Here is a 115,343-nt window from a genome sequence, read left to right on the forward strand (position 1 = left end):
AGCGGCTTCGTTCAACAAGCGCTTTAAACGTAACAAAAAAAACAGTTGCTTAGGTTTAGATTCGCTCCACATTATAACTAACAAATTTTGTCCGTTTAAGCGGGCACTATAGCAAAAAAAAGGACTAAATCACTTGTCGTTAGGAACGATTGTAGTCGAAGAAGTTAACCTAATACTTAAAGTTGATGATTTTGTCGAGACAGTAGCTATTGTGCTTACAGCTCTCTGTACATTTCTAGCAGCTCGTGCAGCTATGCGGTCAGCAGAGATCTCAAAAACGCAACTATTGGCGAGCCAGACTAATGCTGATCAAGTTAATTTTTTTGGTTTGCTGGATGCTTTAGAAAAAGCACACGGTATTCGCTTTCTTACGCGAGGCGCATTGTATGAAGAATTAAAGGATTTGGATTCGTATTTAGACCTATATAAGTCAAAAAGTGCCGTAGCAAATACAACCATAGATAGTGTAATTAAGTTTGATTCAGAGGTTAAATCTCGTCCGAATTTTGTTGGGCGTCTGGGCAAGTCGCCAGTTCTATTTGAAACTTATTTTGACTACGCTAAAGAAGTAAGTCTTCTTTTTCAATTCGATTTTAATATCCCAGAAGAAAACGATTTTGTTGTGCTTGACCCAATTGGTATTAAAGTCCCGGTTTATGAGCGTGACCCTGACAAGATCGTATACATAGTAGACGCTGTCGCAAACGAAATTTTGGGCTATAAAAACTCTGGTTATCATTTGCTGGGAATTGGGGTTACGCGGAGAAGAGACGGTGAGTATTTTGAAGCATTTTATAATGAATACAAAGATAGTCAGAGCGGTGAGTACCAATATGTCGAAGCAAAAGGGTGAATTTTGCATACAAGCATTTAAGGTTTCAAGATACTTTTTCTAATCTTGAATAAACGATTTGGAGCTATAGGTCTAAATCGTTTTTGTCCAGAACTGCGTTAGAAATTGGTCAATCTTTATTGTGATTTTTGATCCCTTTAGAAGTGCTACAAGCTCCAAAAATGAACAAAATTTAACTGAAGAAATGGCTAAAACCACCAATTATAAAGACAAAATCGTTCAAAATTTATTGCCCCCAGATAGCTGAACTGTCATAGACCGCTTCTTACGTTGTAGTCGAGTTAAAGCAAGATTCCAGGTTGTTTTAACTTCACATCGCACCTTGCGAATCGCAACCTGCGCATCGCAACCTGCGCATCGCACCTTGCGATGTGGGTGGATCACTTAAGAACAGCTAGCGTAATCATCAAGTAATAAACATTTAAATCAATGAGTTACTATTAAAACAGCACCATAGTGATGCTGATGATTAGCCTTCGATTGAAGAGAGTATTTCGTATAAAAAAGCTCTCCAGAATAGAGAGCTTTGATGGGTTATCGGTAGTATTGTTTTTGACGCCTCGAGTTATGCTTCCAACTTTTTGCTAGGCCATACACATACGATGGGTAGTCGTCCCATGGGTTAGCTAACGCTCTTCCTCGCGCGGCTCGCAGTTTAATCGGATAACCTCTACACTCAACCTTGTGAAGAAAATAATAGCTCTTTTCCTGCTTGGTAGAAAAGTGCTTGTGGGTTCCACTGCGAACGCTCGGATAAAGATCCAAAAGGTATTGGCGCTGGTATTTAATGCGTTCTCGGTACTGCTGTTTTAACTGTTTCATTTAACCTCCAGGTTTACATTACCTAGAAGGGGTCCTCTGAAAAGTAGTTCATTTCGATACTCCAATGTCTCTTTAGTTAATCATTGTAGCCCGCGGCTTCCTTGCTCACATAGAAGAGAAGGCTGAAATAATCCTCTGTTTAAATGTCCCAAGCCGGAGTTCATCAAAGGTATCTAGTGATCCATAGAGACTATTTGAACTTTCTGTACTGCTTTCCCAAGATACTGTTGTTCTCTCGCTGTTTTGGGACTCAAGCGCAGGCGCGATACCTAAGTTATTTCCTCGACCAGAGAACTCTGTTTCGATAGGTTTCCCCATACTTACATAGCGACGAGACTCAGGAATATCCTGTTCAATCCTTTCAGAAAACTCAATCAGACTTTGCTCTGCAAAAGTGAATAACCACGCTTGTTGGTTTATTGTATTATTCACACGAAGTATTCGCCCGAGCACCTGCCTGAAATACAATTCAGTTTTGACTGAACTCATATGGCAACATACTTGAAGGCGCGGAATATCAGTACCCTCACTGATCATACCTACACTAACAATCCATTGTGCGTCGCTTTGCCGATAACGCTCTATTTCTGCTAGCGGTTCTTCATGTCGATAAGTGACGATAGAAACGGTTTGCCCAAACTTTTGAGATAGTATCTCTTTGATTGTTTGCGCATGTTGAACCGACGCTGCAACAATCAGCCCACCGGCATTGGGTGATCTGAGACGTACTTTTTCTAGCTGCTCACATCCTAAACCGAGTAGATATTCCATCGCCTCTTGGTTGTGAATAACACTCTGGTAGGATGCTTTTGTCTGTTTAAGCATCTCTAATATTGATGAAAAGGATTCGACTTTTTCGCTACTACTAACAGACAAGTGTTCATTATCAACCAAGACGATTTTGGGCGTTCTACAAACACCATCAGCTATAGCTTGTTTAAGAGTGTATTGGTAATCAACAAGAAGCTGTCCGTCTGGGTCGCTGTACTCACCCATCACAATGGGTAAAGAGTCTGAACGCCACGGTGTACCTGAAAGTGCGAGGGTAAAAGTAGCAAGCCCTTGAATCTTCGTGAGAACTTGCTGCCCCCAAATGTTCGCATTTTCAACCTCAGAGCCAGAGCAATGGTGTATTTCATCAAAGACAACAAAGACCCTGTGATTCCGCAATGTTTGCCAAAACTCATCATTGAGAAACTGGATAGATTGGTATGTTAAAGATTGCCCTATAGCTCCCATACCACCATTAAATGTGCAATTAAGTATCGATGAAAAGGTTCTTTTTATACCATCAGAAACCATCAATGATGGCGAGAAGCACAATACAAGATCTACCATGTCACTTTGTAGCAGTCTTGATGCAATATTAGCGGCAAGTACTGTCTTACCAGCCCCTGGGGTAGCTTGGCAAAAGAAATGGGAGCCGTTGGATTGATATTTTTCCAACGCTCTGTCTGAGCATTCACCTTGCCATTCCCTTAACACGGTTTATCTCCTTCATAGAGAGTATTAAGAACCCTTGTTAAAACATTCACTTTACCGAGCAATAAAGCGGCGCGCTCTTTAGCCTCTTGATGCAAAGGGGCTAGTTTATTTTCTAGCTCAGGAAATCGAGATACGATCGATTGATATTCGTCAATCTCCCCAAGTACGATCTCAAGTTCACCCTTATATTCATTACGTTCATTACTCAAAATGGAATAGTTTTGAACAGGTACTTGAGGTTCTATATCTGCTTGATTATTCGCGGTTACATTGTCATACAACGCTTTGAATTGATCCGCTTGAAAGTAACGTTTTTTCCGGCCAGAGCCCTCACTTCGCAACCAACTTTTCCTTTCAAAGTGAAAAATTGCTCGGTACACCTTTTTACGAGCTTCGGCAGAATTGGAGTCCACATTATCAAGTGATAGCCATAAATCTCTCGCTTCTAGCACGGTGAACCCATCTAACCCATTCTCTATCAATAACTTGTGCATGACCGCACTAATTCTTCGAGCCCGTTTCATTTCCAAAATTACACCAACCAAAAAACTAAGGATTGCTTAGTATACAGAAATCCATAAAACTAAGAAAATCTTAGTCAACTTGAGCTCAGAGAAATGAAATCTAAGTGTCATTTAAAAACCCAATCCCAGAGCGACTCAAACAAGCTCGAAAAAAAGCAAAGCTCTCTCAAAAAGCCTTGGGAGAAAGCATAGGTATGGATGCAAGTTCAGCAAGCCCTCGAATGAATCAATACGAGAAAGGCAAGCACGCCCCAGATGTTCAAACCTTAAAGCTCATCGCTGATGAGCTTGGTGTGCCGCTCAATTATTTCTTCTGTGAAGATGAAAGCTCTGCTGAGTTAGCATGCATTATTTCTCAAATGACTGAGAGCGAAAGAAAGACACTCATCGCATCACTAAGTCAAAGTAAAGACTAAAGAAAAAAGGGTATATTCCACCCTAAATTCAGAACTCAATTTTCTATGGGATTTTTCGGTGAAGTTAGCAGTAACCATCTTCCCAATAGCACCGCCGTGACAGGACATTCAAAACATGTTTGAACAAGTATTTAAAAACGTCGACGACATCTTCCATAAAGACGCCGGCTGTTCTTCAGAGCTCGACGACACAGAGCAATCATCATGGATGCTGTTTCTAAAGTACCTTGATGATCTTGAGTTCACCAAGTCACAAGAAGCGGGTTACGACGATGAAAAACTCGATAGCATGAAAGAAATTATCGATGCTAAAGATAGCGACGTTTATGACCTGTTGTCTTTTGTCGCTTACGCCAGAGAAACCCATACTCGAAAAGAACGCGTCGCAACTGCGAAACCTGGAATTTCGAGTGAATTCACCCCAAACCAAATCGAGTTTATTGAATTTATTTTAGACAAGTACATTGAAGATGGCGTTCAAGAGCTGGCAGCCAAGAAAATGCGCAGTTTAGTTGAGCTTAAGTACGACACGATAAGCGATGCTGCTGAGCAATTTGGTTCGCCAATGGCTATACGAGATACGTTTATTGGGTTTCAGAAGTATTTGTATGAGTAGGGGCAATTTTGTACCTATCATTTATGTGAAGCTCGGTGATTTAAAAACAAGAACTCTTTTTCCTGTCTAAAGCCGTATTTTCGGTTGTGAACATAGGTTTATTTACAAGCCTAACTTAGCCTTAAGATCGATTGGCATCTTCTCAATTGAAAGGTTTAGCACCTCTTTGGTCGTGAGAGCCTTGAGAGCATTGTATTTCTTCTCTAGACTTTGATGGCTCACCACAACCACCTCCTTCTTTTTCCTTCTAAGTCCCGTATTTTTCCGTTTGACTTGTTTCTTCTGTTCGGTTTGATGCCGCTTAAGAAGCTCATCGTTAATATCATCAAAGAAAGTACGAATATGAGGGCTGAAAGAGGATGTGTTAAAAATACTCTGTGCTGATACGCCCACTGCTTTAGCCACATGTGACTTTTTCAACTGGTAGAATTTCGGCGTTTTTGTTGTTTCGACTTCACCAAAGTTCTCAATTGCTTTCTCTGCCTGTGCCTTCAACTCAAGAATCGCATGGTAAGCTTTGTAAGTGGTGTGGTCTTTGTCATCAACCACCCAGGAGGCCGAGACGCTCTGCTCAACTGTTGAATCATCATCCAGCGAATCAAGGAAGTCATCGGTGAACAATTCATCCAGATCATTCGTAGCCATACTGTTTTGTCTCCACTGCCATTTTGCGCTTAATTGAATCGACCGCATCCTCTATCGCTGACAATATTTTGTCTACGCTTTCCTCATTCCTACTGTTTCGAAGCTCTTTGATTCGCCTTAAACTTGATGTTAAGGCAGGAAGGTGAGATTCCAGTAAAAAGCCAATCCCATTTGGTTGCATTGCCTCTTTAACCATTGGCTGAACTGTTTGCCAAATTCCCCGGATATTCCCCTCCGAAATATAAGCATTCATACAATTTAGACAAAATTCGAGTTTTGCATCCTGTGGATTTAAGCTTCCCATTTGGGCGCACTTGGCACGGCTCTCGCCACCATCACGAGGAATACACGTAGCAAATCGACTCGGTTGAATATCGATGATCCTCCCAGCAATCGCCTCGCTTAATGCACGCCGTTCACGAACAGTGAGCTCGCTCTCATCTTTAACCTGTGTTAAGTGGACAGCCTTTTTGACAAACTGGGCTACCCCCCCGATATACCGCTCACCAATGTGGTTTGATTCGATAATCAACGTTTCAACAATGGTGTTTAAATAGCGTTGTTTTGCCGAGGCCATCAGCCCCCGTGCGTCTTTATCTCTCAAGTACGCCATAAAGAAAGAATTGTCTAAATGAGCAAATTGATGGCGAATTACTGCCCCTACATCACCCTGATAGCGCGTTAATACCGCTTCAGCCCAAATGTGACGAAAAGCATGAGCAGATGGATAGCGAACCCCCTCTAATATTTCAGAGGTTATATCCATAACTGTTTTTTTATCATTTAAATCTATCGAATTACTCGTCAATAGATTTTTAGTTTCATCAGAAAGATAAGTATCTATTATTTGCTGATGTTTAATGTTATCGACTTCATTATCTTTCATATATTGAATTAAAGAAGATTTAAAACGCTCTTGCGCTCTAGCTCCATTGAATGAGGAATTTGATAGACGAAGCCAATCTTTTTTCACCTCTTTGGCACAAGTTAATAAATTCTCATAACGCGCGCTACCGACCTCATACATCAAAGATAATTTCCTAAGCTTTTCTTGTTCTGTGTTCGTTAACAGACAAATCTCTTTTTGAATTAATCTGTCTAACAAAACTACGTCATTAAAGGGTGAATACGAATCTACAAACCCTTCCCAATTAGCGATAACTCTATTACTAATACAAACATCAGAATTGTTTAACTTTTCTTTTTTAAAATTATTATTTGCAAACCTATACAAGCAAGGTTCATTGCTTGAACTCCCAAACACATCATTCAATTGTGCCGCAATTTGATAGCACTGCGATGTGATTTCTCGATTAATTTTAGTTGACCCACTCGTTTTAGGAACAAGCCATTTTAATTTAAAACGAAATGGCACATGAGCATTATCTAAAATATCTAGGTTAGGTTCTGGGCGTATAGCACTCAATGGAAATCCAAATTCTGATCTTCGATAACCAGTCCACGCAACCACTAAACTTGTCATCGCATATAGTGTAATGTCGAGTGCCGTTTTAAAGTTTTCATACGTTTTATTCTCCGAATAGGAGATTTGCTCAATTGCCCACTTTTGAATATCTACTAGAAACTGAGTTTTTTCTAATTTATTCTTGTCGATGATTAATTGCATTTTTTTATACAGATCTTCCACTAAAGTTTCATTCAGGGACTCACTTCCTAAGAAAGTCTGATCCAGTGACAATAAATAACCTTGCCATACCTCATCTGGTGTCTTATGCCCATCCAACCCTAAATGCTTTTGTAACATCAGGACTCGAATTAATTCCATTGCATCGCTTCGAGTAGATAAACCTAGTTCATAGACCAAAGCTTCAATATTACTATCTTTTAGCGACATTACTGCTTCAAAATGCTTCAGATATTCATTAAACAGGATATTTTCAGCATTAACTTTAAGTGCTATATGATTAATACCTCTAGTATGAGAATTAGCCGCATAATCCTCGCCGCCAAACACAGCAGAAAGCATTACATTAAATAGGCGATTATTCGTTTTTGATTCAAAACTTCCGATAGAGTACTTATTAATACAATGTTTAAAGGTTTTTTTACACACTAAGACATAAAGAAAATCCTGCTGATAAACACCATTCAAGTAATCGACATAATATTGTCCAAGCTCTAAACCAAGGAAGTTAAAGCTACCTCCTTTTTTATACTCAGCTAGCGTAATGCTATACTGCGTTTGGCATACATCATCTAAAATTTTTTCAACTATTTTAGGTGTGAGTTTAGGTTCAATCACCCCCACCACACCTAATGCTTTTAGTGAATTTCTTATTTTATGAAAAGACACTCGTCTGATAGAGGCACGATATGAAGGTGTTGATACACGATTCACTAAACCATGTGGGCTTATCGTTCGTCCCATGAATGATGTCCAGAAAGGTTCCATTAGTGATATATTTAGGATAGAAACATTATTCTCTTTAAAAAAGGCAAATAAATGAAGCATCATTTGGTAGGTCGGTTGGACATACGCAATATTAGATGGCGTCAACATTTCCAGACAGGCCAACTTCGCATATGCTTTACTGCTTAACATATACTCATAATTATCTTTGATATAAGTTGCAATTGAACTTAAGCTATATACAGGTGAATCAAACCATGAAAAATCAATCGGTGTTATACTGCCATCTTGTTTTTTTCTAAAACTCCAAACATCAGAGTAAAAATCACCTCTTTCATTTATAAAGAACGGGTTCGCCTTTAATTTTAGATTTTTCTCATGCCAAAAATTATCAATTGGACAATTTAGTACACTTAATGTCATATAACCTCCAACTACATAGAATTAAAGACGCTAATCACTACGCCATTCTTAATCATTAAATCAAATTGGTCTCTACCCTTTCGTAGTGATTGTTTACTCATCTTTTTGAGCGTACCCTCGATCCATTCAACGGTTGGTATAACAGTCTTAAACAAAAAGTCTGAATTATTCGCAAGTATCTTTTTGTAATTTTTTTTAAATTCATGGAGGTAGTTATACATCTTTAGAACTGTGATTGAGCTATCAACTACATAAATAGGAGATAAAGATTCGCTTTCATTTTTATCATTCAATGAGAGAACTCCTACTTCATTCACTTTTCCTTTTTCCTGTCCAGTTATCATACGAAGTCTTGAGTTCATTTCTTCACGCCTATAAGAGATACTTTCTGTCACCGCCATAAATTCGCTGTTAAATCGTTTTAATTGTTCTGCATCATCACGATCAAAGCCCAAATTAAAGACATTCTGAATTAAATCAAACATTACCTCACGAGTAATTCTTCCTGAGTTGTTAATCCACGCTTCATTATCTTCAGTCAGGTAGTTAACCTTCTCTGTCTGGTTTGAATGAGAGTTGCGGTTAATGAGGTACTCTAAAGTATAAGGATCGCTAAAGGCATGAACTGCGCTATTTTTTATTAATTGAAAACCAAACAAATTTAACTGACAAGGAGATTGTGATTGCCTTACCAATTTTTGTCTGTCTTCTAATGCCACTTTATTAGCGCCTGCAACACAATTAGAAGTATGAATTCCATTCGATATCAGAGAGCAAAGTGTTAGGGGCATTAGACAAGGTATATTTCGCTTTGAGTGTACAGTTTTTAACACCATAGAAATACTACTTGATTGAAGCAGTAAATTTAAAGTCCCTAAAAGTGAGTTAATACCATTACTTATAAAAAGATCCACCTTAGTATAAAAAGGTAGGCTTTCTTCTTGTTGCTCCATTACAACCAATAATGCCTTTCCTTCTCGCGTTCGAGTTGAAAGGGAGCGTGTAGCGTGAAAAAGCTTTGACCTCCCTTTGAAGTATTCACATTCGATACGTGTCACTCGACCACCAACTTTCATTAACCTGAAGTCAGAATTAGTAAGTTTAGGTATATCTGTCGGCTGTACCGTTAACCCTGCCATTAACCACGCAAACATAACTTCTTCTATTTTGGTGACAGCTTTTGATACTTCATTACGCAATAAGTTTTTAACTACATCAATTGAGAAAAGATTTCCATCTCTCATAGCGGTGAAATTATCTCTACAATATTCAGCATTAACTTTATCCGTGTTGAATTTTTTATTTAAAAACAAACTATCGCATTCAGTCTGACTCTTTAATACATTTAATAGATTGAAGTAGCTACTTTGACTAGATGCATTCGACAATAGCAAAACTCCTAGAGCGGATTGAAGAGTATATGATGGTTTATCTAGTCGATGATAAGCACACACAATTAAATAAACCACCTCCCCAATTAGACATTTCTTTTTACTCCTTGAAAGAGTTTTAAAATTCAAATCTAACAAAGGTGCTAACTGAGGTTCGGTACTCTTGATCAATGTTTGAAGTTCATTTTTATACTCTTTAAGTTCAATAATCAAAGTTGCAGCTGTCAAACTTAATGAGTTGATGGCTAACTTCGGTGAAGCTAAAGCCGAATATAACTCAGCCCCAATGCCAATATCTTCTCTTCTCAACCAGTCTAACGCACCAAAATAACTCGCTATGGATTTTTGTGATTTGTTTAAGTTAGGTGCAGGTTTCGTCTTTCTTAGTTCAATAAGAAATGTATAATCTTCGCTACTCAACTCTTTACTAAGAGCTTCCGATTCAATTGCATACCCAATAATACAATTGAGGGCTCTTAGTGGGCTATAACCACCATGATTATCAAGCTCATCCATACGATCAGATTCATAACGCTTTAAAATTTCGTAACGATTATTAATTTTGTAAGAGTTTAACCATGAAATGAAGGGTTTTGCTGCTGATGAGAAAACATCTTTAGCTGTTACAGCTGCACTTTTATCAAAGAACACATAATTATAAACAGCAATCATTGCTTTATATATAATCACCTTATCAGGCGTGTTAACATCATCCAATAATAGTATGTGCGAAGCATATTGTTCTGTTTTCGGCACTATTATTGAAGTAGCTGTAAAAGGCAATTCAAATGCAGTAACTGGTTGTTCTTTTTTAAAGTCATGCTTTAGTCGCTCTTCTATCTCAGAACTTGAAAGCGCTTTATCCATTAACCACCTCCATTAATAGAGCTTCTCGCTCTCCACAAGCATGAATGTAGATTTTTGTTGTTTGGTTAGCGTGCTTACCATCTACCTTATGGCCAAGACGCCGAGCGGTTTCAATATAAACTCTTGATTCCGTTGTGATTGACTCGTAATTTTTTTTAGCAGCAACACATAAATCGTAGAAAATATCTGTTCCAAACGAATGCCTTAAATGATGGTAAACATTGCCCTCATCTAACGTTTGATAACCTGAATAAGCCTCTGGGTTTTCACTCATTACCTTTAACAGCTTCTTTAGTGTCTTAGAAAAAGTAGCACTTCCGTACCTTCTGCTAACCTCTTCTCCTTTCGTGTAATTGCTAGAGTTAGAAACAAGCAAATGATTCGACGATGACTCTGGGCGCTCCGTATTGCAGTAACGCTCCATCAATTCTAGGTGAGTACGAGGAATATAGAGTGTTCGGGCAGAGCCGTATTTCGCATCCAAAGAAGAGAGGTGGTACTCAAACTCTTCCTTTTCAGGTGATTCTTTCAATTTCTTAAATAAGCTCTGTAAACCCAGACGGATTTTGCCGTCAGCTTTAAAATCAGCCAAATACAACCCTCGGTTCTCAGAAGTCCTACACCCTAACTCCCCACCATTTCGAAGAACAATTTCCTCTAGCAAACTGTCTGTATGTCGATAAAGGAGCTCCCTTGTCGCAGGAAGAAGGTATTTGACAATGAGATTAGACTTATTATTTCCTCTAGCTAATGCTCTGTATTCAGAGAAAATAAATATCTTTTTAAAGTTTGTATCGAAAAAGTAAGTCAACCAGTGGTAATAGCTACAAAGGGAAGTGATGGCTTTGTTCACAACGACTTCGCTTTTTTGCATTTCTACAATGAGGTATTCATTTATATATTCATTAATGAACTCGGCAGGAAGGGCGGTATGCCACGCAAGGGTAACTGAAGGGTGGTTATAATCTTCTATCCATTCTAAGAACAGGCCAAGTTGATGTCCACGTACATATTGAGCATCACCTCCAATCTCATCCTCTTGGAGTAAGAACTCGAAATTGCCTTTGCCTTCAATACGTTTTTTCTCATGAACAACCGAAAGACCAGTCACATAAGTGTATCGACAATAGAGACAAGGTAGAAGAATAGGAACATCATTATCGTAAAGATAAATCCAATGACCATTATGTGATTTATCATGAATACGCTGCATACATTTTCAACCCCAAAATTGCCACCCTTTGGTTGAAGTGTAGTAGGCATTAATTCAATTACAACTTTCCCCAATAATTAACACCTGCTAGTTTAAAAACAATCCATATCGACATGGATTATTTTTCTGACTTTCTCTTGGTCCGAACTGCACATTTGGAAATAACTCAACCTTACAACTGTATCTATGAACAGTATAATCAATTATTCTCAGATTTAAAATGATCTGGAGTCCAGCTCAACAGGCTTCACTTCATTCGCCGCCCACTATTCTGATAGTATTGTTAGGAGTATTTAGTCTATAAGTAGGGATAGCTTTTGAGTGAAAAAATACTAGTGGTAGAGGATAGTCGCGCATTCAGAAACTATCTTTACCAACAATTTAAGAACGATGGCTATGAAGTTGCGTTGGCGGAATCTGTAGAAGAAGCCAAAGCGATCTTAGAGCAAGAAACGGATTTCTTGTGTGCAGTCCTCGACTACTGTTTACCTGACGGCCAAGACGGCGAGATCATTGATCTCGTCTTAGGCTATCAACAGAAAATCATTGTCCTGACCGGGATGTTCGACAATCAACTGCGAGAGCAAGTCCTAGCCAAAGGCGTTATCGATTACATACTTAAAGACAGTATGTCATCAGTAAGCTACCTACTTCCCCTGGTTCAAAGAATTTCGAATAATCGCCATCACAAAGCATTGGTTGTCGATGATTCAGCGGTCGTTCGCCGTTACATAGCTCAACTTCTAGAACACCAATATATCCAAACTATCCAAGCCGAAGATGGCGAACAAGCATTAAAGCTCCTTCATAACGATCCCGATATTACGTTCGTTGTTACAGACCATGATATGCCGAAGAAAGACGGTATAGCGATGATCCGTGAGATACGACGCGATCACGACAGAAACCAGTTGGCTATTCTAGGGTTATCAGGCAGCGATGATCGCACCATGACAGCTCGATTCCTTAAAGCGGGGGCTAACGACTTCCTTTACAAGCCTTTTAACCAAGAAGAATTTTTTTGCCGTATCCATCAACTGCTTGATATGAAAGAAGCGGCCAACGAGCTATTTCGACATGCCAACGAGGATGCTCTTACTGGCTTATGGAACCGTCGTTACCTGTTCAATCAAACATGTAAAGGTTGTGAGCAGCGCAGTATAGCCATGATGGATATCGACTTCTTCAAGAAAGTGAACGACACCTACGGTCACGATGGTGGTGATGCAGTCCTCGTGGAAGTCGGCAAGATCATCAAAGGCCATTTTAAAGATGATGTTGCTGTACGCTTCGGTGGCGAAGAATTTTGTATTCAGTCGTGTGGTTCGTTTGAGAGCTTTGTTGACAACTTAGAGTCCATGAGAGAAGCCATTGAAAGCCATGTTGTTGAGCATGACTCTCAAAGAATCAAGGTCAGTATCAGTATCGGCGTAACCGATTTAGACGCGAAGCTAGATGAGCAGATCAAAGCCGCTGATGAGCTTCTTTATACGGCAAAAGAGCAAGGTAGAAACCAACTAGTGTTTGCGCGTAACAGCATGCAAATCGAACAATAGTCATTCGCCTCTGTTTCCATTTTTGGTATACCAAGATTAATTGCTAGACCTCAAAACTAAAAAAGCTCAAGACGATAATCTTGAGCTTTTCAATTTGAGGGCATAGATAACTCTATCCCCTATGACTGTCACCAATTAAGCGATACGGTCTTTACTCCAAGCCGCTTCTTTTTGTTGACGCTCAGCCAGCTTCTCTTCACGGTAAGCTTCACGTGCTTCACGCTTCTTACGCGCGTCACAAGGTTCAGGGCAGTTACATACTTTATCAATACCAACAGCACCCAAACCGCCACAGCTACCTTTCACAACTTTCTTTTGGATAATGTAGCCAATTGACATCGCTGCGATTACTGCAAGAAAAACACCAAATGTAATCAGAAATGTATTCATAATTATCTCGCTTACCTTATTTACCTAAGTATGGCTTAAATGCTTCAGAAGCAATTTCTTTAAAGCCATCTGCTGTTTTTACCACCATGAACACTGGGATGTTATGTTGGTTTGCGACTTCCATTCCTTTTTCCTCACCTAAGACCATAAGGCCCGTAGATAAGCCGTCTGCAGTCATTGAAGACGGGTTTAAAACAGTCACAGAAACCACTTTATGGTGAAGAGGCTTTCCTGTTTCAGGGTTGATGATGTGTGAGTAACGAACACCATCACGTTCAAAATAGTTACGGTAATCACCAGAGGTTGCGATAGCCATATCACCCGGCTCGATGATCTCTTGGATATTACGCTCATCAACGCTTGGTTTCTCAATCGCGATACGCCAGCCCACGTTCTCACGGTTTAAACCTTTCAGACGAATTTCGCCACCGACTTCAACCATGTAGTTGTGAATACCGATAGAATCAAGGTAGTCAGCGACGACGTCAACACCCCAACCTTTTGCAATCGTGGATAGATCGACATACAGGTTAGGTAGGTCTTTCTTCAACATGTTGCCTTCAACACTAAGATGATGGATACCAATCTTAGCCTTGCGAGCCGCCAGCTCTTCATCTGATGGCACAACTTCAGGACGAGCTTCAGGACCAAAACCCCACAAGTTAACTAACGGACCAACCGTTACATCCAGTGCTCCTTCAGTAAGACCGTTTAAACGTATCGCTTCTTTCACAACCGTCGCTGTTTGCTCAGATACTTCGAACGCATCCGCACCTTTATGCTGGTTGAAACGGCTTAATTCGGAATCTTCACGGTAAGTCGACATCTGGTCGTTTACTTCTTCAAGTAGACGATCGAGCTCTGTATGAACTTCATTAGACTCAGGAAATTCATCACCATTGATGTATTTAATATTGTAACTCGTGCCCATCGTTGGGCCACTCAAATGCACTTGCTCTCTTGACTGCTCACAGCCCGCAAGAAAAATCAAAGAAGTTAATGCAACAAGCCAAATTCTCACTTGCTTACTCCTGTCTAATGTTGAGGATTCATATAAGGAAAAATAAGAGTAAAAAATAGGTATTTTGAATGCCTTACTCTTTCTTATATAAGCCAGTATGTTGTCAAAAGCTGTCTTAGAAAAACAAATGGCTGACTCGTAGGAGTCAGCCATAATATCAATCACTTAAGTGGATTAACCACCGAAGTCATCTAGTAGGATGTTTTCATCTTCTACACCAAGATCTTTCAGCATGCCGATAACAGCAGCGTTCATCATCGGTGGACCACACATGTAGTACTCACAATCTTCAGGAGCTTCGTGATCCTTCAGGTAGTTTTCGTACAGTACGTTGTGGATGAAACCAGTGTAACCGTCCCAGTTGTCCTCTGGTTGAGGATCAGACAGTGCACAGTGCCACACGAAGTTTTCGTTTGCAGCCGCTAGGCCATCGAAATCTTCAATGTAGAACATCTCACGCTTAGAACGCGCGCCATACCAGTAAGACATCTTACGAGTAGACTTAAGACGCTTAAGTTGGTCGAAGATATGAGAACGCATAGGCGCCATACCTGCACCACCACCGATGAATACCATTTCATTGTCTGTGTCTTTAGCAAAGAACTCACCAAATGGACCAGAAATAGTACATTTGTCGCCTTCTTTAAGAGACCAGATGTATGAAGACATAACACCAGGAGCTACGTCAGGGTTGTTTGGCGGCGGAGTTGCGATACGCACGTTAAGCTTGATGATGCCTTTCTCTTCTGGGTATGAAGCCATAGAGTAAGCACGGATCGAATGCTCTTTAACGATAGACTCATAACGGAACAAGTTGAACTTATCCCAGTCACCACGGTATTCCTCAGGAATATCGTAATCTGCGTATTTCACGTGATGTGGTTCAGCTTCAATCTGAATGTAACCACCCGCGCGGAACGGAACTTCTTCACCTTCAGGGATCGCTAGAGCAAGTTCTTTGATGAAAGTAGCTTCGTTGTTATTCGAGATAACAGTACATTCCCACTTTTTAACACCAAAGATATCTTCGTCTAGTTCAATCTCCATGTCAGTTTTCATAGCAACTTGACATGCAAGACGTTCGCCTTCGCGAGCTTCACCTTTTGTGATGTGATCAAGTTCAGTTGGAAGGATGTCGCCACCACCAGACTTAACTTTTACACGACACTGACCACAAGAGCCACCGCCACCACAAGCAGAAGATACGAAGATACCAGCGCCAGCCAGGGCACCAAGTAGCTTGCTACCAGGTTGAGTAACGATCGCCTTTTCAGGGTCGCCGTTTACTGAAATAGTGATGTCACCTGATGGTACTAACTTAGACTTAGCGAAAAGAATCACTAGTACTAGAGCCAGTACAATAATGGTAAACATCGCTACGCCAAGAATAATACTAAACATTTGTTATTCCTTATTACTGGGTGCTTACCCTACAGTTGAACACCAGAGAAAGACATAAAGCCTAACGCCATCAGACCAACAGTAATGAACGTGATACCAAGGCCACGAAGACCTGGAGGTACGTCAGAGTACTTCATCTTCTCACGGATACCCGCAAGAGCAACGATAGCTAACATCCAACCCACACCAGAACCGAAGCCGTAAACAACAGATTCAGCAAAGTTGTAGTCACGAGTTACCATGAAAGATACACCACCAAAGATTGCACAGTTAACTGTGATCAGTGGAAGGAAGATACCTAGTGCGTTGTACAAAGGTGGGAAGAAACGGTCTAGAACCATCTCTAGGATTTGTACAAGTGCCGCGATAACACCGATGAATGCGATGAAGTTAAGGAAACTTAAATCGACACCTTCAACAAGCGCGTTTTCTTTCAGGATGTGTGTGTAAACAAGGTTGTTTACAGGAACAGCGATTGTAAGTACTACAACTACCGCAACACCAAGACCAAAAGAAGTTTTAACTTTCTTAGATACCGCTAGGAATGTACACATACCTAGGAAGAAAGAAAGCGCCATGTTTTCGATGAAAATCGATTTAACTAGCAGACTAATATAATGTTCCATGACTACCTTACCCCTTCGCTTCTACTTGTTCTGGTTTGAACACACGAATTGCCCAAATCAAGAAACCAATTAGGAAGAATGCAGAAGGTGCTAGAAGCATCAAGCCGTTTGGCTGATACCAACCACCGTTGCTCACTAGAGGTAGTACTTCCATACCAAATAGTTTGCCAGAGCCTAGAAGCTCACGGAAGAAACCAACAGTGATAAGAACGAAACCGTAACCAAGACCGTTACCAAGACCATCGATTAGAGATGGGATTGGCGCAGACTTCATTGCGAATGCTTCAGCACGACCCATTACAATACAGTTAGTAATGATTAGGCCTACGAATACAGATAGCTGCTTAGAGATATCGTATAGGTATGCTTTAAGCACTTGGTCTACCACGATTACTAGTGATGCGATAATTGCCATCTGAACGATGATACGCACACTGTTAGGAATGTGGTTACGGATCAAAGAAACGAAGAAGTTAGACAGAGCAGTAACGAACATTACCGCGATAGTCATAACAAATGCTGTTTCTAGCTTAGTGGTTACCGCAAGAGCAGAACACACACCAAGAACCTGTAGCGCAATTGGGTTGTTGTCCAACACCGGCGCTAAGATGCTCTTTTTAATTTCTTTTGCACTAGACATTAGTTCAGACCTCCGTCACGAACTTTTGCTAGGAACGGACCAAAGCCCATATCACCTAACCAGAAGTCAAATGTATGTTGAACACCAACGCTAGTCAGTGTTGCACCAGAAAGGCCATCTACACCGTGCTCAGAACCTTGAGGAGCGCCACCTTTAACAACCTGGATAGCAGGTTTGTGGTTTTCGTCGAATAATTTCTTACCAACGAATTGAGCGCGCCAAGTTGGGTTCTCAACTTCACCACCAAGTCCAGGAGTTTCACCTTGCTCGTAGTAAGTGATACCAGAAACTGTGTTGCCATCAGTTTCTACCGCAACGAATGCGTACATCATTGACCATAGACCGTTACCGTGAACAGGGATGATAACTTTAGAAGTTTCAGCGCCATCTTTCACTAGGTATACCGTACCCGTGTTAGCACGACGAAGGATCTTAGCGATGTCATCTTCAGCTGAAAGCTTGATTGACTGAGCCGGATCTTTTGCCGCTTTACGTTGGTCGTATGCAGCAGCGTCGCCGTCAACGAAATCGCCAGTAGCGAAATCAACTAGACGAGGTTCGATGTTCTCTGCGTACAGTGCTGGGATATTACCCGCAAGTTCAATGCCCGCAACTTCAAGGATCTTAGTTTGCTGATCCAGAACTGCGTTAGCTTGTTGCTTAGGTTTAAGAACAACTGCAGCTGTTGAAACGATGATTGAGCACACTAGGCTCAATGCGATAACAACAAACAGCGTCTTTTTAATGCTATCGTTATTACTTGCCATAGCGCGCTAGTCTCCGCTTAATGTTCTTCTCGATTACAACGTGGTCAAACAGAGGAGCAAATAGGTTTGCGAATAGAATCGCAAGCATCATGCCTTCTGGGTATGCAGGGTTAACTACACGAATCATTACACACATTGCGCCGATTAGGATGCCGTACCACCACTTACCTTTATTGGTAAATGAAGCTGATACTGGGTCAGTCGCCATGAAGAACATACCGAACGCGAAGCCACCTAAAACTAGGTGCCAATGCCAAGGCATGCTGAACATCGCATTAGTGTCAGAACCAATCACGTTAAATAGTGTTGATACTGCAACCATACCGATCATTACACCCGCAATGATGCGCCATGACGCAATGCCCATGTAAACAATCATTGCTGCACCAATCATAAGTGCAAGCGTTGAAACTTCACCGATAGAACCTGGAATGTTACCAATGAATGCGTCCATCCAAGTGATTGCTTCACCTGATGTTACGTTCATTAGTGCACTACCGCCGCCTTGAGCCCATTGGCTAAGCGCTGTTGCACCAGAGAAGCCATCTGCAGCAGTCCAAACTACGTCACCTGAAATCTGTGCAGGGTATGCAAAGAACAGGAACGCACGACCAGCAAGAGCAGGGTTCAAGAAGTTACGACCCGTACCACCGAAGATCTCTTTCGCAACAACAACACCAAAGGTAATACCTAGTGCTGCTTGCCATAGAGGAAGCGTTGGCGGAACGATAAGCGCAAATAAGATAGAAGTAACAAAGAAACCTTCGTTGACTTCGTGCTTACGCACCATACAGAACAGTACTTCCCAGAAACCACCAACGATAAATACCGTTGCGTAGATAGGTAAGAAGTAAGTCGCACCCAAGAGCATCTTACTGCCCCAACCTGCATCGGCCCCTAAGGATGCTCCAAGCATTTCGGTTAGCCAGTAGTGCCAGTTACCATCAATGATAGAAACTAGTTCTGCACCTGAATACATGTGGTTTAGTGCTGCGATAGCCTGACCACCTGCGTTGTACATACCCCAGAACATTGCTGGGAATACCGCAAGCCAAACCATGATCATGATACGTTTTAAATCAACGCTATCACGGACATGCGAGCTTTTCTTTGTAACAGTACCTGGTGTGTAGAAAAGTGTTGCTGCTGCTTCGTAAAGCGCAAACCACGTTTCGTGTTTACCACCTGGTTCAAAATGATGCTCGATGTCTTCAATAAACTTTTTAAGGCCCATGAAAATTACCCTTCCTTCACAATTGTATCTAGGCATTCACGAAGTAACTGACCGTACTCGTACTTACCAGGACATACAAAGGTACACAGTGCTAAATCTTCTTCATCTAGCTCTAGCGCACCAAGTGCTTGTGCACTATCAACGTCACCAGCGCATAGATCGCGAAGCAGCAAAGTAGGCTCCATATCTAATGGCATTACTTTCTCGTAGTTACCAATTGGAACCATAGAGCGATCACTACCGTTCGTTGTCGTTGTCATATTGAACAACTGACCTTTAAACACGTGACCAAGGAATGAACGAGTAACAGAGAACTTGTTCTTACCAGGCATAGCCCAGCCGAATAGCTCTTTATCACGACCTTCACGAAGAACCGAAACTTGTTGATGGTAACGGCCAAGGTAAGCATGTGGACCTGAAGCGTGAACACCAGATAGCACTGAACCTGAGATCAGGCGAACTTCACCTGGCATCAACTCGCTGTCCGTCAACTCTTCAAGGCTAGCACCAATTTGAGTACGAACTAGACGAGGGTTGTTAACTACTGGACCAGCCAGAGAAACAACACGCTCAGAGTAAATCTCACCAGTAAGGAACAACTTACCGAATGCGATAACGTCTTGGTAGTTAATGCTCCACGCTACATTTTGTGCATTTACCGGGTATAGGTAATGCATATGCGTGCCTGCAAGACCTGCAGGGTGTGGGCCATCAAAAACATGTTCTTCAACGTTAGACTGAGCTGAACGAGGTAAGCTAGTACCTTTTTTACAAACGTACACTTTACCGTTAGTCAGAGTTGAAAGAAGATCTAAACCAGCAACGAAAGCATCAGACTGCTCGTTAATGATTAATTCTGGCTCAGCTGCTAGCGGATTAGTATCCATAGCAGTAACGAAAATAGCCTGAGTTTCAGAATCAACTGCTGGAACCTTGCTGAACGGACGAGTTCGCAAAGCGGTCCATGCGCCAGACTCAACTAACTGAGCTTTAACCGTTTCACGGTCAAGACTTGCTAGTTGGTTAGCTTCATAGCTATTGAACGTGATTTGCTCATTGCCTGCTACTTCAATCACTACTGATTGAAGAACACGCTTAGCACCACGGTTCACTTCAATAACTTTACCGCTTGCTGGAGAAGTAAATACAACACCTGGGTTCTTTTTATCTGCAAAAAGAACTTGGCCTTTCTTCACTTCATCACCAACGCGAGCATGCATCGTAGGACGCATACCAACGTACTCTTCGCCAAGCAAGGCGACTTTAGTGATGGACTTACCATCATTAATCACCTGGGATGGAGTTCCTGCGATAGGAAGATCCAAACCCTTCTTTATTGTAATCATACGCACTTGCACTACTTTATCGGGAAAAAGATTCTTTTAATTGCGTAAATTCAGGACGTTTTAAAATCGCCCTTAGACACGACATTACAGTGTCCGGTTTTGGTAAATTTGAGATACCAAAATCGCAACATTACATTAATAAACTCATCACAAATATTATGTGAGATTTATCAGGTGCCGTATTCTAGCATTTTTTGACAACTTGATGCCATGACCAATAACTTGAATACCGCGTTTATTTGGTGAGATTTGAAGCATATGGACTCTCAAATATGTATAAATTTGACGAGCCGCACAGATAAAATGGCTTTTGAAACGTGTTTTAAACAAGAGATTAATACTCTGTCACAAACTATTATTTTACGAGTTATGTTGAAACACTGTTAATAAAAACATTACTCATTGTAGGTATTTTTAGTCGTTCAAATTGCCATCAGTTTGAGTGATATAACAACGAAAAACACATAGGTTTGGCGACAAAAAAGGCGGCATCACCACCTTTTGTCAATATGCTCGCTGTGTTACTTGCCACCACCCATACACATAGGGCTGTCTGGCACGTTATCGAGCTGCTTCATCCATTCATCTTTTGTATAAGTGTGAATGGACAGTGCGTGAATATTATTCGCTAGCTCTTCTGAAAGAGCTTTATTTACCGCTCGATGACGAGCAATAAGACGCAATCCTTCAAACACATCACTGACAACAATCACTTTAAAATGACTCTCAGAACCGGCCGGAACATTGTGCATATAGCTCTCATTAACCACGTTTAAATGACTTGGTGAAAACTCATTGTGCAATTTTGTTTCGATAACTTCTTGGATCATTGTGATTCCTTAATAACGTATTGGCATTATCCGTGGGATGAGTATAAACCCTAAGCGGTCGACTGTCTGAGTATTTGATAGCGAATGGCGTAGGTTTGGTTGAGTTTTTTCTATCTTGTTCAGCCTGCATTTGAGACAATATCTTTGTTATTTCTTACATAAGTATCTCAAGCAATGAAAACCGAACTTACCCTTCACGATAGAACTTTAACCTTACATCGTTTCCCGAAACGTTCAAATGAAACCCTTCAAGCTTGGGATGCGGGCGACGAATACCTGATCAGTCATGTTGAAGAGATGAACCTCGAACCTGGCAAACACATCCTGATCATGAACGACAGCTTCGGTGCCCTATCCGCTTGGTTCTCGAAAGATCATGATGTCACCATGATGAGCGACTCATTTATCTCTCATCGCGGTGCCCTGAAAAACTTGCAGCGCAATCAAAGTAACCGAGTGAACTTCTTGAACACGATGGATGATATCCCACACGGTATCGACCTTGTGATCATGCAGCTGCCAAAAACAAATCGTCACCTAATCTGGCAACTGAGCCAGCTACGCCAAGCATTGCCTGAAGGCTGCCAAGTGATCGGCGTCAACAAGGTAAAAGAGATTCACACCTCTACGCTTAACCTGTTCGAAAAATACCTAGGCGAAACCAAAACATCACTAGCGAAGAAAAAACACCGCTTAGTCTTCTCATCTCCAAACTGCCAGCCAATTCAAACGGTAGAGCCTTTTGTTGAATGGGATGTAGACGGTGAAGATATCCGCCTGAAAAATTTACCAAATGTTTACTCAGGGGAAGCACTCGATCAAGGCGCTCGCTATATGCTAGAGCACATCCCTCAAGATCCTGAGCTACGTCATATCATCGATCTTGGTTGTGGCAACGGTGTATTGAGTGTAAAAGCAGGGCAATTGAACCCACAAGCCCGTATCACCTGTGTGGATGAAAGCTTTATGGCGGTGGAATCGGCGCGCCAAAACGTCAAAGATAACCTTGGTGAAGAAGGCAACTTCCAGTTCATCGCCAACAACTGTTTAGATGGCTTCAAGAAAAACAGCACCTACTTAGTGATGTGTAATCCTCCATTCCATCAGCAACAAGCGATTACGGATCACATTGCGTGGCAAATGTTCTGTGATGCAAAGCATGTTCTAAGCAATGGAGGCAAATTAATTGTTATTGGCAACCGACACCTCGGATACGATGTCAAACTAGCAAGACTATTTGGTGAAGCTAACGTTGAAACGCTTGAACTAAACCAAAAATTTGAGATATTACAAGCAACAAGAGAACCTGCGAATTTTAATAAATAAGCAGAAACGACTTCACAAGAATTTAAGATACCGAGCTTCTGGTGTGAATTTAGAAAGGATAAAGGAATGAAAAAACTGATTTTGGCTGCTTCTATTATGGCTTTGACAGCATGTTCAGCCCCTCAGCAAGAACAGATCAATGTAATGCCAGAAGCTTCACTAAGCTCAAGCAACCTTGTACAAGGCAAAACATACACACTAACCAGTAAAGATGTTCGTGCCGCTCAATATGTTGCATTGGTTGATAGTGGCCGTTCAAACATTCAGCCAATTCACGCTAAGCAAAACATGCGTATCTCTCTAGAAAATGCTGTTGCACAGCAGTTAGAGTCTCAAGGTTTTCGTGCGAGCGTAAACAGTGAAAACTCGATTGTTTTAGAGATTCAAGAAGCACTCGTTACCGTAGAGCACACCATTATGGAAAACAAAATGGACGGTAAAGTAACGCTTGAAGTTACCGCTGAAACGCCTGAAGGCAAACTAGTTAAAACATTCAACGGCACTGCAACACGCACTGGTGCATTGAGTGCATCTAACGACGACATCTCTATGGTTCTTAATGACGTGATCAACTTGGTTCTTACTGAGATCGCTAACGACCAAGAGCTACAAACTTACATGAAGGAACGTTTCTAATGGGTCGTATTTTATCTTCTATCGCATTAATGCTAGTGAGCGTAAGCGTTTGGGCTGGTCCTAAAGTAAACGTGGAAACAACATTAGGCGACTTCACTATTGAGCTTAACCAAGAACAAGCACCAGTTAGCGCGGAGAACTTCCTAAAATACGTGGCAGACGGCAGCTACGAAGGCACTATCTTCCACCGTGTTATTCCTGGCTTTATGGCTCAAGGTGGCGGCTTCGATCAAGAGATGAATCAACAAGCAACTTACGCTCCTATCAAGAATGAAGGCAGCAATGGCTTGAAGAACGATACAGCAACAATCGCGATGGCTCGTACTAATGCGCCAGATTCTGCAACTCGTCAGTTCTTCATTAACTTCTCTGATAATGACTTCTTGAACGCAAAAGGTAGCAACCCAGGCTACGCTGTATTCGGCAAAGTAACTGAAGGTTTTGATGTTGTTCAAAAGATGGCAACGATTCCAACCAAGCGAATGGGCCGCATGTCAGACATACCAGTTGACCCAATCGTCATCACTAAAGTGACCCTTCTTAAGTAATCCAATCTAACGCCCTTATTTCTTAAGGGCGTTTTTCTACACAAGGACGCCCTATGTCATCAGGCACTCCCTCTCTTTCTTGGATGCAGACTTTCCGCAGCTACCTAGATAAACGCCTACTTTGGGTGTTTATGCTCGGCTGTTCGAGTGGCTTCCCATGGGTTCTTATTGGATCCAATATGTCTGGTTGGCTAAAAGATGCAGGTTTAACGCGTGCTGCCATCGGCTACTTTGGCAGTGTGTTTGCCGTGTATGCGATTAACTTTCTATGGGCACCATTGGTAGACCGAGTAAAACTGCCGGTGCTTCACGCAATACTCGGCCAGCGACGCAGTTGGATCTTTTTCTGCCAATCCATTGTTTTAATCGGTACCTTATTCATCGCAGGCGTCAATCCCGCAGAGAACTTGGCGTTTACTTCAATGTTGGCGCTCGCTATTGCCATTGCCTCAGCCACGCAAGACATCGCGATTGATGCATTTCGTATTGATACCTTCCCAAAATCCGAAGCATCAAAACTGCCGCAAGCTTCTGCAATGGCCGTAATTGGTTGGTGGACGGGGTATTCTCTACCAGGCTACCTTGCCTTTATTAACGCAGACTCAATCGGTTGGAATGGCGTGTATTACGGAATGGCAGGCGTCGTTGTCGTACTAATGCTGTTTACTCTTTTTGTCGGAGAGCCAAATACACAACGCGAAGCCCTGCAAGAACAGGCTCAGCAACGCCACAATAAGGTTGTCGGTTCGAAAGTCGTGGCTTGGTTCAGTGTTACCGTGTTAGAACCGTTTTATGACTTCTTCAAACGAAACGGAGTTCAAGTTGCCATCACCCTACTGCTGTTCGTATTCCTATTTAAGATAGGTGAAGCCTTCCTAGGTCGCATGTCGATCACCTTCTATAAAGAGATAGGTTTCAGTAACGAACAGATCGGCCACTATTCGAAGTTAATTGGTTGGGGCGCAACCATATTCTTCACTTTGGTAGGCAGCGTCTTCAATGTAAAATTCGGCATTGTACGCGGACTGATGATTGGCGGTGTTGCCATGGCAGCCAGTAATCTAATGTTTGCATGGATCGCTCAAGCAGGCCCAAGTGAAACACTGTTCTTGGCAACGATTATTGTCGATAACTTCACGACCGCCTTTTCAACAGTAGCTTTTGTCTCTTTCTTAACGTTATTAACTGGGCAGGCCTTCTCTGCAACCCAATATGCATTACTCGCATCCTTGGGTAACTTCGGTCGAACAACACTGGCTTCATTTAGTGGTGAATTGGTCGATTACCTCAATGATTGGTCAACCTTCTTTATACTGACCGCACTTATGGTGATTCCAAGTTTGATCATGCTCTACTCGTTACGCCACTTTTTCACGGATTTATTAGAGAAAGCCAAAACTAACCAAGAATAGAGTCAAAGAAAACAAATAAGAAGAGGGTAGCATTGATCTACCCTCTTCTACGTTCTGTCTTCAGATCTAGTCTGTTGTTTCACTGACAATTAGGTTAAAACCCGTACCCATCGAATCATCAATCGCCACGACTTGATACACCACACCATCAGCTAAGGTTGCGGGCGCAGAGTCGATAGCCACAACTGACGGCTGACCCGCTACAGTAATCGTCACAAAGTAAGACCCCGCCGCAACATAAATGCCATTCGCATAATCTCTGAATTTCACATCACTTAGCGCCGGAGTGCTACCAGAGATCCCCGCGTTTTCTGTTAAGTAGATATCCACCGATGCCGCAATTGGGTTAGCAGCGGCGTGGGTAATGTTTAACACCGCACTGGTCGCAACCGGACGACGGTTTTCAGGAACAACCAAAGGTTCCAAATTCAGTGGACTTACTGTCCCTACCGCATAGATGCTGTAATCCATGCCAGCAAATACAGCTAATCCATCAACATCAATAAATGACGGAGACGTCGTTCCCGTTTCGTATATATCAATATCATAACTGTCTGCTGCTAAATCTAAGAAACCGCGAATTTCTTTAAACACTAAACCATCAAGAGGAGCAAACTTAGCAGAATTAACAAATACATCTACAGCTGGTGCGCCATCGACCAAATGCCCGACTCTTACTTCGGCAGTTTCTGCCATGTCGTATATTAACGATGATCCACTACCGTCCATCACCATCAACTTCACCGGAGATACACTGTTTGAGTCAGCTCTTGATACCGCTGCAATAGTTAGCTCGCTACCGCCAGCCAGAGTTATCTCTCCAGAATCAAAAGCAATAGCACTTCCGCTCACTGTTTCTAATCTTACTCGGTACTGACCAGCTGGAATATTCAGCACGTCAGTAAAATCTTTATAAGCTAAAGTCCCTAACGGTGCGCCCAATGGATCACTAGGACCAGTGACATACAGATTTACATCGCCAACACCTGTTGCCGCGTGTACTACTTGCACATCTAGGCTTGAACTTGTTGCCGTTCCTGCAGCAGGGCGAGTAACAACCAAAGCCTCTACAGGATTGTTGGATCCATCGGCGTCGCCTACAACCATCACGGTGTAATCTAATTCACCGCTTAAATCGAATTGGCTTGGAGAAATAACAGTAGCAACAGCGTCACCTGGGAGTTGAACATCGACTTGAAGAGTTGTCTGTCCTTGATCTACTGAGGCGTATCCGGATGCCTGAGCATAATCGACACCGCTCCAACGAGCCTGGCTATTGACTAAAACGTTAGCTAAAGGCGCATCTGGCGATGCATGTACAGCTTGTAGTTGAGTTGTTGGTTCATCGTCATCATCACACCCAACAATGAAAAGGGCTGATATCGCTACAGCGAGTATAGGTGAATATTTCATCGGTCTTCTCTCCAAAAAAGTTAGACCAGTTCGTCACACAAATGATTAGTCCAATAACTAATCTTTAAAAAGTATTTCAAAATCTAGTGCAGTGAACTGTCTTTAATTCTCCGTGATTCAAAAAGTAGCTAGGTTCAAATCCCTAGGCAGTCATCACATGAGTTGTCCATCAATTGATTCCAACTCCACTACGCTGTTGGTCAAAAATAGATCAAAGACGAGATTAAGAGGTGGTTTGAATGAGTCATTTTTTAAGAGAAAACGCTTAGAAAAGAATACTGTTGATTTTGATATGCATATCACTCTAATTAGTAGAATCGTTTGCTTAGCGCAGTATTTCACCTATTTATCCACAAAATAATCGAATTTCACAAAATCAATAGAATTAGAGGTGCATCAATATGCATTACCACCGTAAAGTTCCATCATTTAGATCATTAGTGTGATCAACCTCACCTTAATAATTGTAATTTTCACTCTGTCTCACTTTTATTTGAGAACAAAATCGCTATTATGCTCGGCATTCGGACATCATAAACACGCACGGATTAGCGGGTTACTTATTTCAAACATAGAGAGTTCCATTATGCGTAAATCACTTTTAACTCTTGGCCTACTTGCAGCAACTTCTGCTCCAGTAATGGCAGCGGATTATTCTGACGGCGACATCCATAAAAACGATTACAAATGGATGCAGTTCAACATCATGGGTGCAATCAACGAGAAAGGTCCTTACGAATCTACTCATGATTACCTAGAGATGGAATTTGGTGGTCGCTCTGGAATCTTCGACCTTTACGGCTATGTTGATGTATTTAACCTAACATCAGACTCAAGCAGCGACAAAGCAGACAAAGATGGCAAAATCTTCATGAAGTTTGCTCCTCGTATGTCTCTTGACGGCCTAACTGGTAAAGACCTTTCTTTCGGTCCAGTTGAAGAACTATACCTTTCAACTCTTTTCGAGTGGGATGGTAACAACGGTGGTGTTAACACTCAGAAAGTTGGTCTAGGTTCTGACGTAATGGTTCCATGGTTCGGTAAAATGGGTCTAAACCTTTACGGTACATACGACTCAAACCAAAAAGATTGGAACGGTTTCCAAATCTCGACTAACTGGTTCAAGCCATTCTACTTCTTCGAGAACGGTTCATTCATCTCTTACCAAGGTTACATTGATTACCAATTCGGTATGAAAGATGAGTACGCTCAAGTAAGCAACGGCGGCGCAATGTTCAACGGTATCTACTGGCACTCAGATCGTTTTGCAGTTGGTTACGGCCTGAAACTATACAGCGATGTATACGGCTTTAAAGATGGTGCAGACCTACCATGGGACGCTTCTTCACAAGCTGATTCTTCTGGCGTAGGTCACTACGTTGCAGTAACTTACAAGTTCTAATCGAACTTCTAAGAAAAGTTTCCAAAATGGCACCCTAGGGTGCCATTTTTTATTGCTTTCATTTAATGCCTAGCTATCCTTGCAGCATCACTTTCTTATCTCGGTATTGCTGTGAACATCACTATTGTTGGACCTGGAGCAATTGGCTCTTTATGGGCAATAAAACTACTTCAAGCTGGTCATAATGTCTCTTTGTGGAGCCGCTCCCCTGAAACCTCAATTGACCTATCACTTGATGAGCAAACTTCACTTCACTTCAGTAACAACAATATCGAAAAGCTATCAGCGAGTGACTTAGTGATTTTCACGGTCAAGGCTTGGCAAGTAGAAGAAGCCACTACTCCGTTACTTCAATATCTCGACTCTGACACTACTCTCATGTTCATGCATAACGGAATGGGAGCGGTCGACAACATCGCCACCCAAATTAATGCTCACCCGATAGTATTGACAACCACGACCCAAGCAGCATTCAAACCTGATCGTAATAGTGTATCTCACACAGGAATAGGCCAAACTCAATTGGGTGCTTTTAACCAAACGGGTCAGCAGTGCACGTTTTTAGTTGATGTGTTGGATCATGCTCTCCCCGCTGTTAGTTGGAACCCACAAATAAAAACCGCGCTCTGGACTAAACTCGCCATCAATTGTGCTATCAACCCACTCACTGGGTTGGAACAAATCAAGAACGGCGAACTTGCAGACCAAAGGTTTCAGGGTATTTTAAGTTCTATCGTTGAAGAGCTAACACAAGTTATGCAGGCCGAAGGAATCGTTTGTTCATTCGACGGATTAGAAGCAAGCGTCAAGCAGGTAATCCAAGCCACAGCACAGAACAACTCTTCAATGAAGCAAGATATGCTTTATCAACGCAAGACAGAGATCGACTTCATTACCGGGCACCTGATAAAAACAGCAAATAAGCATCAGATAGAAGTTCCCGTTAACCAAAAGCTGTTCGATCAGGTCAAAGAGCAAGAAAATAGCTGGAATCATCAAGATTAGTCAGCAACGGTTAACAAGTCGCGATAAAATAATGATACCGCTTAGCATTACGCTGGCACCAATTTCCAAGATTTAGGTAAGAATAGATGCTTGATATCAATCACATCCGAGAGCAGTTTCCTGCGCTATCCCAAACCATCAATCAACAACCATTGATTTACTTAGACAGCGCGGCAACGACACAAAAACCTCAGGTAGTTATTGATGCCATTAGCCAATATTACTCGAAGCAGAATGCCAATGTGCACCGTGGTAGCCATAGCTTAACTGCCCATGCTACCAGTCAATTTGAAGCCGCTAGAGACAAGGTCGCTCAGTTTATTGGCGCAACCTCATCGAAAGAGATTATCTGGACTCGCGGTGCCACCGAAGCACTCAACCTTATCGCTCAAACCTACGCCAGAAGCACCCTTAAGCCCGGCGATGAGATCTTAGTCAGCGAAATGGAGCATCACGCCAACATCGTGCCTTGGCAAATTGTCGCAGAGCAAACCGGTGCTAAAGTCGTTAAAGTACCGATGACACCGGATTGTGAATTTGACCTCACTGCGTTTGATGCACTTTTAAATGAACAAACCAAGATTGTTGCATTAGCTCAGATAACCAACGTCACGGGCTCACGTCAGCCGATTGAGCAAGTGATCGAAAAAGCCCACCAGATGAATGCGATTGTGGTGGTGGATGGTGCACAAGGTATCGTTCATGAACCCGTAGATGTTTCATCTTTAGGTGCGGATTTCTACGTATTCTCTGGACACAAGCTCTATGCCCCTGCGGGCATCGGTGTGCTTTACGGCAAGCTTGAATTGTTAGAAGCGATGCCACCTTGGCATGGTGGTGGCAAAATGGTCGAGCGCGTCTCTTTCTCTGGCACTACTTTTTCAGAACTGCCTGGCAAATTCGAAGCGGGCACGCCAAATGTGGCAGGGGCCATAGCACTAAGCACCGCAATAGAATGGTTAAGTGGTTTTGTACAACAAGATGTCGAAAATCATATCCACCAACTACAACACGAGACTTATCTTGCGCTCAGTAAACTGGATGACATTCAGATTTTAGGGTATCAACCTAACGCAAGTGTGATTACTTTTGTGATGGATGGTGTTCACCATCAAGATATAGCGACTCTACTGGATCAGCAAGGTATCGCAGTACGTGCAGGACATCATTGTGCTCACCCATTAATGGATGCACTTAATGTGAAAGGAACGGTTCGAATTTCATTTGGTATTTACAACACCATGGAGGATGTTGAAAAACTCATCGCGGCAATAGAAAAAGCCGTTGATATGCTTTAGGGAGTAGCGAAATTACTTAGGGTTGGCGTTTAACGTCAACCCTTTTTGCTTCTGTGTATCAAGGAGATATTAAGCACTTAGCTCTTGGATTTGAGCAACAATCGCTTTTAATCCATTACCGCGAGATGGGCTAAGGTGGGTAATTAGACCGATTTGTTCAAAGTAACCATCAATATCGAACGCTTGAACCTGCTCTGATGTTTTTCCATCATACGCAGCCATCACTAATGCAATCAGACCGCGCACAATACGAGCATCAGAATCAGCATAAAAGTGCCAAACACCGTCGATATTTTGAGAAACCAACCACACTTGGCTTTCACAGCCAGAGACAATCACCTGCTCACTTTTCAGTTCATCAGGCATCGTTGGCAGTTTCTTACCCCATTGAATCACTTGGCGATAACGGTCTTCCCAGCCGCTGAATGTCTGCATCTTCGCGACGATATCATCACTGATAATTTCAGTGCCGAATGGAGAGCTTGGGAATGTGGTCATTTTAATATCCAGTCGATTGTTAATTGAGTAAAAGACGTTACTTAGCGTGCTTTTGAATCAGCTTTTCAACGATACGCGAAACAGCTACAAAACCAAACGTCGCCGTTACAACTGTTGCCGCACCAAAACCCGTCGCACAATCCATACGTTTTGGACCTTCTGCTGTCGCTTTCGCAGCACAGACACTGCCGTCAGCTTGAGGGTATTTCAGCTGTTCAGTTGAGAACACACAATCGATACCAAACTTACGTGCTGGATTCTTAGGGAAATTATGATGACGACGAAGGGTATCTTTTAGCTTCTTCGCGAGCGGATCTTGAATCGTCTTCGTCAGATCAGCCACTTTGATTTGAGTCGGATCGATTTGACCACCCGCACCACCAGTGGTGATCACCTTAATTTTGTTGCTACGACAATATGCCAACAGTGAAGCCTTAGCTTTCATGCTATCAATCGCATCTAACACAAAGTCGAACTCTTTCGATAGGTATTCAGCCTGATTGTCTGGGCCGATGAAGTCGTCAACCAAGTTAACTTTACACTCAGGGTTAATCAGCTTAACGCGCTCTGCCATCACTTCAATTTTGCTTTTACCAACGTTACCCGACATTGCGTGGATCTGACGGTTGATGTTGGTCACACACACATCATCCATATCGATCAAAGTCAGCTCACCTAAACCAGTACGAGCAAGCGCTTCAACCGCCCATGAACCTACACCGCCAATACCGATCACACACACGTGTGCTGCTCTAAGTATGTCGACTTCACTATTGCCATATAGGCGACGGGTGCCACCAAATCGTTGGTCATAGTTTTCTGAAGCTGGAGTGGTCAATTCACGCATTGTTGCCGCCAATTTATTTCTGAGAAAAAGAAAAGAGTGCGTTTTATACGCACTCTTGAATAAAAAGTCTAGGGGATTAGCGATTCGCTTTCAATGCCCTATTTTATTGTAGCTTACTCAACCTTTTCAGGAGGCAAAGCCCAAGGCGCTTCAGTTGCGCTGCCATCTAAACCGAGCTTCCACACACGACCAAAATGCTTGTAATGGCCCGCTTCTGTACCCGCTCGAGGGCCCATGCCGTGGTAAAGGTCCAAATGGTTTTGCTTAACCGCGCCGCCCGTATCCAAAACCAATAGCAGTCTTAGTTGATGAGCGCCGCTCCAAGTACCATCAGCATTCAGTAGTGGAACCTCAGCAAGAATCGGCGTCCCCATAGGCAAGATAGAGCGATCGCCCGCAACCGCCGCCATAGGCAATAGAGGAATGCCCGCGCTACCCATCACAGATAGGTCGTCTCTCGCTTCAAAAAACACGAAAGATGGGTTTTGCTCAAGCAGCTCTTTGACCACTTCAGGATCGTTTGCCAATACCCACTCTTTGATTGCTTTTAGCGACATTTTTTCGCGTGGAACTAAGCCTCGTTCAATCAGAACACGGCCAATGCTCACATAAGCTTTATTGTTCTTACCCGCGTAGGCGAAATACTGCAGCGTGTCATCATCACCGAAGTGTACAAATCCACTGCCCTGTACTTCCATCATAAATGGGTCGATACGGTTTGCTGAGTAACCTAACTCAAGGCCCTGACCTTCTAGTGCGCCGTTGTAAATCTCTTGGCGTGTTGGACACTCTTTACCACACTCAGGAAGCCCGTAAACAGGGTAACGATATTCTTCATTCGCTTCGTGGCGCAGCTCCATCACAGGAGAAAAGTAGCCCGTGAACAAAACATTGCCTTGTTTATCACCACCACCTAGTTGAGCGGTTTGAACGCCAAAATTCGCTAGCTCGCTTGGATCTCCACTCAACATCGCCCACTCATTGAGTTGTTGATAAAGCGGCTCATAGATTTTAGCCATCGAAGGGGATTTAGAAACCACCATCTCAGCTTGTTCTGCAAATGCGGTGTAGTCTCTTGGTTTATTGGATTCAACCTGATCGACCTTATTCAAGGTGCGAGGAAATTCGTCATCAAGGTGTTGCTGAGCAAGATCAGTGGGTTGAGCACAGCCAAATAACAAAGAGGCAGCGACAAGGGGAAGCCATTTTTTAATCACAAGAGTCATCCTAAAAATTCTATGCATCGAGGATGACAAAAACAGTCAGATAACACAATCTTAGATTGTAAGAGTTTACAAGAAGATAACCTATCGGACGGAGTTATCGATATGGCCCTTAAGGCGGAAGATGGGATTGTAGTGACTGTCAGAATCGAGCACCATTTCTGTATTGTCAGAATTGGTCATGCGGAAGCGATAGGTTTTATCACCCGCCTTGTATTCAAAGTAGTTTCCATCAAAGTCAAAGCTCGTCGAAACAACAGACCCACGAACTGACACACCATTAGCATTCAGAACAAACTCATCGGTCGCATAATGTGCAACATCTTGCTCTATCCAAGTGCCGTATATCAGATTGTCGGGCGTCGCCGCATTTTGCACTCGGGAAAGCACATCGCCGAACAAAGAAACCACCGCAAACGAACCCACTAAGGCTAGAACCATTAAACAACGTTCAATGATCTTACGCTTCAACTTAGATTGATTGCGCTGATCAGCTTCGCTGTAGAGACCTTTGGTTATCTCATCGATTTTGTTCTTTGTTGCTGGAGCTTGTTGCATTCGGTGACTACTCATAAGGATGCTATGCGCATTCTACACTGAGACAGTTTATATATTGAAGCCTAGATAAGAATAGTTTGCGCTTTATTCCAAAAAGGTGTTGTTTACATTTGAATTTAAATGCTAAATTATCGAATAAATAAACAAAATGGACTTGTTCTGTGAAATTAAGAAGTACAGCGCTAGTAAAAGGTTTCAGACAATCAACCCCTTACGTAAATGCTCACCGTGGCAAAACCATGGTCATTATGCTGGGAGGCGAAGCCGTTGCCGACAGGAACTTTGGTAACATTATTAGTGATATAGCCTTGCTCCACAGCCTTGGAGTAAAGATTGTTCTCGTTCACGGGGCAAGACCGCAGATCAACCAATTGCTTGCCAAGCAAGATTGCCATACGCCTTATCACAAGAATATTAGGGTCACTGATGAATATTCTTTGGGCGTCGCTATGCAGGCTGCTGGACAGCTTCAACTTGCCATCACCGCACGCCTCTCAATGAGCTTAAACAACACGCCGATGGCAGGCACTCAACTCAATGTTATGAGTGGTAACTTCATTACGGCTCAACCGCTTGGCGTGGATGACGGTACGGATTATTGCCACAGCGGGCGTATTCGTCGAATCGATATCGAAGGGATCAATCGCACGCTTGACCAAGGTTCAATTGTACTGCTTGGCCCTATTGCCAGCTCCGTGACAGGCGAAAGCTTTAACCTACTTTCTGAAGAGGTCGCTACCCAAGTTGCTATTCGTCTAAAGGCCGACAAGCTGATTGGCTTCTGCTCCGAACAAGGGGTAACAGATGAACGCGGTAACGTGCTCGCCGAACTCTTCCCTAAAGATGCCAAGCAAATTCTAGAACGATTAACGGAATCTCAAAATCCTGCCGAAGACATGAGCACAGGAACACTGCGCTTCTTGAAAGGAGCGATCTCCGCTTGTCGAGCTGGTGTGCCTCGTTGTCATCTAATCAGCTACAAGGTAGATGGCGCATTAATCCAAGAGTTGTTCTCTTTTGACGGTATTGGAACCCAAGTGGTCATGGCTAGTGCCGAGCAAGTAAGACAAGCTCAGATTGACGATATTGGTGGCATATTTGACCTTATTCGTCCTTTGGAAGAACAAGGCATTCTCGTTCGTCGCTCAAGAGAACAATTGGAACAAGAGATTCACCGCTTTACGATTATCGAAAAAGACGGACTGATTATTGGTTGCGCTGCACTATATGCGTATCCGGAAGATCACATGGCAGAGATGGCGTGTGTGGCGATTCATCCTGATTATCGTGATGGCAACCGCGGGCAAATATTACTGGACTACATGCGTCATCAATCGAAGTCTCGTGATATCGACCAAATTTTCGTTTTAACCACACATAGCCTGCATTGGTTCCGTGAACAAGGGTTTTACGAGATCGGAGTTGATGAGCTACCGATGGAAAAACAGGGGCTGTACAACTATCAACGTAACTCAAAAATCTTAGCGTTAAATGTGTAAATAAAGTTTTGGACTAAAATCTCACTTCAAAGGAAAAATAATTGCAAATGTAATCGTTTTCTATATGAGATTTATTAACTATGCACTTTCACTCACACGTATAATTGTATAGAATTTAGACGCTTTAATAATCTTAACAAATGTTTTTATTGGAATTGCCATCTCGATAGTCATGTCGAACTCATTGAGGTGGTCACTGCACGGATTGCTATACCCGTTGACGGCCAGCACGCTAACATTAGCTATGCTCGTTAATATAAACAGCAAAAAGAGCAATATTGATATGAGAACCATTGTTTGTAACTCGCTGCAAAGTTTTTGGGATATGGCTGATAACCAATTCTTAGAAGGGCTAGACGTACACTGCGTGTTCCCTGTTAGCGAGAATCTAAAAGAGTTTATTTTGAATTGCCAAGCAAAGTACAAGATAAACCACATATCGTTTACTCGAGCGTTTTTAGGCTCTGATTCCTAATAACGCTCAAAGCAACCAAGGATGGTTGCTTTGTGTTTGTCTAGCCCTAAGTTCAAAACCTTCTCTAGCCGTCCATAACGACTAATTCGTTAAGCGACTGCCTAAACCACTCACTCGCTCTGTTTTCACCTTAATCCCACGCTTCAACACATTTGTATCGCTGAACATCATCAGTCGTTTCTTCGCACGTGTAATACCTGTATAGATAAGCTCCCGCGTTAAAATAGGGCTGAAATCTGGCGGCAAGATCATTAAGGTCAGATCAAATTCACTACCCTGAGATTTGTGTATTGTCATTGCATAAGCCGTTTCATGATCGGGCACTCGGCTTGGTAGCACAGCTTTTACGCTGCCATCGGGCAACTCAAAATAGACCTTCAAACGAGGGGTTAAGTCAGGTTGACTAGAACCCGCCTCAAGCATACAGATACCAATATCACCATTGTACAAACCCAAGCCATGATCATTTCGCGTCACCATAACAGGACGTCCGTGATACCACAGCTCATCATTATGAGGGCTCACCAAACGCCTTGCGGCCAGTGCTCTTTCAATTCTGTGGTTGAGGCCTTTAACACCAAAATCCCCTTCACGAATGGAACACAACAGTCGGCATTGGCTGAACAAATCGAGTACCGATTTCGCTCTCGCTTCTTGAGTTTCTAACTCTTCCAACGGCACATTCATTCTATTGAGGTACGCACCATACTCGTTAACCAAAGTACGCAGCATCAGGTTATAGCTGTCACTCGACAGAGGGTGGTTTTCGATATCGCCAAAACCTTTGGCAAACACTTGGTCTACTTGATTCGCAGAACCATTATTGATTGCTTTTGCCAGCTGACCGATACCGGAGCGCGCATCGAAACGATAACTCTTCTGCAGCATACACAAGCTATCCGCAATCGCAGGCGGATTCACCGCTCCAGCTTTGTCTTGTCTTGGTTTAGCTATCGCATCAAAACCTGTCATCTCTGCAATCAAATTGCCTTGCGCTGTGCTGTACCCTGCAGAGTTGAATGAACAGATATCACCGAGCACAGCACCTGCCTCTACTGAAGCGAGTTGGTCTTTATCACCCAATAAGATGAGCCTTGCGTGCTCAGGAAGTGCATCCACCAGCTTATACATCATCGACAGATCAACCATTGAAGCTTCATCCACTACCAAGATATCAAGGTGGAGTGGATTGCGTCGGTTATGCCTAAACTCAGCACGGTTAGGAATCGCGCCGAGTAATCTGTGTAAGGTGCTCGATTCGGTCGGTATGTTGGCTTTCACTTCAGGCGCTAATGGCAGCTGTTCAATTGCTTTACCGATCGACTCGGTTAAACGCGCCGCCGCTTTACCCGTTGGTGCCACTAGCTTAATCGTTGGTGTTTTACCTTGGCTGAGAGATTGCTCGACCATCGCCGACAGTAATTTGGTTACCGTGGTTGTTTTACCAGTACCCGGCCCACCAGAAATCACCGCAAAACGACGACTCAGCGCCACCGCTGCCGCGACTTTTTGCCAGTTCAAACATGCCGATAACGGCACCAAGTCGTCCAACACATCTAAGTCCGTTACCTGCTTAGCTTGTACAATCGCTTGGTCGATTGATCCCCAATCTAGAGCCTGCTCATTCACAATATCAAGATGATCACACACCAATTGTTGACGTAATACCTGAGAGGTTTGTTGGTTTGCTTCAGCCTTGGCTAAGGCATTAAACAGGAAGTGATAACTGCGTGAAAAAAGCTGATTGAGCGTTTCAGTCAGTGCTTTTTTCTGCTCAGTATTGAACTCTACAGGCTTACTTAAACGGTTTAAGGTCTCAGCCAACACAACTTCGTAATTCCAATAACGCTGTAAATAGACACGTTGTCCATCGAACATTAGCGGCTTAACACAATCATTGGTCGTTCCCACTAAGTTTGACGATTGCAGAACAGTCGCCCAATCAATACCTAACAATTTCTGGTTCAGTTGCAATGCCGTCTCACCATACAAACCAAGTAACTGAGCAAGATCTTCCGCTAGTTCAGGGCCTGTCGTATGCTTCTGTATAAGCTGAGTACAAATGTGTCCTTTGCCTAATTCATGGCTCACTACCCCCGCGAGAAAGCCGATCTCTTGAGGGTAGCTCGTGGCTTGCTGAGCAAGAAAACGGGCAAATTGATAATCCAACTGACGAATAGAACCCTTATCCGCAAGAAACTGGAGTACATCCATCAGTTGCTCAGGAATAAGTGAAACTGGCTTTGCTGTGTTCGCAGTATCTATGCCGGTATTAGTGGTCGTTGTTGTCATTATAAAAGCCCCATCTGTCCAGTTTCATCGTCATTCAATTGTGCCGAACGTCTGTCTATCACTTTACCGTCAATCAATTGATCCATTTCATCAAGTAAAGCCAATGTGGGTTTCGCCGAGAAAATACCTTGCTGAGATTGGCCGTCCATTCCTCGTAAGAACAAGTAGTACACGCCACCAAAATGTTGTTCGTAGCTGTAATTGGCAACGCGGCTGCGTAAGAAACGGTGCAACGCCAATGCATAGATTTGATATTGCAAATCATAGCGATGGTCGGCCATCGCCGATTTCAATGCCTCGCCATGGTAGACAGCAACATCATCTCCTAAGTGATTCGATTTCCAGTCGAGTACATAGTATTTACCTTGGTGCTCAAACACCAAATCGATGAAGCCTTTCAACATACCTTGCACGGTTTGGAAACCTAGATCGCCCGCTTTGGCTGACAATGGATCGTGATATTGAATGGTTTGATTCAGTTCAGATGCAGCCAATACTTCGATCGGCAGTAAGAATTCCATCTCAACTAAACGTTGCGTCGAGTCTTTCTCGCTTAGCTTTAAGTTCTTGCCGTCTAATGCGGTGTTCAGCACTGTATCGACCAGTTGCTGAAGCACAGGTAGCCACTCTAATTCATATTGCTCTGATTCTAATAAGTGAGTGATTACTTGCGTGTTATGTTCACTGGTTGCTGGCTCGGTAAATTCAACCTCCTCAAACAAGGTGTGTAAGAAAGTACCTGGGCGAGCACCACGAGGGAACGTAAAGATAGAGCGTTCAGGCTCAATCAACTCAGACTCATCCTGCTCATCAGCCGAGTCAATATCAAAACCAGACACCTCAATGGTCGCGTCATGACTCGCACCGTGACTGCCCTGTTTGACAAGCCCCGAGTAACTGGTGATACGCCAAGCTCGGTCAATTGAAGCCTTAAGTTCACTGGCCTGTAAGTCGTCACTCACTTGCTCTGTTTGCACAAAAATTTGTTCGTGAGCGGTAGGTGTTTCGGCTAACAGCACACTGGAATTCTTACCCTCAATAGCCGATAGAGCTTGATGCAACTCGGCGATGCCTTGCTCTTGTCCGTTTTGAACCAAATAGCCCATGGCACTCAAGTGAACGCCGGTCGGCTCTTTGGTTGAACGCCCTTTACGTAGCGGTGCCATGCCAATAAAACATCCATAAACAGCACGAGTCAGCGCCACGTAAATCAAACGTAAGTCTTCCGCCAATCGCTCTTTGTCGGCTTGAGCTAAGGCACTATCGCTACCCGTAATATCAAGTACCGTGGTATCTGAGTCATGGTCGTAGAACTTACCTTCACTCGCTTCACGATAGCTTGCAACGAACGGCAAAAATACTAAGTCATATTCCAAGCCTTTCGATTTATGAATGGTAACGATTTGAACCAAGTTTCTTTCTGATTCAAGGCGTTGAATGTCGTCGTCACTGCCACCTAAACCATTTTGTGCATCTGAGATTGCTTCAGCCAGCCAACGCAACAAGCCATAGTCACTGTCGAGTTCTTGTCTTGCTTGTTGCAACAATTCGCCAATGTGCATTAAATCAGTGAGTGAGCGCTCACCATTTTCTTCTTCCAGTAAGCGTTCCGCGAGATGTCGTTTACTGATCACGCTGCGAAGCATTGGCAACACGCCGCGCTGAAGCCACAACTTACGATATTCTCTAAACTCGTTAACGACGTTTTCCCACACCACTTCATCGTTGTTGAGTTCATCCAATGATGCGGCATCCAGAGCAAACAACTCCGACGCTAAACTGGCGCGTAATGCTCGGTCATTTTCAGGTGTCAGCACCGCCTGCAACAAACGTTGAATATCTTGTGCGACCAAGCTGGTGAACACACTGTCTCGGTTGGATAAATACACGCTCGCAATGCCTTGTTCCGACAACGCGTTCTTAATCAGACGACCTTCACTACCGGTTCGAACCAAAACAGCAATATCACCCGCATTCACGGCATGTTGTTTTTTGCCGTTATCAAAATAGGCTTGCTGGTTTTGAGAAGCGGTCAGAATGGTTTGAATTTGACTCGCCATCGCCTCGGCCATGGCTTTGTGATATTCGCCTTTAGGTAGTGGCTTATCTTCTGCTTCTTGTAACCAAAAGGTCAGTGCGTGCTGAGTTTCTCCGTTCATCACCCATTGGCGTTTGTCGGCTGATGGACTGGCAGCAACGGGCAAAAATGGAATGTCTTGATCGTAGATAAACGGGCTGTCCGAATTCATAAACACTTGGTTTACTGCACTGACCATATCGGCACTTGAGCGCCAGTTAGTGCCTAAGGTGTAGTGAGCACTAACTTGGTTTCTCGCCTTGATATAGGTAAAGATATCTGCGCCACGGAAGCCATAAATCGCCTGCTTTGGGTCACCGATCATAAACAAGCCGCACTGCGGATTATCAAGATAGATTCGGCTAAAAATACTGTATTGCAGCGGATCGGTATCTTGGAATTCATCGATCATTGCAACTGGGTAGAGTGTGCGAATTCTTTCCACCAGCAAGGACTGCTCATCGACATCAATCGACGCAGATAACTGAGTCAACAAATCATCAAATGATAACCACTGCTTTTGCTGTTTCGCCTTTGCTAGCATAGTTCGACAATGGGTAATCGCATGTGCCAGCAATGGAGCTTTCAAGTCGGCTGGGTGATTTAAGAAATCTTCAATCGCTTCGAAAACGGCATGCTGAGGTGCGACGCCTTTTGGTGTTTTTTCAATTAACGTTGCTTGTGAGAACTTCTCTAACTTATCTGGATATTGATAATCATGAGTGTCGCTCTGCGCCCATGCTGTCACCGCTTCTAACCATGTCGGCAGAGACTTCTTGGTGTAGCTACGTTTGTTCACATCCGAACCAGAGATCAAAGCTAAAAAATCCGCTTCAGACTCACACCACAGTGCTTTAAGCTGCTTCACTTTGTCTAGGTTCTGATTGTGTAGAGTTTGCAAATCACCCGACATCGCGTCGACGGTTAGCTTCAATGGAGAACCCGTCAGATAACGATTGACGTCTGCTAACAATGCAGCCGGTGAACCCCAGATATTACGGACCTCACCTGCTAGCTGAATAGGTAGCGGGTAAAACTGCTTACGCCAATAGTCGGCTACTACTTGCGCTTTAAGATGGCTTTCATCTGTCACAAACTCATTATCAAATCGGCTGCCAGACTCGAAGGCATTTTGAGTCAACATTCGCTGACAAAAGCCGTGAATGGTGTAGACCGCGGCTTCGTCCATTTGCCTTTCGGCATTGAGCAGTGTTTTCGCAGCGCCTGCGTGGTCTTCGATCTCTTGCAACAGAGGCGCAATCACTGGGTCATCACTTTGCCCGCGAGCAAACGCAATGCGTGCATCATGGATTCGTGCACGGATACGATCTCGCAGCTCTGCGGTTGCCGCTTCGGTAAAAGTCACCACCAGAATTTGATCTACGGTTAGCGGCTCATGATGTCGGGTAGCTTCTGTAAGCTCTCCTGTTGGTGCTGCCGTGCCGTGTCCGAGCAGTAAGCGTAAGTACAAGCCAGCGATAGTAAATGTTTTACCAGTACCCGCCGATGCTTCAATTAAACGCGCGCCATGAAGTGGAAACGTCATGGTATTGAGTGTCTGTGGAGCAATTACCTGAACACTGCTTGTGGTCGTCATGCCTTACTGCCTTCTGATAAATATGTTGTTACAAATGTGACCTAGCGTGGAAAACGTCATTCAATTTACGTCCTACGCTGATTTGTTAATAGTTAGTGCGATCTCTCTCACGGATCAATTCGGATCGCCTCGCTACTATGCGCCCACGAGTTCAGGAGCGCGTACGAGTTTTGTACTTTACGGCGTTACTTTGAACCACAGAATAATGGTCCCTCTGACCTGTGGCCGTACAGCGAACGCCCTACACTAATAATGATTTACTGGCGGCCACTTTATTTCCTGTACCTTGCTTCTATTCACCTTGATTCCCTTCATCTTGAAAGCAAGCGTACCAAACGCTTACCAGCGACTCTCTTTTGTCTTTCATTAATTCAGCGCACTCGCTATTGATCTTGTCGATCACAGCCACCTACTCCTGATCTTCCAGATCGGCAGTAGCCAACCTTGCCGCCTGTAGCACAAGCGTTGAATACATACGCGACTCAGTAGCCAATTCATCGTCCCATTTAGACCAGATTCGTGAGATGTAGGTATCTCTACCCTCGCCCGTGAAGGCGAAGCTGTCATTAAAGGTATCGGCCATTTTCTTGAGTGACTTTTCTTCATCATCGACCCACTTACCACGGCTAAAGCCCGCTTCAACACCAGCTAATGCCGTTTTCGGGAAGTATGGCAATGGTGCAGTCATACCTTGATAAAACAGTCGTACTAACTCAGCTAATATACTCTTCGCTTGCTGCGCATCGCCGATAGGTTGTAGCGTTTGGTGAACCACGCCCTCTTTTCTGTCATAGCCAATAATATGGGTCGTTTTTCCGTGTCCCATAACAGCGCAGGATAGATGATCAATCCACGCAGCCAAGTAATCTTGAGAGCGTATTTTGCCGCTACGGAAACGCACTAGACCTGATTGATAGTTTTGAGTTAACCACCCCATCAAGCGAACAGGCTTACCTTCGCCTAACACGTCAAACTCGATATTCACTTCGAGATCTTGCTGCGGTGATCCGCTCACAAATCTAATCTCTTTGGCTAAGTCTTCCGCTTGAACACGATTGGTTTCAAATTCGATGTCACCAAAGGCGCCGACCGGTAATCGACCTTGGGCTTTTTGCTCAGAGACAAACAGTCGCACCGCTTCGTCTGCACCTTCTGGGTGGTCCAGCAACACTTGCAGCAGCGCATCTTTAAGCTGGAAGCTCTCTAGGCCATTGAGTACGAATGGCTCATCGTCTTCCATTACAGGAAGTGGCGGTTCAAACACCACTTTGAGACGGCGATTAAAGAAGTACTGCACTGGCAAACGCCAAAAACGCTGTAACTCAACCAGGTCCAATTCCAACGGGTACGTTGCCCCCAACAAATAGTCATCCAATGCACGATTGAATTCACCACTGCGCTCACCAGAACGATTTGCCGCAGGAAGCCATTCTTTGGCGTAGCTCAATACATGACCTGCATCACCTTGCGTAAAGGCTGCTGGGCTAAATGGTGTCATGGTGTGTTCAAAGCTGATTGCTTGAGTCAGTTTGATACCAGAATCATCACTTGGTAACGCTTGATCTGCACTTAGGCAGTAGTTCTGGTGGCAGTACTCAATCAACTCAGAAACCAATACCGACGGTACTCGCTCAGTATTATCTTGAATCGAGCGGCCGACATAACTGATGTATAAACACTCTTGCGCCGACAACATCGCTTCTAAGAATAGGTAACGGTCATCATCACGACGAGAACGATCTCCCGGACGAGTGCGTCCGTTCATCAAATCAAAACCTTCCGGCGGCATTGAGCGTGGGTAAACACCGTCATTCATGCCTAATAGACAAACAGTTTTGAACGGGATAGAACGCATCGGCATCAGGGTACAAAAGTTCACTTGCCCCGCTAAGAAACGCTGACTGATACGCGCACCCGACAGTTTATTGTTTAAGTACTGATAGATAATGCTTAGCGATAGTTCTTGTTCGTACAAGGCATCATCAAGCTGTTCATTCAGTTGAGAAAGTGCATCACGAATCGACTTAAGCACCACCTCGCCTTCTAGCTCAACGGCGAAGAAATCATCAATCATTTGCAGCAAGGTTTCACGCCACATATCGATGGATTGCGTCTCAGCAAGGCGTTGACGGTAATGGGCAATACGATCAATAAAGTGCGCTAACTTACCAGCAAGTTCGGCGTTAATGCCCTGAACTTCGTTATAAGCTGCAATTGGAGAGTGTCCAGTTTCAAACAAACCTGCGGAATCCGACATCGCATAACCCAGTAACATACGCTGGATACCAAATAGCCAAGTATTTTGCTCGGTGGCAGGCAAATCAAACTCTGTTGCCGTAGAAGAATCGACGCCCCAGCGGATACCCGCTTCTTCAACCCACTGCTTAGCTTGTTCAAATTGAAATTCATCAATACCGAAGCGTGCCATCATCGCTGGGATTTCTAATAGCTCTAGAAGTTCAGAAGCTAGACAACGCGTGTTCGGTAACGCGACCAACTGCATGAACGCGGTCAGAATTGGGCTCTCTTGGTCTGCAGTTCTATCAGAGATCGAGTAAGGGATATAACGCTCACCCGGAGCATTACCAAATACCGCCTGAATAGCAGGGCTGTAAGCATTGATGTCTGCCACCATCACAATGATATCGCGTGGTTTTAAGCTTGGATCAGCATCAAACATCGCTAACAACTGGTCATGGAGAACCTCCACCTCGCGCATTGGGCTGTGACAAGCGTGTACCGTCAACGAACGATCGTCCAGCTCAACCACTTGTTTGTGGTTGCTGGAGTCTAAGATGTGATCGTCTTGGTGCTCTTCTAACTCAAGAATATCGGCTTGCAGTTGATGCAGCAGGCTGTCTCTCTCGACATCAATAAAGAACTCATGCTCTTCGCTGTCTGATTGAGACAGCAAGAACAGGTTATCTCTGCCCAGTTTACCCATAGACGCCAGTAAGCTATTACCGACCGCTTGGCTGGTATGCAGTTCGTCTTCAATATTGGCTTCAATGCCATCTTTTAATGGTGAGACTTCGCCTTCTAGCTGAGGTAAACCATCAACCAAAGCAAACTGCTTACGACGCTGCGCTTCCACTCTCGCCAAGTATTTACGGTCACGAATATCGCCCCAGTAATGTTGGCAAGGGTTGGTAAACATCAGGTGGACATCAATCTGCTCGCCAAGCGCTTTCAATGCGTCCATATAACGAGGAGGCAGTGACGAAATACCAAACACAAACAGACGTTTCGGCAGGTGTTGTAACTGGCCTTGTTGATTAGCTAACGCTTCAATGAAGTCGTGATACAAGTTACCACGGTGATATTTCGATTGGCCTTGAGAGAGCGTTTGCTCGTAGAGTGCCTTCCACAAAATCGGCTGCCAAGGGTGCTCTTGTTGCCCTTCACTATCAATCAATTCTGCAACGGGTTCTCCCGCTTCCCACATCGCCATCCACTCAGGTCGATACACCAAGTAGCCATCGAAGATATCGGCAACTTTCTCGGCTAATTGATACAACTTAGAGCCGTCTTCGTCGTTTTCAAGATAGCGCTGTAGGGGTAAGAAATCAGGGTGGTCAAGCTTCGCAGGTAGCAAACTCATTAGCTTCCATGTCATCGCTTCCTTGTTAAAAGCACTGCGTTTAGGTACATCAGGAAGCACTTGGGTAAACATATCCCAAATGAAGGTTGCTGGAAGAGGAAAGTCTATATTTGCTGCTACACCAAACTCTTTGGCGAGTTCCATCTTAAGCCATTGAGACATACCTGGGCTCTGAACCAAGATCTGCTCTTTTTCGAAAGGGTTGGCTAAAGGATCACTTTTGATTAAATGAACGAGAAGGATTTTTAAAGTATCGACTTTATTGGAATGGTAAACAGTAAACAAAGTGCACTCACGCTAATCTTGCCACAATATAAAGCCAGATTAGCATAAGTGCCGAGTTTGGATTAGGAATATAAGCTTATGAAATACTGAAAACTTAAGCTCCGTTTATCTTTTGAACTATTGCTTCTTACAATCTACTGCCTACCGCGCTTAGAACACGGTGAGGTTTGTAATTCATGTAATAACGAACCGCCACATAACCCACTACAAACGTTGCCACAATCAATTCTAGATACGCTAGGCCAAACACTTGATTGATGTAATGCGCTTCAATACCTTGTGCTTGCATCCACGCAGCCAGTTTGAACAAGGCTGTTGCACCAATCACGATTGGGAAGGTAAACGCTGCATAACCAGGGCTAAATGGAAGACGAAGTAGTTTGAAAAACGCCATATAGATAATGAACGTCATCAACACTGCAATACCAAATAGTAAACCAATGATCACAGGTGAAGGGTTAGCAGTAACGGTTAAGTAACCCGCCAAAGATAGGCTTGCCGGTGCTGCCATAATCGCAATCGTTGGTTTTGCAGCATCTGGCACTTCGTGAGAGAAGATCAAACGGTAAACCATGATTGGTAGCATTACTGCGTAAACCAATAAGCCGAATACCAAAGTCGCGTTAGCTACTGGCTCTAAAACTGGATTACCTGAGAAAGAGACGTCAGCGACGATAATACCGATCGGTGGCACAAACCAGCTTGGCACCATGTGGTGAATCTCAAAGTTTTTAGCTCTGTGGTACAAAAAGCTCGTTAGAAACACAACATGCAAAGCCACAGAAGCCAACCACATAGCTTCTTGTAAGAATTGAGAGATTGGCGCCAAAGACGCTGACACCACCATGCACCCCATTGCAAATGTTGGTACCACACTGCCGACAACAGGGTGAGCAAGATCTTCACGCAATAGGTGACCATGAATCAAAAATTTCACAGCTAAAACAAGAAGTAATACCGCCGCAATGCCAGCACTGATCCACTGCACCAAACCCGGGGTGTGTAAGATACCTTGTGCGACTAGAACACCATCCCAACACCAGCCTAAGCTTGCAATTGCGAGTGCTAACCCTGCCATGGGTGTTGGAGCTCCTGTTAATCTATATTTAATACGTTGAATCATGTCAGCCTCTCTTAAACCTAATTCACTAAACTTGTGAACTCATCAGCTTGTTGAAGCCATAATACGCTTGCGCTTCGTTAAACAATATCCAATTATATATAACAAGTGTTCATCAATACTGAACAGAATCCATTTTCACCAGCAGAGTAAAACTAGGAATCTGATGGCTAATATTTCAATAAAACAGCTCAAAGTGTTCGTCACTATTACTCAGCACTCGACATTGACTGCTGCCTCTGAGGCTCTGTTTCTGTCTAAAGCTGCGGTCAGCATGGCACTAGGCGAAATGGAGAAACAACTCGGCCACTCTCTATTTGACCGGGTCAACAACCGATTAATTCTCAACCAAGAGGGACATAAGTTACTTCCATTGGCGGATGAAATATTACATCGTGCTGCTGGTATTGATGTTTTGTTCCGTGATGATCAGCCTTTAAGTGGCAATCTAAAGGTCGGCGCGAGTGACACGATTGGTAATCAGGTCGCACCGTTTATTTTGTCAGGCTTTCGCGAACGAACTCAACATCAGGATCAAAGCTTGTTCATTTCAAACAGTGCACTGATCTGCCAAAAGTTGGTGGATTATGAACTGGATATCGCGCTAATTGAAGGAAAAACATTACACCCTGAACTCATTTCGAGTCAGTTTAGCAGCGATGAAATGTGCATTATTGTTAGTAATCAACATCCTCTCGTTGCCAAAGAAAAAGTGATTTTAAGCGATTTAGAAGACAGCCATTGGATTTTACGTGAATCAGGCTCAGGGACTCGCGAGTTTTTCCTTCGTGCCGTCGCACCGCGCATCGAACATTGGTATGAATCTTTTGAACTCAACACCACAGAAGCAATCATCAACTCTGTTTCTGCCGGTCTTGGCTTTGCCTGTTTGTCTCGTTTAGCTGCTCAGCGAGCGATCGATTCAGGCCGAGTAAAAGCGCTTAATGTGCCACTTGATATGAAACGCCGATTCTGGATGCTGGTCCATAAAGACAAATATCAAAGCCCACTGCTGAAATCTTTCATGAGTTATTGTGAAGACTGGGCTACACATCAAGATTGAGGCCGCATTGTTAGGGCTCCAACTGGACTTTTAACATCAGAAACTGTATAAAAAGCCAGTAAAATTTATCAAACTTAGAGGATTAACCATGGCTGTTATCGTCAAGTACGTGGTGGAACGCAACGGAGAAGAGAAAATGACTTTTACCTCTAAAGCCGAAGCTGACGCATACGACAAAATGCTGGATATGGCTGATGAGCTTTTTGAACTGTTAGGCAAAAGCGATTTAGTTGAAGATGAAGGCAAGCAAGAAGAACTTGCAATGTACCTAGCGAAGAACAAAGAAGAAGTTCTTTACGCATTAGGTGCTAAGCGTAAGCCAGCTCCGAAAAAAGCTAAGAAGCTTGAAGCTGTTGAAGACGCAGAAGAAGATGCAGCTTAACTAGCTGATACCTTTCTAAAAAACGTCAATGACGCCTCTAATCAGAGTTCGTTATTGGCGTTTTTTTATACTTATCGAAATATAATGAAGCTTGTTTATAGTCGAAATCGCTCTAAACATTCGCTTGCATGAAAGTGTGAGGAAGATCTAATCTATAGCCATCAGGTGATGGGGTTCCACCTAAGCTTTTGCTTCAACCGCCCGTTCTTTCCGAACAGTGCTAATGACTCCTACAGAATCGAAAACAGGTAATACTGTTGGACGTATCGCTATTCCTCCATTTTGAAATGGACTTAGTCTATTAAGACCAAGTTCCATGACACCTTTGGATTATCGATACTCAAGATCTGTAGTGAATTAGCCGCACCTCTTCCAACACGTCCTGTTTTCTCAACGCCCTAGGCCTTAAATGGCTCTATAAGTGAGAAAACATTATGCACTACTCTTCAGAAATTCAATCAATGTGCCCTATTCAAAGGGGTGATCTTCACAATTCAGCTCCAATTCCAGTTGAAGGCGCAATGGTTAGCCCAAAAGATGTCATCGCTATTTCTGGCTTAAGCCACGGTGTTGGCACTTGTGCACCACAACAAGGTGCTGCAAAACTGACTCTTAACGTAAAAAACGGCATCATCGAAGAAGCCCTAATCGAAACGATTGGTTGTTCAGGCATGACTCAATCAGCCGCGATGGCAGCCGAAATCCTCACCGGAAGAACCATTCTTGAAGCCCTAAATACTGACTTAGTGTGTGACGCTATTAACGTAGCCATGCGTGAAATCTTCCTGCAGTTTGTTTACGGTCGAACTCAATCAGCTTTCTCTGAAGGCGGTCTAGAAATTGGCGCTGCATTAGAAGACTTAGGTCAAACACAGCGCAGCCAAGTGGGTACCAGTTACTCAACCGCTGCAAAAGGCGTACGTTACCTAGAGCTTGCAGAAGGTTACGTAACCAAACTTGCACTTGATGATCACAGCGAAGTGATTGGCTACGAATATCTCAACCTCGGAAAAATGATGAAGGCGATTAACCAAGGCGTGCCAGCGAATGAAGCGGCCGACCTTGCGACAGGGACCTATGGCCGCTTCGATGAAGCCGTTGCCACCATTAACCCACGCCAACAGTAATTTTGCCAATTTAGAGGAAAGATATGATGAACACTCAATTTAATGAATCAGTAACTCGCGTATTGGCAGAAATGAACTTCGACTCTTTAGAGCAAGCAAACCAATACTGTTTATCACACAATGTCGATCCAAAAGCATTAGTGATGGACACTCAACCTATCGCATTTGAAAGCGCAGCTGACGCTTACACTCTTGGTGCAGCATTGGCTCTGTTCCGTAAAGCCACCAGCGCAGAACAAGCCGCTAATATTATTGGTGAAGGTCTTCAAGCATTCACCAAACCTGGCAGTGTTGCTGAACAACGCCAAGTTGGTATTGGACATGGCGCGCTAGCCGCTCGTCTTCTCAATGAAGAAAGTCACTGCTTCGCCTTCCTTGCGGGTCACGAATCTTTTGCTGCAGCAGAAGGTGCGATCAAAATCGCACTAAACGTCAACAAATCACGTCAAAACCCATTGAAAGTGATCTTAAATGGCCTAGGTAAAGATGCCGCTTATCTTATCTCACGCATCAACGGCTTCACTTACGTGCGCACTCAATACGATTACCAAACAGGTGAACTTGTTGAAACAGAACGTCGCCGTTTCTCACAAGGCCCTCGCGGCGACATCTTGTGTTACGGCGCTGATGATGTTCGTGAAGGTGTGGCTATCATGCACAGAGAAGAGGTGGATGTGAGTATTACGGGTAACTCAACCAACCCTACTCGCTTCCAACACCCAGTAGCGGGTATCTACAAAGCAGAACGCACTCGCCAAGGTTTGCCATACTTCTCAGTTGCTTCAGGCGGCGGTACAGGTCGAACATTGCACCCAGATAACGTAGCAGCAGGCCCAGCGTCTTACGGCATGACCGATACCATGGGCAGAATGCACGCTGATGCTCAGTTCGCAGGTAGCTCTTCAGTTCCTGCTCACGTGGCGATGATGGGCTTCATCGGCATGGGCAACAACCCAATGGTCGGAGCGACGGTTGCATTGGCTGTGGCAGTGAGTGAATCTCAACACGCATAACGACAAAGTGAGTCCCACAATCTGCCTGTTATGTAGAGTCTGTTAGTTGAGAATCAAGCAATAACGGACGACTAAAACTCTACACCTATCACTAAAACCAAACAGCCAGCCTTATGCTGGCTGTTTTTTATTCACACTTGCTCTACTATCTATTTCTAATAATTATTTGTATCTAAGATTAAATACATTCTGCTGTCGTATTTGGCGAGCGCTTCGTTAAAGCCGTTGGACCAAGCGCACTGAACGTGATTACTCGAATGATGGGGTTGATACTCGCGGTAATCGGTATGCAGATGTTGATTGAAGGGATTGAGCAAGCTTATAAGGCACTGTTTATCTAAAGAGGGGATTCACAGGAGAATGTTGATTAACGCACCAATCAATTTGTGTTGATCTGCAGTGTTTTCTCATTGCAGAAAACTATCTCTCAAAAGACAAGCAATATCATTTTACAGACTTTATCCCGATACGCCCTTTCATAACGAGGGCGCTCTCTTTATGATGAACGCAATTAAATTAACTTTGCTAACGGCAGCGCTTGTTATTCGAGCCGTTGTTTTGGAATAGCAAAATCAAGACTCAACACATGGAGATTCAACATGGCTTATTTTTCACTAGCCTTCGGTACGGCAACCAAAAATCGCGACAATAAAATCATTGAAGCGTTCTTCCCTAACCCGCTTCTAAACCCAAGCGACGCTCTTGTAGCAGCTGTAGCTGAAGTGTCAGGTTACGCTGAAGGCAACCAAGCTATCGAAATCTCTGCTGCACAAAGCGCAGAACTGGCGAAAGCATTCGCAGCAAACGATGATGCAGCTAACGCATCTTTCGCAGAAAAAGCGGCAGCGTCTGAACAGCCACTTGTTCTTGTTGTTCTTGCTACTGACGAGAAGCCAGCATCAGTTGCTGAAGGCTTCCTAAAGCTACAACTTATCTCTAACCGCCTAGTACAACCACACGGTACGGTACTGGACGGCATCTTCGGTCTACTGCACAACATCGCATGGACAAACGAAGGCCCTATCGACCTACCTGAGCTGGCTGAGCGTCAAATCGAAGCTCGCCTTGCAGGTCGTGCTCTGTCTGTAGATTGCGTAGACAAGTTCCCTAAAATGGTGGACTACGTAGTACCAACAGGTATTCGTATTGCTGACACTTCTCGTGTTCGTCTTGGCGCACACGTAGGCGAAGGCACAACAGTAATGCACGAAGGTTTCATCAACTTCAATGCTGGTACAACTGGCGTGAGCATGGTTGAAGGTCGTATCTCTGCGGGTGTTGTTGTAGGTAACGGTTCAGACATCGGCGGCGGCGCTTCTATCATGGGTACTCTGTCTGGTGGCGGTACGATGGTTATCTCTATCGGCGAAAACTGCCTACTAGGCGCAAACGCTGGTCTTGGCTTCCCTATGGGCGACCGTTGTACGGTTGAGTCTGGTCTTTACGTGACTGCGGGTACTAAGGTTCGCATGTTAGATAAAGAAGGCAACGAAGTAGAGATCATTAAAGCTCGCGATCTTGCTGGCGTGTCTGATCTTCTGTTCCGTCGCAACTCAATCACAGGCCAAATCGAGTGCCTAGCGAACAAGTCTGCGGTTGAGCTAAACAGCGAGCTGCACAGCAACAACTAATCTAAGCACTAGATGCTAGATGCTAGATGCTAGATGCTAGAAAATAATAAGCCGCTGGGGTTCAATCCAGCGGCTTTTTTGTATGTTCTGGGAATCATTATTGCCCCATCACCAGTCAGAGTTAACAGAATGTTAACATGTATTTGCCCTACTAAAAGTAATCCCTTGTCTGTTGGATATTTGCAAGGCAAACTGCTGGGCAAAAGTTCGAAAACACTCTGAATGTCTAAAAATCGCCATATTTTTCGAAACTAGGGATTTTATATCATTGGCTTTTCGGTTTCGGTGGCTGAAAGTTTGGGATAATTTGAAAACCATTTGGACATAGCTATGCCTGTACTCTTACCAGAGTACTAGCGGCAGAAGTTTCATAATTTCTGTTGCGCTGCGCTTACAAACCGATAAGAACATAAATCGATATCTACTTAGCCATCTTTACATACCTTTACATCACATGACGTTATCTTACTTACATTAGTATATTCTTAAGTAGTGAAACAAAGAGAAGGAAAACGTCATGAAAATCAAAAGCACGATAATCGCGTTACTCGGTATCGTTATTGCCTTCGGAGCAATGGCTGGTGGAATGAATAAAGGCATGAATAACAATATGTCACGCCCAGTATTTTCACAGTTTGATCTCGATGGTGATGGCAAGATAACCGAAGCCGAGTTCAATCAAGCACGCTCAGAACGTATTGCCCAGCGAGCAGAAGAGGGACGTACGTTGAAAAATATCAATCAAAGCCACAGTTTTGCTTCGTTAGATAGCAACGCGGATCGCGCTATCTCTCAACAAGAGTTTAATGCTCATCAAGGCATGGTGAACCCCAAAAATACCATGGGCAAAGGCAAAAACAATCAGTAGCTCAATTCAATCAGGCCTCCATTTGTGAGGCCTGACTTATTTTGAGATCAAGGAAGCAAATCCGCTTATGTTGGTGTGCTACCTTTTGATTAAGGAAAAGCTAATATATAGTAAGGGAATCGCTATGACTAGGTATAGCTGGTTACAAAGGGCTCTGTTTGTTCCTCCTGTTTTGTTGGGCATCGCGTTATTGGTGATCGCACCAGGGATGAAGGCTGAACCGCCTAATGCGAGTAATACGGCTGCTAAAAAGGTGGTTCGGGTGTTGAAAGTCGAGCCGCGAAATATCCAACCTTCTGCCATCGGATATGGACATACCGAGTCTGTTCAAGACTGGCAGGCACAGTCTGAACTTGACGGCGCGGTTGTGTGGGTTTCTGAGCAATACAAAACGGGCGCTATTATCCGCAAAGACAGCGAACTCCTTAGAATTGACCCCACCGCTTATCAACTTACTATTGCCCGTTTGCAAGCTGAGCTTGAAGTGCTAATGCTAACGAATCAGACCATTATCGATTCGCTCAAGATTGCAGAGAAAGAGTTTGAGGTACAACAGTCAGAATATGCCCGCTCAATCAAATTGAGTGAAACCGGGCATATCTCCAAAACAGAGAAAGACCGCGCGACCAAAGACTTGCTCAGCAGCCAGCAACAGCTCCAGACACAGAAAAACCAACTGGCAATTAATCAAGCGCAGCAAAAGGTTTTGCAAACGGAACTAGCACTTGCAAACCGAGATCTCGAACAAACCGTAATTAAAGCCCCATTTGATATTCGCATTGTCGAAACCTTGGTTGGACTCGCCGAGTATGTCAACAAGGGGGAATTGCTGCTCAAAGCGGATGACATCGATGCCGTTGAGGTTCGCGCGCAGTTTCCGCTTGGTAAAATGCGTCCGCTAAGAAATTCCAATCGCTTTGACTCGCTTGACGAAGATGTTCATAGCAACTTGAGCGCGACAGTCGAGCTCCAAGCAGGCGATAAAGTAATTACTTGGCCTGCCGAGATCAGCCGCTCCGGCGGTGAAATCGATGCTCAGACTCAAAGCCAAAGCCTGGTTGCACAAGTAAATCAGCCCTATCAGCAAGCCATTCCCGGGGAGAAGCCACCACTTATTCGTGGGACTTTAGTTAAAGTCACGATTAAAGCACCAATGATGGAGCAACAAGTCTTGCTACCGATAAACGCCATCCATGATGGTAAAGTTTACACTGTCTCTGAAGGTAAACTGAAAAGCAAACCTGTCAGGATAGATTTCGTCCAAGGGCAGGTTGCGGTGATCAAATCTGGCGTGGAATTCGGTGATGTGGTTGTGCTAAGTAAACTTTCACCCGCCGTTGAGGGGATGGCTTTACAACCGCAACCGGATGAGAAAATCGGCCTTTGGTTGGATACGCAGAGCGGATTTAAAGCCCTAAACGCGATTCAGAAAGAGGGCAAATTATGATCGCTTTTTTTGCTCGGCACACCACTGGCGCCAATGTCCTGATGATGGCGGTACTGCTGTTAGGGGCTTTTGCCTTGCCCAAACTGCAGAAAGACACTTTTCCGTTGACGCCGACCAAAAATATTGAGGTTCGGATCGTTTATCCGGGCGCGTCACCTTTTGAGATGATGGAAGAAGTGTGTTACCCGTTGGAAGATTCTCTCGATAAGCTGAGTGGAATTAAAGAGTTAAGCTGTGATGCCCGAGAGAGTTTGGTCATCGCCAATGTGGAAATCGGCGATGATGAAGACATTGACACTTTAACCAGCGATATTCAACAGCAGGTTAACGCCATCAGTGATTTTCCGGATCGAGTTGAGCAGATCACGGTGTCGAAACTGGACCGAGTGGCAACGGTGGCCAGTGTCGCGATTACCGGCAATATGTCAGATAGGGACTTATATCTCTATGCCCAACAAATTAAGCACAAGTTAAAAGAGAGCCCATTGATCGCTCAGGTGACCGTGAGCGGTTTTGCGGATCAAGAAATAGAAATTCGCGTATCGCAGTGGAAGTTGCAGCAGTACGGCCTGAGTGTGTCCGACTTGTCCAATCTAGTACAACAGCAAAGTATCAGCACTCCTGCTGGCGTATTTAGTAATGACTTGGAAGAGATCAGCGTCCGCTTCGACCACTTAGGCAGCAACGTCAGAGACTTCGAAAATATCGTGATTAAATCCAGTGAGACGGGGACTCAGGTTCGCCTCGGTGATGTTGCCGTTATTCAGCAGAAGTTCACTAGCGATGAAAATCAAATCCTGTTCAATGGTCAGCGTGCCGCTTTGCTTCAGGTGTCCAAAACGCAATTTCAAGATACCTTAACGGTCAAAGATGCGATCGTCAGCATCGTTGAAAAAGAACAGGCGAGAGCCCCTGAAGGCGTCGCTTTAACCATCACCCAAGATTCCAGCACCAATATTATTGAGCGTCTGAGAATCCTCACCAGCAATGGCGCACAGGGATTAGCACTGGCATTTTTGATGTTGTGGGCGTTTTTTAATATTCGCTTTAGCTTTTGGGTCACCATGGGGCTGCCGGTTTCATTCCTTGGCGCCATTTTTGCGATACAACTTCTCGGTTATACCCTGAATATGATGACGCTGGTCGGGCTGATTGTCGCGATTGGTCTGCTAATGGACGACTCGTTGATCATTGCAGAAAACATCGCTGCCAAGAGGCAACAAGGGCTACCCGCGTTTGACGCTGCAGTTGAAGGTACCAAACAAGTCTTCCCAGGTGTGATTGCATCGTTTGCTACCACCATCATGGTGATAGGGCCGCTGATGTTTCTCACAGGCAAGATGGGCGAAGTACTACGCTATATTCCCATCGTGTTATTGATTACCTTGCTTGTTAGTCTGATAGAAGCTTTCTTGATCTTGCCGTCTCATTTGGCACATAGCCATACTGAATCTCGCTCTAATCCTATACGGGACAAGTTCATTGCCGGTTTTGAAAACATCAGAGACAGATTCTTTGTGCCAGTGAGTGTCAAGGCGATGAATGCACCTTATCTTTCAGTAGGGATATTGGTGATGGTGGTGATGATTTCAACCGCTTCCATTTCGTCAGGTTGGCTGAAATTCAAAGCCATGCCTGCCTTGGAAAGTGATGTGCTGCAGGCGCGTATCTTGCTCCCTCAAGGCAGTTTACTGAGCCAGACAGAGGCGGTGGTGGAGAAGGTTTCAAACGCGCTTGATGAACTCAACCAAGAATACGCAGAGAAATACCCAAGCTCAAAACCTTTGGTCGCGAGCACCACGATCATGTTCAACTCAAATGCTGATGCTAATGAGTCGGGGCCGCATATGGCAACCGTCAGTGCCGATCTATTGCCAGCGCAATTTAGGCAGCAGAGCATTAAAGATCTGATCCAAGATTGGAAACAAAAAGTAGGCCCTACGGCGGATGTGGTTTCACTCAAGTTTACCGATAAAGAACGGGGCATTGCTGGCAATGGCATTGATATTCGGGTTCAGGGTGAGTCGTTACAAGAGCTCAATCAAGTCAGCCGCTCGCTGGTGAAATGGTTGAAGGGATTTGACGGTGTCTATAACCTCTCCACCGATCTGCGTGAGGGCAGAACCGAATTTCACGTTAACCTTAAAGATGAAGCTGGCGTGATGGGAGTTAATGCTTCCAACATTGCTCAAACGCTGCGCAGCGCGGTAAAAGGCAGTACTGATCTGACGGTTTTCCAACAAGGCGAGCTGGTGGATATTAGTGTGAGACTGGATGAGTTTACGCACCAAGCTAGCCTGTATGAGTTGAATAACTTGATGGTGACGGCAGGCAATGGAACCCTAGTTCCATTATCAAGTGTTGCGACGTTTGACAGAAAACAAGCCTTCTCGCGAATTCACCGCATTAATGGGATGAACACTGTGGTTGTGCAAGGCAATATCGATACGCGGGTTGCCAATGCGCGTGAAATCATGCTGCAGTTCAATAGCGAATTTGTCTCGCAAACTCAACACAAATTCCCAGACATCACCTTCACCTCGCAAGGTCAGGATAAAGAAAGCTCAGATACGGGCTCCTCGCTGGCGACCTTCTTTGCTCTTGGCGTGGTGGGGATTTATCTTATTTTAGTGTTCCTGTTACAAAGCTACACTCAACCGATTGCTGTGCTGCTGGCAATCCCTATGGGCTGGATTGGTGTGGTATGGGGGCACTTGGGCATGGGGTTCGATTTGACTATTCCAAGCTTGGTTGGCTTTGCTACCTTAGCGGGTATCGTCGTTAACGATAACATTCTGTTGGTCAATTTTATTAAGAAGAATATCGCCCAAGGCGAGCGCTTGATAGACGCTTGTCGAGAGGCGGTACGTGACCGATTTAGAGCGATATTTATCACCTCGTTAACCACATTTGCAGGATTGCTTCCACTGTTAACCGAAACCAGTACGCAAGCGCAATTTCTGATCCCGTTAATTGCCAGTATTGCGTTTGGCTTAGTCTCGGCTACGTTACTAGCGTCAATTGTTGTGCCTTGCGTGCTGCTTATTTTGGACGATTTAAAGCTGACCAAATGGGCAGAAGGTGCTCAATCTTCCCTTTGAGGCCCTTGGGAGTGCATGCTGAACCATGTCATTTAGCCCGGCATGAAAATGGTAGTTTGCGTAGAATTTATTTGGCGATTAAACCCTATCACTGACTGCTGTTTTTTTGCGTACAAAAAACAATAGGGTCAGGTCTTGTCTTTTGCTCTTTGGTGGCAGTTTTTCTATCAGGTTTAGTTATTTGTCATACCTGAAGTTATTAGTCATTTGCTAATGTTTGATTTTCCAAAACTCATTTCTGTCCAAAAGTTTGTTATACACACATCCACTATACGGTGATCCCTACACCACACTCACCACCAAAAAAAGCGCAGACCTTTCGATCTGCGCTTTTAACTTTTTAGCTTTTAGTTAATCCAATCTAGATTAACGCAGCATGTAGGTAAGTGATTAACCCACATTCTTACGTGCGTTTTGGAACATACGCATCCAAGCACCATTCTCGCCCCAACCTTCTGGAGACCAAGAGTTAGCAACCGTACGGAATACACGCTCTGGGTGAGGCATCATGATAGTCACACGGCCATCCGTCGTTGTTAAACCAGTGATAGCATTTGGCGAACCGTTCGGGTTATTCGGGTATTGCTGCGTTTGGTTACCGTTGTTATCAACGTAACGTAGAGCAACCGTACCTGAGTTTTCAATCGCGTTTAGGTGGTCGTTGTCACGCACTTCTACGCGGCCTTCACCGTGAGAAACAGCGATTGGCATACGAGAACCTTCCATGCCGTTGAAGAATACAGAATCAGACTTCTGAACTTCAACGAGGCTGAAACGAGCTTCAAAACGCTCAGATTCGTTACGAACGAAACGTGGCCAGTACTCAGCTCCAGGGATAAGTTCACGCAGGTTCGACAACATCTGACAACCGTTACACACACCTAGAGAGAAAGTATCTTCACGCTTGAAGAAGTTTTCAAATTGGTCACGAGTAGAGTCGTTAAATAGAACCGACTTAGCCCAACCTTCACCAGCGCCCAGTACATCACCGTAAGAGAAGCCACCACATGCCACAAGGCCGTTGTACTCTTCTAGAACCGCTTGACCCGTTAGGATGTCGCTCATGTGAATATCAGTCGCTTCGAAGCCTGCGCGGTCAAATGCTGCTGCCATTTCAACGTGAGAGTTAACACCTTGCTCACGTAGAATTGCCATCTTAGGTTTAGCACCTAGGTTAATATAAGGCGCTGCAATATCTTCGTTTACATCAAAGCTTAGGCTAACGTTTAGACCAGGGTCTGAGTTGTCTTTCTTCGCTTCATGTTCTTGATCTGCACAGATTGGGTTATCACGTAGACCTTGCATCTTGTGCGTCGTCTCAGCCCAGATAGTACGTAGTTCAGTACGGTTACGCTGGATTACAACGTCTGCGCCTGACTTAATCACTACTTCATCTGATGCTTCCCCTTCACCAACAACGCTGCCAATCACATGAGAACATGCTTCTAGGCCGTTTGCTGCAAGAGTAGAAAGTACTGCGTCTAGATCGTCGTTACGAACTTGGATTACCGCACCTAGCTCTTCGTTGAAGAGTGCTGCTAGCGTATCTTCGCCTAGCGCTTCAATGTTCGCGTTAACACCACAGTGACCTGCGAACGCCATTTCAGCTAGCGTTACGAATAGACCGCCATCGCCTTTATCGTGGTAAGCCACAACTTGGTCGTTAGCAACAAGTGCCTGAACACCTTCGTAGAAACCTTTTAGCTGTGCTGCGTTGTCTACGTCTGCTGGCTTATCACCAAGCTGCTTGTAAACTTGCGCTAGTGCCGTTGCACCCATACGGTTTTTGCCGTTACCTAAGTCGATAAGAACTAGGCTTGTATTACCCTTGTCAGTGCGAAGCTGAGGCGTAATCGTCTTACGAACATCTTCAACACGTGCGAACGCAGTGATAACAAGAGATAGCGGAGACGTTACTTCTTTCTGCTCGCCATTCTCTTCCCATTTAGTCTTCATCGACATTGAGTCTTTACCCACTGGGATAGTTAGACCCAGAGCTGGACATAGTTCTTCACCAACCGCTTTAACCGCTTCGTAAAGACCTGCATCTTCACCTGGGTGACCTGCTGGAGACATCCAGTTAGCCGACAGTTTAATGTGTTTGATATCGCCGATGTTGGTCGCTGCGATGTTAGTAATTGCTTCACCAACCGCTAGACGAGCCGATGCGCCGAAGTCTAGAAGTGCCACTGGCGTGCGCTCACCAAGAGACATAGCCTCACCGTGGTAAGAGTCGTAGCTTGCCGCTGTTACTGCGCAGTTAGCAACAGGAACCTGCCATGGACCAACCATTTGGTCACGAGCTACAAGGCCTGTTACCGAGCGGTCACCGATGGTGATAAGGAATGTTTTCTCAGCGACTGTTGGCAAGCGAAGAACACGGTCAACCGCTTCGTTCATCTCGATGCCAGAACGGTCAATCGCAGGGTTGTTAGCTTTTAGCGTTTTCGCGTCACGGTGCATCTTAGGTGTTTTACCTAATAGGATGTCCATTGGCATGTCGATTGGCGTGTTGTCGAAGTGTGAATCTTCTAATTTCAGATCACGTTCTTCAGTTGCTTTACCAACCACTGCGTACGGTGCACGTTCACGCTTACAAATCGCGTCGAACGTTGCCATGTCTTTATCAGCAACCGCCATTACATAACGCTCTTGAGATTCGTTACACCAGATCTCAAGTGGGCTCATGCCCGGCTCATCGTTTGGCACGTCACGTAGATTAAAGATACCGCCACGCTCGCCATCGTCGACTAGCTCAGGAAGAGCATTCGAGATACCGCCCGCGCCCACATCGTGGATAAATGCGATTGGGTTCGCATCACCAAGCTGCCAACAACGGTCGATAACTTCCTGACAACGACGCTCCATCTCTGGGTTTTCACGTTGTACAGAAGCGAAATCAAGATCTTCAGAAGAAGAACCAGAATCCATTGAAGATGCCGCACCGCCGCCAAGGCCGATGTTCATCGCAGGACCACCTAGAACGATTAGGCTTGCACCTACCGGGATCTCTTTCTTCTGAACGTGCTCATCACGGATGTTGCCAAGACCACCAGCTAGCATGATTGGTTTGTGGTAACCACGCACTTCTTCACCTGCGTGAGAGTTTACTTTCTCTTCGTAAGTACGGAAGTAGCCAAGTAGGTTTGGACGACCAAATTCGTTGTTGAATGCCGCGCCACCAAGAGGACCTTCAAGCATGATATCCAGAGCAGTAACGATACGGCTTGGCTTACCAAAGTCAGTTTCCCAAGGTTGAACGAAGTTCGGGATCTTAAGGTTAGATACAGAGAAAGCAACAAGACCCGCTTTTGGCTTACCACCAATACCGGTTGCGCCTTCATCACGGATTTCACCGCCTGAACCTGTCGATGCGCCTGGCCACGGTGAGATTGCCGTTGGGTGGTTGTGCGTTTCAACTTTCATCAAGATGTGTGTTTTTTCTTGGTGGTAGCTGTACTGGCGAGTTTCTGGATCTGGGAAGAAACGACCAACTTCAGAACCTGTCATTACCGCTGCGTTATCTTTATAAGCAGACAGAACATGTTCTGGTGTCGTTTCAAAGGTGTTCTTAATCATCTTGAACAATGATTTTTCTTGCTTAACGCCATCGATAGTCCAATCAGCGTTAAAGATCTTATGACGACAGTGCTCTGAGTTCGCTTGTGCAAACATCATTAGCTCGATGTCCGTCGGGTTACGACCTAGCTTCTCAGTGAAGCTTTCAAGAAGGTAATCAATCTCATCTTCTGCAAGTGCAAGACCTAGGGTAACGTTTGCTTTTTCAAGCGCTTTACGTCCACCAGTTAGTAGGTCAACTTCCGCATAAGGAGCAGGCTCAGCAACGGTAAATAGTGCCGCCGCTGATTCGAAGTCAGTGAAAACCACTTCCATCATACGGTCGTGCAGGATTGCTTTCAGCTCAACAAGTTGAAGTTCAGAAAGTTCAGCAGAGGTTTCAATGTAGAAAGCAGTACCGCGCTCTAGACGTGACACTTTAGCCAGTCCGCAGTTGTGTGCGATATCTGTTGATTTTGAAGACCAAGGCGAGATAGTGCCTGGGCGTGGCGTTGCAAGCAGCAGTAAACCTTCAGGTTCATGCTCTTCAATCGTTGGACCGTAAGTCAGTAGCTTTTCTAGCTTCTCAACTTCAGACTCATCTAGGTCTGCCGTTAGATCAGCAAAGTGGGCAAACTCAGCGTAAATACCTGTTACAGGTAAGCTTAATTCACGACAAAGCTCTAAAAGCTTGTTAACACGAAACTCAGATAGAGCTGGGGAGCCACGCAAAATTCTCATGTGCTTACGTCTCTTATGCAGTTGATTAAGGTAGTATTGGAATAAATTCAGTGGGTTAAAGGAAAAACCTAACTGTTTTCTTCGAAGCTATTCCCGAAGGTTTAAAAACCTATGCCGATCCCACCTCTTCAATGCGAGCGCATTATAAAGCATTTCTTTTTGTGACGTAACACCAAAAGCAACCGTTTGCGTGATTTTTTTTATCTTTCTGCGTAAATGGTACTTTTGCTGCATTTATCACCACTTTTACAACTGTTTAATTAAACCTGCTTTGCCAGCCTTGCGGGGTTTGGTATAAAGGAGCTTCCACTTTTCGAGATTTCATTTTGATGCCTAAATTTACGCTCATCTTTTCGTCTAAGTTCCTTCTGCTCGCCATCGCCCTATTTGGGTTGGCTGGATGCCAGATTGAATCTGAACCTAAAAGTGTCCTTGAGCAGATACGAGATCGTGGCGTTCTTCGTGTCGGCACCCTAAATAACCAACTCTCTTATTACATCGGTCCTGATGGTCCTGCTGGCTTGGATTACGAATTAGCTCGTGAATTTGCGCAGGAGCTTGGTGTAAAGCTTGAGGTTAAACCCGCTTACCGTTTGTCTGGCTTGTTCCCTGCACTGCAGAAAGGCGAAATCGATCTTATCGCGACCGGCTTAACGCAAAACAACAAACTGACACGAGCTTATCGCGCCGCACCTGCTTATTACTACGTAAGCCAACAGGTCGTATACAAAAAAGGCCAGTGGCGACCGAGAAACCTTGAACAACTGATCAATTTCGAGAATGAGCGTCAGGTTGACTTTGTTAAAGCACAAACTGAATCAGAAGAGGCGGCGTCTACTGACACATTAACGCCATCTTTGGTTGTGGTGAAAGACTCACACTTTGAGCCAACACTAAAGCAGCTGCAGAAAACACACGATGACTTTATCTATGATGCGGTCGGCAATGCTGATATCAACGACCTGCTCAAAGAAGTATCAACAGGCGAACGTTTATTCACAGTGGCCGACTCTATCGAGCTATCACTGGCGCAACGTTTGTACCCAGATGTTGCCTTGGCATTTGAGCTGACAGAAGACCAACCTATCTCTTGGTACCTAAATAGATCGGAAGATGAAAGCCTGTATGCTTTGCTGATTGAGTTCTTCGGTAACCTAAAACAGTCTGGTGAACTGGCTTCACTAGAAGAGAAATACATCGGCCACATCGGCACTTTTGACTACGTTGATACTCGTGCCTTTATCCGCGCACTGGACAGCAAGTTGCCAAAATGGTCGCCGCTATTTCAAAGGTACTCTCAAGAATTTGATTGGCGCTTGATTGCCGCTTTGGCCTACCAAGAATCACACTGGAACCCTGTTGCGCGCTCACCAACGGGTGTTCGTGGCATGATGATGTTGACACTGCCCACCGCGAAGAGTGTTGGGGTAACCAACCGTCTCGACCCGAACCAGTCGGTACAAGGCGGTGTTGAGTACCTGCGTCGTATCGTGAACCGAGTACCAGATTCAATCACTCAACACGAAAAGATCTGGTTTGCACTTGCTTCATACAATGTCGGTTACGGGCACATGATGGACGCGCGTCGCCTAACGAAGGCACAAGGAGGAGATCCTGATGCTTGGGGCGATGTGAAAGACAGATTGCCTCTGTTAAGACAGAAGAAGTACTACAGCCAAACTCGATATGGGTATGCGCGTGGTGATGAAGCGAGAAACTACGTTGAAAACATTCGCCGTTATTACCAAAGCATTATTGGCCATGTAAATAAGCGCAATAAAGAACAAGAAGCGACCCTTGAAGGTTTGGTGGTGATCCCACCTTTAGAAACCTCAGGTGCTGAATCGAGTATCAGCGCAGCTCAGTCGACAGTAAGCAGTTCTGAGCCTTCACAGTAAAACCCAAAAGAGCAATGCCATCTAGCATTGCTCTTTTTTATTGTCTTTTTTCGACTCTTCTTTCGTCATTAAGGGATAAGGGAAGCAGGCAAGAAAATGATGATGAGATCTAGAGTGTCATATTGCAGTAACAATCGAACCTTATAACGGCACACCACAATCAAGATTATGCTCTGTTGCACTGCAATGCTGGCTTTAGACTAGAACTGCTCTTCTATTTAAGCCAAGCGTGCGACAGGCCAAACAAACTAATAACACTATAATTAAATCGTTAGTCCAAACTAAAAAGTCAGACGACAAATAGGAAATCATTGAAATGATGAAGAAACTGAAATCGAAACGCCTTGATAAGACCGTTGCTGCAAACCGTCGTAAGCGTATGCTTTCAAATAATAAGAAGAAGATCATTTGGCGCAATCGCGCTTTCATGCAGATGATTGCTGAGTAAATGTAGTTACTCAGTCAGTTTGCTTGGCACTCTTGCGATAGAGAGTGCCGAAAGTACGCTGCTATTTCTTATTGCCAGCCTTCATCTCTGCTTCTAAACGCTGCTCTTCCAACAGACGTTCTTGCTTTCGCTTCTCTTTTATCTCTTTTCTACGACGCTTGAAAAACGCTTGTAATTGCTCACGGCACTCTTCCTCTAACAAACCATGTTCAACGTCGGCATAGTGGTATGAGGCTTGGCTTTCAAACAAATTCAACACTGTACCTGCAGCGCCTGCTTTTAAGTCTGGAGCACCAAACACAATGCGCTTTACTCGGCTGTGTAGCAAGGCACCTGCGCACATTGGGCAAGGCTCTAGCGTAACGTATAAAGTGGTATCGAGTAGCCGATAGTTTTCTAAGGTTTGACCGGCTTTACGCAAGGTTTCAATTTCTGCGTGTGCCGTAGCATCGTGGCTGCCAATCGAACGGTTCCATCCTTCAGAGATAATCTCCCCATCTTTTACTAATACTGCACCAACAGGAACCTCTCCCTCGCTCTCTGCTTGCTTAGCTACCTCAATGGCGCGTCGCATGAAGATTTCATCTTGAGGGGTGAATTGATGGTCTGACAAAGGGAACTCCAGAAACAAAGGATAAAAACGAAAATAAGTATGCGGTGAAGCATACCTAATCTTAGAGATAATGAACAATAAAGAGGTAATAGACAACAACAGACAATGAACCATTGCCGCTTGCTGGTTGGTCGAACTGTTAGCTATTAGCGTCTTCTATGTCATCGGCTATTGGCGTCGCTTTGATACTCACAATGCGATTGTTCTCAACAGAGATAATTTCAAACTGCCACTGCTGGTATTGAACAACTTCGCCTGCATCCGGTAAGCGCCCTATTAACCATGTCACAAGGCCATTCAGCGTTTGGAAGCTCTCGCTTTCGCCCTCAAAATCCGATAGCTCTAAACGGTTTTTCAGTTCACTGATAGGAATCAATCCATCCACCAACAAACCGTCTTCCACTTGCTCGGTCCAAAGATCGTTCGGATTATTCGATAGCTCGCCAGCAATCGCCTCAAGAATATCGTAATGAGTCACAAGACCTTGAACATCGCCATACTCGTCGACAATGAATGCCATCTCGGTGCCCGACTCTTTAAAGTAGCCAAGTAGACGCAGAGCTTTCATCGATTCTGGAACATAGATCGGCGAGCGAGACAGCCCCATGATCACTTGAATGCTTAGATTGCCCGCCTGATTCAGCAAGGCTTTGGCTGACACTGTACCCACCACTTTATTGAGGTGATCTTGGCACAATGGAAACACACTGTGTTTTGATGAACGCAGTTTCTTTAATATCTGCTCAACGGGTTGGTCGACATCCAGAAAGTCGATGTCTCGACGCGGAGTCATCAATGAGCTCACAAGACGATCATCAAGCTGCAAGATATTACGAATCATCTCTTGTTCGCCGCGTTCAATCACACCCGATTCTGAGCCCTCTTTCACAAGTGCATGGATATCATCTTCGGTAACGCTATCTTCTTCACCGCCTCGGCCCATCAACTTAAGAATACCTTCCGTTGAAGCCGACAACGCAAACACAAACGGCGTCGCGATTTTAGATAACCAGAAGATTGGCAGCGCGACTAACACAGCAATGTTTTCAGCTTGAGACTGAGCAAAACGCTTTGGTACCAACTCACCGACAACGATAGCGAAATAAGTAATACCTACCACCACAACCGCAGTAGACAAGATGTTCGCTTGTGTTGGGTCTACTCCCCACAGTTCAAGTTGAACGGCTAGTGGAGCCGATAGCGTCGCCTCACCCACAATCCCGCTGAGTAGGCCGATTACCGTGATACCGATTTGGATTGTAGAGAGGAAGCGGGTTGGGTTTTCTTTGAGATCAAGAGCAACCTGAGCGGAGCGGTGTTTTTTGGCTAAGCGTTTCAGCCGACTATTTTTTGCTGCTACCAATGCAATCTCAGACATGGCAAACAGACCATTTAAAACAATTAACCCTACTAAAAGCAGAATTTTCATGTGGCTTGGATTTCCTAAATTTACCGGCCAACAATTAGCCGTAATCCGGAGTATAAGCTGAGTGCCTTTATTTTGAATATAAAAAGTTTTGGATATAGAAAGTTTTGGATATAAAAACCTTGGATATAAAAAACGGAAAAAATAGCGAAAAAAAGCCCGCACATTTCGGTGCGGGCTTAGCAATGAATAAAGCTTAGTTTTGCTTAGTTCAATCTTACATTGTGTAAGTGTAAGGTGCTTGGATACCTAGTGGGATACCAAGAGCCCAGTAAGCTAGCAAGAAGATAGACCAACCGATTAACATCGCAATCGAGAATGGCATCATTAGAGAAGCTAGAGTACCGATACCTGTCGACTTAACGTAGCGCTGACAGTAAACAACAACCAGTGGGAAGAACACCATTAGTGGAGAGATGATGTTAGACACTGAGTCACCTACACGGTAAGCCGCTTGAGATAGCTCAGGAGAGATACCCACAACCATTAGCATTGGAACTAGGATAGGACCAATCAGTGCCCACTTAGCTGAAGCAGAACCAACAAGAAGGTTAACTGCAGCCGTTAGTAGAATCATACCAACAACCGTTGCTTCACCTGGAAGGTCCATCGCTTTCAAGCCTTCAGCACCGTAAAGTGCCAGCATAGTACCGATGTTTGATTGAGCGAATGCAGATAGGAACTGAGCACAGAAGAACGACATTACAATGTATGCGCCCATCGTTGCCATCGTCTCAGACATTGCTTTGATAACATCATTACTATTCTTGAATGTACCCGCTACACGGCCGTAGACGATACCCGGAATAATAAACAGGATGAAGATTAGAGGAACAATAGACTTCATCACTGGTGCTGAGAATGCTGTTAGCTCCCCTTCGGGAGAACGCAGTGCTGAGTTTTCAGGCATTAGAGCCGCGATAAGCAGACCAATACCGGCAACCATTGCCCAACCAGCGAATTTGAATGCTTTAGATTCAATGGCTGTGAACGTACCTAGATCAGGTGCTTGTTCTGCATCTTCATCTACAGGCGTATTAGCAAGACGAGGCTCGATAATTTTCTCTGTAACGTACCAACCAATTGCCACAATTAGAATTGAAGACAAACCAGTAAAGAAGATGTTCGCTAGAGGGTTGATCACATATGCAGGGTCAAGAACGTTTGCCGCTGTTTGAGTGAAACCAGCTAGTAGCGGATCAATACCTGAAGGGATAAAGTTCGCTGAGAAACCACCTGATACACCAGCAAACGCTGCTGCAATACCCGCTAGAGGGTGACGACCCGCAGCGTGGAAGATGATACCGCCAAGAGGGATTACTAGAACGTAACCTGCATCAGCTGCTGTGTGAGACACGATAGCAACCAAGATTAGCATCGGCGTTAGTAGCTTAGCTGGCGTGAAGTTAAGCATCTTCTTAAGGCCAGTCGTAATGAAGCCTGAAGAGTCTGCAACGCCAACACCTAGCATAGCAACAAGTACGATGCCTAGAGGTGCGAAGCCTGTGAACGTGGTAACCATATTCGCTAGGAAGCTAGCAAGCGCTTCACCAGTTAGTAGGTTGTTTACTTCAAGAGCAGCACCCGTTTGAGGGTTGATTAAGTCGAATGAAAGATTCGATAAAAGTGCAGATGCTACCCATACAATAACTAGAGCCCAGAAGAACAGGATTGCTGGATCTGGAATTTTGTTGCCGGCGCGTTCAATGAAGTTTAGAAAGCGGTCCATACCACTGATCTTCTCAGTCGATGGTGCTTTTTTTACGGCTTGGTTACTCATTGTAACTCCATATGTGATGTTGTTTTGTTTAGGCCTAATATAAGTTTTGACCACGGCCTATTGGTACAGCACATATTCTATTAAAGTCGTTGTTAAAAAGCACAAGATTCCACCTAATTTTCCATAAATGGAGACATATTTTGCAAAAATACCATACAACCACAACAACATGAAAACATAAAAAACACCATTCCATATACAGAGTTTTAACTAGCACGTAAACAATGTCCGAGGAGTGAAAATTATCAGTAAAAGGGGTAGCATGAGCCTTGGCATGCAGTAAACGTTTGCTTGAGGGTCAATCAAACTCACTGTATTTGGAGAGCATAGTTTCGAGGTAAATACTTTGTGCGTGGTTCATACGATCTTGCCATGCAATTGTGATAGTAATGCTTTTTAATGCGCTAGACAGAGCACCGTTTGCATTAGTCACTTCACAAGTCATGGCATAGGCAGACCCCGACAAACCGGATAAAGGATCTGAACTTGCTGTGTTGAGACAATGACTCGCCTGATTTAGTTCTGAAAAAGGAATTAAACCTACCGCCCCACTCGCATTAGACGCCCGAGTTCGATAATACTCCATCTGCCTTTCAGCAAAATGCAGCGCCTCTACGCTGTGGAGCGCAAAATCCGATTTTTGTTCAGCGTAGACCTGTAATTTAACCAGCCCTAGTGAGGCAACGCCAATCAACAGAAAAGAGATAAGAACCTCTATCAAGCTAAAACCTGAGTTCTTAGAAATCATTCCATGATCCTCGCTTCCACTTCGCTTTTAAAGGAGTGCTATGAGGGTTGTATTCACCGGTATAATCCAAATTGATTGAACCCTGAATTGTCGATAACCCACCAACGGAATCAAAGAACATCCCTCCTTTAGGGAAAAAAGAAGCAAATCCAATATAAACCGAATTACTCTGTACTAAATCAGTAATAGGAATTGTATCTGGAACTTTAGCCCACAAACCACTCAGTAGGTCGGTATCAGTATCGGGAGAGTTAGTGTTATCGAATACGGTCATATCATTTAGATGATAAAAAGCCCCGTCAAATACGCTCGCGTTACCATTCGCAACGATGCCGTCCTGAATCACTAAAGAGCGAGGCGTAATAACCCCTGGGATAGGTTCAACTACATTAATCGCAGGTGAATAAACGACGCAATCACCTATAACCCATACCTTATTCTCCCCACTTGAAAAGGCATCATTAATGGCTTTGCTACACTTATTTCCTTCATATTCACCATCAACCAAGTCAATATGCTTAGGGGGGACAACTGTCCGATCAATAAGGTCTATAACATGATAATCAAGCTTAATTTGGTCAATGTTCTCTGACGTCTTTGGCACGCCAAAGTAATTAGAGAACGTATCGATATCCGGATCGAATTTGAAATCTGATTGAAAAGAGTTTGAAGGCAGCGCCCCAACGGAGTCGATGGTTGCATCATTGCTAATATTGGTGGTTTGTTGGCAAGACTCAAACGTAGAAAAAGGAGGTGACTCTGGAGTAATGGTCTTCAAACGTCCTCCTCCCTTTTGCTTATAGATAACACTATCTAAAAATCGAACCGATACACACTCGTTAATACCATCAACAGCAGTAAGAGCAATATCAGGATTAATATCGATATTGTGATCAGAAATAAATTCTAAACTCGAATTGGTTTGCATTACTCCTAATCCCGAAGCGTCTACAAAACTAATCTCTTTGTTCAGCGATAAAGACTCAGAACTCGACACCAATATATTTGGCGTGAGTGCTTCTGATCCCAACGTAACGACTTTCGACTGCTGACAATAATCCATTAAATCATTGGGAATAGCTGTCAGATCATTTTCAGCGATGTAAGTGAAGCCACACTCCAAGCCACCTTCTGCTAACCAGTGGGCTTTGCGACCTTCGACCTCATTTTGAGCCACTTTGATCTGATGAAAAGCACTGCGGTATGAACCTAGCGTCACCACCAGCGCACCAATTAAAAGCACAGATGTAATCAATAAAGTCACCACACCACGCTGCTTTCTAAACATCATCATTGCCAGTTCCTCTGTTTAACGGAAACCGAAACCGACTTAGAAACACCCGCGGTTGGAATTGAGGCCGTAATACTGATATCGGTAAGCGTGGTTTTAATAGAGTTCTGCTCTAACAGATGAGCATCAACGCTAAATGCGTCCACCTCGATCAGGCTGTCATCAAACAGCGAATAACATCCGGTTACTTCATTGAAAGAAAGGAGATCCTCGCTAACAAGCGTGCCTTTTTCACATATTTGTAGTCGAGTACCTTTCTTACGGTAAACGATATGTCGGTGATCTTTACTTGCGCTCGAACCCTCTCGGAAGTAAACAAAACCCACCGCCACACCGCCACTCACTTGGATGGTGTTACTCGCGCCAGACAACTTGATTGAATAACCATTAGATCCATCGTAGCCCGCTCGTTGAATATCTTCTTTCATGACCTGCATGGTACTGGTTAGATTTTGCAGCAGTAGTAATTCAATGCCTTTGTCTTTGGCAATTCTCTGCCCTGTTATAAAGACACTGCCAATAATCGAAATCGCAAACACACCAATCACAGACGCCACCATTAACTCAATTAATGATGTGCCTTGCTGTTTAGTAGGCGCTACCACAATCGGTCTAACACGCATCATAGCCATACTGCGCACTCGACTCACCGCACACCTTAATTCGCCCAGGAGGGCTGGATAATTTAACCAACAATCTGTCTGTGGACGCTGTGTTTGGAGAAAGATAAATCGTCCCTCTGGCTGGCCTTCCCCTTACACTCTCAAAACTGATTCTTGCACCTGTGTAATTATGGGAAAACGATACATCTCGAAACGGTTCGCCTGACAACATCAGTAATGTTTCTCCAGAAAGATCCTCCGTAGGCTTTAACCGCACAGTCCACTCTCCGGTAGATTGCACCTCATTTTTATCCATAGAGAAATGCACCCACAGATCTTGGTTCCTTTTAACCGATTCAGACTTGGCTTGAATGAGAAAACCATTCAACTCTCCGGCGAGTCGCTGCATCTTGACGGTTTCAGTAACCGAACTAAAACTCGGGGCAGCCGCAGCTATCAGTATCGACAGCACCGATACCGTTACTAACAGCTCTAATAAAGTAAACCCGCGAGTCATTTCCCAAATTCCTATGTAACTCAATGCGCAACTGCATTTAATCTTGCACCGATGCTACCACCAGAGAAAAATGGGCAGAGATATGAAAGGAAACTACTCGCGATGATTCGAAGAAATATATGCAACAACAACAACTTAAGCATTAGAGGAATGACATTGATCGAATTATTGATCGCTGTCGCCATCGTGGGGATACTCGGCGCCATTGCGTATCCAAGTTATACCAACCATGTTATCAAGGCACATCGAGTTACAGCGATGGCCGACTTAACCAAGATGCAACTGGAGATAGAAACTCTATACACAGGGAACTATGCGTCGGCAGCGGAGAATATTATTTCAGGAGGGACATGCTTGTTTTGCGATACCGATACTAGCCGATACACGCTAGCGATCTCTGCGAGTAGCACCACCTATTCAATTCAAGCGGAACCGCTTTCGCAGCAAGTAAATGATGAATGTTTTGACTCGAATACCGATAAGTTGGAATTGCACCACTCGGGCATTTCGGAGCCAGAAACGTGTTGGAAGTAACAAGAGCAACCACCAAAGGGCTCTAGAATTTATCTGATAAATCTCGACTCTTTCTTCTCGAGCTTCTTTTCCCCTGATCTACAGATACAAAAAAAACCTGCTACATGAGCAGGTTTTTTAACTTTATCAACAACTTAAAGTATCAACAATCTAATTACTTAGTTAGGTCATCGAAGAAGTTTTTAACGCCGCTAAAGAAACCTTCAGACTTTGGCTTATGCTTGCTTGCCGCTTCACCACCACAGGTTTCTTCGAATTCACGCAGTAATTCTTTCTGGCGAGCGCTTAGCTTAACTGGAGTCTCAACCACTAGCTTAACGATTAGATCACCCACACCGCCACCACGAACGCCTTTCACGCCCTTGCCACGCATACGGAACATACGGCCCGTTTGTGTCTCTTCTGGTACCTTAAGGTTTACACGACCATCCAGTGTTGGAACTTCAACTTCACCGCCTAGAGCAGCCATAGAGAAGCTTACTGGTACTTCGCAGTAAAGGTTGTTGCCGTCACGTTCGAAGATGTTGTGCTCTTTTACGTGTACTTGTACGTACAGATCGCCAGCTGGAGCGCCGTGCTCTCCCGCTTCGCCTTCGCCAGATAGACGAATACGATCGCCAGTATCAACACCAGCAGGGATCTTAACGTTAAGTGTTTTCGTCTTCTGTTTGCGACCTTGACCATGACATGAGTTACATGGGTCTTTGATGATCTTGCCTTTACCGTTACAAGTAGGACAAGTCTGTTGAACCGCAAAGAAACCTTGGCGCATTTGTACTTGGCCGTGGCCATGACAAGTGCCACACGTTTGTGCAGAAGAACCCGCTTTCGCGCCGCTGCCGTCACAAGTATCACACTCTACAAGTGTTGGTACGTCTATTTCTTTAGAAACACCACGAACCGCTTCTTCTAGAGAAAGTTCCATGTTGTAACGTAGATCTGAACCACGTTGTGCACGCTGTTGACCGCCACCACGACGACCGCCGCCGAAGATGTCGCCAAATACGTCACCGAAGATATCGCCGAAGTCACCTTGGCCACCGCCGCCGAAACCACCGCCGCCGCCCATGCCACCTTGTTCAAAGGCTGCATGACCGTATTGGTCGTAAGCTGCTTTCTTTTGAGAATCGGTTAGGATCTCGTACGCTACTTTTACTTCTTTAAACTTATCTGCTGCGGTCTCATCACCCTGGTTACGGTCCGGGTGGAATTTCATCGCTAAGCGTTTGTACGCTTTTTTAATATCGCGCTCTGATGCATCGCGGCTTACGCCTAATACTTCGTAAAAATCACGTTTTGACATGTTCTAGGTCACCAAAATAATTGCTACTACCGAATGATCACTTCAGTAGTCTGTGTATCAATCTAGATAAAAGTTCTGCCGGCTGAAATGCCGAATAAAGCTATTATCTAGATCGACAAGTCTAAATACAAATTTACGGGCGTGAGAGTTACCTCTGACGCCCGCAATAATAAGTCTTTGAGACAAATTTCTAAGCAGATAGCTTGAGTCCTAAGTGGAAGCGCGGAGCCTACGTTAGTAGGTGGACACTTCCGATAACGAAATCAGGCTACTCTGCGACGAAATTATTTTTTGTCTTCTTTAACTTCTTCAAACTCAGCGTCTACAACATCGTCGTCTTGCTTAGGTTGTTCACCAGCGTCAGCACCAGCTTGTTCAGCTTGAGCTTTCTGTTGAGCAATTTCCATTAGCTTTTGAGCTGCTTGCATAAGTTCTTGAACTTTAGCGTCGATAGCTTCTTTATCGTTACCAGACTTAACTTCTTCTAGTGCAGTGATAGCCGCTTCGATTTTAGCTTTCTCGTCTGCAGGTAAAGCTTCACCAGCTTCTTCTACTTGCTTCTTAGTGCCGTGAATCATTTGGTCAGCTTGGTTACGTGCAGTTACTAGCTCTTCGAACTTTTTGTCCGCTTCTTTGTTAGCTTCTGCTTCTTGTACCATTGCTTCGATCTCTTCCTCAGACAGGCCGCCTGATGCTTGGATAGTGATCTTCTGCTCTTTACCTGTTGCTTTATCTTTAGCAGATACGTTCAGGATACCATCAGCATCTAGGTCGAATGTTACTTCGATTTGTGGCATGCCACGTGGTGCTGGTTGGATACCTTCTAGGTTGAACTGACCAAGAGACTTGTTGTAAGTCGCTTGCTTACGCTCACCTTGAAGAACGTGGATAGTTACTGCGTTTTGGTTGTCTTCAGCTGTAGAGAACACTTGATCCGCTTTAGTAGGGATAGTTGTGTTTTTCTCGATAAGCTTAGTCATCACGCCGCCCATCGTTTCGATACCGAAAGATAGAGGAGTAACGTCTAGTAGTAGAACGTCTTTAACGTCACCAGCTAGTACACCACCTTGAACAGCAGCACCCATTGCAACAGCTTCGTCAGGGTTCACGTCTTTACGTGGCTCTTTACCGAAGAATTCAGTTACTTTAGCTTGAACCATAGGCATACGAGTTTGACCACCAACTAGGATAACGTCAGTGATTTCGCCTACAGATAGGTCAGCATCTGCTAGAGCTACTTTTAGTGGCTCAAGAGAACGTTGAACTAGGTCTTCAACTAGAGACTCAAGCTTCGCACGAGTCACTTTGATGTTCATGTGCTTAGGACCAGTCGCATCAGCAGTAACGTAAGGTAGGTTTACGTCAGTTTGAGTAGTAGAAGAAAGCTCGATTTTCGCTTTTTCTGCTGCTTCTTTAACACGCTGCATTGCTAGTGGATCAGCTTTAAGGTCGATACCTTGCTCTTTCTTGAACTCATCTACTAGGTAGTTGATCATGCGGTTATCGAAATCTTCACCACCAAGGTGAGTGTCACCGTTAGTTGAAAGAACTTCGAAAGTCTTCTCGCCTTCTACTTCATCGATTTCGATGATAGAGATATCGAATGTACCACCACCAAGGTCGTATACAGCGATAGTGCGATCACCACCTTGCTTGTCTAGGCCGTAAGCTAGAGCAGCAGCAGTTGGTTCGTTGATGATACGTTTAACATCTAGACCAGCGATACGGCCAGCATCTTTCGTTGCTTGACGTTGAGCATCGTTGAAGTAAGCAGGAACAGTTACTACTGCGCCAGTTACTTCTTCGCCTAGGAAATCTTCAGCTGTTTTCTTCATTTTCTTAAGAACTTCAGCAGATACTTGAGGAGCAGCCATTTTTTGGCCTTGCGCTTCAACCCATGCATCACCGTTGTCAGCCTTAACAATGTTGAAAGGCATGATTTCGATATCGCGTTGAACTTCTTCATCTTCAAAACGACGACCGATTAGACGCTTGATAGCGAACAGTGTGTTTTGAGGGTTAGTAACAGCTTGACGTTTTGCAGGTTGACCAACTAGCGTTTCGCCTTCTGTGTATGCGATTACTGATGCTGTTGTGCGTTCGCCTTCAGCATTTTCAATTACGCGTGGTTTGTCGCCGTCAAGAACAGCAACACAAGAGTTAGTAGTACCTAAATCAATACCAATGATTTTACCCATCAGGCCATCTCCGAAATATTTTCTATTAAGTTTTTGCTATACCCACATATGTGGGGGTGGTAATCAGGGAATCAACCCTAATACACAAAATTAAAGTGCAAATGTAATTTGCTTTCGTATGCACCATAGATAAGGGCTGCAAACTGGTTTTCAAGGGAATAAGTAAAAAAAATCTATTTTTTCCCGTATCTTTTTACATAAAGGTAAAAAGTGACCGATCCCTTGCCAATTAAGGCTCCAATGTTGAGAAACTCTCGCATTTGTCGCCACATTGAAACCTCAACCCTATTCCAGATGCCATAAAAAAAGACCTTCATGTGGAAGGTCTTTTTCAAATAGATATTAATCAGTTAAATATTGTTCAAATGGTGACTGATTCAGCCATATTATTGGTTGAGCACTAACTGGTAGAAGCTCGCTTGAGTGTAATCACCCGCTTCCATACCACGCCATTCACAGGCTGAGCTCGACTTCTTAGTGTTGCATTGATTGTATGCGCCCGCCTTGAAGTACATCCAGTCCTGTCCATAACCAAGGTCGATATCATGCCCCTGATACTTACCCTTAGCCAAATCAACATCATACGTCTTCACAATAGGATCGGCTGAGTTTGGATTCTTAGTAAAGGTTAAGTGCATGATGTTATCTTTGATATTCACATCGTATGAGAACACTTCACCTAGCTTGATGCCATCAGCAGGGTCCGAGCTGCCTTTTTTCAGATTGTATTGACCAAATACATCATGGCGAATGTCTTTACGAAGTTTCTTTCCGTTTTCATCCTTCGCGTTTTTCATCTCTGTCGGCGGGTTTAACTCATAGTTCCACGTTAACGAACCATGCTCATGTTCTGGCAACTTGCGGTAAACAATTTTCAGTGGCTCATTGTCCGAGCCGTGAATTTGCCCGATGACGACTGAAAATGCGCCTGTTTTATTGTAGTTACCACTGGTACTCACCTGATCGACAGAAAGCGTCGCCGTCATCTGGCCACCGATAGAGCCAAACTCTTCCGCGTTCTTATGGCTTGAAATCGCGAAATTGTTGCTCGGCGCAGAGTAGCTATCCGCTAGCATCGCTCTTAGCTCACTACGCGTGTTTTTACTGTTTGGCGTCGTTGGAGCTGTATTCGGAGCCACAAACACCATCGCACCAGACTCGGCATCCGTGTAGAACCATTTAGGGTGAACGTAAGGCGTGTCTACATTCGACAGTTCCTTTTTACCAATCTCCAGCGTTTTACCTTTTCTAGACCCTTCAGTCGTCAGCTCCGGTAAGTTAATTTTCCATTTAGATAAATCGAAGTTTTGTGCTGGTGCTTTTGCAGGGTCAAGATTGAACTGTTGACCAATATCGTGATTAGAAGCAAGAGCGGGAGCGGCTAAAAGGCTGGCAGTCAGTAGGCTAAGGTAAGACAGCTTCATTATTGGGTTTCCTTTATGTCGTCATAATGTAGGTTGTCAGAACAATAAAATAATATTGTATTATTATATGTGATCTATATTAAAGATTGAAAACTGATGGCCAATTCGGCACGAGTAAAAAGAAAAAATGAGACTTAACACCAATCAGAGATCTTTTTAGCCAAGTTATCAGATAGCCCAAAGCACTTATCATCAGAAACAAAAAAGCCCCGCTCTCATTGAGCGGGGCTTCTAATTATCGAATCTTAATTAAGAATTAAGCTTCTGCTTTCTTTAGCTCAGCTTCTTCGTTAGCTTCAACGCCAATTTCGTTTTCAGATTTAGCAACGATAGTGTTCACCGCTGTATCACCGACTACATTTGAAGAGGTACAGAACATGTCACAGATACGGTCAACAGCAGCAACAATCGCTAGACCTTCTGGTGGTAAACCTAGTTGGTGCAATAGAACACCTACCATCACAACACCGCCACCAGGAACACCACCAGCACCGATAGACAGTAGCAGGATAGTTAGACCTAGAGTGAAGATATCAGCAGTGTTGATTGGCTGACCAAATGCGTTTGCTACGAACATAGTCGCTAGTGCGATGTAGATAGATACACCAGACATGTTCATTGTTGCACCTAGTGGTACACCGAAACCCGCTACTGACTTAGATACGTTTAGTTTGTCAGTTAGAGTACGCATTGTTACTGGGATTGTTGCATTCGAACTTGCTGTAGATAGTGAGAATAGAACTTGCTCACGCGTTGCACGTAGGAACTGCTTTGGAGAAATACCAGTGAATGAACCAACCATCATTGGGTAGAAGAAGAAAATCCAGAACACAAGCATTGCAACCACAAGTGCCACATAGCCAGCAACTGACATTAGCGTGTCTGCATCCAGTGTTGCGCCTAGTTGAATCATCAGAGCAAATACACCGTATGGCGCCAAGCTCATTACTAGGCCGATAAGCTTCATCATGATTTCGTTAGCCATCTTGAATGTCTTGATAGCTGGGCCACCACGAGAATCAAGCGCTTGAATAGCAAGGCCTGTCAAAATTGCCATGAAGATGATTTGTAGCATGTCGCCGCTTGCGAACGCTTCTACAGGGTTGCTAGGAACGATGTTAACAACAAGAGAGAAGATGTCTGGTGTTTCAGTTGTTGTAAGCGCAATTGTCTCAGAAACCGTACCCGCCAGATTCGCACCTGCACCTGGTTGGAAAATAAGACCAATCGTTAGCGCTGCTGAAATCGCGATGATGGTGTTAATAATGTAAAGACCAAAGGTTTTACCACCAAGACGACCAAATGAACGAATATCTTTTAGCTCAACAATACCGCAAACAATAGATACGTATACAAGAGGAACTACAAGCAATTTGATAAGTGATACGAACATACCACCAGCACCTTCGGCAGCGCCAAGTAGATACGTATCAAAAATAGCAATACCGCTGAATAGGTACTGAATAGCAGTACCAATAAGTAGACCGGCGAACAAGCCTACAAAAATTTTACTTGAGAGCGATTTATCCATCATTCTTCTCCAGTTTGTTGTGTTTGAAATTTGTGCTTTTATAGTTATATATGCAACCAAAATCGCTATATGGCAGTGGATTTTACATACAAAGATAACAATTAAAAGTATTTATTTACAAAAACACCACAAATGTGACATCAAAACATTTACTCAATCACAACAAGTTTCATAACACAAAACTCTAAATCGCTGATCTGAATGAAATAAAAAGAACGACATTCTTAATGCGGTTTTGATGCTTATTTACGTGGACTCTCAAGTTATAGGCACAAAAAAAGAGAGGCCTATGCCTCTCTTTTTATTTTACGCAAACCAGTGATTTATTTTGTCGCTGCGACTGACTCAGTCAATACGCCAGTCAATCACTTGGCAACGTAATTCGTCATTACTTAGCAACCATAACCATCGCTGGGCGAACCACACGACCGTTTAGTTCGTAGCCTTTTTGCATCACAAACATAACTGTGTTTGATTCGTGATCTGGGCTTTCTTGAATAGACATTGCTTGGTGGAATTCAGGGTTGAACGCTTCACCTTCAGGGTTGATCTCTTTAAGACCAAACTTAGCAACTGTGTCTACGAACGTTTTGTGCGTTAGTTCAACACCTTCATACAGTGGCTTAACCACTTCGTTTTCAGCGTCTGCTGCTTGCATTGCACGCTCTAGGTTGTCGATTACAGGAAGCAGACCTTCAGCAAACTTGTTCAAAGCGAATTTACGCGCTTTATCAATTTCTTGTTCGCTACGGCGACGCATGTTTTCAACTTCAGCTTTCGCGCGAAGAACAGAATCTTGCTGCTCTTTCACTTTAGATTCACTAGAAAGCAGTGCAGCTTCCAGTTGAGCGATTTTTGCTTCCTGCTCATCAGCAGCGTCTTCATTCAGTTCAGCTTCTTCAACTTTCTCAGCTTCAGCGATGATCTGATCTAGCTCTGCTTCGGTTACTTTGTTTTCTTCGTTGCTCATGATATCTCCAGAATTCGTTTTCAATGCAAGTGACAGGCGTGTTTGCGCCCCAAATTGATATAAAACACTCGCATAGACGTTCAACTTGCCTTTATTATGGGGATGAAGAATTTTGATTCAAGCCTAATTCGTTTGGAAACGTTATGAAAAAGCCATTTGAAGTCATCGCCATTATCGGTAAACCTCGAGATCAGCAAGCAATTCAGACTCATAGAGAGCTCTATCAGTGGTTAAGTGCTGAGGGTTATCAAGTGTTTGTTGATGACAGACTCGCCACTATTTTGGACGACATCCCAAAAGAACATTTTTCTAGCCTGATTGAATTAGGTAAACGCGCCGATCTCGCTATTGTGGTCGGTGGTGACGGAAATATGCTCGGTGCCGCTAGAATCTTGTCACGTTTCGACATTTCAGTGATTGGTGTTAACCGAGGCAATCTTGGTTTCCTAACCGATCTCAACCCTGAAAACTTCCAGAGCGCGCTGACTGATGTGCTCAAAGGCGAGTTCATGGAAGAAGAGCGCTTCCTACTTGAAACTGAAATTCATCGTCACGGCCAGATAAAAAGCCACAATGCAGCCCTTAATGAAGCTGTACTGCACCCAGGACAAGTTGCTCACATGATCGAGTTCGAAGTGTATATCGATGACAGCTTCGCCTTCTCACAGCGTTCTGATGGTTTAATCGTGTCGACGCCAACAGGTTCTACCGCCTACTCGCTTTCTGGCGGCGGCCCTATCCTGTCATCAAGCCTAAATGCTATTTCACTCGTGCCAATGTTCCCGCACACCCTTTCAAGCCGCCCACTTGTAGTGGATGGAAAGCGTCGTATCAAGCTGATCGTATCGCCTGATAACCGCGGTACACAGGAAGTCAGCTGCGATGGCCAAATCTCGCTACCGGTTTCTCCTGGCGATGAGATCCATATTTACCAAAGCCCGAATGTACTCAAGCTGATCCACCCTAAAGACTACAACTACTACCATGTTCTACGTAACAAACTAGGCTGGTCGAGTAAGCTGTTCTAAAAGAATAAACGCTCCAGTGGTAACCGAAAATTTGAAAGGCTGACGACATTCGTCAGCCTTTTTATTGCCAGTAAAAGCCCGTCGGCTCTAGCTTCTCTGCAGTTCCTTATACCTCCACTCCCAAGAGGGAGGAACGACTGAGTTGGGAATCTATAGCGGTTTCAGTGATCTACGAACAATCTCAATTCTGATAACGGTCGCAAAAAATTTTCACCTGTCGACTTTACTGTATAAAGAAACAGTATATACTGAACTTATATACAGTATTGTTCAGTTATACAGGTAAATAAAAATGCTGGCTCATTTAAGTGTTAATAATTTCGCTATTGTTAAGTCTTTACAGCTAGAACTATCTAAAGGCATGACAACAATCACCGGGGAAACTGGTGCGGGTAAATCTATCGCTATCGATGCTTTAGGCTTATGTCTTGGGGGAAGATCCGATGCAGGAATGGTTCGACAAGGTGAAGAAAAAACCGAAGTCAGTGCCGCTTTTTTACTTGAGAACAATCTGCATGCAACCCGCTGGTTAGAAGACAACGAACTACTTGATGGCAGTGAGTGCATCCTGCGCAGAACCATCTCAAAAGAAGGTCGTTCTCGTGCATTCATCAACGGTAGCCCTGTCCCTCTTTCGCAATTGAAATCACTTGGACAACTGTTGATCAACATCCATGGTCAACACGCGCATCACCAGTTGATGAAAAGCGATTATCAAATGGCCATGCTTGATCAATACGCAGGCCACTTGAACCTATTGAAATCGACACGTAATGCTTACCAAGCATGGCGACAAGCGGATAACCACTTAAAAGAGTTACGTGAGAATAGCCAGCAAAACCAAGCTCAAAAACAACTTCTTGAATACCAAATCAAAGAGTTAAATGAGCTGTCTATTGGGGAGGAAGAATATGAAGACCTCGAACAAGAGCATAAGCGCCTCTCCAATAGCGGAGAACTGGCCACAACCTGTCAGCAAGCTATCGAGCTTATTTATGAAGGCGAAGAAGTTAATGCGCTTGGTATTCTGCAATCGGCCAATAACTCCTTAATTCAGCTAGCTGAGCTAGATGAAAGATTGGCCGAGTTACCGAACTTGCTTTCTGAAGCCATTATTCAGATCGAAGAGACCAACAACGAGTTAAGAACCTACCTAGACAGCATTGATGTTGATCCCGGTCGTATGGCTTACGTTGAGGAGCGTTTCTCTAAAGTGATGTCGATGTCTCGTAAACACCACGTGTTACCTGAAGAGCTGTATAAGCACCATCAAGACTTACTACAACAAGTTGAAGCGCTTGATTGCTCTGATGAAAAATTAGAAGAACTGGCCAACGAGGTGGAAAACCAATACCAATCGTTCGTTGCTAAATCAGAAAAGCTTCATAAATCTCGAACTCGTTACGCAAAAGAGCTCAACAAGCTGATCACGCAAAGCATGCACGAACTGAGCATGGAAAAAGCGCAGTTTGCCATTGAAGTGAACAACACCAACACACACCCTTCTCCATTGGGTATGGATAACGTGACCTTCATTGTTTCGACCAACCCAGGCCAACCGATGCAGCCGATTGCGAAAGTGGCCTCTGGTGGTGAGTTATCACGAATCTCATTAGCGATTCAGGTGATCACAGCGCAAAAAGTGGATACACCAAGCCTGATTTTCGATGAAGTCGATGTGGGTATCAGTGGACCAACCGCTGCGGTTGTCGGAAAAATGCTACGTAAGCTAGGCGAATCGACACAAGTTATGTGCGTGACTCACTTACCTCAAGTTGCCGGTTGCGGTCACCAACAACTTTTTGTAGCGAAGAACACTAAATCAGGTAAAACCGAGACTCAAATGCACACGCTTGATGAGCAACAACGCGTTTCAGAGCTTGCTCGACTGCTTGGTGGCAGCCAGATTACCGAATCGACGCTTGCCAATGCAAAAGAGTTATTAATCGCAGCATAGGTTACATATTCAGCAACTTTCTGATAATTTACCGAAAATTCTTGGCAATTTTGCAACTTAATTCAAAATTGCCAGTCATAACAAGCTCAAAGCGCAAGGAGCTTTTTACTTCTTGCTGGAGCTTGTTTATTATCAGGCAGTATTTTAGCGAAGAAAGATCTCAAACTATGCGAATTAAAAAGTGGTTAGTTGCAGTTCCACTTGCACTAACAATGTTGACCGGTTGCTCTCTATTAGAGAAGTTGGTTTATCGAATTGACATCAATCAGGGTAACTATGTTGAACAGGAAGCTGTCGATCAGCTCAAGTTTGGCATGACAAAAACACAAGTTCGTTACGTTATGGGCTCACCTATGCTTATCGAAAATGGCTACCCAGATACGTGGTACTACATTTACCACCACACAAAAGGCCATGAAGACTCGATTCAAAAAAATCTTGTTGTTAACTTTGATGCAACGGGCACCTTAGTGACGATCAATGGTGATTTTGAAGCCAGTGATGAGTTCTTCGAAAGCCTTCGCTAGCTTTCAACTAACAAAGCTTTCCAGTCAAAAGCAAGAATCGCAAAAGCCTGCTCATATGAGCAGGCTTTTTAATATCTGCTAACAAATGAGACTGTAGACTGTATTGTCTAACAAACAGATGAAAAAAAGCTCGCTAATGCGAGCTTCTTTATCATTCAAATTTGTTTGGTATTACGATTTAGCCGCCGCTTTCGCTTGTTCAGCACGCTTACGGCGAATTTCTTTTGGATCGGCTAACAGTGCTCGATAAATTTCGATACGATCTTTATCTCGAACGGTTGCATCTAACTTAACGTTGCGGCTGTATACGCCAACTTTATTTTTCGCCAAGTCGATTTCTGGATACAACTCTAAAACACCAGACTGCGCAATAATCTCTTCAACGGTCGCGTTCTTATTTACCACTAAGGTAAATACACGCTGCTCATGTGGAAGCGCAAACACAACTTCTACGTGGATCATATCTGATTCAATAGTCATGGCTTAGTAAACCTGTTTCGCTCGTTGAGTAAAAGCACTGACCATATTGCTTGTCAGTTCATTGAAAATCTTGCCAAATGCCATTTCAATCATTCGACTAGAAAATTCAAACTCTAGTTTAAGTTCAACCTTACATGCTTGGTCGTCTAGAGGAGTGAAATACCAGCCCCCCTCCAGCTTCTTAAACGGGCCATCTACCAGCTCCATTAAAATTTCAGCACCATCCGCCATTCGATTCGACGTAGTGAATGTTTTACTGATACCAGCTTTAGAGACATCAACCGAAGCCACCATCGCGGAATCTGAAGATTCGATCACACGAGAACCAGAACATCCTGGCAAAAACTCAGGATAACGAGCAACATCATTGACCAAGCTGAACATCTGGTCGGCACTAAAAGACACTAATGCTGAACGAGTAACCTTTGGCATATAGACTCCTGTTAAAGACAGCGTTACATTAACACAAACTGCAATTTTAATTGTATTGGGCCAGAGCGCAAATAAAAAGGATTCCCCATCTAGGGCGCATTCCGTATAATGAGGCCATTATGGCAAAGAATAAATCAAAATCAAAAGCCGGTAGTAATACCATTGCGCTTAATAAGAAAGCTCGCCACGAATATTTCATCGATGATGAGATAGAAGCGGGGCTTGAGCTACAAGGCTGGGAAGTAAAATCCCTACGTGAAGGCAAAACCAATATCGCAGAAAGCTACGTATACATCCGAGATGGCGAAGCATTCATCAGTGGTATGACGATTACTCCGCTAACTCAAGCGAGTACTCATATCGTGGCGAACCCAACACGTATCCGTAAACTATTAATGTCGAGAAAAGAACTCGACAACCTTATCGGTCGTATTAACCGTGAAGGCATGACGCTTGTCGCAACCGCACTTTACTGGTCTCGCTCTTGGGCGAAGATTAAAGTTGGCGTAGCGAAAGGTAAAAAGCTGCACGATAAACGTACTGATATGAAAGAAAAAGATTGGGCGAGAGATAAAGCACGAATTATGAAGAGTAATTTGCGTTAATTTTAAGCACTTAAACGCACAGTGCTAGACAGGGTAAGCTTTTCTGGTACTATGCAAATAACACTTGGGGCTGATTTAGGATTCGACAGGAATTTTGAAGTCTGAGGTGCATGCCGTGGGGCGGTTGGCCACGTTAAAAGCCGCAAAAAAATAGTCGCAAACGACGAAAACTACGCACTAGCAGCTTAATAACCTGCTCAGAGCTCTCTTACCCTAGCTTCCGCTCGTAAGACGGGGACCAATAAGAGATCAAACCCAAACTAGCTAGCGCGGCTTCTCCCACCTGAGAGGAAAAGCGCGAATTATAATTCAGGTTAGCCTTTAACTAGCGTGTCGGTTCGCAGGTTGCTGGTGAAATTAAAGATCGACTAAGCATGTAGTACCAATGATGAATGATTTTTGGACGCGGGTTCAACTCCCGCCAGCTCCACCAAACGTTTGGAAAAGGCCACCTTCGGGTGGCCTTTTTTGTATTTAATTACATGTACTTACTTATAAAACACCACCTATTCTGCCTCATGATGCTTCATACTATCCCACGTTTTTAGTACCCAACTATTTACCTTATACTCAAATCACCACTTAAATTGGGTACTAAGGGAAACTAAATGCCAAGACGAGTTCCGCCTCTAACTGACGCTAAAGTTAAAAACACTCGAGCAACAGACAAAGAGCAAGTTCTTTCTGATGGGAATGGGTTACAGATCAGAGTATTGCCAAATGGAACTAAATCATGGCGGTACGTTTATACCAATCCAGCTTCAAGAAAGCGCGCTAGTATTTCCTTAGGAACCTATCCAACTACGACGCTCGCAACCGAAAGGATTCTAGTACAGGAACTCAGAGAGCTTGTAGCACAACGTATAGATCCCAAAGCTCACAAACTCCAAGAAAGAAAAAAGGAAGAAGCGAAAACTTTTGAGACAACCTTAGATACAGTCTCATAAGGTATAGTTTTTTATATATCCAGAGTCGCGCTATGAAACTTACCGCACTGCTTAAAAAGCACCTGAGCTAGGACTTTTTACCTCTAAATAAAACCAGGCAATAACAAGTTAAAAATAAAAACCATCATGCCACGCAAAAACAAGAACATAACACCACCAAACAAGCCAAAAACCAACTTAAAATTGACATTATATGCTTAATTAGTGATATTTTATGCCAATCTTAATTATAGCTAAAAACTGACAATGAGCACGACAACCACAACATCGGATACCATCCAAAATAAGACATGGAAAATGCCAGATACTCTGGTGCTAATTTTCTTTATCGCGTTGCTTGCGACTGCAATGACATATGTCATACCTGCAGGCATGTTTGAAACACAAGACATCAGCTATGTTTCTGATGGTGCAGAGAAAACTCGTACCGTTCTAGATCCAGCTTCATTTGCCTATCACACCGACCCCCAAGGCAACCCGATTTACAATACTGTCGGACTATTCGCCAGCGGTGGTGATATCGGCTTAATGAACTTCGTATTTGAAGGTTTAGTGTCTGGATCTAAGTGGGGTTCAGCAATCGGCGTTATCATGTTTATGCTTGTGATTGGCGGTGCTTTCGGCATTGTGATGCGCACAGGTACTATTGATAACGGTATCTTGCGTCTCATAGACAAAACCAAGGGCAGTCAATCTCTTTTCATTCCAGTATTATTTGCACTGTTCTCGCTCGGTGGGGCTGTATTTGGTATGGGTGAAGAAGCCGTCGCCTTTGCCATTATTATCGTGCCGCTAATGGTACGTATTGGCTATGATGGTATTACTACGGTAATGGTGACGTACGTAGCGACTCAGATTGGTTTTGCTGCTTCTTGGATGAACCCATTTTCTGTTGCTGTTGCCCAAGGCATTGCTGGTGTACCTGTCTTATCTGGGGCATCGGTGCGTATCGCTCTATGGGTTTTCTTCACCGCGCTCGGCATCGCTTTTACGATGTGGTATGCGAATTCGGTAAAGAAAGACCCTTCGAAATCTTACAGTAAAGCTGGTGATGTTTACTTCAAGAAGCAACAAGGAGACTTGACTCAATCACGTTGGAATATCGGCGATACGTTGGTGATTCTCACCGTGATAGCGAGCATGACCTGGGTTATTTGGGGTGTAGTGGTTCACGCATGGTACATTCCTGAAATTGCCTCTCAGTTTTTCACTATGGGATTTGTTGCTGGCTTAATCGGTGTTATTTTCCGATTAAATGATATGACCATCAACGACATGGCCGATTCATTTAAGGAAGGCGCAAGTGTGATGCTAGCGCCCGCTATTCTTGTGGGTAGTGCTAAAGGTATCTTGCTGATTTTAGGCGGCGGCAGCGATGCAACCGAGCCAAGCGTACTGAATTCAATCTTAAGCAGTGCGGGCGGTGTGATTAGTGCATTGCCAGAAGTGATGGCTGCTTGGCTGATGTTCGCCTTCCAAGCTATTTTCAACTTCTTTGTAACGTCAGGATCAGGGCAGGCAGCTCTAACGATGCCATTAATGGCGCCACTCGCCGATTTAGCAGGTGTGACTCGTCAAGTCGCGGTTTTAGCATTCCAGCTAGGTGATGGCTTTACCAATATCATCGTCCCAACATCAGCTTCTTTGATGGCAACACTAGGTGTATGCCGCATTGACTGGGGTGATTGGGCAAAATTCTGCTGGCGCTTTATCGTGCTGCTATTCTGCTTGTCGAGCGTTATTATTGTTGCGGCTCACCTGCTGGGTTTTGCATAACAGCGCCTTTCAATATTTACGTGTATCTCAATGGGCAGTTTACTGCCCATTTTTAATCACAGCTTTCAATAACAATCATCCAACACAGACTCAGAATAGATTGTGAACCAGAGACAAAGGAAACTAGTGTGAGAAAAACTACTTATACCAATGATGTTCTAAATGGACACCCTGTAATATCTCAACTCAATGTTGATGACTTACCGATGGGATGCCATCGTTTCTGGTTTGAGGCACAAACTAACGGTGTTGGTCAAAATCATCATTTACCTGTGGTCGTCTATCGCGGTGAGCAAAGTCAAAATGCTCGCAAAATAATGGTAACGGCAGGCGTTCATGGTGATGAATTAAATGGAGTTATTACCGCACAGAAGGTCATTCAAAAGCTCGTAAACGAGGAGATACACGGCACAGTCATCATTATTCCGATGATTAATGTGTCAGGTATGTTGATGCACAGCCGAGATTTTATTTCATCGGATCCGGATGCATCCCCAGCAAACCTTAACCGTATATTCCCCGGAAACCCGAACGGTGATGCCTCACAACGTTTTACACATTCAATTTGGCAGAACCTACTCAGCCATAATGCGGATCTTGCTATCGATCTGCATACCCAAACTCGCGGAGCAGAGTATCCTTTGTATGTCTTTGCCGATTATCGAATCCCCGCAGCAATCAAAATGGCTCGATTGATCAATCCTGACTGTATTTTTGATGATCCAGGTGATGATGGCGTTTTAGAAACGCAGCTCAATAAAAGTGGTACGCCCGCTATCACCGTCGAGGTTGGTTCTGGAAAGGTTTTACAACCCGACCTCATTGAGCGTTCAGTGAATGGCGTGATGAATATCCTGCACTCGGAAAATATCATCTCTACAAAGATAGATCAGCCTCACTATGCCTGCTTTGAAGGCAAAGAAACGGTGACCATTAGAGCCAATGTCGGTGGTTTCGCTCTCCCTCAAGTTAAGGTCAGTGAATCAGTACAATCAAAACAATTGATTTCAATTCAATATGATAGTTTTGGTTCTGAGAAACAACGTTATTACGCCCCTGCTGATGGCTATGTACTCAGTGTCAATCAAGATCCGATGCGTGAACCGGGCGCTTTGTTAGTCAGACTATTGAAGTAACACGTCACTTCATCAAATGGCTCTTTACTGATGGCATTTGAGTCGTTAACCCATATTGTGAAAAGGGGATAACTCGGCAGAGCTATCCCCTTATTATTACTTATAAATATTAATCACTTACTGTGATCGGTATGACTATGATTAGTATTACTGCTGAGAAAGCCCAGTACCACTGCGCCAACCATGACTGCACAAACAATGGCAAATAGACGTGTCATTTGTGCCGAGAGGGACGCAGATCCTGGGTGGCTGATGATCTGATAAGCCAAGGTCGTAAAATTAGTAAACAAGAGCTGATAAATCGTCAGATTCGCCTGCCGCCTGATAGCAAAACACGCAAGTTGCAAACCACACACCAAACTCACGCCATAAATAACCAAGATTGGAGCGCCTGACACCATCATGATCATCACAGGTAACGTAAACAGAATGCCAACGCCAGTGGTGACAAGCTTGTTTCGGCTGAATGTACGGTGGTCGTGATTCGATGGGCTTTTCAACATACTGCCAAGCGTAATCGCAATCAACATCGTTTGTGACACCGAATTTCCTACCAAAATCGCCAGCACAACCACAACCGCGGTCGCTTTAAATGCAACCATGATATAGTCACCAGTAGTGGGCGCATCGGAAACGGCCGCAGTCGGAAGGACATTCACTTCATCCCCCGGGAACAACCAGAACCCCAAGTAAGTGACGATCAAAGCTATCACCAGCTTTTCAAAGAACAATAGGGGCAATCCCGCCATTGGGAGATGCATCTGCTTGTTGACCACCACCATCACGATGACCACGATAATGGTCAGTGTCGCGATGATATCTTTTGTATTCTGATGGCTACGCTGATAACTCCAGAACAGCAATAGCCAGCAATAGAGGACAAAACCGGTTGGCGAATCGACCAATACACTACCAAAAAACACCACACCAAAGCTGATTAAGATTAATGCAACAATCACCTTTAATATTAAATTAATCGGTGGTTTGGATGGCATCAATGTCATGAACATCACAACAAACATGGGCGACAAAACAGCGAGCATCTGCCCACTTTGTTGATGGTAGAACAATAGCGAAAGCGGCAGTAACACCAATCGAATAATGGAGTTAGCTGAGCTATGAAACATAAGTCCACACGCTTAGAATTCTCATCCAAAGCTGAGCAAGCCACTCACCTGGGGTACTTTGCTCTGTCATGACAGCCACTGTGGCTTGTGAACCAAAACGAATGTTGCTTGGAACCTCACCATGATCAAACACAATATTGACTGGGTAGCGCTGCGCGGCAATAGAATTGGTGTCTGAATTTAAAAAGCCAGTCTCTTGGTCAGTGCTATTGCTGCCACCCGTTCCCCAACCAATGCTATCAACCGTGCCGTATAGCACTCGCCCCGGTAACGCATCCAATACGATCTCAACTCTTTGCCCGACTTGTATATGCTCTAGCGAGTTTTCTCTGTATAACGCAGATATCCACACCTCTCGCGGATCAACAAAGGTCAAAACAGGTGAGCCTGCGGTTGCTCGCTGGCCTACCGTCAGTTGTAGGTTACTCACCACGCCATGAGAAGGAGCCATCACTTGGGTTTTCTGTAAGTTGAGCTGAGCCTGCTCAAGGGCTGCAATCGCCGCCAACACTTGTGGATTATCACTCCCTTCTGGCCCTAACGCTTGTTTTGCCTGAACCAAAGAGGCTTCTGCGGCTTTCAATGACGCTTCAGCACGATCACGATTCTCTATGGCGTTGTCTAATTCAGAGCGGCTAACCAGCCCTTTACTGGCGAGTTCACTCACTCGACTCGCTTGCTCTCGAGAATTATCCCGAGCCGCAACCGCCTCGGTCACTTTCGCTTGTGCAACGTTAACCGCCGCTGTGCTTGCGCCAATATTTTGGCCTACTTGAGCAAGATTCGCTTCAGCGGAACGCAAACTGATCTGATAGTTTCGAGCATCAATTTCAAACAACACTTGGTTCGTTTCAACGACCTGATTATTTTCAGTTTGCACAGACGTGATATTGCCAGAAACTTCAGGAGCAATACGCACAATATAAGAGTGAACACGGGCGATCCCCGTCATTGGTGTGACGCGGTCGGCCCACAAACTGTAAAGCCACACTACTAAAATAACCGAAATAATAATTAAACTAAGCTTACGCGAAGATTTTTCTGCTTTTGACATGCTCTCTCTCTCGATCCGACAGCACGATTTACTCGCCTGCCGAATACGATGTTTTAAAAATTAAAGTGAATTCCACTTCATTGTAGTCTAGTCGATCTGTCTCTTGAGTAAAAACAAACGATTACTTGAAATATTGTCACGGCAACAATCATCAATTAACAATCAACAAAAAGCCACAGATCCCATTAATGAAATCTGTGGCTGTTTAGATCTGTTCTGCTACGAACTTAGATAAGTTTAGGGGTTACTCCATATCACCTAACAAGTAATCTTCATCGCTGCTCACTACTGCGCCGTGCTTCAAGAAGTTCTTACCTAGGATCATGCTGTATTCGAAGCGAGAACGGTCTTGAAGGTTTACCCTCACCTCTTTCTCTAGGTCTCCGAGCTTAACCTTCATTTCTACCACAGGGCGAATGTTCACCTTCTCGCCTTTCTTGGCTTTGATACGCATTACATCAATCACTGGCTTGGTGAAATCTTGCTTATCGCCTTGGTTGTTTTGATAGGTAAAGCTCACCATGTCTTGGCCATCTTTCTTAAATCGTTTGATGTTGACTGCGTTCATTGAGCTTACATCCGCACCAGTGTCGAGCTTGGCCGGGAACTTCATGCCGTTCACTTCTACTACTTCAATATGCCCAACTTTAAACAGTGGTTCGGCTTTCAGAAGGTAATCAGAACGCGTATTAACGTAAACGCCCTCTTTTGCCATCTTCTTGCCTAAAATAAAGTACGCTTCTTTCTCATTTGTATTGAGCACGTCGATGGCGAACTCTTGCGTACGCACTTTTCCAGACACCGCAAACTCACCACTTACAACAGGGCGAGTATCATCCCCGACTTTAAGCTTCTTAATAATTGGCTTGGTCACCTTCTGCTTCTCACCATTTACATCCGTAAGATAAAATTCAACGGAAGCATCTTTGCCTTTACCTGTCATTTCAAAACTGTCGACCTTCAGCAAAGGTGTATTGACAGTGAAAGAAGCCACAGCCTTAAGCGGGAAGTCATCTAGGGTGATGTCCTCTTCCGGCGAGATAATCATAGGCTCACCAGACTCAGCCACATCACTAAAGTTCTCTGAACCTTCTAATAAAATATTCTCAGCACTGGTGTCAATCATGAAGAGTTCGCTGGCGGTGTTGGTTCCAAATCTCAACTGCGACTCACTACTCGAGCGCTCACGTAGGTACACCAGAACGTCTTTAGTCGTGTTTTCATCGAGTTGAACAGGCACATACACCAAAGGTCTCTTCTTACCGCTCACGCTTAACATACGAACCAACGGCAATGTCATCTCTTTTTGCTTGCCGTCGTTGTCGAACATATCAAACGTCACTTCACTGTTCTTCTTATCTATATCGATGTCTTTTGCATGAAGGATGCTGTAGCGATTTTTTAATGAGAAGGTCGCGTTCATCGCCATTCCAGAGATAGACACCACCTCTTTTCGGCCAACAACGGTCGCGTTCTCTTGCTCTTGTAAATAGTCATAACCTGCAAACACCAGCGCGTTATCCGCAAGGAAGGTTTTACCAATCAGCACTGGCGCAGAGAAGTGGCTTCTGTCGGTCAGGTTAACGTCGGTTTTTAGCTCTTGGTCTGCAATGGTGAGCGACATTTTTACGGTAGGGCGAAGCAAAGGCGTGCTGCTGGTGCGGCTGCGTATCATGCTGACACGCTCTAAAGGCGCTTCGATTAATACCATGTCTCCCGTCCGCGGGTTTTGAACCTTAAAAGACACCACAGCCTCATATTTCGCAAAGGTACTGCCATCCCAATCATCGTAATCAACATCGGAATTGTTCAACAGGTCTTCGGTTAACGCCGCCATCAACTCTTGGTCTTTGAGATTTTGGTAATCGGGATTAGAGCTCTTCACATGAATGTCTTCAGCATGCATAGAAGTGGTTTCCGCACCGGTATCAATTTTACCAATGAAAGGAACGTCTTTTAGCCCTTGAACGCTAGATAGGTACACGTTCTCAGTGCGACCTAATACCGACTTACCATCGAGTTCGTAAGTGGGATTTTGAGTGGTAGGTGAAGTGTCAGTAGCCAAAGTGTATTGTGAAAAAAGTAGAGTGCTTAAAAGAGTTAGAGCCAAAGGTATCTTTTTCATTAGTTGGTCCGTTGTGATCAGTTCACTAATAATACTGGCGTTTGCGCGAAGAGTTCCCCCACCAGCAATGGTTCTCACATAACGTTAACGCTATGAGTTTTTAAATGACAAACCGATGACTTTGCGCTGCATTCGCTTATCGATTATTGACTAATGGATACCCAATAACCTTTTCAATGCTCGGTGTTCTATTGAAGAAATGAATACAAAAAAGGCCAACGACGAGCGCTGACCTTAGCGATTCAAAACACACCTGAAGCGAGTTTAACTTGCTAAAACACAAACGGTTCTAGATAAACATAGCACTAAAAAGTCCCGACTGTTTTCTTTGCACAGATAGCTCGAGCTTTTTCTGCGTCCTCACCTTTATTTTTGAGATAGCACTGTCGATAAGATTCGACGTAGCGCTCAAATAACACCTTGGCTTCAGGTTGTGGTTTAGAGAGCAGTTGGTTAACGAACTTTCTTGATCCAACCTCAAAATGCTGAGTATCGATTGGGCTATTCCAATCCCCTCCCCAGATCATAAATCCGTGATGGGCAAACAGCTCCACCACATCTTCAGCCATGCCGCGGCGTTCAATTTCATCACGAGCACGAAAACGAGTACGGTTCACATAACGAGTCGCAGATTGTGAAGGCTTTACCGTGATTCTTCCGTTGCTATCAAACTCTAAGAAAGGGTTTTGAACTGGGTTGATGTCGATTGCCACACCATAGGCATGTTTCGACCAACCTCCTCCGCCTGTAATAGGACGAGCGTTAAAGGCGCTGCTGTTGTTCGCATCCATTGAGGCGCTATCATCACCTCTGAATTCACGCATTAGGCGAGCGGAATGAAGAGGAAAATTGCGCTGTTTGAGCTCTGAAAAGATTTTTTCAACAGCAGGCGCAATAACATCAAGCACGATCATATTGCCCTGTTGCGTTTCCCCTTTGAAACTAATGAAATCGAAATCCACTTTGGATAGTCGCTCACAACCAACGGGCGCACCACTACTCAAGACATTGTTCTTTTTCATCATGTCGCATTGCCATTGAGATATAGGAGCGACTTGGGCATAACTCACTGCACTGAGCACAGTGGCCAGACAGCCGACAATAAAACGTTTCATATCAAAAACTCAAAATAGTAAGAGTGAAAAGTAGCAGAAGTTGGAAAATAGCATATTAAGCCAAGTTGAGCGCACGCTTTATTAGCGTGTTTTGTTCCAGTAAACAATCTCTCTAACTCGTCCGTTCTGATCCTTGTCAGCTTCTCCACCAACATCAGAAAGTTCAGGTAAGGTCGATAATTGCGGAGCGTAATAGGCAACTAACATAAGTACGAACGCATCGTAAATATCGTCTATCGCGGCGTCTTTACGTTTGGTATTTGAAATGGCCAACGACAAGCGGTCACACCATTGAGGGGATAGCTGCTGAATAATAGAAAGCCGTTCCTCTTTGCCTTCTTGCGTTCGTTTTGAAAACGTCAGCGGTTCGTCTTTCAATGCTGCAAACACCACTTCAGGATGTGATTCCCTGATAGAAAGATTGGGATGAGTTTCAATGAGCTCATCAAGCTCGCGAATCTTGGGCACAATTCCCCAAGTCTGTTTAGAAAACTTCTTATCAAGCTGCTCCACATTGGCACTGCACGCCGCAATGTAATCGGTTTGGTAAACCGCCTCACGACACGGAACCGGAAACACCGAAGAACCACGTTTGCTGGTTAGAAAACGCCTTGCTGCTTTGTCACACAAGCGATCTGGAGTTTGTGCATCACTAAAACCAATAGGCATATCGATAAGCGCCGTTGAACCGATAAGATCACTCGCTAGCTCATCGAGGGTGTTTACCACTTTAAACGCAGGTATCTCATTGTCAGAGACAATCCAAGCGATCCAACCCGACTTGCAGCCATCAATTCCGATGTATTTCATTATGTTCTCGATGATTAGTTTGTTGAGGGTTATTTGGGATAACTAGCCCACTTAATGATCAGTGCCACTCACTAATCAGCAGTCTGCTTTTTACACCACGTACCTGCAAGCCCATTGCATCGAACACCTCTTCAAAGTCTCGACACTGCGCAGGGATGTTAGGTAACGAAAGCGCGGCTTCTGAAAAGAATTGTTGTTCAAAATGAGCCGAATCGTTCCAAGCGAGTTGCCACCACTCTAGAATCCTCGACTTAGACGAGCGCAGCTTTTCAGCCGTAGGAACTTTATCACTTTTACTTAAGTTCTCTTTGCTTGTAGTAGGAAAGAGGTTCCACTTATCGTTGTTTGGCCAGTAAGCGAAAGGCAAACAGTGATCAACGTGATACTCATTTTTTAATGATTTTCCACTCCACACGCTGACAATGTCGGCACGATCAGATCTAAGTTGCTCGACACGTTTACGCACATCGCGAGTATCATGGTTTTGATCGATCCATACCAAGCAGTCGTGATAAGTCTGTAGTGAAATGCTTCGCTGTCGGTTCAACTCGAAACGCTGCATCTCCATGACCCATTGATTCACCACCAGCGGTTCAATCCACGAGTGGTAGATTCTAAAGCACTCCCACAGGCTTTCATCGAGAGTAAAATAACCAAAACTTTCTAAGAACTCACTATCAATGACCAGTGATTCTAGGCTCTTCCGTCGTTTGTGAGGTGGGTATATATCGAATAGTCGGTTGTCTTTCGAGCCTTGATAAATGAAAGTCACAGGTCCTGATTTAATGGTACTGATCGTTTGTGAAAATAGCTTTTGTAGAGCCTTGGCTTCATCGCCGAGAAACATAGCGCCTATCGCTAGATCATCAGCACTTAAGTGTTTGAGTTTATTCCAACCATCCTCTTTTACAAACCCAAGTCCCTTCGTTGTGTTGCTATTTTGCTGAATCCCAGCGCCTTCTATGTCGATATCAATCAGTCGCTTAAACTGCCTAACCCAATACAGAGCAACCAAGCCCACTGGTAGAGAAATTTTCCCATCAGTTCGATCAATCACAGCGCCTGAATGCGCATCAGCAATTCTCAGTAGAGTTCTCAACAAAGCCAACTTGTATGTGGCCGACTTGTTGTCATTCACAATAATGTGGCGCACCTTGTTCAAGTCACCGGAGCCATCGTCTGGTAGTGTCATCACCACGGTTTGCCACCACACCTCACTGCGGTTCAATGTATCTTGGCTATCATCAACATGACGAACCAACAAGGCGCTGTTTTTTGATAAACGCTCGAGCTCTTCAACCGAGACTTCATAGCCTTGTCGACTGTCTTGAAACTCCCCATGACGCAGAGTGATCACCAACTTGCCATTTGGAGCTAGCAAGTTAGACAACTTTCTAAATGCTCGTTCTCGATGAGACGGGGCTAAGTGCATCCAAACCGCACTCACCAATATCAGGTCAAAACGCATTCCGAGGTTTTCAGTGCGACTAAGCGAAGGCAGTGAATCATCAATCCAGGTAACACTTGGGCCTGTATATTTCGAGCCTTGTTCGCGTAATGAAGCACTTGGTTCTATCGCAATAACATCAGATCCGGCCTTGTGCATCCATAGCGCATCACGACCGCATCCAGCACCGACATCGAGTACTTTATCGCCCACTAAAGGCCAATAAGCTTGCCAGCTTTTATGCACCCTCTCGAAGGTCACTGAGTTGTACTGCTGGCAAAGTGTGTGAGCATTTTTATCGTAAAAAGGAATCGATGAGGACATATGCGCTATTGGAGTAAGGAGTCTATCTCAATAGTAATGGGGAGCTTAGGCGATTGCTAGCAGCTCATGTAAGTTCAGCCACACCAATCAGCATTTATCGTTAGTGACTGTTTTATATCAATATCCACCTAATGAGTTCATCAGGCGAGTCACACCTCGAATTGATCTCGTCAGAAAAACAAAAACAAACAAGGTGCAAGCTGACGTGCGAACAGAGATAATTGTTTGAAGATGATTAACTCGCCTCAAGCACCTAGCCGATAAAGACTAATGAACACATACTCACACATAGACACCCCGTTCAACCTGCGCCACACCTGTTGGTTTTGTGGTGAACCTTCCAGTAACCTTGTTGAATTCCCTAAGACAGCGCAGGCGGTTGCCAAGATAGGCCATTCACCGATAGCACTGCCGGCTTGTAATGAGTGTGCGAGAATTAACTATTCAAAGAATCTAACCTCAATTTGGTCAGTGCGCGATCAGATAAAACACACTCTGATAGACAAGTACGCTAAGCACCTTGGCATCGGTGAGAACTGGACGGAGCAAGAGCTTATTGATTCTGATTTCTCGGGTTCGACGCTCGGTGGGTTTGGGCGCAGCGCTTGGAAGATGTATCAAATCGCCAAACAACGCGTCGATTATAAAGGCTGGCCTTTGTCGGTTGATGACATCCCACTTGAGGTATACGACGAAACCAGTGGCTTTGAGTTTGACGGTACTCGTTATGCCTCAATCAATTCATGTATCGACTATTTCACCAAGGCAGCAGGCGTAGACAAAGAGCTGTTGTCGCAGCTTGTCGACATCGTTTCATCAGAAAGGTTTAGCTACGCACTGCGAATCACCAAGCTGAACAAGAATGTCTCTAATACCAAGCGCTCGGAGATCGTCGAAGAGGTACTACAACAAGAGTCTGAACAAGAAGAGATACTGCTTGAGCAAGCTAATTCAATGTTTAACCCAAACGTCGAAGAGGTGAATATTTCAGGCTCAATAGCGCCTGTATTTGCCATTCAGTGGGCGCTGGCTAACAAGGTTAAAGATTTAGCCCACCTTTGTGCTCTCGAAGATGAGTATTTTGACTATTTCGAGCACCTCGGCGGCCCTGCAGCTTTCATGTCCTATAACGGCCTACAACTCTATTTAGAGTCGCGTCAAGATCCTGAATGGGTAGAAAAATCGGATCCAAATAAACAGTATTGGTGATCATGAGCCATTACTGGTGAACACGTGTAAGCTCGATAACTGTGTCAAACATCCATTGTTAGTCCTTGTTTTATATAAAGATCTAAAAATAGCCCCCTATCACAGTTAATTGTTGCAATTCGGTTAAATAGAGTGAAGACTTCAAGCATCTAAAACTATTTAATCACTGCCATCTTGCGGTGAGTAAGGAGTGAATTGTGCTTGCTGTTCTTCGTATTATTTTGGCTACGGTGTTTATTATTTTCACCACTCTATGTGCTTTTGTTTACTGCTTGTTTAGCCCCAAGAACCCCAAGCATGTGTACGTTTTCTGTCGTTGGTTCAACCAACTCCAAAAGATCATCGGTGTAAAACTGGTGCAGCGCGGCCTAGACAATGCCCCAACACCAGAAAACAGCGTCTACATCTCTAACCACCAAAGCATATTGGACTTTGTGACCGATCCAGGAATGCTAAGACCGCGCACCGTTTCATTGGGCAAGCGCGATTTGTTGTACGTGCCTTTCTTTGGCCTGCTGTATTGGATCACCGGTAACATCATGATTAACCGCGAAGATAAGTCCAAAGCACGCGATACCATCAAACAAGTGGCGGAAGCGATTCATCAGAGAGATCTGTCTGTTTGGGTTTACCCGGAAGGAACCCGTAGTAAAGGGCGTGGACTATTGCCATTCAAAACAGGCGCTTTCCGAATGGCAATTGAAGCTGGTGTGCCTATCACCCCGATGTGTACTAGCACCACGCACAATAAGATCGACTTTAATCGTGCCAATAATGGCATTGTGATCACCGAGATGTTGGAACCTATCGATGTATCCGGATACAAGCTTAGCGACGCAAGAGAGCTGGCCAATCGCTGTCACGCACTCATGGCAGAGAAAATAGCAGAGCTTGATGCCGAAGTGGCTCGTTTAGAGGCGCAGCAAAAACCAGAGTTGGATTCAGACCGTTCTTCTACGAACTAACTCGCAACGAAACCACTGAGTCATCGCTCAGTTACTTAAAAAGACACTCAACGATCGCAACTCTCATTGTTCTTGTTTTACTTGCTGGCGCTTATCCGCAAAATAAAAACAGGCGTTAACGGCTTTATAGAGCAATGGGAGCAAACGATGGAAGTGATTCACCATGGTGGCAAACATACTGTCACAGGATCTTGTCACGAGCTAAGAGATTCAGGCCAAGCGGTGCTCATCGATTGTGGCCTTTTTCAAGGTTTAGATCTTCAAGGTAAAAAGCTTCAAGGTGCGGACACTCGCCCTCTTGATATTGAATTTGAAACATCCCACCTCAACGCTCTGCTGCTGACCCATACTCACATTGATCATATTGGCCGATTACCTTGGTTACTCGCCAGTGGGTTTAACCAACCGATTTATTGCACGCAAGCCACCGCAGAGCTCGCCCCTTTAATGATTGAAGACGGCCTAAAACTGCAAGGGCTCAGTCATAAACAATCCAAACTCATCCTTAAAAAGATTCATTCGTTGATAGCTCCCAAGCCTTACGGCGAATGGTTTCCAATTGTCTCTAAACAGCAAAACGACGGGAAGGTTCATCATAGGCCAAATACTCTGTATGCCCGTTTTCAACCTGCAGGGCATATCTTAGGTTCGGCCTATATAGAGATTAAGTTACCAAGCCAAGAGGTCGTAGTCTTCTCTGGCGACTTAGGCCCAACTAACACACCACTGCTGCCCGATCCTCTGCCACCACAACAAGCCGATTACCTATTTATCGAATCAACTTACGGCACCAGTAAACATGACGATATTGCAACGAGATCGGAGCGCTTGAAGGCGATCATTGATCGTTCGCTGCTTGATGGTGGCGTTATTTTAATTCCGGCTTTTAGCATCGGCAGAACACAAGAACTGCTGTTTGATATCGAAAATCTGATCTTTGAGCATCAACTCAGCAGCGATATTCCTATTATTCTCGACTCACCTATGGCTCAGAAAGTGACGCGTTCATACCGACGCTTTAAAGAGCTCTGGGGACAAGAAGCAAAGCACCGCCTTGAACTGAAACGTCACCCACTCGCTTTTGAGCAGTGCATTACCGTCGATGGACATAGAATGCACAAGAAAATCGTGAATCGCCTCAAGTCGACAGGTGAACCCGCAATTGTGGTCGCAGCTTCTGGAATGTGTCAGGGCGGCAGGATAATGAACTACTTATCCGCCTTACTTCCCGATAAACGAACCGATGTGATTTTAGCAGGCTATCAAGCTCACGGAACGCTCGGGCGAGAGCTACAACAAGGAGAAAAACAGGTTTCCATCGATAACCAACACGTTGAGGTGAAGGCTCAGATCCATAGTATGTCTGGCTACTCTGCTCATGCTGATAAAGATGATCTCAATCGATTTATAGAAGAAATAACCGTGCCACCCAAAGAGGTACATTTGATTCACGGAGATCCAAACACTCAGTCTGAGTTCGCTCAAGCTTTGGTTGGAAAAGGATTTAAAGTCGTTTAAAACAGGCGATTGATTCACGATTTCTGATTGCGGTAATCCTTACGGAAAGTTCTAAAAATCACTACTGATATTTTAAATAATACCTCCCCTTAAACCTGCCTAATTTCACTATATCGGTGATATATTCTTGCGTCTTTACCGTCGTAATGTGTTAACAGTCATTAGTACTGAACAACGTTTCCTCTCATTTTTCTTCTACTTTCCCTTCTGACACATATTGTGAGTTTCGAAAATTTGTATTAATCACTATTTATTCACTTTACAAACCGACACTAAAAACAACCAATTGCATATCAATTTTAATGAAACGATTATCAAATTAGCACTAAGCGTTAACAAATACTCCCTGTAACATGCTTTATGTCACAGTAATCCTAATAGGCAGTTAAATAATTTAACACTCGGGTTACAAGTGAAGTATTGTGTTGTTCGAAAAACAATCATAAGCAAAACTAACAGGGAAAATACTCATGCAGTCATTCGTTGATTTTTTGAATGGAATAATCTGGAGCCCAGTACTTATCTACCTATGTTTAGGTGCAGGTTTGTTCTACTCCATCATGACTCGATTTGTTCAAATCCGTCACTTCTTTGAAATGTGGCGCTTGCTACTATCGGGTAAAAGCTCATCAAAAGGCATCTCGTCTTTCCAAGCTCTAGCCGTTTCGCTATCTGGCCGTGTAGGTACAGGTAACATTGCTGGTGTTGCTGCCGCTATCGGTTTCGGTGGCCCAGGTGCAGTATTCTGGATGTGGGTTGTAGCCTTCTTTGGCGCCGCGACTGCTTATGCAGAATCTACGCTAGCGCAAATCTACAAAGAAGAAGACGAAGGCCAGTTCCGTGGTGGTCCGGCTTACTACATTGAAAAAGCAATGGGTCAGAAGTGGTACGCATGGATCTTCGCAATCGCGACTATTTTTGCATGTGGTATTTTGCTTCCAGGTGTTCAGTCAAACAGTATTGGTAATGCTGTAGAAGCTGCATTTGGTTCAGGTGACATGATTGAAACAGCTGTCGGTACATTCAGTTTCGCTAAAATTTTCACCGGTACTGTTGTTGCTATCATCCTTGCTTTCATCATCTTTGGTGGTGTTAAACGTATTGCGAACTTCACACAGATCGTTGTTCCTTTCATGGCATTGGCTTACATCATCATCGCGTTCGTTATCATTCTGCTAAACATCAGCCAAGTGCCAACTGTTTTCGCAATGATTGTTGGTGATGCATTCACACCTATGGCAGGCTTCGGTGCTGCAATTGGTTGGGGTGTTAAGCGTGGTGTTTACTCAAACGAAGCAGGTCAAGGTACTGGTCCTCACGCGGCAGCTGCTGCAAGTGTTGATCACCCAGCTCAGCAAGGTTTAGTACAAGCATTCTCTATCTACATCGATACTCTTCTAGTATGTTCTGCTACAGCGTTCATGATCATCATCACTGGTGCTTACAACGTTCACGGCGGCGCTGAGGGTGTGTTCCTTGTTCAGAACCTAGCAGCAAACATTGGTGCCAACGGTCCTGTATTTACACAGCTTGCTATTGAAAGTGCACTACCAGGCATTGGTAAGCCATTCATCGCATTTGCTCTGTTCTTCTTCGCATTTACAACGATTCTTGCTTACTACTACATCGCAGAAACGAATATTGCTTACCTACGTCGTACCATCAAGATCCCTGGCATGATGTTCGTACTTAAGCTTGTTCTTATCACTGCCGTTTTCTATGGCACAGTTAAAACAGCGAACCTTGCATGGGCAATGGGTGATGTTGGTGTTGGCTTGATGGCATGGTTAAACATCGTTGGTATTCTGATCATCTTCTTCATGTCTAAGCCTGCGCTTAAAGCTCTAGCTGACTACGAAGAACAGCAGAAACAAGGCGTAACTGAGTACACATTCAACCCTGTAAAACTAGGCATTAAAGGTGCAACTTACTGGGAAGAGAAGTACAAGCGTAAAACAGGCAAGTCTCCAGAAGCAGAAGCTGCAGACACTAAACCTGTAGAGCAACCTTCAGCTTAAGCTTTCCTTAGCAAATAGATCGCTTTAACAAATAGTGCTATTAATAACGCATAAAAAAGGGGTTAGCTATTTCGGCTAACCCCTTTTGTTTTATTCATAACTAATAAATGGCTTATAACAAACTAACTGTTCCCGAGTTAGAGTATTAAGCAGCGATTTCTTGTGTTGCCATTTGAGGCGCTTTCTTCTCACCGATAGGCAGTACTGTGCGGCCGTATTCGTTGTTGATTACTTGTGCCATTGCAAAGTAGATAGCTGAAGCGCCACAGAAGATACCTTCAAAACCAGCGATAGTGCCGATTAGTTCGCTGCCAGTGAAATCACGAGCTGCAAGTAGGAAGAACAAGATAGTTAGTGAACCGAATACTACTTGCTTCGCCACTGGGTAGCATAGAGAGCCGATGAACATGAAGCCTGTGAAGATGCCCCATAGTAGTAGGTACCAACCCATGAATGCTGCAGGGCTTGCAGGTAGACCCATGTAAGGCATCACGATTAAACCAACCAAAGACAACCAGAATAGGCCGTAAGAAGTAAACGCAGTTGTACCGAACGTGTCACCACGTTTGAAACACATTGTGCCCACGATAACTTGGCTCAAACCACCGTAAAAAATACCCATAGCAAGAATCATTGAATCGATTGGAAAGAAACCTGCGTTGTGGATATTAAGAAGAATAGTGGTCATACCGAAACCCATTAAGCCTAGTGGCGCTGGGTTAGCTAGTTTGGTCGACATTGCGAATTTACCTTATTAAAGTGGTTGATTAAAAAAAAACAATAAAAGTTGTCAGAAAATTTTAATCTATAAACCGTACAACTAGGTAATCCAGTTATCGAAAACTAAGATTGTGTAAATGATCTTATGGAAGATTAGTTTCATAACAACGCTAATTAATTCATAGAACCTATAAGTAAACAAATTCCCTGTCACGTATCGACTCATTTGATCGTCATTCCAGAATCGAGGGACGAGATATCTGGAATCTCCTTTTAGACATAAGCACCGACGATAAACGCCAGAGACTCCCTACCACGTTCGTTCCTCACTGTAGGGAATGACGGAGGTTTGCTTAGATGCGGGTAACGAGATACGGGATGCGAAGAGCGCGTTCAGATTGAGCAAGCGAGAAACTAAATTGCAAACACGAGTAATAATAGGGCGAGCTTTTCGTTACTTGTTTACTGTCCATTAAATCTCGTATCTACTTGGACAGATTAAATTACGCTTGTTGTGGTTTAGATTCAGACACTTGAGATTGAACGTCTGAAGAAGCGTTTTTACTCGCGTCGCGCTTGGCTAACAGAGTTACAAGAATAAGCTGAGCAACAAGAGCGCCTAACACAACCAATGCACTTCCCGTAAAGCCTGCGACTACAAAACTAATCAGAGCAATAGAGCCGTTCATCAATGCGTAAGGAAGCTGAGTCTTAAAGTGTTCAAATTGATCACACCCTGCACCTGTTGAGGAAAGAATGGTTGTTTCAGAGATCGGCGAGCAGTGATCACCAAATAACCCTCCCGATAACACAGCACCGATCGCGACTAATAAAGGCGCATCGATCGCAATAGCGGTTGGAATGACCAATGGCATCATTATCGCGAAGGTTCCCCACGACGATCCCGTTGCGAATGAAATGATAGCCGATAATAAAAACGCGACCGCAGGTACTAACCAATATGGAAAGCCGCTCTGTGCTTGCTCAGCAATATAAGCTGCCGCACCCAACTCCTTACCAACGGTGCTTAATGCCCAAGCCAATACCAAGATGATCGCGACTGGCATCATGTTTCCCATGCCTTTTAAGTACACAGAAACACCATCAGGCAACTTTCTTACACCGTAGTAAGCCATTAACGAAATTAATGTAATCGCCGCAAAGAAATAAGCCGATGATAACGCCGCTCTAAATGATGAACCTGCGACCTTTTGGAACGGGAAACCTTGTGGTACCAGCATGGCGCACAACACCACCAGCATCACTAACAATGGTGCCCAGACAAAAGATGCCTTTGCATTTTTATGCGAGAACGGATTTAGTGATTCGTTATTCACGCCAGAGTTAATTCCCGCCTGGCAATCACGCTCAGCTTTTGCCATTGGCCCAAAATCTAAACCTTTAACGGACACGAGCGGAACGATGAAAATCGCGAGGAATGCGTAGAACTGAAAAGGAATCGCACCGATGAACGCATCCCAATCAGACATATTGACATTCAACGCCGTAAACTCTTTCTGAATCAGGCTCATGATATACACGCCCCACCCAATGAAAGGGATAAGGATCGCGACGGGTGATGATGTAGAGTCGATGATGAATGCCAACTTCTGTCTAGAAAGTTTCAGTTTATCGAAAAGAGGGCGAAAGACAGGACCAACAATCAACGGAGTACCTAAGTCAGAGAAAAATATCACGATTCCTCCAAACCACGCAGACAATTGAGCTTGGCACTTGTTGCTTACCCACTGAGTCACACGCTTAGCAAACGCAACACCACCACCCGACTTTTCCATCAAAGCGACAAAACCACCGATGAACACCAACAGCATAATCACGCCAGCGTTGTAGCTATCTGTAAGCTGAGGGACTAGGTAACCTTTAACCATGGTACCAAACGTATCAAGCGGGTTAAGTTCGCTAAACATGCCAGTCAGCATTGCAACACCACTCAGCACACCAGCAAAAAGGCCTATCACCACATTCCTTGTCGCCAATGACAACACCAAAGTAATCACAATGGGGATGAGTGACGTGATATCTGTCTGTTCCATAGGTACACCTTAACCCTAAAATAAAAGAATAAATATAAATTAAATTTGAATATAAATTCACAAACATCATTTGTACAGAACTTTATCCTCTAACTGGATAATTAGTCTTTAAATGCGCTTCAACATAGCCAAATAGACCAATCACCCTGCTTAAATAGCCAAGTTCGAAACGGAAAAAAGCCGAAAGTAGAAACTTTCGGCTTTTGATTATTTATATCGCTATGGTCGTACTACTAAGCTCGTAACTTAGGCCACCTCTTCAGTATTCAGACTATCAATTACAGCTGATTTCATCCCAGAACCAATTCGATTGAACTGGGCTTTCCCAAACACCTGGGCCGTTTTTAGCCACGAAGCACTTACCGTTATGCGTCACTTTATCGCCATTACTCACTTGGCTAACACCGGCTTGCCACGTAATAAATTCAGATGGATCGACAACCACTGGCGGTTCTGTCACAGGTGGTTCAACGGGTGCAGGGTCTACTGGTTCTGGATCGACAGGGGCAGGATCAACAGGCGATGGATCTGTCACTACCGGTGGTGTTGGCTCGCCCGCTACTAGTTTCCAAGGGCCACCATTGGCAGGGTCATCCCCTTGTGTCCACCATTTCGCTTCATAGGTTGCACCGTTGTGAGTCACTTGGTCACCCGCGTTGTAAACCTTGGTCGCACTCCAACCATTACCACCCGGATCAGTACCAGGATCTACCGGATCCAGCTTATCGACCACTTTCACTTCAGGCCAACTCGCATGAGAACCATAAAAGTTGGTCACACACTTCTCGTAATCGCCAGCCACCAGTGCGGAATAAGCAGTTTGAAAGCCCACTAGCTCACACTCAAATGAATACCCTTCAGGGCGGTCTGCGTAGTATTTCCAGTTACCATCCCAGTTGGTGTACAACACATCCGTTGCTCCGTTGAGATTCAAGCTTCCGTAAGGCGTTTGCTGCCAACATGTATTGGCTTCATCGGCTTCTACAGGAATTTCATAGTGCGCGGCTAACCCTTCCCAGTAACGAATACGGTTAACGGGTTGGCCTTTGTCTTTGTTCTGCTCGCCACATTCAATACCACCATTGATCACGTTGATTGTGGTACCAAAGCCATAGCCAATACCCGCATCCAATTCACGTTGAGATGGTGTCCATGTTCGGTCAATTACATGCAGCATTGCCGGTTTAGGCGCTTGTGGTGTTAAAAAGAACCAGATAGCAGACGCTAAGTTCAACCAAGAATCCGCCACTAATCCCGGATTGTTGAGAAGCACCGTCGCATCGCCATCGAACATCACTTCAGAGAACGCGCCGTAATTAAAATGGTAAGAAAGCTGTTTAGCACCACGTCCGAAGTAACCCTGCCCCGCAGCACATGGCCAACGGGCATTCTGCCAATCATTCTGACCACAACCTGTGGTGTAACCTTCTTGGCCTTCAGACCAACCCATTTCGCGAACATGCACCAGCGCTTGCTGCCACTCTTCTAGAGCTAATGGATTATCAGAGGTGTTGCCTATCGCGATGTGCCCACCCGTCTCTTGTGAAAAGTGAGCAAAGGCCGTGATGATGGATTTTTTACAGATGGCATCGGAGTCACGGCCATCGGTGTACTCTCCACAGAACGCTGGGAATTTACCGATCGCACGTAAGAAGCGAGTGTAGGTGTATTCTGGCGCTGCCATCTGAGTGAGGAAGTCCCATTCAGATTGTGGGAACACGCGCTCTACACGCTTTATGTTTTCAGGATTCGAGGGGGAACCGGGGTCAATCGCTTCAACGATTGTATTCGGGCGAGTTTGAAGGGCCTGTGACCAGATCGCATACATAGGATCGGATGTTTTCGCTTGTTCAGCAGCTTGTAAAGCCGACTTTTCAACAAGGTAACCATTCGGGTTTTGCGGATCAGGTTGAATGTTCAAAGACGCATGACTTTGCGCTGCTAATGTGCAGCCCAGTACTGTCGCCAAATATTTGATTTTTAACATGATGGATTCTCTTATCTGTCCTTAATAAGTCCATCAAAGAGTATGCTTCACATGTGGAATGGCCTAGCTGTAGCTGTGTGAATTTATAAAAAGTGCGAGTGATCTTTTTGATACATGGCTCAGCACAACAAAGCGTCTCATGGTTTCTTGAGCTGATATCTAGTTTCCAACTCATTTGGTTTCTAGTTATTGTTCATTTGATTTCGAGGTATTGCTCATAAGCCGTTAATGTAATGAATCAATATAATCAATCGAAAAGAAAAAAGCCCCAAACTGAGTTCGAGGCTTAAGATCTTAATCAAAGCTGGTTAAATCTCTAAGAGATTATTCCCACTCGATAGTTGCTGGTGGCTTACCAGAAATATCGTAAACAACACGTGAAATGCCGTTAACTTCGTTGATAATACGGTTAGAAACCTTACCTAGGAAGTCGTATGGTAGGTGTGCCCAGTGAGCAGTCATGAAGTCGATAGTTTCTACGGCACGTAGAGATACAACCCAATCGTACTTACGGCCATCGCCCATTACGCCAACTGAACGTACTGGTAGGAATACCGTGAATGCTTGAGATACTTTGTGGTAAAGGTCAGCAGCGTGAAGCTCTTCAATGAAAATAGCATCTGCGCGACGCAGTAGATCACAGTACTCTTTCTTGATTTCGCCAAGAACACGAACACCTAGACCAGGACCCGGGAATGGGTGGCGGTAAAGCATGTTGTATGGAAGACCAAGCTCAAGGCCGATCTTACGTACTTCATCTTTAAACAGCTCACGTAGAGGTTCAACAAGACCCATTTCCATATCATCAGGAAGGCCACCAACGTTGTGGTGAGATTTGATTACGTGTGCTTTACCTGTCTTAGATGCTGCAGACTCGATTACGTCTGGGTAGATAGTACCCTGAGCAAGCCATTTAGCATTAGATAGTTTCTTAGACTCTTCATCGAAGATATCTACGAATACGTGACCGATGATTTTACGCTTAGCTTCTGGTTCAGCTTCGCCTTCCAGAGCTTTAAGGAAACGATCTTCTGCATCGACTTTGATGATGTTTAGGCCGAACTGGTCACCAAACATATCCATAACTTGCTCAGCTTCGTTTAGACGAAGAAGGCCGTTATCAACAAATACACATGTTAGTTTGTCGCCGATAGCGCGGTGAGCAAGCATCGCAACTACAGATGAATCAACACCACCAGAAAGACCAAGGATAACTTCGTCGTCACCTACTTGTTCTTTAATACGTGCAACTGCATCTTCAATGATTGAAGCTGAAGTCCACAGACCTTCACAACCACATACGTTAAGAACGAAGTTCTCAAGCATTTTCAGGCCGTTTTTAGTGTGTGTTACTTCTGGGTGGAATTGAACACCGAAGTACTTCTTCTCTTCGTTTGCCATTGCAGCGTATGGGCAAGTGTCTGTTTCAGCGATCTTTGTGAAATCAGCTGGAATCTCAACTACTTTGTCGCCGTGGCTCATCCAAACATCTTGAGTAGACTCAAGGTCAGCGAAAAGTGCAGATTCGCCAGTCACTTGTACCGCTGCGTAGCCGAACTCGCGCTCAGTAGACGTTGCTACTTTACCGCCAAGTTGCTCAGCCATAGTTTGCATGCCGTAGCAGATACCGAATACAGGAACACCTGAATCAAATACGTACTGAGGTGCACGTGGAGAGTTCTCCTCCGTTACACTTTCAGGACCACCAGATAGGATGATGCCGTCTGGATTGAATTCACGAATATCCGCTTCTTCTACGTCCCAGCTCCAAAGTTCACAGTAAACACCGATCTCACGAATACGACGAGCTACTAGCTGTGTGTATTGAGAACCGAAGTCTAGAATTAGAATACGTTGGTCATGAATATTTTTAGTCATTGTAAGCAGTCTTATTGGCTATGTGATAAAACGGAGGTGAGTTTACTCACCTCTGATTAACTCTTCAAGAAATAAAGCAAACGTTTTCGTTAGATATCTTTAACCACGTGTTTTGAGACAATCGGACTTTTAACAAAACAGGCGGTAGATATAATACCAATCACAGTAAGTAAGTGTTCAGGAATAGCGTAGGAAAAAAGCCTGAGAACGAGGCTGCTCTATTCGACAAAGAGTTCTGATAAGTAGTTATTCTACAATCAAAAATTCTAACGAAGTTATCGAGGTTTTTAACAAGCTAGGATGACCAGTTATTTACTACGATTGGTATATTAATGTGCCGACTAAATCAGCACATTATTCAAACGTTTGGACGTATTATTAACCTAAACGGTAGTTAGGTGCTTCTTTCGTGATTTGAACATCGTGTACGTGAGATTCTTTCATGCCCGCACCAGAGATACGAACAAACTCAGCTTTAGTACGCATGTCTTCAACAGTTGCAGAACCCGTTAGGCCCATGCTTGAGCGTAGACCGCCCATCTGTTGGTGAACGATCTCTTTTAGACGACCTTTGTATGCGATACGACCTTCAATACCTTCTGGAACAAGCTTGTCTGCAGCGTTGTCAGATTGGAAGTAACGGTCAGAAGAACCTTGAGACATAGCGCCAAGAGAACCCATACCACGGTAAGACTTGTAAGAACGACCGTTGTAAAGAATAACTTCACCCGGTGCTTCTTCAGTACCCGCGAACATTGAACCAACCATCACACAAGATGCGCCAGCAACGATAGCTTTACAGATATCGCCAGAGAAGCGGATACCGCCATCTGCGATTACTGGAATACCGTATTCGTTAGCTACTTCAGCTGCGTCTGCGATTGCTGTTACTTGAGGAACACCAACACCAGTAACGATACGAGTCGTACAGATTGAACCCGGGCCGATACCTACTTTAACCGCACTAACACCCGCTTCGATAAGAGCACGAGCGCCAGCGCCAGTTGCTACGTTACCACCGATGATTTGTAGATCAGGGTATGCAGCGCGAGTTTCGCGGATACGGTTAAGTACGCCTTCAGAGTGACCGTGTGAAGAGTCGATAAGTAGAACGTCTACGCCAGCTTCAACTAGAGCAGCAACGCGCTCTTCGTTACCAGCGCCAGCACCAACAGCTGCACCTACACGTAGGCTGCCGCGCTCATCTTTACAAGCGTTTGGTTTACGTTCTGCTTTGTGGAAATCTTTTGCAGTGATCATTCCAGTAAGTTGGAAGTCATCATTTACAACAAGAACTTTTTCAACACGCGCTTCGTGCATTTTCTCTTGAACTTCTTCACGAGTTGCACCTTCTTTAACAGAAGCAAGGCGAGCTTTAGGTGTCATTACTACATCAACTTTCTTAGAAAGGTCAGTAACAAAGCGAACGTCACGGCCAGTAATAATACCAACAAGTTCGTTTGTTTCAGTAACAACAGGGAAACCGGCAAAGCCGTGTTTTTGGGTAAGGGCTACAACATCAGCGATTGTCGCGTCAGGGCTTACTGTTACTGGGTGAGAAACCACACCAGCTTCGTAAATTTTAACCTGGCGAACCATTTCAGCTTGCTGTTCGATTGACATATTCTTATGAATGAAGCCTATTCCGCCTTCTTGTGCCAGTGCAATCGCTAGGCGAGCTTCTGTCACAGTATCCATAGATGCAGATATCATTGGGATGTTTAGGGAAATATTCTTCGTCAGCTGAGTGCGAAGATCAGCTGTATTAGGGAGAACGGTGGAGTGTGCTGGCACTAGCAGTACGTCGTCGAATGTCAGCGCTTCTTTGGCAATTCTTAGCATTTGCAATATCTCACAATAATAGGAGTAAAAAGAAACAATCCAATCTCATCGTTTCGCCTAATGAGGGCAGCCAATTAAGGAAAATCAAACTGCATTTGGATTAGATATTGCGGACGGATTATACGGCCAAAGAAATCGCTTGGCTACACATTTTTGTACTTTTAATTTGCATTTACCCCCTTGCTATGTATTATATTGCCGCTATCTTCCATACTCACGCCCTGTGAGATTCCAAGAAAGACCTTCCTTCAAGGAAAGATAGTGCTTCTATGACTAATCCAAACATCTTTACTGTTTCTCGCCTCAACTCAGAGGTTCGTCTCCTATTAGAAAACGAAATGGGAATAGTCTGGCTCGTTGGTGAAATCTCAAACTTCTCTGCACCTGTATCTGGTCACTGGTACCTCACGCTTAAAGACTCTCGCGCTCAAGTTAAGTGCGCCATGTTTCGTGGCAATAACCGCCGTGTCACCTTTAAGCCCCAGAATGGTAATCAAGTTCTAGTCAAAGCTCGCCTGTCTCTTTATGAGCCACGTGGTGATTATCAACTGATCATCGAAAGCATGCAGCCAGAGGGTGACGGTAAGCTTCAGCAAGAGTTTGAAAAACTGAAGATGAACCTTGCCGCAGAAGGCCTGTTTGCTCAATCGAGTAAGCAACCACTTCCTGAACACCCAAAGCGCGTTGGCGTTATCACCTCAAAAACGGGCGCTGCGCTGTTTGATATTCTTGATGTACTGAAAAGACGCGATCCTTCATTGCCTGTTGTGGTTTACCCGACCATGGTTCAAGGCGAAGAGGCGGCAATTCAGATTGCTCAAGCGATTGGACGAGCTAACGAACGCAATGAGTGTGATGTGTTGATCGTGGGTCGTGGCGGCGGTTCATTAGAAGACTTATGGTGCTTCAATAACGAGATCGTTGCTCGCACAATTGCAGCAAGCCAGATCCCGATTATCAGCGCAGTTGGCCACGAAGTTGACGTCACTATCGCCGATTTCGTCGCAGATATGCGTGCTCCAACGCCGTCAGCTGCTGCAGAATTGGTTAGCCGTGACAACAGTCATAAAGAGCAAGCTTATGCCTCTAAACGTGCTCGCTTGGTGAGTGCGATTCGTCATGTGTTAATCAAACAAGCACAATCCACTCAAACGTTAAAATACCGCTTGGAGAAACAGCACCCGAGCTACCAACTGCAAAAGCAGAGTCAGCAGCTTGATGACCTAGACATGCGTTTGCGTCGTGGTATGACTCAATACCTAAAACAACATGCACAGCGTGTTGAACGTAAACAGCACCAACTTCAGTTGAACTCACCAGTGAAGCGCCTTGGTGAACAAAAACTGCATCTGCAACGTTCAGAGCAAAAGCTATTAGATGCGATGGATAAAACACTGCTAACCACTCGCCATCAGCTAGCCATGGCTGCAGAGAAGCTAGAAACCGTTAGTCCACTGGCAACCCTAAAGCGTGGCTACAGCATTACTCATTCCGCATCGAGCAAGACAGTATCATCAATTAACGATGTCGAAGTCGGTGAAGTGATCACCACTCAAGTTGAAGACGGTGTGATTGAGTCGCAAGTGACAACAAGAGTCGCTAAGAGTGAGCTTTAGGTTCGACTAGAACGTTGAAAATCATTTAAAACCAGAAAGCCCTATCGATAATCGACAGGGCTTTTGTATATCTACTGGCTGTAAAAGAAAACTACCTGATTCAAACCTTACTCACGACTCCGTCGTAGAAGGCTCCTTCATGGTCAGCATCCCTTCCGTCACAATAAAGTTGATGATGAAATCTAAACCTTGGCTCTCTTTGAGGTTGGTGAACACGTATGGCTTAGTTGGTCGCATGCGTTGAGTGTCTTGCTCCATCACTTCAAGTGACGCACCCACATATGGTGCTAAATCGATCTTGTTGATGACTAACAGATCGGATCGTGTAATACCCGGACCACCTTTACGTGGGATCTTCTCCCCTTCCGCTACATCAATCACGTAGATGGTAAGATCGGCTAATTCAGGGCTGAACGTCGCACTCAAGTTATCACCGCCACTTTCGACGAATACCACATCGAGGTTCTTATGCAGCTTGGCAAGCTCTTCTACCGCAGCTAAGTTCATCGACGCATCTTCACGGATCGCCGTGTGCGGACAGCCACCCGTTTCAACACCAATAATACGATCTGGTTCTAGAGCCTCTGCTCGCGTAAGTATCTTGGCATCTTCTTGAGTGTAGATGTCGTTGGTTACCACTGCGATATTGAGCTTGTCGCGAATCGCTTTACAAAGCACTTCTAATAGCGCTGTTTTACCAGACCCTACCGGGCCGCCAATACCAATTCGAAGTGGTTGCTTATAACTTTCCATTGTCTACTTCCTTATATTCTTTTTGCTACATCGTTCGCGCTAACCGCTACGAACGAAATAGTCGTGTGTATTGTGTTTCGTGCAATGAACTCGCTAATGCCATCGAAGGCGAAAAGCTGCCTATCATCCAATCTTCTATCGTGCGGGCCTTTTCGATCACCTCAGGAAAGGTGTTGGTGATATTAATCAATGCCAACTGACCATCGGTTTGACCTAAAGGCACTAACTTGACCCCTGCGGTAACGATGTTTTCAAGCCAACTCCATAAATAACCCTGCTTGAGGCTCTCTAAATCAATACCCCAATGCTGAGCCGCCATACACATGCCCAACAATTGGTTTGGGTGACTATCAACAGAGTCCACCAGTGAAATATCGATATCTAAGCGCTTCAACAAAGTATTCAATGCTTGCCCACGCTGTTTCTCTTCCGCTCGCAATTCACTGGTTTCACGGCTTGAGTACAGGTAATTACACCAGTGCTCAATCTCATCGAGTTCACCCTTTTCTAGAGCGTGGTAAAGACGCTCTAATATAGGCAATTCCAAGGTCGCGACACTGGAGTTGACGATGGTGTTGAGCCACTGTTCCATGCTGTTGCGATCGGTCACCCACCCCGCTTCAACCGCTAACTCTAAGCCTTGCGAATAAGTGAACCCACCAATCGGCAACGATGGACTGATCAATTGAAACAGACGATAGACGGCTACATTTTCTGTTGTGGTCATAATCGTGCCCTCAGTCTTCCAGAATCAAATAAGTTCGAGAGCCTACGCGCCTAACAGCAATAGTGCGCTTGCTGAAGCCACGCCGACTGACAACCATTTAGAGTAAACCGCGCGACCAACAAAAGTACCGATAACCATCAGAGCCAAAGCACTGATACTCATGCCTGTTGCGAACTGAGTCAGGTTGCTCGCGGCTTCAACGCCGTGTGCGTAACCATGGAAAAACAACATAGCAATTGAAGCAACTAATACGCTGTTTACACGCTTGGTTGATGGTGAGAATACATGCCATAAACATAAGCTGACGACAAACAGAGAAGCGATAATGGCAGGCTCAACAATCACAGAGAAACCTAGGGCTTGGCCTGCGATAAGCCCTACCACTAAAGACACCAATCCACCGCCAATCAGAGATGCTTTTGTCTTGGTGGAAAATGACAGTGCGCCAATTAATAAACCGAAAGCGATCAGCATGATCAGGTGATCCATACCTGTTACCGGGTGAGTTAAGCCAGACATAAATGAGTGAGACTCATGAGCCGAATGCGAACCGTGCCCCGGGTGAGCCAAAGCCATCGTTGATGTTGTTAGAGAAGCTATTGTGAAAGTACATAAGCCAGCAGCTGTTTTAAAGTTCATCGCGAGTTCCTTGCGTTTATAATTATTAATATCGTGGTTGTATCTATAAATGGGTGGGTCTCAAATGACTCGATTAATGATGGTGATGATGACCACCTGAGCGACCGCCATAAGCGCCGCCTTCTGGTTCAAACGGTTGTTTCTCGGTGGTCACCTTCGCGCCTAAGCCTTCAACCATTTCATCTAAAACATGGTCGTGTTGGTAACGAACCCAACCCGCTTCCACTTGCAGCGGAACATGACGGTTGCCAAGGTGATACGCCACTCGCGTTAAAAGGAGCAAGTCTTCACAGTAAACAGTCGAAACGGTTTCAGGTGCCGCTTTCACTTCTACGACTAAACCACATTCACTTGAGAGCTGTTCGCCACCACGCAAGATATGACCTCGTGGTAGAAACAGCCCGGCATTGCGCCCGTCATCGAGCATCACCTTAAGGCGGCTTTTGATGCGACTATCGATCGGCAGGCTCAAATAGCCGTCCGGTGCATTTTGTATTTGAGTATTCAGTTGAGTCAGTTCAATCATGCTATTACCTCAATCTCCTTGTGAGATTTATAACGTTCAAAATAGGGTCACTAAAATAAGATTCTTTAGTCAAAGGCTTAGAATAGAAAGTACCGCTGAGCCATTGGCAGCTCTTCAGCAGGCTCACACGTGAGTAGTTCACCATCGGCGCGCACTTGGTACGTCTGAGAGTCGACTTCAATCTTCGGCATCCAACCATTGAGCTTCATGTCGGCTTTGCTGATGTTTCGGCAGTTGCTCACAACACCAATCAAGCTCTGCAGACCCAATTGCTTGTCGATGTTCTGCTCCTTGGCTTCTTTAGAGACAAACAACATCGATGTGTTCTGACACGCCTTGCCATAGCTACCAAACATAGAGCGATAGTGAACAGGTTGAGGGGTTGGGATAGAAGCGTTTGGATCGCCCATTGGTGCCATGGCAATCATGCCACCTTTCAAAATCACGCTGGGCTTCACACCAAAAAAAGCGGGCTTCCACAACACTAGATCAGCTAACTTCCCTGCTTCGATAGAACCGATTTCATGAGACATGCCATGCGTGATAGCAGGGTTGATGGTGTACTTAGCGACATAACGTCTTAAACGAAAGTTATCGCTGTAATCAGAATCTTCTTTTAGGCTGCCACGCTGAACTTTCATCTTGTGCGCGGTTTGCCAAGTTCGAGTTATTACTTCACCCACTCGCCCCATAGCTTGTGAATCCGAAGCGATCATCGAGAACGCGCCTAAGTCATGAAGAATGTCTTCTGCGGCAATGGTTTCACGGCGAATACGCGATTCGGCGAACGCGACATCTTCAGCAATCGATGGTGAAAGGTGATGACACACCATCAACATATCCAAATGCTCATCGACGGTATTGATAGTGTAAGGGCGTGTCGGGTTAGTTGAGGAAGGCAGAACGTTCGGTTCACCTGCTGCGCGAATAATATCGGGAGCATGACCACCGCCTGCACCTTCGGTGTGATAGGTATGAATCACGCGATCACCGATTGCACCAAGTGTCGATTCAACAAAACCCGATTCGTTCAATGTGTCTGTGTGAATCGCAACTTGTACGTCCATCTCGTCAGCAACACTCAAGCAAGTATCGATTGAGGCAGGGGTTGTTCCCCAGTCTTCGTGCAACTTCAAACCCACAGCACCCGCTGCCACTTGTTCACGCAATGCTTCCGGTTGGCTCGCATTGCCCTTACCTAACAAACCAAAGTTCATTGGGAATTGGTCGAGTGATTC

Annotated in this window: 90 protein-coding genes, 1 other RNA gene, 2 pseudogenes and 1 riboswitch (1 of these 94 running past the window's edge); of the genes and pseudogenes, 38 read left to right on the forward strand and 55 right to left on the reverse strand. The window is 44.4% G+C overall.

The window, feature by feature from the left end:
• Nucleotides 1-133: 133 nt before the first annotated feature.
• Nucleotides 134-853 (forward strand): hypothetical protein, encoded by a 720-nt coding sequence (locus AB4507_RS09950; RefSeq protein WP_102281787.1) that lies wholly within the window; start codon nucleotides 134-136, stop codon nucleotides 851-853.
• A gap of 927 nt (nucleotides 854-1,780) precedes the next feature.
• On the opposite strand, the gene AB4507_RS09955 is transcribed toward AB4507_RS09950, so the two are convergent.
• Together AB4507_RS09955 and AB4507_RS09960 are read right to left on the reverse strand one after the other, a co-directional pair.
• A complete protein-coding gene (locus AB4507_RS09955) occupies nucleotides 1,781-3,160 on the reverse strand; it encodes a DEAD/DEAH box helicase (RefSeq protein ID WP_102281790.1) in 1,380 nt (459 codons plus the stop codon).
• The gene (locus tag AB4507_RS09960; RefSeq protein ID WP_102281792.1) at nucleotides 3,154-3,684 is read right to left on the reverse strand and encodes a hypothetical protein; all 531 of its coding nucleotides are present in this window, start codon (nucleotides 3,682-3,684) and stop codon (nucleotides 3,154-3,156) included. Before AB4507_RS09960 ends, AB4507_RS09955 begins: the two co-directional genes overlap by 7 nt.
• A gap of 104 nt (nucleotides 3,685-3,788) precedes the next feature.
• Between AB4507_RS09960 and AB4507_RS09965 the strand changes: the two genes are divergently transcribed.
• Nucleotides 3,789-4,100: a helix-turn-helix domain-containing protein gene (locus AB4507_RS09965; RefSeq protein ID WP_102281793.1), complete on the forward strand. Its 312-nt coding sequence runs from the start codon at nucleotides 3,789-3,791 to the stop codon at nucleotides 4,098-4,100.
• 115 nt (nucleotides 4,101-4,215) lie between these two features.
• Nucleotides 4,216-4,716, forward strand: a complete 501-nt coding sequence (locus tag AB4507_RS09970; RefSeq protein ID WP_102281795.1) for a type I restriction-modification enzyme R subunit C-terminal domain-containing protein — start codon at nucleotides 4,216-4,218, stop codon at nucleotides 4,714-4,716.
• 102 nt (nucleotides 4,717-4,818) lie between these two features.
• Here the strand turns inward: AB4507_RS09970 and AB4507_RS09975 are convergent, their stop codons facing one another.
• From AB4507_RS09975 to AB4507_RS09990, 4 genes are read right to left on the reverse strand one after another with little or no spacing between them, the layout of a single operon-like run.
• The gene (locus AB4507_RS09975; RefSeq protein ID WP_102281797.1) at nucleotides 4,819-5,361 is read right to left on the reverse strand and encodes a hypothetical protein; all 543 of its coding nucleotides are present in this window, start codon (nucleotides 5,359-5,361) and stop codon (nucleotides 4,819-4,821) included.
• Nucleotides 5,348-8,155 carry a hypothetical protein gene (locus AB4507_RS09980; RefSeq protein WP_102281798.1) on the reverse strand — a complete coding sequence of 936 codons (2,808 nt, stop codon included), beginning with the start codon at nucleotides 8,153-8,155 and terminating at the stop codon, nucleotides 5,348-5,350. The genes AB4507_RS09975 and AB4507_RS09980 overlap by 14 nt, the downstream gene beginning before the upstream one ends.
• A gap of 11 nt (nucleotides 8,156-8,166) precedes the next feature.
• The gene (locus tag AB4507_RS09985) at nucleotides 8,167-10,413 is read right to left on the reverse strand and encodes a hypothetical protein (RefSeq protein ID WP_102281801.1); all 2,247 of its coding nucleotides are present in this window, start codon (nucleotides 10,411-10,413) and stop codon (nucleotides 8,167-8,169) included.
• Entirely contained in the window at nucleotides 10,406-11,626 is a 1,221-nt protein-coding gene (locus AB4507_RS09990; protein WP_102281803.1) for a hypothetical protein, read from the reverse strand. Before AB4507_RS09990 ends, AB4507_RS09985 begins: the two co-directional genes overlap by 8 nt.
• A 317-nt stretch (nucleotides 11,627-11,943) precedes the next feature.
• Between AB4507_RS09990 and AB4507_RS09995 the strand changes: the two genes are divergently transcribed.
• A complete protein-coding gene (locus tag AB4507_RS09995; RefSeq protein WP_372182587.1) occupies nucleotides 11,944-13,182 on the forward strand; it encodes a response regulator in 1,239 nt (412 codons plus the stop codon).
• Nucleotides 13,183-13,317: 135 nt separating this feature from the next.
• On the opposite strand, the gene nqrM is transcribed toward AB4507_RS09995, so the two are convergent.
• From nqrM to bolA, 9 genes are all read right to left on the reverse strand, one after another.
• Nucleotides 13,318-13,572, reverse strand: coding sequence for a (Na+)-NQR maturation NqrM (nqrM, locus tag AB4507_RS10000; protein ID WP_009848378.1), 255 nt, complete (start codon nucleotides 13,570-13,572; stop codon nucleotides 13,318-13,320).
• Between the two features lie 16 nt (nucleotides 13,573-13,588).
• Entirely contained in the window at nucleotides 13,589-14,593 is a 1,005-nt protein-coding gene (locus AB4507_RS10005; RefSeq protein ID WP_372182590.1) for an FAD:protein FMN transferase, read from the reverse strand.
• 174 nt (nucleotides 14,594-14,767) lie between these two features.
• Nucleotides 14,768-15,994 (reverse strand): NADH:ubiquinone reductase (Na(+)-transporting) subunit F, encoded by a 1,227-nt coding sequence (gene nqrF, locus AB4507_RS10010; RefSeq protein WP_017059912.1) that lies wholly within the window; start codon nucleotides 15,992-15,994, stop codon nucleotides 14,768-14,770.
• Between the two features lie 29 nt (nucleotides 15,995-16,023).
• On the reverse strand, nucleotides 16,024-16,620 hold the full coding sequence (nqrE, locus tag AB4507_RS10015; protein WP_009848375.1) for an NADH:ubiquinone reductase (Na(+)-transporting) subunit E: 597 nt from the start codon (nucleotides 16,618-16,620) through the stop codon (nucleotides 16,024-16,026).
• 7 nt (nucleotides 16,621-16,627) lie between these two features.
• Entirely contained in the window at nucleotides 16,628-17,260 is a 633-nt protein-coding gene (locus AB4507_RS10020; RefSeq protein ID WP_008223083.1) for an NADH:ubiquinone reductase (Na(+)-transporting) subunit D, read from the reverse strand.
• A complete protein-coding gene (locus AB4507_RS10025) occupies nucleotides 17,260-18,027 on the reverse strand; it encodes a Na(+)-translocating NADH-quinone reductase subunit C (RefSeq protein WP_076654629.1) in 768 nt (255 codons plus the stop codon). Before AB4507_RS10025 ends, AB4507_RS10020 begins: the two co-directional genes overlap by 1 nt.
• On the reverse strand, nucleotides 18,017-19,261 hold the full coding sequence (locus AB4507_RS10030; RefSeq protein ID WP_004735208.1) for an NADH:ubiquinone reductase (Na(+)-transporting) subunit B: 1,245 nt from the start codon (nucleotides 19,259-19,261) through the stop codon (nucleotides 18,017-18,019). The genes AB4507_RS10025 and AB4507_RS10030 overlap by 11 nt, the downstream gene beginning before the upstream one ends.
• A gap of 5 nt (nucleotides 19,262-19,266) precedes the next feature.
• Nucleotides 19,267-20,607: a Na(+)-translocating NADH-quinone reductase subunit A gene (locus AB4507_RS10035; protein ID WP_032545690.1), complete on the reverse strand. Its 1,341-nt coding sequence runs from the start codon at nucleotides 20,605-20,607 to the stop codon at nucleotides 19,267-19,269.
• Nucleotides 20,608-21,128: 521 nt separating this feature from the next.
• Complete coding sequence (gene bolA / locus AB4507_RS10040) at nucleotides 21,129-21,437, reverse strand: transcriptional regulator BolA (RefSeq protein WP_017064186.1); 309 nt, start codon at nucleotides 21,435-21,437, stop codon at nucleotides 21,129-21,131.
• 174 nt (nucleotides 21,438-21,611) lie between these two features.
• Here bolA and AB4507_RS10045 point away from each other — a divergent pair, with 174 nt between their 5' ends.
• The 4 genes from AB4507_RS10045 (at nucleotide 21,612) to AB4507_RS10060 (ending at nucleotide 25,359) form a co-directional block, all read left to right on the forward strand.
• Nucleotides 21,612-22,763 carry a methyltransferase gene (locus AB4507_RS10045; protein WP_017068516.1) on the forward strand — a complete coding sequence of 384 codons (1,152 nt, stop codon included), beginning with the start codon at nucleotides 21,612-21,614 and terminating at the stop codon, nucleotides 22,761-22,763.
• 66 nt (nucleotides 22,764-22,829) lie between these two features.
• Complete coding sequence (locus tag AB4507_RS10050; RefSeq protein ID WP_017059907.1) at nucleotides 22,830-23,399, forward strand: YajG family lipoprotein; 570 nt, start codon at nucleotides 22,830-22,832, stop codon at nucleotides 23,397-23,399.
• The gene (locus tag AB4507_RS10055) at nucleotides 23,399-23,947 is read left to right on the forward strand and encodes a peptidylprolyl isomerase (RefSeq protein ID WP_017059906.1); all 549 of its coding nucleotides are present in this window, start codon (nucleotides 23,399-23,401) and stop codon (nucleotides 23,945-23,947) included. Before AB4507_RS10050 ends, AB4507_RS10055 begins: the two co-directional genes overlap by 1 nt.
• A gap of 53 nt (nucleotides 23,948-24,000) precedes the next feature.
• Nucleotides 24,001-25,359 (forward strand): AmpG family muropeptide MFS transporter, encoded by a 1,359-nt coding sequence (locus AB4507_RS10060; protein WP_017059905.1) that lies wholly within the window; start codon nucleotides 24,001-24,003, stop codon nucleotides 25,357-25,359.
• A gap of 66 nt (nucleotides 25,360-25,425) precedes the next feature.
• On the opposite strand, the gene AB4507_RS10065 is transcribed toward AB4507_RS10060, so the two are convergent.
• On the reverse strand, nucleotides 25,426-26,772 hold the full coding sequence (locus AB4507_RS10065) for a DUF4397 domain-containing protein (protein WP_102320251.1): 1,347 nt from the start codon (nucleotides 26,770-26,772) through the stop codon (nucleotides 25,426-25,428).
• 586 nt (nucleotides 26,773-27,358) lie between these two features.
• Here AB4507_RS10065 and AB4507_RS10070 point away from each other — a divergent pair.
• The 3 genes from AB4507_RS10070 to csdA all read left to right on the forward strand — a co-directional run bounded on the left by AB4507_RS10070 (nucleotide 27,359) and on the right by csdA (nucleotide 30,477).
• A complete protein-coding gene (locus AB4507_RS10070) occupies nucleotides 27,359-28,174 on the forward strand; it encodes an outer membrane protein OmpK (RefSeq protein WP_102320250.1) in 816 nt (271 codons plus the stop codon).
• A gap of 111 nt (nucleotides 28,175-28,285) precedes the next feature.
• Nucleotides 28,286-29,179, forward strand: a complete 894-nt coding sequence (gene panE / locus AB4507_RS10075) for a 2-dehydropantoate 2-reductase (RefSeq protein WP_372182591.1) — start codon at nucleotides 28,286-28,288, stop codon at nucleotides 29,177-29,179.
• Nucleotides 29,180-29,265: 86 nt separating this feature from the next.
• On the forward strand, nucleotides 29,266-30,477 hold the full coding sequence (gene csdA, locus AB4507_RS10080) for a cysteine desulfurase CsdA (RefSeq protein WP_372182592.1): 1,212 nt from the start codon (nucleotides 29,266-29,268) through the stop codon (nucleotides 30,475-30,477).
• A 69-nt stretch (nucleotides 30,478-30,546) separates the two neighbouring features.
• Here csdA and csdE read toward each other — a convergent pair whose 3' ends face one another.
• The 4 genes from csdE to AB4507_RS10100 form a co-directional block, all read right to left on the reverse strand.
• Nucleotides 30,547-30,975 (reverse strand): cysteine desulfurase sulfur acceptor subunit CsdE, encoded by a 429-nt coding sequence (csdE, locus tag AB4507_RS10085; RefSeq protein ID WP_372182593.1) that lies wholly within the window; start codon nucleotides 30,973-30,975, stop codon nucleotides 30,547-30,549.
• A gap of 37 nt (nucleotides 30,976-31,012) precedes the next feature.
• Entirely contained in the window at nucleotides 31,013-31,822 is an 810-nt protein-coding gene (gene tcdA, locus AB4507_RS10090; RefSeq protein ID WP_017065783.1) for a tRNA cyclic N6-threonylcarbamoyladenosine(37) synthase TcdA, read from the reverse strand.
• A 113-nt stretch (nucleotides 31,823-31,935) separates the two neighbouring features.
• Nucleotides 31,936-33,048, reverse strand: a complete 1,113-nt coding sequence (gene mltA / locus AB4507_RS10095; RefSeq protein WP_017064192.1) for a murein transglycosylase A — start codon at nucleotides 33,046-33,048, stop codon at nucleotides 31,936-31,938.
• Nucleotides 33,049-33,129: 81 nt separating this feature from the next.
• Nucleotides 33,130-33,603, reverse strand: coding sequence for a DUF2850 domain-containing protein (locus tag AB4507_RS10100; RefSeq protein WP_017064193.1), 474 nt, complete (start codon nucleotides 33,601-33,603; stop codon nucleotides 33,130-33,132).
• A gap of 161 nt (nucleotides 33,604-33,764) precedes the next feature.
• Between AB4507_RS10100 and argA the strand changes: the two genes are divergently transcribed.
• Both argA and AB4507_RS10110 read left to right on the forward strand, forming a co-directional pair.
• Nucleotides 33,765-35,102 carry an amino-acid N-acetyltransferase gene (gene argA, locus AB4507_RS10105; protein WP_017064194.1) on the forward strand — a complete coding sequence of 446 codons (1,338 nt, stop codon included), beginning with the start codon at nucleotides 33,765-33,767 and terminating at the stop codon, nucleotides 35,100-35,102.
• Between the two features lie 283 nt (nucleotides 35,103-35,385).
• Nucleotides 35,386-35,577, forward strand: coding sequence for a hypothetical protein (locus AB4507_RS10110; RefSeq protein WP_046224581.1), 192 nt, complete (start codon nucleotides 35,386-35,388; stop codon nucleotides 35,575-35,577).
• 81 nt (nucleotides 35,578-35,658) lie between these two features.
• Here the strand turns inward: AB4507_RS10110 and recD are convergent, their stop codons facing one another.
• The 4 genes from recD to AB4507_RS10130 all read right to left on the reverse strand — a co-directional run bounded on the left by recD (nucleotide 35,659) and on the right by AB4507_RS10130 (nucleotide 46,507).
• A complete protein-coding gene (recD, locus tag AB4507_RS10115; protein ID WP_372182595.1) occupies nucleotides 35,659-37,869 on the reverse strand; it encodes an exodeoxyribonuclease V subunit alpha in 2,211 nt (736 codons plus the stop codon).
• The gene (gene recB, locus AB4507_RS10120; RefSeq protein WP_372182596.1) at nucleotides 37,869-41,543 is read right to left on the reverse strand and encodes an exodeoxyribonuclease V subunit beta; all 3,675 of its coding nucleotides are present in this window, start codon (nucleotides 41,541-41,543) and stop codon (nucleotides 37,869-37,871) included. The genes recD and recB overlap by 1 nt, the downstream gene beginning before the upstream one ends.
• Before the next feature lie 409 nt (nucleotides 41,544-41,952).
• A complete protein-coding gene (recC, locus tag AB4507_RS10125; RefSeq protein ID WP_372182597.1) occupies nucleotides 41,953-45,429 on the reverse strand; it encodes an exodeoxyribonuclease V subunit gamma in 3,477 nt (1,158 codons plus the stop codon).
• A gap of 127 nt (nucleotides 45,430-45,556) precedes the next feature.
• A complete protein-coding gene (locus AB4507_RS10130) occupies nucleotides 45,557-46,507 on the reverse strand; it encodes a TDT family transporter (protein ID WP_017071043.1) in 951 nt (316 codons plus the stop codon).
• 208 nt (nucleotides 46,508-46,715) lie between these two features.
• On the opposite strand from AB4507_RS10130, the gene AB4507_RS10135 reads away from it, so the two are divergent.
• The 9 genes and pseudogenes from AB4507_RS10135 (at nucleotide 46,716) to AB4507_RS10175 (ending at nucleotide 57,181) form a co-directional block, all read left to right on the forward strand.
• Complete coding sequence (locus AB4507_RS10135; RefSeq protein ID WP_372103798.1) at nucleotides 46,716-47,612, forward strand: LysR family transcriptional regulator; 897 nt, start codon at nucleotides 46,716-46,718, stop codon at nucleotides 47,610-47,612.
• Nucleotides 47,613-47,700: 88 nt separating this feature from the next.
• Entirely contained in the window at nucleotides 47,701-47,994 is a 294-nt protein-coding gene (locus AB4507_RS10140; protein WP_008223840.1) for a YebG family protein, read from the forward strand.
• A gap of 155 nt (nucleotides 47,995-48,149) precedes the next feature.
• A riboswitch (Fluoride riboswitch) is annotated at nucleotides 48,150-48,234 on the forward strand.
• 194 nt (nucleotides 48,235-48,428) lie between these two features.
• The gene (locus tag AB4507_RS10145) at nucleotides 48,429-49,121 is read left to right on the forward strand and encodes an iron-sulfur cluster assembly scaffold protein (RefSeq protein WP_372182600.1); all 693 of its coding nucleotides are present in this window, start codon (nucleotides 48,429-48,431) and stop codon (nucleotides 49,119-49,121) included.
• Between the two features lie 23 nt (nucleotides 49,122-49,144).
• Nucleotides 49,145-50,134, forward strand: a complete 990-nt coding sequence (locus AB4507_RS10150; protein ID WP_372128798.1) for a GGGtGRT protein — start codon at nucleotides 49,145-49,147, stop codon at nucleotides 50,132-50,134.
• Between the two features lie 197 nt (nucleotides 50,135-50,331).
• Nucleotides 50,332-50,475: pseudogene (locus tag AB4507_RS10155) on the forward strand (MarC family protein); the annotation flags it as partial.
• Between the two features lie 258 nt (nucleotides 50,476-50,733).
• Nucleotides 50,734-51,765 carry a 2,3,4,5-tetrahydropyridine-2,6-dicarboxylate N-succinyltransferase gene (dapD, locus tag AB4507_RS10160; RefSeq protein ID WP_017059885.1) on the forward strand — a complete coding sequence of 344 codons (1,032 nt, stop codon included), beginning with the start codon at nucleotides 50,734-50,736 and terminating at the stop codon, nucleotides 51,763-51,765.
• Between the two features lie 517 nt (nucleotides 51,766-52,282).
• On the forward strand, nucleotides 52,283-52,633 hold the full coding sequence (locus AB4507_RS10165; protein ID WP_017059884.1) for an EF-hand domain-containing protein: 351 nt from the start codon (nucleotides 52,283-52,285) through the stop codon (nucleotides 52,631-52,633).
• A 124-nt stretch (nucleotides 52,634-52,757) separates the two neighbouring features.
• A complete protein-coding gene (locus AB4507_RS10170) occupies nucleotides 52,758-54,080 on the forward strand; it encodes an efflux RND transporter periplasmic adaptor subunit (RefSeq protein WP_372182601.1) in 1,323 nt (440 codons plus the stop codon).
• Entirely contained in the window at nucleotides 54,077-57,181 is a 3,105-nt protein-coding gene (locus tag AB4507_RS10175) for an efflux RND transporter permease subunit (RefSeq protein WP_017063782.1), read from the forward strand. The genes AB4507_RS10170 and AB4507_RS10175 overlap by 4 nt, the downstream gene beginning before the upstream one ends.
• Nucleotides 57,182-57,571: 390 nt before the next feature.
• Here AB4507_RS10175 and purL read toward each other — a convergent pair whose 3' ends face one another.
• Nucleotides 57,572-61,480: a phosphoribosylformylglycinamidine synthase gene (purL, locus tag AB4507_RS10180; protein ID WP_372182603.1), complete on the reverse strand. Its 3,909-nt coding sequence runs from the start codon at nucleotides 61,478-61,480 to the stop codon at nucleotides 57,572-57,574.
• A 329-nt stretch (nucleotides 61,481-61,809) separates the two neighbouring features.
• On the opposite strand from purL, the gene mltF reads away from it, so the two are divergent.
• Together mltF and AB4507_RS10190 are read left to right on the forward strand one after the other, a co-directional pair.
• Nucleotides 61,810-63,378, forward strand: a complete 1,569-nt coding sequence (mltF, locus tag AB4507_RS10185) for a membrane-bound lytic murein transglycosylase MltF (RefSeq protein WP_102394075.1) — start codon at nucleotides 61,810-61,812, stop codon at nucleotides 63,376-63,378.
• Between the two features lie 316 nt (nucleotides 63,379-63,694).
• Entirely contained in the window at nucleotides 63,695-63,826 is a 132-nt protein-coding gene (locus tag AB4507_RS10190) for a hypothetical protein (protein ID WP_017059878.1), read from the forward strand.
• A gap of 61 nt (nucleotides 63,827-63,887) precedes the next feature.
• Here AB4507_RS10190 and tadA read toward each other — a convergent pair.
• The 7 genes and pseudogenes from tadA to AB4507_RS10225 form a co-directional block, all read right to left on the reverse strand.
• Nucleotides 63,888-64,492 (reverse strand): annotated as a pseudogene (gene tadA / locus AB4507_RS10195) (tRNA adenosine(34) deaminase TadA).
• 86 nt (nucleotides 64,493-64,578) lie between these two features.
• On the reverse strand, nucleotides 64,579-65,868 hold the full coding sequence (locus AB4507_RS10200) for a hemolysin family protein (RefSeq protein WP_372082508.1): 1,290 nt from the start codon (nucleotides 65,866-65,868) through the stop codon (nucleotides 64,579-64,581).
• 214 nt (nucleotides 65,869-66,082) lie between these two features.
• On the reverse strand, nucleotides 66,083-67,645 hold the full coding sequence (locus tag AB4507_RS10205) for an AbgT family transporter (protein WP_017059875.1): 1,563 nt from the start codon (nucleotides 67,643-67,645) through the stop codon (nucleotides 66,083-66,085).
• Between the two features lie 298 nt (nucleotides 67,646-67,943).
• Nucleotides 67,944-68,393 (reverse strand): prepilin-type N-terminal cleavage/methylation domain-containing protein, encoded by a 450-nt coding sequence (locus AB4507_RS10210; RefSeq protein ID WP_372182605.1) that lies wholly within the window; start codon nucleotides 68,391-68,393, stop codon nucleotides 67,944-67,946.
• A complete protein-coding gene (locus AB4507_RS10215; RefSeq protein ID WP_372182607.1) occupies nucleotides 68,383-69,687 on the reverse strand; it encodes a hypothetical protein in 1,305 nt (434 codons plus the stop codon). The genes AB4507_RS10210 and AB4507_RS10215 overlap by 11 nt, the downstream gene beginning before the upstream one ends.
• On the reverse strand, nucleotides 69,684-70,316 hold the full coding sequence (locus AB4507_RS10220; RefSeq protein WP_102320240.1) for a PilW family protein: 633 nt from the start codon (nucleotides 70,314-70,316) through the stop codon (nucleotides 69,684-69,686). The genes AB4507_RS10215 and AB4507_RS10220 overlap by 4 nt, the downstream gene beginning before the upstream one ends.
• Nucleotides 70,297-70,803 carry a GspH/FimT family pseudopilin gene (locus tag AB4507_RS10225; protein WP_102320239.1) on the reverse strand — a complete coding sequence of 169 codons (507 nt, stop codon included), beginning with the start codon at nucleotides 70,801-70,803 and terminating at the stop codon, nucleotides 70,297-70,299. The genes AB4507_RS10220 and AB4507_RS10225 overlap by 20 nt, the downstream gene beginning before the upstream one ends.
• Before the next feature lie 102 nt (nucleotides 70,804-70,905).
• Between AB4507_RS10225 and AB4507_RS10230 the strand changes: the two genes are divergently transcribed.
• Entirely contained in the window at nucleotides 70,906-71,337 is a 432-nt protein-coding gene (locus tag AB4507_RS10230) for a type IV pilin protein (RefSeq protein ID WP_102320238.1), read from the forward strand.
• A 154-nt stretch (nucleotides 71,338-71,491) separates the two neighbouring features.
• Here AB4507_RS10230 and dnaJ read toward each other — a convergent pair whose 3' ends face one another.
• The 5 genes from dnaJ to grpE all read right to left on the reverse strand — a co-directional run bounded on the left by dnaJ (nucleotide 71,492) and on the right by grpE (nucleotide 78,763).
• Nucleotides 71,492-72,640, reverse strand: coding sequence for a molecular chaperone DnaJ (gene dnaJ / locus AB4507_RS10235; RefSeq protein ID WP_372182608.1), 1,149 nt, complete (start codon nucleotides 72,638-72,640; stop codon nucleotides 71,492-71,494).
• Nucleotides 72,641-72,924: 284 nt separating this feature from the next.
• On the reverse strand, nucleotides 72,925-74,838 hold the full coding sequence (gene dnaK, locus AB4507_RS10240; RefSeq protein WP_017067645.1) for a molecular chaperone DnaK: 1,914 nt from the start codon (nucleotides 74,836-74,838) through the stop codon (nucleotides 72,925-72,927).
• Between the two features lie 386 nt (nucleotides 74,839-75,224).
• The gene (locus AB4507_RS10245; protein ID WP_017072010.1) at nucleotides 75,225-76,262 is read right to left on the reverse strand and encodes a polysaccharide lyase family 7 protein; all 1,038 of its coding nucleotides are present in this window, start codon (nucleotides 76,260-76,262) and stop codon (nucleotides 75,225-75,227) included.
• A 256-nt stretch (nucleotides 76,263-76,518) separates the two neighbouring features.
• Nucleotides 76,519-77,793, reverse strand: coding sequence for a dicarboxylate/amino acid:cation symporter (locus AB4507_RS10250; RefSeq protein WP_017072011.1), 1,275 nt, complete (start codon nucleotides 77,791-77,793; stop codon nucleotides 76,519-76,521).
• Nucleotides 77,794-78,181: 388 nt separating this feature from the next.
• A complete protein-coding gene (gene grpE, locus AB4507_RS10255) occupies nucleotides 78,182-78,763 on the reverse strand; it encodes a nucleotide exchange factor GrpE (RefSeq protein ID WP_017069543.1) in 582 nt (193 codons plus the stop codon).
• Nucleotides 78,764-78,906: 143 nt separating this feature from the next.
• Between grpE and nadK the strand changes: the two genes are divergently transcribed.
• From nadK to bamE, 3 genes are all read left to right on the forward strand, one after another.
• Nucleotides 78,907-79,791 carry an NAD(+) kinase gene (gene nadK / locus AB4507_RS10260; protein ID WP_017066747.1) on the forward strand — a complete coding sequence of 295 codons (885 nt, stop codon included), beginning with the start codon at nucleotides 78,907-78,909 and terminating at the stop codon, nucleotides 79,789-79,791.
• 292 nt (nucleotides 79,792-80,083) lie between these two features.
• Complete coding sequence (gene recN / locus AB4507_RS10265) at nucleotides 80,084-81,748, forward strand: DNA repair protein RecN (RefSeq protein WP_017059862.1); 1,665 nt, start codon at nucleotides 80,084-80,086, stop codon at nucleotides 81,746-81,748.
• Between the two features lie 167 nt (nucleotides 81,749-81,915).
• A complete protein-coding gene (bamE, locus tag AB4507_RS10270) occupies nucleotides 81,916-82,275 on the forward strand; it encodes an outer membrane protein assembly factor BamE (protein WP_010438918.1) in 360 nt (119 codons plus the stop codon).
• A gap of 171 nt (nucleotides 82,276-82,446) precedes the next feature.
• Here bamE and AB4507_RS10275 read toward each other — a convergent pair whose 3' ends face one another.
• Both AB4507_RS10275 and AB4507_RS10280 read right to left on the reverse strand, forming a co-directional pair.
• Complete coding sequence (locus AB4507_RS10275) at nucleotides 82,447-82,755, reverse strand: RnfH family protein (protein WP_016796754.1); 309 nt, start codon at nucleotides 82,753-82,755, stop codon at nucleotides 82,447-82,449.
• Nucleotides 82,756-82,758: 3 nt separating this feature from the next.
• The gene (locus AB4507_RS10280) at nucleotides 82,759-83,187 is read right to left on the reverse strand and encodes an SRPBCC family protein (protein WP_010438915.1); all 429 of its coding nucleotides are present in this window, start codon (nucleotides 83,185-83,187) and stop codon (nucleotides 82,759-82,761) included.
• Between the two features lie 119 nt (nucleotides 83,188-83,306).
• Here AB4507_RS10280 and smpB point away from each other — a divergent pair, with 119 nt between their 5' ends.
• From smpB to AB4507_RS10305, 5 genes are all read left to right on the forward strand, one after another.
• Entirely contained in the window at nucleotides 83,307-83,792 is a 486-nt protein-coding gene (gene smpB / locus AB4507_RS10285) for an SsrA-binding protein SmpB (protein WP_004735156.1), read from the forward strand.
• Nucleotides 83,793-83,858: 66 nt separating this feature from the next.
• Nucleotides 83,859-84,225, forward strand: a transfer-messenger RNA (tmRNA) gene (gene ssrA, locus AB4507_RS10290).
• Nucleotides 84,226-84,400: 175 nt separating this feature from the next.
• Complete coding sequence (locus tag AB4507_RS10295; RefSeq protein WP_137001232.1) at nucleotides 84,401-84,739, forward strand: Arm DNA-binding domain-containing protein; 339 nt, start codon at nucleotides 84,401-84,403, stop codon at nucleotides 84,737-84,739.
• Nucleotides 84,740-85,036: 297 nt separating this feature from the next.
• A complete protein-coding gene (yfcC, locus tag AB4507_RS10300) occupies nucleotides 85,037-86,515 on the forward strand; it encodes a putative basic amino acid antiporter YfcC (protein WP_372182627.1) in 1,479 nt (492 codons plus the stop codon).
• Nucleotides 86,516-86,643: 128 nt separating this feature from the next.
• Nucleotides 86,644-87,651, forward strand: a complete 1,008-nt coding sequence (locus AB4507_RS10305; RefSeq protein WP_017059743.1) for a succinylglutamate desuccinylase/aspartoacylase family protein — start codon at nucleotides 86,644-86,646, stop codon at nucleotides 87,649-87,651.
• A 113-nt stretch (nucleotides 87,652-87,764) separates the two neighbouring features.
• Here the strand turns inward: AB4507_RS10305 and AB4507_RS10310 are convergent, their stop codons facing one another.
• The 6 genes from AB4507_RS10310 to AB4507_RS10335 form a co-directional block, all read right to left on the reverse strand.
• On the reverse strand, nucleotides 87,765-88,778 hold the full coding sequence (locus tag AB4507_RS10310; RefSeq protein WP_137001231.1) for a DUF2955 domain-containing protein: 1,014 nt from the start codon (nucleotides 88,776-88,778) through the stop codon (nucleotides 87,765-87,767).
• Nucleotides 88,768-89,832: an HlyD family secretion protein gene (locus tag AB4507_RS10315; RefSeq protein WP_017059741.1), complete on the reverse strand. Its 1,065-nt coding sequence runs from the start codon at nucleotides 89,830-89,832 to the stop codon at nucleotides 88,768-88,770. The genes AB4507_RS10310 and AB4507_RS10315 overlap by 11 nt, the downstream gene beginning before the upstream one ends.
• A 244-nt stretch (nucleotides 89,833-90,076) precedes the next feature.
• Nucleotides 90,077-91,957, reverse strand: a complete 1,881-nt coding sequence (locus AB4507_RS10320) for an ATP-dependent zinc protease (RefSeq protein ID WP_372137610.1) — start codon at nucleotides 91,955-91,957, stop codon at nucleotides 90,077-90,079.
• 305 nt (nucleotides 91,958-92,262) lie between these two features.
• The gene (locus AB4507_RS10325) at nucleotides 92,263-93,072 is read right to left on the reverse strand and encodes a M15 family metallopeptidase (RefSeq protein ID WP_372182611.1); all 810 of its coding nucleotides are present in this window, start codon (nucleotides 93,070-93,072) and stop codon (nucleotides 92,263-92,265) included.
• Nucleotides 93,073-93,153: 81 nt separating this feature from the next.
• Nucleotides 93,154-93,882, reverse strand: a complete 729-nt coding sequence (locus AB4507_RS10330) for a DUF429 domain-containing protein (RefSeq protein ID WP_017062812.1) — start codon at nucleotides 93,880-93,882, stop codon at nucleotides 93,154-93,156.
• Nucleotides 93,883-93,940: 58 nt separating this feature from the next.
• Nucleotides 93,941-95,653, reverse strand: coding sequence for a class I SAM-dependent methyltransferase (locus AB4507_RS10335; RefSeq protein ID WP_372182612.1), 1,713 nt, complete (start codon nucleotides 95,651-95,653; stop codon nucleotides 93,941-93,943).
• A 270-nt stretch (nucleotides 95,654-95,923) separates the two neighbouring features.
• Between AB4507_RS10335 and AB4507_RS10340 the strand changes: the two genes are divergently transcribed.
• The 4 genes from AB4507_RS10340 (at nucleotide 95,924) to AB4507_RS10355 (ending at nucleotide 101,363) form a co-directional block, all read left to right on the forward strand.
• Nucleotides 95,924-96,862, forward strand: coding sequence for a hypothetical protein (locus tag AB4507_RS10340; protein ID WP_017059736.1), 939 nt, complete (start codon nucleotides 95,924-95,926; stop codon nucleotides 96,860-96,862).
• Nucleotides 96,863-97,059: 197 nt separating this feature from the next.
• Nucleotides 97,060-97,827 (forward strand): 1-acylglycerol-3-phosphate O-acyltransferase, encoded by a 768-nt coding sequence (locus tag AB4507_RS10345; RefSeq protein WP_017059735.1) that lies wholly within the window; start codon nucleotides 97,060-97,062, stop codon nucleotides 97,825-97,827.
• 147 nt (nucleotides 97,828-97,974) lie between these two features.
• Nucleotides 97,975-99,345: an MBL fold metallo-hydrolase gene (locus AB4507_RS10350; protein ID WP_137001227.1), complete on the forward strand. Its 1,371-nt coding sequence runs from the start codon at nucleotides 97,975-97,977 to the stop codon at nucleotides 99,343-99,345.
• A gap of 470 nt (nucleotides 99,346-99,815) precedes the next feature.
• On the forward strand, nucleotides 99,816-101,363 hold the full coding sequence (locus AB4507_RS10355) for a sodium:alanine symporter family protein (RefSeq protein WP_017069529.1): 1,548 nt from the start codon (nucleotides 99,816-99,818) through the stop codon (nucleotides 101,361-101,363).
• A gap of 145 nt (nucleotides 101,364-101,508) precedes the next feature.
• Here the strand turns inward: AB4507_RS10355 and AB4507_RS10360 are convergent, their stop codons facing one another.
• The 5 genes from AB4507_RS10360 to guaB form a co-directional block, all read right to left on the reverse strand.
• Entirely contained in the window at nucleotides 101,509-102,102 is a 594-nt protein-coding gene (locus tag AB4507_RS10360; protein WP_010440610.1) for an acetate uptake transporter, read from the reverse strand.
• Between the two features lie 484 nt (nucleotides 102,103-102,586).
• A complete protein-coding gene (locus AB4507_RS10365) occupies nucleotides 102,587-104,137 on the reverse strand; it encodes a Na+/H+ antiporter NhaC family protein (RefSeq protein ID WP_372182614.1) in 1,551 nt (516 codons plus the stop codon).
• Nucleotides 104,138-104,411: 274 nt separating this feature from the next.
• Entirely contained in the window at nucleotides 104,412-106,124 is a 1,713-nt protein-coding gene (locus tag AB4507_RS10370) for a glycoside hydrolase family 19 protein (protein ID WP_372182615.1), read from the reverse strand.
• Between the two features lie 324 nt (nucleotides 106,125-106,448).
• Nucleotides 106,449-108,002, reverse strand: a complete 1,554-nt coding sequence (gene guaA / locus AB4507_RS10375) for a glutamine-hydrolyzing GMP synthase (protein ID WP_017059729.1) — start codon at nucleotides 108,000-108,002, stop codon at nucleotides 106,449-106,451.
• Nucleotides 108,003-108,380: 378 nt separating this feature from the next.
• Entirely contained in the window at nucleotides 108,381-109,844 is a 1,464-nt protein-coding gene (guaB, locus tag AB4507_RS10380; RefSeq protein ID WP_017062496.1) for an IMP dehydrogenase, read from the reverse strand.
• Nucleotides 109,845-110,113: 269 nt separating this feature from the next.
• Between guaB and xseA the strand changes: the two genes are divergently transcribed.
• Nucleotides 110,114-111,460 (forward strand): exodeoxyribonuclease VII large subunit, encoded by a 1,347-nt coding sequence (xseA, locus tag AB4507_RS10385; protein ID WP_017066420.1) that lies wholly within the window; start codon nucleotides 110,114-110,116, stop codon nucleotides 111,458-111,460.
• Between the two features lie 111 nt (nucleotides 111,461-111,571).
• Here the strand turns inward: xseA and ureG are convergent, their stop codons facing one another.
• The 5 genes from ureG to ureC form a co-directional block, all read right to left on the reverse strand.
• Entirely contained in the window at nucleotides 111,572-112,213 is a 642-nt protein-coding gene (gene ureG / locus AB4507_RS10390; RefSeq protein ID WP_004735125.1) for an urease accessory protein UreG, read from the reverse strand.
• Nucleotides 112,214-112,259: 46 nt separating this feature from the next.
• The gene (locus tag AB4507_RS10395; RefSeq protein ID WP_372174737.1) at nucleotides 112,260-112,940 is read right to left on the reverse strand and encodes an urease accessory protein UreF; all 681 of its coding nucleotides are present in this window, start codon (nucleotides 112,938-112,940) and stop codon (nucleotides 112,260-112,262) included.
• A 42-nt stretch (nucleotides 112,941-112,982) separates the two neighbouring features.
• Entirely contained in the window at nucleotides 112,983-113,579 is a 597-nt protein-coding gene (locus tag AB4507_RS10400) for a HupE/UreJ family protein (protein WP_372182616.1), read from the reverse strand.
• Nucleotides 113,580-113,652: 73 nt separating this feature from the next.
• The gene (gene ureE, locus AB4507_RS10405) at nucleotides 113,653-114,105 is read right to left on the reverse strand and encodes an urease accessory protein UreE (protein WP_004735122.1); all 453 of its coding nucleotides are present in this window, start codon (nucleotides 114,103-114,105) and stop codon (nucleotides 113,653-113,655) included.
• A 77-nt stretch (nucleotides 114,106-114,182) separates the two neighbouring features.
• Nucleotides 114,183-115,343, reverse strand: the 3' portion of a protein-coding gene (ureC, locus tag AB4507_RS10410) for an urease subunit alpha (RefSeq protein WP_372182617.1). The gene runs 543 nt beyond the window's last position; the window shows 1,161 of its 1,704 coding nt (coding positions 544-1,704); the start codon falls outside the window, past its right edge; the stop codon is at nucleotides 114,183-114,185.

This window comes from Vibrio sp. 10N.222.54.A3, assembly GCF_041474095.1.
Taxonomy (GTDB): Bacteria; Pseudomonadota; Gammaproteobacteria; order Enterobacterales; family Vibrionaceae; genus Vibrio; species Vibrio crassostreae_C.

Bases quoted from the DNA above. Each gene is read 5' to 3' on its own strand.
- AB4507_RS09960 (WP_102281792.1), bottom strand. From the start codon at position 3,684: ATGAAACGGGCTCGAAGAATTAGTGCGGTCATGCACAAGTTATTGATA.
- AB4507_RS09970 (WP_102281795.1), top strand. From the start codon at position 4,216: ATGTTTGAACAAGTATTTAAAAACGTCGACGACATCTTCCATAAAGAC.
- AB4507_RS09975 (WP_102281797.1), bottom strand. From the start codon at position 5,361: ATGGCTACGAATGATCTGGATGAATTGTTCACCGATGACTTCCTTGAT.
- AB4507_RS09980 (WP_102281798.1), bottom strand. From the start codon at position 8,155: ATGACATTAAGTGTACTAAATTGTCCAATTGATAATTTTTGGCATGAG.
- AB4507_RS09985 (WP_102281801.1), bottom strand. From the start codon at position 10,413: ATGGATAAAGCGCTTTCAAGTTCTGAGATAGAAGAGCGACTAAAGCAT.
- AB4507_RS09990 (WP_102281803.1), bottom strand. From the start codon at position 11,626: ATGCAGCGTATTCATGATAAATCACATAATGGTCATTGGATTTATCTT.
- nqrM (WP_009848378.1), bottom strand. From the start codon at position 13,572: ATGAATACATTTCTGATTACATTTGGTGTTTTTCTTGCAGTAATCGCA.
- nqrF (WP_017059912.1), bottom strand. From the start codon at position 15,994: ATGTTTAGTATTATTCTTGGCGTAGCGATGTTTACCATTATTGTACTG.
- nqrE (WP_009848375.1), bottom strand. From the start codon at position 16,620: ATGGAACATTATATTAGTCTGCTAGTTAAATCGATTTTCATCGAAAAC.
- AB4507_RS10020 (WP_008223083.1), bottom strand. From the start codon at position 17,260: ATGTCTAGTGCAAAAGAAATTAAAAAGAGCATCTTAGCGCCGGTGTTG.
- AB4507_RS10025 (WP_076654629.1), bottom strand. From the start codon at position 18,027: ATGGCAAGTAATAACGATAGCATTAAAAAGACGCTGTTTGTTGTTATC.
- AB4507_RS10030 (WP_004735208.1), bottom strand. From the start codon at position 19,261: ATGGGCCTTAAAAAGTTTATTGAAGACATCGAGCATCATTTTGAACCA.
- AB4507_RS10035 (WP_032545690.1), bottom strand. From the start codon at position 20,607: ATGATTACAATAAAGAAGGGTTTGGATCTTCCTATCGCAGGAACTCCA.
- bolA (WP_017064186.1), bottom strand. From the start codon at position 21,437: ATGATCCAAGAAGTTATCGAAACAAAATTGCACAATGAGTTTTCACCA.
- AB4507_RS10045 (WP_017068516.1), top strand. From the start codon at position 21,612: ATGAAAACCGAACTTACCCTTCACGATAGAACTTTAACCTTACATCGT.
- AB4507_RS10050 (WP_017059907.1), top strand. From the start codon at position 22,830: ATGAAAAAACTGATTTTGGCTGCTTCTATTATGGCTTTGACAGCATGT.
- AB4507_RS10055 (WP_017059906.1), top strand. From the start codon at position 23,399: ATGGGTCGTATTTTATCTTCTATCGCATTAATGCTAGTGAGCGTAAGC.
- AB4507_RS10060 (WP_017059905.1), top strand. From the start codon at position 24,001: ATGTCATCAGGCACTCCCTCTCTTTCTTGGATGCAGACTTTCCGCAGC.
- AB4507_RS10065 (WP_102320251.1), bottom strand. From the start codon at position 26,772: ATGAAATATTCACCTATACTCGCTGTAGCGATATCAGCCCTTTTCATT.
- AB4507_RS10070 (WP_102320250.1), top strand. From the start codon at position 27,359: ATGCGTAAATCACTTTTAACTCTTGGCCTACTTGCAGCAACTTCTGCT.
- csdA (WP_372182592.1), top strand. From the start codon at position 29,266: ATGCTTGATATCAATCACATCCGAGAGCAGTTTCCTGCGCTATCCCAA.
- csdE (WP_372182593.1), bottom strand. From the start codon at position 30,975: ATGACCACATTCCCAAGCTCTCCATTCGGCACTGAAATTATCAGTGAT.
- tcdA (WP_017065783.1), bottom strand. From the start codon at position 31,822: ATGCGTGAATTGACCACTCCAGCTTCAGAAAACTATGACCAACGATTT.
- mltA (WP_017064192.1), bottom strand. From the start codon at position 33,048: ATGACTCTTGTGATTAAAAAATGGCTTCCCCTTGTCGCTGCCTCTTTG.
- AB4507_RS10100 (WP_017064193.1), bottom strand. From the start codon at position 33,603: ATGCAACAAGCTCCAGCAACAAAGAACAAAATCGATGAGATAACCAAA.
- AB4507_RS10110 (WP_046224581.1), top strand. From the start codon at position 35,386: ATGAGAACCATTGTTTGTAACTCGCTGCAAAGTTTTTGGGATATGGCT.
- recD (WP_372182595.1), bottom strand. From the start codon at position 37,869: ATGACAACAACGACCACTAATACCGGCATAGATACTGCGAACACAGCA.
- recB (WP_372182596.1), bottom strand. From the start codon at position 41,543: ATGACGACCACAAGCAGTGTTCAGGTAATTGCTCCACAGACACTCAAT.
- AB4507_RS10130 (WP_017071043.1), bottom strand. From the start codon at position 46,507: ATGGCAGGGTTAGCACTCGCAATTGCAAGCTTAGGCTGGTGTTGGGAT.
- AB4507_RS10135 (WP_372103798.1), top strand. From the start codon at position 46,716: ATGGCTAATATTTCAATAAAACAGCTCAAAGTGTTCGTCACTATTACT.
- AB4507_RS10140 (WP_008223840.1), top strand. From the start codon at position 47,701: ATGGCTGTTATCGTCAAGTACGTGGTGGAACGCAACGGAGAAGAGAAA.
- AB4507_RS10145 (WP_372182600.1), top strand. From the start codon at position 48,429: ATGCACTACTCTTCAGAAATTCAATCAATGTGCCCTATTCAAAGGGGT.
- AB4507_RS10150 (WP_372128798.1), top strand. From the start codon at position 49,145: ATGATGAACACTCAATTTAATGAATCAGTAACTCGCGTATTGGCAGAA.
- dapD (WP_017059885.1), top strand. From the start codon at position 50,734: ATGGCTTATTTTTCACTAGCCTTCGGTACGGCAACCAAAAATCGCGAC.
- AB4507_RS10165 (WP_017059884.1), top strand. From the start codon at position 52,283: ATGAAAATCAAAAGCACGATAATCGCGTTACTCGGTATCGTTATTGCC.
- AB4507_RS10170 (WP_372182601.1), top strand. From the start codon at position 52,758: ATGACTAGGTATAGCTGGTTACAAAGGGCTCTGTTTGTTCCTCCTGTT.
- AB4507_RS10175 (WP_017063782.1), top strand. From the start codon at position 54,077: ATGATCGCTTTTTTTGCTCGGCACACCACTGGCGCCAATGTCCTGATG.
- purL (WP_372182603.1), bottom strand. From the start codon at position 61,480: ATGAGAATTTTGCGTGGCTCCCCAGCTCTATCTGAGTTTCGTGTTAAC.
- mltF (WP_102394075.1), top strand. From the start codon at position 61,810: ATGCCTAAATTTACGCTCATCTTTTCGTCTAAGTTCCTTCTGCTCGCC.
- AB4507_RS10190 (WP_017059878.1), top strand. From the start codon at position 63,695: ATGATGAAGAAACTGAAATCGAAACGCCTTGATAAGACCGTTGCTGCA.
- AB4507_RS10200 (WP_372082508.1), bottom strand. From the start codon at position 65,868: ATGAAAATTCTGCTTTTAGTAGGGTTAATTGTTTTAAATGGTCTGTTT.
- AB4507_RS10205 (WP_017059875.1), bottom strand. From the start codon at position 67,645: ATGAGTAACCAAGCCGTAAAAAAAGCACCATCGACTGAGAAGATCAGT.
- AB4507_RS10210 (WP_372182605.1), bottom strand. From the start codon at position 68,393: ATGATTTCTAAGAACTCAGGTTTTAGCTTGATAGAGGTTCTTATCTCT.
- AB4507_RS10215 (WP_372182607.1), bottom strand. From the start codon at position 69,687: ATGATGATGTTTAGAAAGCAGCGTGGTGTGGTGACTTTATTGATTACA.
- AB4507_RS10220 (WP_102320240.1), bottom strand. From the start codon at position 70,316: ATGGCTATGATGCGTGTTAGACCGATTGTGGTAGCGCCTACTAAACAG.
- AB4507_RS10225 (WP_102320239.1), bottom strand. From the start codon at position 70,803: ATGACTCGCGGGTTTACTTTATTAGAGCTGTTAGTAACGGTATCGGTG.
- AB4507_RS10230 (WP_102320238.1), top strand. From the start codon at position 70,906: ATGATTCGAAGAAATATATGCAACAACAACAACTTAAGCATTAGAGGA.
- dnaJ (WP_372182608.1), bottom strand. From the start codon at position 72,640: ATGTCAAAACGTGATTTTTACGAAGTATTAGGCGTAAGCCGCGATGCA.
- dnaK (WP_017067645.1), bottom strand. From the start codon at position 74,838: ATGGGTAAAATCATTGGTATTGATTTAGGTACTACTAACTCTTGTGTT.
- AB4507_RS10245 (WP_017072010.1), bottom strand. From the start codon at position 76,262: ATGAAGCTGTCTTACCTTAGCCTACTGACTGCCAGCCTTTTAGCCGCT.
- AB4507_RS10250 (WP_017072011.1), bottom strand. From the start codon at position 77,793: ATGGATAAATCGCTCTCAAGTAAAATTTTTGTAGGCTTGTTCGCCGGT.
- grpE (WP_017069543.1), bottom strand. From the start codon at position 78,763: ATGAGCAACGAAGAAAACAAAGTAACCGAAGCAGAGCTAGATCAGATC.
- nadK (WP_017066747.1), top strand. From the start codon at position 78,907: ATGAAAAAGCCATTTGAAGTCATCGCCATTATCGGTAAACCTCGAGAT.
- recN (WP_017059862.1), top strand. From the start codon at position 80,084: ATGCTGGCTCATTTAAGTGTTAATAATTTCGCTATTGTTAAGTCTTTA.
- bamE (WP_010438918.1), top strand. From the start codon at position 81,916: ATGCGAATTAAAAAGTGGTTAGTTGCAGTTCCACTTGCACTAACAATG.
- AB4507_RS10275 (WP_016796754.1), bottom strand. From the start codon at position 82,755: ATGACTATTGAATCAGATATGATCCACGTAGAAGTTGTGTTTGCGCTT.
- AB4507_RS10280 (WP_010438915.1), bottom strand. From the start codon at position 83,187: ATGCCAAAGGTTACTCGTTCAGCATTAGTGTCTTTTAGTGCCGACCAG.
- smpB (WP_004735156.1), top strand. From the start codon at position 83,307: ATGGCAAAGAATAAATCAAAATCAAAAGCCGGTAGTAATACCATTGCG.
- AB4507_RS10295 (WP_137001232.1), top strand. From the start codon at position 84,401: ATGCCAAGACGAGTTCCGCCTCTAACTGACGCTAAAGTTAAAAACACT.
- yfcC (WP_372182627.1), top strand. From the start codon at position 85,037: ATGCCAGATACTCTGGTGCTAATTTTCTTTATCGCGTTGCTTGCGACT.
- AB4507_RS10310 (WP_137001231.1), bottom strand. From the start codon at position 88,778: ATGTTTCATAGCTCAGCTAACTCCATTATTCGATTGGTGTTACTGCCG.
- AB4507_RS10315 (WP_017059741.1), bottom strand. From the start codon at position 89,832: ATGTCAAAAGCAGAAAAATCTTCGCGTAAGCTTAGTTTAATTATTATT.
- AB4507_RS10320 (WP_372137610.1), bottom strand. From the start codon at position 91,957: ATGAAAAAGATACCTTTGGCTCTAACTCTTTTAAGCACTCTACTTTTT.
- AB4507_RS10325 (WP_372182611.1), bottom strand. From the start codon at position 93,072: ATGAAACGTTTTATTGTCGGCTGTCTGGCCACTGTGCTCAGTGCAGTG.
- AB4507_RS10330 (WP_017062812.1), bottom strand. From the start codon at position 93,882: ATGAAATACATCGGAATTGATGGCTGCAAGTCGGGTTGGATCGCTTGG.
- AB4507_RS10335 (WP_372182612.1), bottom strand. From the start codon at position 95,653: ATGTCCTCATCGATTCCTTTTTACGATAAAAATGCTCACACACTTTGC.
- AB4507_RS10340 (WP_017059736.1), top strand. From the start codon at position 95,924: ATGAACACATACTCACACATAGACACCCCGTTCAACCTGCGCCACACC.
- AB4507_RS10350 (WP_137001227.1), top strand. From the start codon at position 97,975: ATGGAAGTGATTCACCATGGTGGCAAACATACTGTCACAGGATCTTGT.
- AB4507_RS10355 (WP_017069529.1), top strand. From the start codon at position 99,816: ATGCAGTCATTCGTTGATTTTTTGAATGGAATAATCTGGAGCCCAGTA.
- AB4507_RS10360 (WP_010440610.1), bottom strand. From the start codon at position 102,102: ATGTCGACCAAACTAGCTAACCCAGCGCCACTAGGCTTAATGGGTTTC.
- AB4507_RS10365 (WP_372182614.1), bottom strand. From the start codon at position 104,137: ATGGAACAGACAGATATCACGTCACTCATCCCCATTGTGATTACTTTG.
- AB4507_RS10370 (WP_372182615.1), bottom strand. From the start codon at position 106,124: ATGTTAAAAATCAAATATTTGGCGACAGTACTGGGCTGCACATTAGCA.
- guaA (WP_017059729.1), bottom strand. From the start codon at position 108,002: ATGACTAAAAATATTCATGACCAACGTATTCTAATTCTAGACTTCGGT.
- guaB (WP_017062496.1), bottom strand. From the start codon at position 109,844: ATGCTAAGAATTGCCAAAGAAGCGCTGACATTCGACGACGTACTGCTA.
- xseA (WP_017066420.1), top strand. From the start codon at position 110,114: ATGACTAATCCAAACATCTTTACTGTTTCTCGCCTCAACTCAGAGGTT.
- ureG (WP_004735125.1), bottom strand. From the start codon at position 112,213: ATGGAAAGTTATAAGCAACCACTTCGAATTGGTATTGGCGGCCCGGTA.
- AB4507_RS10395 (WP_372174737.1), bottom strand. From the start codon at position 112,940: ATGACCACAACAGAAAATGTAGCCGTCTATCGTCTGTTTCAATTGATC.
- AB4507_RS10400 (WP_372182616.1), bottom strand. From the start codon at position 113,579: ATGAACTTTAAAACAGCTGCTGGCTTATGTACTTTCACAATAGCTTCT.
- ureE (WP_004735122.1), bottom strand. From the start codon at position 114,105: ATGATTGAACTGACTCAACTGAATACTCAAATACAAAATGCACCGGAC.